The organism is Pseudomonas sp. 8 R 14 (assembly GCF_900005955.1).
Classification (GTDB): Bacteria; Pseudomonadota; Gammaproteobacteria; order Pseudomonadales; family Pseudomonadaceae; genus Aquipseudomonas; species Aquipseudomonas marginalis.
In genome coordinates this window covers 57,672-172,279 of sequence record NZ_CVTH01000021.1, presented here as the reverse complement: position 1 = coordinate 172,279, position 114,608 = coordinate 57,672, and the positions used below count along the sequence as shown (strand labels likewise).

General features: G+C 57.0%; 108 protein-coding genes, 6 tRNA genes and 3 pseudogenes (2 of these 117 cut by a window edge). 52 read left to right on the top strand and 65 right to left on the bottom strand.

Translation table 11 applies throughout. From position 1 onward, the window contains the following. Positions 1–2,087, bottom strand: partial view of a DUF1631 domain-containing protein gene (locus BFQ01_RS02265; protein ID WP_065924087.1) — the 5' portion only. 64 nt of this gene lie to the left of the window's left edge; 2,087 of the gene's 2,151 nt are visible here — the first part of the coding sequence; the start codon lies at positions 2,085–2,087; its stop codon lies beyond the left edge, outside the window. A 244-nt stretch (positions 2,088–2,331) separates the two neighbouring features. Here BFQ01_RS02265 and nadC point away from each other — a divergent pair, with 244 nt between their 5' ends. Next, the gene (nadC, locus tag BFQ01_RS02260) at positions 2,332–3,180 is read left to right on the top strand and encodes a carboxylating nicotinate-nucleotide diphosphorylase (protein WP_027604881.1); all 849 of its coding nucleotides are present in this window, start codon (positions 2,332–2,334) and stop codon (positions 3,178–3,180) included. A gap of 7 nt (positions 3,181–3,187) precedes the next feature. Here the strand turns inward: nadC and BFQ01_RS33255 are convergent. The 5 genes and pseudogenes from BFQ01_RS33255 to BFQ01_RS02240 all read right to left on the bottom strand — a co-directional run. Further along, positions 3,188–3,277 (bottom strand): annotated as a pseudogene (locus tag BFQ01_RS33255) (outer membrane lipoprotein carrier protein LolA); the annotation flags it as partial. A gap of 21 nt (positions 3,278–3,298) precedes the next feature. Further along, a complete protein-coding gene (locus tag BFQ01_RS02255; protein ID WP_027604882.1) occupies positions 3,299–3,604 on the bottom strand; it encodes a DUF6388 family protein in 306 nt (101 codons plus the stop codon). A 150-nt stretch (positions 3,605–3,754) separates the two neighbouring features. After that, positions 3,755–3,827: transfer RNA gene (locus BFQ01_RS02250), tRNA-Thr, on the bottom strand. Positions 3,828–3,875: 48 nt separating this feature from the next. Continuing rightward, positions 3,876–5,276 carry an O-antigen ligase family protein gene (locus BFQ01_RS02245; protein WP_065924086.1) on the bottom strand — a complete coding sequence of 467 codons (1,401 nt, stop codon included), beginning with the start codon at positions 5,274–5,276 and terminating at the stop codon, positions 3,876–3,878. A gap of 35 nt (positions 5,277–5,311) precedes the next feature. Next, entirely contained in the window at positions 5,312–5,722 is a 411-nt protein-coding gene (locus tag BFQ01_RS02240; protein ID WP_065924109.1) for a pilin, read from the bottom strand. 202 nt (positions 5,723–5,924) lie between these two features. On the opposite strand from BFQ01_RS02240, the gene BFQ01_RS02235 reads away from it, so the two are divergent. Genes BFQ01_RS02235 through yacG form a run of 4 tightly spaced genes read left to right on the top strand, consistent with a single transcriptional unit; the run spans position 5,925 to position 8,813 of the window. Then, the gene (locus tag BFQ01_RS02235) at positions 5,925–7,133 is read left to right on the top strand and encodes a type II secretion system F family protein (RefSeq protein WP_065924085.1); all 1,209 of its coding nucleotides are present in this window, start codon (positions 5,925–5,927) and stop codon (positions 7,131–7,133) included. Continuing rightward, positions 7,130–7,996, top strand: coding sequence for a prepilin peptidase (locus tag BFQ01_RS02230; RefSeq protein WP_065924084.1), 867 nt, complete (start codon positions 7,130–7,132; stop codon positions 7,994–7,996). The genes BFQ01_RS02235 and BFQ01_RS02230 overlap by 4 nt, the downstream gene beginning before the upstream one ends. After that, entirely contained in the window at positions 7,993–8,616 is a 624-nt protein-coding gene (gene coaE / locus BFQ01_RS02225) for a dephospho-CoA kinase (protein WP_065924083.1), read from the top strand. The genes BFQ01_RS02230 and coaE overlap by 4 nt, the downstream gene beginning before the upstream one ends. Beyond that, positions 8,613–8,813 (top strand): DNA gyrase inhibitor YacG, encoded by a 201-nt coding sequence (gene yacG / locus BFQ01_RS02220; protein ID WP_065924082.1) that lies wholly within the window; start codon positions 8,613–8,615, stop codon positions 8,811–8,813. The genes coaE and yacG overlap by 4 nt, the downstream gene beginning before the upstream one ends. On the opposite strand, the gene BFQ01_RS02215 is transcribed toward yacG, so the two are convergent. The 3 genes from BFQ01_RS02215 to BFQ01_RS02205 all read right to left on the bottom strand — a co-directional run bounded on the left by BFQ01_RS02215 (position 8,810) and on the right by BFQ01_RS02205 (position 10,254). Continuing rightward, positions 8,810–9,025 (bottom strand): hypothetical protein, encoded by a 216-nt coding sequence (locus BFQ01_RS02215; protein ID WP_003171680.1) that lies wholly within the window; start codon positions 9,023–9,025, stop codon positions 8,810–8,812. The two genes, yacG and BFQ01_RS02215, sit on opposite strands and share 4 nt — an antisense overlap. A 75-nt stretch (positions 9,026–9,100) precedes the next feature. Further along, the gene (locus tag BFQ01_RS02210; RefSeq protein ID WP_065924081.1) at positions 9,101–9,790 is read right to left on the bottom strand and encodes an energy-coupling factor ABC transporter permease; all 690 of its coding nucleotides are present in this window, start codon (positions 9,788–9,790) and stop codon (positions 9,101–9,103) included. Then, positions 9,787–10,254, bottom strand: a complete 468-nt coding sequence (locus BFQ01_RS02205) for an FAD/FMN-containing dehydrogenase (protein ID WP_065924080.1) — start codon at positions 10,252–10,254, stop codon at positions 9,787–9,789. Before BFQ01_RS02205 ends, BFQ01_RS02210 begins: the two co-directional genes overlap by 4 nt. 104 nt (positions 10,255–10,358) lie before the next feature. Here BFQ01_RS02205 and BFQ01_RS02200 point away from each other — a divergent pair, with 104 nt between their 5' ends. The 3 genes from BFQ01_RS02200 to BFQ01_RS02190 are packed head-to-tail and all read left to right on the top strand — an operon-like array spanning position 10,359 to position 12,574. Continuing rightward, complete coding sequence (locus BFQ01_RS02200) at positions 10,359–10,988, top strand: DUF1780 domain-containing protein (protein ID WP_027604891.1); 630 nt, start codon at positions 10,359–10,361, stop codon at positions 10,986–10,988. Between the two features lie 53 nt (positions 10,989–11,041). Then, the gene (locus BFQ01_RS02195) at positions 11,042–11,215 is read left to right on the top strand and encodes a DUF3094 family protein (RefSeq protein WP_016976295.1); all 174 of its coding nucleotides are present in this window, start codon (positions 11,042–11,044) and stop codon (positions 11,213–11,215) included. 60 nt (positions 11,216–11,275) lie between these two features. Next, complete coding sequence (locus BFQ01_RS02190; protein WP_065924079.1) at positions 11,276–12,574, top strand: NAD(P)/FAD-dependent oxidoreductase; 1,299 nt, start codon at positions 11,276–11,278, stop codon at positions 12,572–12,574. A gap of 131 nt (positions 12,575–12,705) precedes the next feature. Here the strand turns inward: BFQ01_RS02190 and BFQ01_RS02185 are convergent. The 7 genes from BFQ01_RS02185 to rluD form a co-directional block, all read right to left on the bottom strand. After that, positions 12,706–12,782, bottom strand: a tRNA-Pro gene (locus BFQ01_RS02185). 94 nt (positions 12,783–12,876) lie between these two features. Continuing rightward, positions 12,877–12,952 (bottom strand) — tRNA-Lys (locus tag BFQ01_RS02180). A 5-nt stretch (positions 12,953–12,957) separates the two neighbouring features. Next, positions 12,958–13,034: transfer RNA gene (locus tag BFQ01_RS02175), tRNA-Pro, on the bottom strand. A gap of 9 nt (positions 13,035–13,043) precedes the next feature. After that, positions 13,044–13,119 (bottom strand) — tRNA-Asn (locus BFQ01_RS02170). Between the two features lie 303 nt (positions 13,120–13,422). Beyond that, entirely contained in the window at positions 13,423–15,987 is a 2,565-nt protein-coding gene (gene clpB, locus BFQ01_RS02165) for an ATP-dependent chaperone ClpB (RefSeq protein WP_027606841.1), read from the bottom strand. 146 nt (positions 15,988–16,133) lie between these two features. Continuing rightward, on the bottom strand, positions 16,134–16,859 hold the full coding sequence (gene pgeF / locus BFQ01_RS02160) for a peptidoglycan editing factor PgeF (RefSeq protein ID WP_065924078.1): 726 nt from the start codon (positions 16,857–16,859) through the stop codon (positions 16,134–16,136). Further along, a complete protein-coding gene (rluD, locus tag BFQ01_RS02155; protein WP_027606843.1) occupies positions 16,856–17,818 on the bottom strand; it encodes a 23S rRNA pseudouridine(1911/1915/1917) synthase RluD in 963 nt (320 codons plus the stop codon). The genes pgeF and rluD overlap by 4 nt, the downstream gene beginning before the upstream one ends. Before the next feature lie 149 nt (positions 17,819–17,967). Here rluD and BFQ01_RS02150 point away from each other — a divergent pair, with 149 nt between their 5' ends. Together BFQ01_RS02150 and BFQ01_RS02145 are read left to right on the top strand one after the other, a co-directional pair. Next, positions 17,968–18,993, top strand: coding sequence for an outer membrane protein assembly factor BamD (locus BFQ01_RS02150; RefSeq protein WP_027606844.1), 1,026 nt, complete (start codon positions 17,968–17,970; stop codon positions 18,991–18,993). A 125-nt stretch (positions 18,994–19,118) separates the two neighbouring features. After that, positions 19,119–19,352 (top strand): PP0621 family protein, encoded by a 234-nt coding sequence (locus BFQ01_RS02145; protein WP_027606845.1) that lies wholly within the window; start codon positions 19,119–19,121, stop codon positions 19,350–19,352. On the opposite strand, the gene thiO is transcribed toward BFQ01_RS02145, so the two are convergent. The 5 genes and pseudogenes from thiO to pilV all read right to left on the bottom strand — a co-directional run bounded on the left by thiO (position 19,339) and on the right by pilV (position 22,646). Continuing rightward, complete coding sequence (gene thiO, locus BFQ01_RS02140) at positions 19,339–20,448, bottom strand: glycine oxidase ThiO (protein ID WP_065924108.1); 1,110 nt, start codon at positions 20,446–20,448, stop codon at positions 19,339–19,341. The genes BFQ01_RS02145 and thiO overlap by 14 nt on opposite strands. Before the next feature lie 150 nt (positions 20,449–20,598). Beyond that, a pseudogene (locus tag BFQ01_RS32805) lies at positions 20,599–20,907 on the bottom strand (type IV pilin protein); the annotation flags it as partial. A 17-nt stretch (positions 20,908–20,924) separates the two neighbouring features. Further along, complete coding sequence (locus BFQ01_RS02135) at positions 20,925–21,455, bottom strand: pilus assembly PilX family protein (RefSeq protein ID WP_065924077.1); 531 nt, start codon at positions 21,453–21,455, stop codon at positions 20,925–20,927. Between the two features lie 7 nt (positions 21,456–21,462). Next, entirely contained in the window at positions 21,463–22,164 is a 702-nt protein-coding gene (locus tag BFQ01_RS02130; protein ID WP_065924076.1) for a prepilin-type N-terminal cleavage/methylation domain-containing protein, read from the bottom strand. Beyond that, complete coding sequence (pilV, locus tag BFQ01_RS02125) at positions 22,161–22,646, bottom strand: type IV pilus modification protein PilV (protein ID WP_065924075.1); 486 nt, start codon at positions 22,644–22,646, stop codon at positions 22,161–22,163. Before pilV ends, BFQ01_RS02130 begins: the two co-directional genes overlap by 4 nt. A 203-nt stretch (positions 22,647–22,849) precedes the next feature. On the opposite strand from pilV, the gene BFQ01_RS02120 reads away from it, so the two are divergent. Further along, positions 22,850–23,431: a GspH/FimT family pseudopilin gene (locus BFQ01_RS02120; protein WP_065924074.1), complete on the top strand. Its 582-nt coding sequence runs from the start codon at positions 22,850–22,852 to the stop codon at positions 23,429–23,431. Here the strand turns inward: BFQ01_RS02120 and ispH are convergent. The 6 genes from ispH to murJ all read right to left on the bottom strand — a co-directional run bounded on the left by ispH (position 23,385) and on the right by murJ (position 30,836). Continuing rightward, on the bottom strand, positions 23,385–24,332 hold the full coding sequence (gene ispH, locus BFQ01_RS02115) for a 4-hydroxy-3-methylbut-2-enyl diphosphate reductase (protein WP_027606852.1): 948 nt from the start codon (positions 24,330–24,332) through the stop codon (positions 23,385–23,387). The genes BFQ01_RS02120 and ispH overlap by 47 nt on opposite strands. Before the next feature lie 111 nt (positions 24,333–24,443). Beyond that, positions 24,444–24,881, bottom strand: a complete 438-nt coding sequence (gene fkpB, locus BFQ01_RS02110) for an FKBP-type peptidyl-prolyl cis-trans isomerase (RefSeq protein WP_174562729.1) — start codon at positions 24,879–24,881, stop codon at positions 24,444–24,446. 7 nt (positions 24,882–24,888) lie between these two features. Further along, positions 24,889–25,401: a signal peptidase II gene (gene lspA, locus BFQ01_RS02105; RefSeq protein ID WP_027606854.1), complete on the bottom strand. Its 513-nt coding sequence runs from the start codon at positions 25,399–25,401 to the stop codon at positions 24,889–24,891. Continuing rightward, positions 25,394–28,225, bottom strand: a complete 2,832-nt coding sequence (gene ileS / locus BFQ01_RS02100; protein ID WP_065924073.1) for an isoleucine--tRNA ligase — start codon at positions 28,223–28,225, stop codon at positions 25,394–25,396. Before ileS ends, lspA begins: the two co-directional genes overlap by 8 nt. A gap of 14 nt (positions 28,226–28,239) precedes the next feature. After that, positions 28,240–29,178 carry a bifunctional riboflavin kinase/FAD synthetase gene (gene ribF, locus BFQ01_RS02095; RefSeq protein WP_065924072.1) on the bottom strand — a complete coding sequence of 313 codons (939 nt, stop codon included), beginning with the start codon at positions 29,176–29,178 and terminating at the stop codon, positions 28,240–28,242. A gap of 119 nt (positions 29,179–29,297) precedes the next feature. Beyond that, entirely contained in the window at positions 29,298–30,836 is a 1,539-nt protein-coding gene (murJ, locus tag BFQ01_RS02090) for a murein biosynthesis integral membrane protein MurJ (protein WP_065924071.1), read from the bottom strand. 253 nt (positions 30,837–31,089) lie between these two features. On the opposite strand from murJ, the gene rpsT reads away from it, so the two are divergent. After that, positions 31,090–31,368 (top strand): 30S ribosomal protein S20, encoded by a 279-nt coding sequence (rpsT, locus tag BFQ01_RS02085; RefSeq protein ID WP_003188401.1) that lies wholly within the window; start codon positions 31,090–31,092, stop codon positions 31,366–31,368. A gap of 204 nt (positions 31,369–31,572) precedes the next feature. Here rpsT and BFQ01_RS02080 read toward each other — a convergent pair whose 3' ends face one another. After that, a complete protein-coding gene (locus tag BFQ01_RS02080; RefSeq protein ID WP_027606858.1) occupies positions 31,573–32,058 on the bottom strand; it encodes an FKBP-type peptidyl-prolyl cis-trans isomerase in 486 nt (161 codons plus the stop codon). On the opposite strand from BFQ01_RS02080, the gene BFQ01_RS02075 reads away from it, so the two are divergent. The 3 genes from BFQ01_RS02075 (at position 32,057) to BFQ01_RS02065 (ending at position 35,426) form a co-directional block, all read left to right on the top strand. Continuing rightward, complete coding sequence (locus BFQ01_RS02075) at positions 32,057–32,347, top strand: DUF3565 domain-containing protein (RefSeq protein ID WP_065924070.1); 291 nt, start codon at positions 32,057–32,059, stop codon at positions 32,345–32,347. The genes BFQ01_RS02080 and BFQ01_RS02075 overlap by 2 nt on opposite strands. A 79-nt stretch (positions 32,348–32,426) precedes the next feature. Beyond that, complete coding sequence (gene pta, locus BFQ01_RS02070; protein ID WP_065924069.1) at positions 32,427–34,526, top strand: phosphate acetyltransferase; 2,100 nt, start codon at positions 32,427–32,429, stop codon at positions 34,524–34,526. Further along, positions 34,527–35,426 (top strand): acyltransferase, encoded by a 900-nt coding sequence (locus BFQ01_RS02065; RefSeq protein WP_065924068.1) that lies wholly within the window; start codon positions 34,527–34,529, stop codon positions 35,424–35,426. A gap of 184 nt (positions 35,427–35,610) precedes the next feature. Here BFQ01_RS02065 and cysN read toward each other — a convergent pair whose 3' ends face one another. From cysN to BFQ01_RS02050, 3 genes are all read right to left on the bottom strand, one after another. Next, the gene (gene cysN, locus BFQ01_RS02060; RefSeq protein ID WP_065924067.1) at positions 35,611–37,509 is read right to left on the bottom strand and encodes a sulfate adenylyltransferase subunit CysN; all 1,899 of its coding nucleotides are present in this window, start codon (positions 37,507–37,509) and stop codon (positions 35,611–35,613) included. A gap of 9 nt (positions 37,510–37,518) precedes the next feature. After that, positions 37,519–38,436, bottom strand: coding sequence for a sulfate adenylyltransferase subunit CysD (cysD, locus tag BFQ01_RS02055; protein WP_017137614.1), 918 nt, complete (start codon positions 38,434–38,436; stop codon positions 37,519–37,521). A 136-nt stretch (positions 38,437–38,572) separates the two neighbouring features. Then, a complete protein-coding gene (locus BFQ01_RS02050) occupies positions 38,573–39,331 on the bottom strand; it encodes a Nif3-like dinuclear metal center hexameric protein (protein ID WP_065924066.1) in 759 nt (252 codons plus the stop codon). A 102-nt stretch (positions 39,332–39,433) separates the two neighbouring features. Here BFQ01_RS02050 and algW point away from each other — a divergent pair, with 102 nt between their 5' ends. Together algW and BFQ01_RS02040 are read left to right on the top strand one after the other, a co-directional pair. Beyond that, a complete protein-coding gene (gene algW / locus BFQ01_RS02045) occupies positions 39,434–40,588 on the top strand; it encodes a Do family serine endopeptidase AlgW (RefSeq protein ID WP_065924065.1) in 1,155 nt (384 codons plus the stop codon). A 112-nt stretch (positions 40,589–40,700) separates the two neighbouring features. After that, entirely contained in the window at positions 40,701–42,797 is a 2,097-nt protein-coding gene (locus BFQ01_RS02040; RefSeq protein ID WP_065924064.1) for a TonB-dependent siderophore receptor, read from the top strand. Positions 42,798–42,915: 118 nt separating this feature from the next. Here the strand turns inward: BFQ01_RS02040 and hemH are convergent, their stop codons facing one another. Both hemH and BFQ01_RS02030 read right to left on the bottom strand, forming a co-directional pair. Next, complete coding sequence (hemH, locus tag BFQ01_RS02035) at positions 42,916–43,941, bottom strand: ferrochelatase (protein WP_065924063.1); 1,026 nt, start codon at positions 43,939–43,941, stop codon at positions 42,916–42,918. 15 nt (positions 43,942–43,956) lie between these two features. Continuing rightward, positions 43,957–44,856 (bottom strand): TIGR01777 family oxidoreductase, encoded by a 900-nt coding sequence (locus tag BFQ01_RS02030; protein ID WP_065924062.1) that lies wholly within the window; start codon positions 44,854–44,856, stop codon positions 43,957–43,959. A 212-nt stretch (positions 44,857–45,068) separates the two neighbouring features. Here BFQ01_RS02030 and BFQ01_RS02025 point away from each other — a divergent pair, with 212 nt between their 5' ends. From BFQ01_RS02025 to BFQ01_RS01970, 12 genes are all read left to right on the top strand, one after another. Then, entirely contained in the window at positions 45,069–46,055 is a 987-nt protein-coding gene (locus tag BFQ01_RS02025; protein ID WP_065924061.1) for an NAD(P)/FAD-dependent oxidoreductase, read from the top strand. Next, positions 46,052–46,267 carry a TIGR02450 family Trp-rich protein gene (locus tag BFQ01_RS02020; protein ID WP_065924060.1) on the top strand — a complete coding sequence of 72 codons (216 nt, stop codon included), beginning with the start codon at positions 46,052–46,054 and terminating at the stop codon, positions 46,265–46,267. The genes BFQ01_RS02025 and BFQ01_RS02020 overlap by 4 nt, the downstream gene beginning before the upstream one ends. A 112-nt stretch (positions 46,268–46,379) precedes the next feature. After that, complete coding sequence (locus BFQ01_RS02015; RefSeq protein ID WP_065924059.1) at positions 46,380–47,345, top strand: YbgA family protein; 966 nt, start codon at positions 46,380–46,382, stop codon at positions 47,343–47,345. Positions 47,346–47,360: 15 nt separating this feature from the next. After that, positions 47,361–48,290 carry a MerR family transcriptional regulator gene (locus BFQ01_RS02010; protein ID WP_065924058.1) on the top strand — a complete coding sequence of 310 codons (930 nt, stop codon included), beginning with the start codon at positions 47,361–47,363 and terminating at the stop codon, positions 48,288–48,290. Beyond that, positions 48,291–49,733: a deoxyribodipyrimidine photo-lyase gene (phrB, locus tag BFQ01_RS02005; protein WP_065924057.1), complete on the top strand. Its 1,443-nt coding sequence runs from the start codon at positions 48,291–48,293 to the stop codon at positions 49,731–49,733. After that, positions 49,726–50,148, top strand: a complete 423-nt coding sequence (locus BFQ01_RS02000; RefSeq protein ID WP_065924056.1) for a nuclear transport factor 2 family protein — start codon at positions 49,726–49,728, stop codon at positions 50,146–50,148. The genes phrB and BFQ01_RS02000 overlap by 8 nt, the downstream gene beginning before the upstream one ends. Continuing rightward, the gene (locus tag BFQ01_RS01995) at positions 50,145–50,927 is read left to right on the top strand and encodes an SDR family NAD(P)-dependent oxidoreductase (RefSeq protein WP_065924055.1); all 783 of its coding nucleotides are present in this window, start codon (positions 50,145–50,147) and stop codon (positions 50,925–50,927) included. The genes BFQ01_RS02000 and BFQ01_RS01995 overlap by 4 nt, the downstream gene beginning before the upstream one ends. Next, positions 50,924–52,171: an NAD(P)/FAD-dependent oxidoreductase gene (locus BFQ01_RS01990; protein WP_065924054.1), complete on the top strand. Its 1,248-nt coding sequence runs from the start codon at positions 50,924–50,926 to the stop codon at positions 52,169–52,171. The genes BFQ01_RS01995 and BFQ01_RS01990 overlap by 4 nt, the downstream gene beginning before the upstream one ends. Continuing rightward, positions 52,168–52,977, top strand: coding sequence for a DUF1365 domain-containing protein (locus BFQ01_RS01985; protein ID WP_065924053.1), 810 nt, complete (start codon positions 52,168–52,170; stop codon positions 52,975–52,977). The genes BFQ01_RS01990 and BFQ01_RS01985 overlap by 4 nt, the downstream gene beginning before the upstream one ends. Next, positions 52,964–54,235: an SAM-dependent methyltransferase gene (locus BFQ01_RS01980; RefSeq protein ID WP_065924052.1), complete on the top strand. Its 1,272-nt coding sequence runs from the start codon at positions 52,964–52,966 to the stop codon at positions 54,233–54,235. Before BFQ01_RS01985 ends, BFQ01_RS01980 begins: the two co-directional genes overlap by 14 nt. After that, entirely contained in the window at positions 54,228–54,716 is a 489-nt protein-coding gene (locus tag BFQ01_RS01975; RefSeq protein WP_065924051.1) for a DUF2878 domain-containing protein, read from the top strand. Before BFQ01_RS01980 ends, BFQ01_RS01975 begins: the two co-directional genes overlap by 8 nt. Before the next feature lie 54 nt (positions 54,717–54,770). Beyond that, entirely contained in the window at positions 54,771–55,076 is a 306-nt protein-coding gene (locus BFQ01_RS01970) for a YkgJ family cysteine cluster protein (protein ID WP_027606879.1), read from the top strand. Positions 55,077–55,151: 75 nt separating this feature from the next. On the opposite strand, the gene BFQ01_RS01965 is transcribed toward BFQ01_RS01970, so the two are convergent. The 6 genes from BFQ01_RS01965 to hemA all read right to left on the bottom strand — a co-directional run bounded on the left by BFQ01_RS01965 (position 55,152) and on the right by hemA (position 60,505). After that, complete coding sequence (locus BFQ01_RS01965) at positions 55,152–55,670, bottom strand: acyloxyacyl hydrolase (protein WP_027606880.1); 519 nt, start codon at positions 55,668–55,670, stop codon at positions 55,152–55,154. A 102-nt stretch (positions 55,671–55,772) separates the two neighbouring features. Next, a complete protein-coding gene (murI, locus tag BFQ01_RS01960) occupies positions 55,773–56,567 on the bottom strand; it encodes a glutamate racemase (protein ID WP_065924050.1) in 795 nt (264 codons plus the stop codon). Continuing rightward, the gene (locus BFQ01_RS01955; RefSeq protein WP_065924049.1) at positions 56,560–57,315 is read right to left on the bottom strand and encodes a molybdopterin-synthase adenylyltransferase MoeB; all 756 of its coding nucleotides are present in this window, start codon (positions 57,313–57,315) and stop codon (positions 56,560–56,562) included. The genes murI and BFQ01_RS01955 overlap by 8 nt, the downstream gene beginning before the upstream one ends. Further along, the gene (prmC, locus tag BFQ01_RS01950) at positions 57,309–58,139 is read right to left on the bottom strand and encodes a peptide chain release factor N(5)-glutamine methyltransferase (RefSeq protein ID WP_065924048.1); all 831 of its coding nucleotides are present in this window, start codon (positions 58,137–58,139) and stop codon (positions 57,309–57,311) included. Before prmC ends, BFQ01_RS01955 begins: the two co-directional genes overlap by 7 nt. Continuing rightward, positions 58,140–59,222: a peptide chain release factor 1 gene (prfA, locus tag BFQ01_RS01945; RefSeq protein ID WP_027606884.1), complete on the bottom strand. Its 1,083-nt coding sequence runs from the start codon at positions 59,220–59,222 to the stop codon at positions 58,140–58,142. Continuing rightward, positions 59,219–60,505 carry a glutamyl-tRNA reductase gene (gene hemA / locus BFQ01_RS01940; RefSeq protein ID WP_027606885.1) on the bottom strand — a complete coding sequence of 429 codons (1,287 nt, stop codon included), beginning with the start codon at positions 60,503–60,505 and terminating at the stop codon, positions 59,219–59,221. The genes prfA and hemA overlap by 4 nt, the downstream gene beginning before the upstream one ends. A gap of 274 nt (positions 60,506–60,779) precedes the next feature. Between hemA and BFQ01_RS01935 the strand changes: the two genes are divergently transcribed. The 12 genes from BFQ01_RS01935 to BFQ01_RS01885 all read left to right on the top strand — a co-directional run bounded on the left by BFQ01_RS01935 (position 60,780) and on the right by BFQ01_RS01885 (position 71,946). Further along, entirely contained in the window at positions 60,780–62,504 is a 1,725-nt protein-coding gene (locus BFQ01_RS01935; protein WP_065924047.1) for a tetratricopeptide repeat protein, read from the top strand. A 4-nt stretch (positions 62,505–62,508) separates the two neighbouring features. Further along, positions 62,509–63,126: a lipoprotein insertase outer membrane protein LolB gene (gene lolB / locus BFQ01_RS01930; protein WP_027606887.1), complete on the top strand. Its 618-nt coding sequence runs from the start codon at positions 62,509–62,511 to the stop codon at positions 63,124–63,126. Positions 63,127–63,175: 49 nt separating this feature from the next. After that, positions 63,176–63,979 (top strand): 4-(cytidine 5'-diphospho)-2-C-methyl-D-erythritol kinase, encoded by an 804-nt coding sequence (gene ispE / locus BFQ01_RS01925; protein WP_205885421.1) that lies wholly within the window; start codon positions 63,176–63,178, stop codon positions 63,977–63,979. Positions 63,980–64,016: 37 nt separating this feature from the next. After that, positions 64,017–64,091: transfer RNA gene (locus BFQ01_RS01920), tRNA-Gln, on the top strand. A 46-nt stretch (positions 64,092–64,137) separates the two neighbouring features. Continuing rightward, the gene (locus BFQ01_RS01915; RefSeq protein ID WP_003171603.1) at positions 64,138–65,079 is read left to right on the top strand and encodes a ribose-phosphate pyrophosphokinase; all 942 of its coding nucleotides are present in this window, start codon (positions 64,138–64,140) and stop codon (positions 65,077–65,079) included. Between the two features lie 138 nt (positions 65,080–65,217). Continuing rightward, positions 65,218–65,817: a 50S ribosomal protein L25/general stress protein Ctc gene (locus BFQ01_RS01910; protein ID WP_027606889.1), complete on the top strand. Its 600-nt coding sequence runs from the start codon at positions 65,218–65,220 to the stop codon at positions 65,815–65,817. Positions 65,818–65,984: 167 nt separating this feature from the next. After that, on the top strand, positions 65,985–66,569 hold the full coding sequence (gene pth / locus BFQ01_RS01905) for an aminoacyl-tRNA hydrolase (RefSeq protein WP_010213318.1): 585 nt from the start codon (positions 65,985–65,987) through the stop codon (positions 66,567–66,569). A 22-nt stretch (positions 66,570–66,591) separates the two neighbouring features. Beyond that, positions 66,592–67,692: a redox-regulated ATPase YchF gene (ychF, locus tag BFQ01_RS01900; protein WP_065924046.1), complete on the top strand. Its 1,101-nt coding sequence runs from the start codon at positions 66,592–66,594 to the stop codon at positions 67,690–67,692. A gap of 214 nt (positions 67,693–67,906) precedes the next feature. Continuing rightward, positions 67,907–69,094, top strand: coding sequence for a tyrosine-type recombinase/integrase (locus BFQ01_RS01895; protein ID WP_065924045.1), 1,188 nt, complete (start codon positions 67,907–67,909; stop codon positions 69,092–69,094). Next, positions 69,081–69,944 (top strand): hypothetical protein, encoded by an 864-nt coding sequence (locus tag BFQ01_RS32100; protein WP_141691237.1) that lies wholly within the window; start codon positions 69,081–69,083, stop codon positions 69,942–69,944. Before BFQ01_RS01895 ends, BFQ01_RS32100 begins: the two co-directional genes overlap by 14 nt. Before the next feature lie 37 nt (positions 69,945–69,981). Continuing rightward, complete coding sequence (locus BFQ01_RS01890; protein WP_141691236.1) at positions 69,982–70,560, top strand: hypothetical protein; 579 nt, start codon at positions 69,982–69,984, stop codon at positions 70,558–70,560. Between the two features lie 414 nt (positions 70,561–70,974). Beyond that, positions 70,975–71,946: a DUF4238 domain-containing protein gene (locus tag BFQ01_RS01885; RefSeq protein ID WP_065924043.1), complete on the top strand. Its 972-nt coding sequence runs from the start codon at positions 70,975–70,977 to the stop codon at positions 71,944–71,946. Positions 71,947–72,217: 271 nt separating this feature from the next. Here the strand turns inward: BFQ01_RS01885 and BFQ01_RS01880 are convergent, their stop codons facing one another. From BFQ01_RS01880 to BFQ01_RS01850, 8 genes are all read right to left on the bottom strand, one after another. Continuing rightward, positions 72,218–75,943, bottom strand: a complete 3,726-nt coding sequence (locus BFQ01_RS01880; protein WP_141691235.1) for a hypothetical protein — start codon at positions 75,941–75,943, stop codon at positions 72,218–72,220. 605 nt (positions 75,944–76,548) lie between these two features. Continuing rightward, the gene (locus tag BFQ01_RS01875) at positions 76,549–76,851 is read right to left on the bottom strand and encodes a Nif11-like leader peptide family natural product precursor (RefSeq protein ID WP_065924041.1); all 303 of its coding nucleotides are present in this window, start codon (positions 76,849–76,851) and stop codon (positions 76,549–76,551) included. A gap of 18 nt (positions 76,852–76,869) precedes the next feature. Further along, entirely contained in the window at positions 76,870–78,255 is a 1,386-nt protein-coding gene (locus BFQ01_RS01870; RefSeq protein ID WP_065924040.1) for a TfuA-like protein, read from the bottom strand. Then, positions 78,252–79,577, bottom strand: a complete 1,326-nt coding sequence (locus tag BFQ01_RS31085) for a YcaO-like family protein (RefSeq protein WP_083244835.1) — start codon at positions 79,575–79,577, stop codon at positions 78,252–78,254. Before BFQ01_RS31085 ends, BFQ01_RS01870 begins: the two co-directional genes overlap by 4 nt. Before the next feature lie 873 nt (positions 79,578–80,450). Continuing rightward, positions 80,451–81,059 (bottom strand): hypothetical protein, encoded by a 609-nt coding sequence (locus BFQ01_RS01860; RefSeq protein WP_065924038.1) that lies wholly within the window; start codon positions 81,057–81,059, stop codon positions 80,451–80,453. Between the two features lies 1 nt (position 81,060). Then, a complete protein-coding gene (locus BFQ01_RS32800) occupies positions 81,061–81,189 on the bottom strand; it encodes a hypothetical protein (RefSeq protein WP_256097659.1) in 129 nt (42 codons plus the stop codon). 55 nt (positions 81,190–81,244) lie between these two features. Then, positions 81,245–81,727, bottom strand: a complete 483-nt coding sequence (locus tag BFQ01_RS01855; RefSeq protein WP_065924037.1) for a Yae1 family protein — start codon at positions 81,725–81,727, stop codon at positions 81,245–81,247. Between the two features lie 13 nt (positions 81,728–81,740). Next, positions 81,741–84,182: a DotA/TraY family protein gene (locus BFQ01_RS01850; RefSeq protein WP_256097658.1), complete on the bottom strand. Its 2,442-nt coding sequence runs from the start codon at positions 84,180–84,182 to the stop codon at positions 81,741–81,743. Positions 84,183–84,511: 329 nt separating this feature from the next. Between BFQ01_RS01850 and BFQ01_RS01845 the strand changes: the two genes are divergently transcribed. Then, positions 84,512–85,102, top strand: coding sequence for a hypothetical protein (locus BFQ01_RS01845; RefSeq protein WP_065924035.1), 591 nt, complete (start codon positions 84,512–84,514; stop codon positions 85,100–85,102). On the opposite strand, the gene BFQ01_RS01840 is transcribed toward BFQ01_RS01845, so the two are convergent. The 9 genes and pseudogenes from BFQ01_RS01840 to BFQ01_RS31070 form a co-directional block, all read right to left on the bottom strand. Further along, positions 85,099–85,458 carry a hypothetical protein gene (locus tag BFQ01_RS01840; protein WP_256097657.1) on the bottom strand — a complete coding sequence of 120 codons (360 nt, stop codon included), beginning with the start codon at positions 85,456–85,458 and terminating at the stop codon, positions 85,099–85,101. The genes BFQ01_RS01845 and BFQ01_RS01840 overlap by 4 nt on opposite strands. 22 nt (positions 85,459–85,480) lie before the next feature. Beyond that, positions 85,481–87,892: a TraI/MobA(P) family conjugative relaxase gene (traI, locus tag BFQ01_RS01835; RefSeq protein WP_065924033.1), complete on the bottom strand. Its 2,412-nt coding sequence runs from the start codon at positions 87,890–87,892 to the stop codon at positions 85,481–85,483. Continuing rightward, the gene (mobA, locus tag BFQ01_RS31080; protein WP_083244834.1) at positions 87,882–88,223 is read right to left on the bottom strand and encodes a plasmid mobilization protein MobA; all 342 of its coding nucleotides are present in this window, start codon (positions 88,221–88,223) and stop codon (positions 87,882–87,884) included. Before mobA ends, traI begins: the two co-directional genes overlap by 11 nt. A gap of 1,024 nt (positions 88,224–89,247) precedes the next feature. Continuing rightward, positions 89,248–91,149, bottom strand: a complete 1,902-nt coding sequence (locus BFQ01_RS01830; protein WP_065924032.1) for a UvrD-helicase domain-containing protein — start codon at positions 91,147–91,149, stop codon at positions 89,248–89,250. Beyond that, positions 91,131–93,368 carry an ATP-dependent nuclease gene (locus BFQ01_RS01825; RefSeq protein ID WP_065924031.1) on the bottom strand — a complete coding sequence of 746 codons (2,238 nt, stop codon included), beginning with the start codon at positions 93,366–93,368 and terminating at the stop codon, positions 91,131–91,133. Before BFQ01_RS01825 ends, BFQ01_RS01830 begins: the two co-directional genes overlap by 19 nt. A gap of 572 nt (positions 93,369–93,940) precedes the next feature. Next, a complete protein-coding gene (locus BFQ01_RS01820) occupies positions 93,941–97,528 on the bottom strand; it encodes a restriction endonuclease (protein WP_083244833.1) in 3,588 nt (1,195 codons plus the stop codon). Positions 97,529–97,670: 142 nt separating this feature from the next. Continuing rightward, positions 97,671–97,890, bottom strand: a pseudogene (locus BFQ01_RS31075) (IS630 family transposase); the annotation flags it as partial. An 864-nt stretch (positions 97,891–98,754) separates the two neighbouring features. Then, the gene (locus BFQ01_RS01815; RefSeq protein ID WP_256097661.1) at positions 98,755–99,531 is read right to left on the bottom strand and encodes a hypothetical protein; all 777 of its coding nucleotides are present in this window, start codon (positions 99,529–99,531) and stop codon (positions 98,755–98,757) included. 374 nt (positions 99,532–99,905) lie between these two features. Further along, positions 99,906–100,124: a helix-turn-helix transcriptional regulator gene (locus tag BFQ01_RS31070; RefSeq protein WP_083244832.1), complete on the bottom strand. Its 219-nt coding sequence runs from the start codon at positions 100,122–100,124 to the stop codon at positions 99,906–99,908. A 574-nt stretch (positions 100,125–100,698) separates the two neighbouring features. Here BFQ01_RS31070 and BFQ01_RS01810 point away from each other — a divergent pair. The 10 genes from BFQ01_RS01810 (at position 100,699) to BFQ01_RS01775 (ending at position 107,905) form a co-directional block, all read left to right on the top strand. After that, the gene (locus BFQ01_RS01810) at positions 100,699–101,622 is read left to right on the top strand and encodes a sigma 54-interacting transcriptional regulator (protein WP_065924028.1); all 924 of its coding nucleotides are present in this window, start codon (positions 100,699–100,701) and stop codon (positions 101,620–101,622) included. Positions 101,623–102,166: 544 nt separating this feature from the next. Then, a complete protein-coding gene (locus BFQ01_RS31065; protein WP_074843642.1) occupies positions 102,167–102,535 on the top strand; it encodes an EscI/YscI/HrpB family type III secretion system inner rod protein in 369 nt (122 codons plus the stop codon). Positions 102,536–102,540: 5 nt separating this feature from the next. Continuing rightward, the gene (sctJ, locus tag BFQ01_RS01805; protein WP_065924027.1) at positions 102,541–103,341 is read left to right on the top strand and encodes a type III secretion system inner membrane ring lipoprotein SctJ; all 801 of its coding nucleotides are present in this window, start codon (positions 102,541–102,543) and stop codon (positions 103,339–103,341) included. Between the two features lie 13 nt (positions 103,342–103,354). Beyond that, positions 103,355–103,903 carry a type III secretion protein gene (locus BFQ01_RS31060; RefSeq protein WP_065948507.1) on the top strand — a complete coding sequence of 183 codons (549 nt, stop codon included), beginning with the start codon at positions 103,355–103,357 and terminating at the stop codon, positions 103,901–103,903. Positions 103,904–103,914: 11 nt separating this feature from the next. Next, positions 103,915–104,508, top strand: coding sequence for a type III secretion system stator protein SctL (gene sctL, locus BFQ01_RS01800; protein WP_065924026.1), 594 nt, complete (start codon positions 103,915–103,917; stop codon positions 104,506–104,508). Between the two features lie 84 nt (positions 104,509–104,592). Beyond that, positions 104,593–104,811, top strand: a complete 219-nt coding sequence (locus BFQ01_RS01795; protein ID WP_065924025.1) for a hypothetical protein — start codon at positions 104,593–104,595, stop codon at positions 104,809–104,811. Then, entirely contained in the window at positions 104,795–105,205 is a 411-nt protein-coding gene (locus tag BFQ01_RS01790; RefSeq protein WP_323145765.1) for a type III secretion protein, read from the top strand. The genes BFQ01_RS01795 and BFQ01_RS01790 overlap by 17 nt, the downstream gene beginning before the upstream one ends. Positions 105,206–105,219: 14 nt before the next feature. Continuing rightward, positions 105,220–107,343, top strand: a complete 2,124-nt coding sequence (gene sctC, locus BFQ01_RS01785) for a type III secretion system outer membrane ring subunit SctC (protein ID WP_065924023.1) — start codon at positions 105,220–105,222, stop codon at positions 107,341–107,343. Beyond that, positions 107,340–107,543 carry an HrpT family type III secretion system protein gene (hrpT, locus tag BFQ01_RS01780; protein ID WP_065924022.1) on the top strand — a complete coding sequence of 68 codons (204 nt, stop codon included), beginning with the start codon at positions 107,340–107,342 and terminating at the stop codon, positions 107,541–107,543. Before sctC ends, hrpT begins: the two co-directional genes overlap by 4 nt. A gap of 11 nt (positions 107,544–107,554) precedes the next feature. Beyond that, on the top strand, positions 107,555–107,905 hold the full coding sequence (locus BFQ01_RS01775) for a transcriptional regulator (protein WP_065924107.1): 351 nt from the start codon (positions 107,555–107,557) through the stop codon (positions 107,903–107,905). On the opposite strand, the gene sctU is transcribed toward BFQ01_RS01775, so the two are convergent. The 9 genes in view from sctU to BFQ01_RS01730 are tightly spaced (at most 10 nt apart) and all read right to left on the bottom strand, a layout consistent with a single transcriptional unit that may run on beyond the window. Continuing rightward, positions 107,906–109,003, bottom strand: coding sequence for a type III secretion system export apparatus subunit SctU (sctU, locus tag BFQ01_RS01770; protein WP_065924021.1), 1,098 nt, complete (start codon positions 109,001–109,003; stop codon positions 107,906–107,908). Next, complete coding sequence (gene sctT / locus BFQ01_RS01765; RefSeq protein WP_065924020.1) at positions 109,000–109,788, bottom strand: type III secretion system export apparatus subunit SctT; 789 nt, start codon at positions 109,786–109,788, stop codon at positions 109,000–109,002. The genes sctU and sctT overlap by 4 nt, the downstream gene beginning before the upstream one ends. A 10-nt stretch (positions 109,789–109,798) precedes the next feature. After that, positions 109,799–110,062 (bottom strand): type III secretion system export apparatus subunit SctS, encoded by a 264-nt coding sequence (sctS, locus tag BFQ01_RS01760; protein WP_027606903.1) that lies wholly within the window; start codon positions 110,060–110,062, stop codon positions 109,799–109,801. Between the two features lie 7 nt (positions 110,063–110,069). Next, positions 110,070–110,723, bottom strand: coding sequence for a type III secretion system export apparatus subunit SctR (sctR, locus tag BFQ01_RS01755; protein ID WP_065924019.1), 654 nt, complete (start codon positions 110,721–110,723; stop codon positions 110,070–110,072). Then, a complete protein-coding gene (locus BFQ01_RS01750; RefSeq protein ID WP_065924018.1) occupies positions 110,720–111,733 on the bottom strand; it encodes a FliM/FliN family flagellar motor switch protein in 1,014 nt (337 codons plus the stop codon). The genes sctR and BFQ01_RS01750 overlap by 4 nt, the downstream gene beginning before the upstream one ends. Beyond that, positions 111,727–112,188 carry a type III secretion system HrpP C-terminal domain-containing protein gene (locus BFQ01_RS01745; protein WP_065924017.1) on the bottom strand — a complete coding sequence of 154 codons (462 nt, stop codon included), beginning with the start codon at positions 112,186–112,188 and terminating at the stop codon, positions 111,727–111,729. The genes BFQ01_RS01750 and BFQ01_RS01745 overlap by 7 nt, the downstream gene beginning before the upstream one ends. Beyond that, positions 112,185–112,613: a type III secretion system stalk subunit SctO gene (locus BFQ01_RS01740; RefSeq protein ID WP_065924016.1), complete on the bottom strand. Its 429-nt coding sequence runs from the start codon at positions 112,611–112,613 to the stop codon at positions 112,185–112,187. Before BFQ01_RS01740 ends, BFQ01_RS01745 begins: the two co-directional genes overlap by 4 nt. Further along, positions 112,600–113,958, bottom strand: a complete 1,359-nt coding sequence (locus BFQ01_RS01735; protein WP_027606908.1) for a FliI/YscN family ATPase — start codon at positions 113,956–113,958, stop codon at positions 112,600–112,602. Before BFQ01_RS01735 ends, BFQ01_RS01740 begins: the two co-directional genes overlap by 14 nt. Next, positions 113,955–114,608 carry the 3' portion of an FHA domain-containing protein gene (locus tag BFQ01_RS01730; protein WP_065924106.1) on the bottom strand. Its footprint extends 255 nt past the window's final position, so the window shows 654 of its 909 coding nt (coding positions 256–909); the start codon falls outside the window, past its right edge; the stop codon is at positions 113,955–113,957. Before BFQ01_RS01730 ends, BFQ01_RS01735 begins: the two co-directional genes overlap by 4 nt.

Sequence of the window (114,608 nt, the reverse complement as noted above, 5' to 3'; positions counted from 1 at the left end):
GGCTCGTCGTCGAGGTGATGCAGCGCGCCACGTTTGAGCGCCATTGCCAGTTGGCCCGCACTTTTCTCCAGAACCTTGAGCCCGGTACGGCCGACGAAAACGTAGGTGTTGGCCGGCGCCATGATCGCCGTCAGCTTGCACCGCAGGGTGCCTGCCGGGCCCTGCTGGAACACGATCCAGTCACCGACTCGCAATTGGTGCACCTTGGCCAGGTCCGGATCATCCTCCGGCAGGCCCTCGACGGGATCGAGCGGCAGTACGCTGAACACGAAGGGTTCACGCACTTCGAGCCATCCATCGCCCCCCTCTGGCGGCCGGACATGCAGGGTCTGCAAGCGCACAAAAAAATCACGGGTGCTGAAGGGGTCGAATGCAGCGCTGGTCAAACCGTCGCGCAGTGCCTTGAGCAACCCAGGCAACTGCTCCAGCAAGTGCACCCCGGCTTCAGTGTCTGCCGGCAGGCTGACACTCCAGATCAGCTCATCCATGGTGCGCAGCCCTGCTTGCCATTGCACCGACTGCTCGCCGTGCTTGAGGCTGGCCAGCAACAGCACCTGGCTCCAGGCCTGTTGCAGGAACTGCACCACCACCTGCGGCAAAACCTTGCCCAGCATCCGTCGATTCAGTACCTCGGCCACCCGTGCCCGCGCCGCTTCTGTGCGCACGCGCCCTTCTTCAGCATGGCGGGTGTGCTGTTCAAGCAATTCGCTGCGACGACGCTCATCGGCGGTGAACGCAGTGAACTCAGTCAGCAATTGGGAAAAAATCGCCGGGTCTTCAACAAACTCATTGAGTAAACGCTGAACCACCTGCTCTATGCGCAGGTACAGGCTGTCGCGCTGGAAGTCATCGACCGGACTCCAGCCCATGGCGGTAGTCGCGATTTCATTCAACAGGCGCCGAGCCGGATGACCGGGGCGACTGAAAAAGCTCTTGTCCAGCACCGCCACTTTCAGCATCGGGATCTGCAGGCGGCCGATCAAGGCCTTGAAGGCGTCCGGCACTGCGCGGTCATTGAGGATGAATTCGAACAGCAGGGCGATCAGGTTGATCACATCTTCATCCGCATCCTCCACCACCCGCGACTTGCCACTCTTGACGCTGACACGGGTAAGCAACTGCTCGAGTTGGTTACACAGGTCGAAATCATCCTCGGCTTCCGGCTCCGGGACGTACTGCTGCAAATGGGATAACAGCCGCAGCAGGTCGCGGGTGGCGATGGGCTGGGGTTCGGCACTGGCTTCAAGGGTAGGCGACACGCTACCACGCACGACGGTCAACAACGCCTGCAAGGCGCTGAAGGCTTGCTGGCCATTTTCGTCGACGTGTTGGTCGGTGCTCGGCAATACCTCTTCACGCTGATGATCACGGGCGGCACGGCCACAGGGGCGGCGGGACGGCGCGGCCTTGAGTTCCGGCAACACGCCGGTCGCGACCAGCAGCTGATTGGCTTCACCGTACAGTTGGTCAGCATCACTGAGTACGTACTTTTCAAACAGCTTGAGCATGATCAGCTTGACGCGGATCTCCACGCCCAGGCTACGCCCGGCACGCAGGAAAAACTCGCACAGCAGCGCCGGACCAAGGGGGTTTTCACAGTCGTCCAGGCGATTGCCGAGCAAGACACTCAGGCGTGCCGTGAGTTGCGACAGCGCCAGGCCGTCGCGGTGGCGCACCCGGCCCAGCATGGCTTCAAGCGCGACGGCTTTTTCCAGGTCATCCTTGGACGTGCCTGAGGCCGCGTCATAGGACACCACCGGCACCAACTGAAGTTCACCACGGCCCGCCAGCCTCAGGTTGCCAAAGGCTTCGAACAGCCGCTCCATGAACACACGCTCGAAATTCTTGCGCTTGAGGCGCAGGTCGCGCATGGCTTCAAAGAAGATATGGTGGTCCACGTTGTTGCGGGCCTTGTCGGCCATTTCGAACAAGGTGTCGTCGGCGTTATCGAACAGTTCCTGTAAACCCTGCTGCAACTGCTGCGCCGCCTTGTCGCGAACCTGCAGCAGCACCACCGGCAGGCGCGCGAGCGGCGATGGCGTGGCTTGTGCCTTGTTGATTGGCACCACCTTTCCGTCATTGTGCATCCTGGCCTCCTGAAACGGCGGTAAAGCGTTGGGGAAAGATCGGGTACAGGCCCAATAAGGCTGTGGATAACCGGTTATCACCAGGACGTCAAAGCTATGACGCCAATTGCAAGGCGCGAGATTATCTTGCAAATGAGTGCCGTTGCGCCAGCAAACTCTGACATTGCGCTGTAAATGAGTGGTGAGCCTGGGTTCAAACGCACGCTGCCCCTATAATCGGGACACTTTGTTTGTGGAGCCTGATATGCCGAACCTCCGTCTAGCCGACCTCACCGCCGAAATCGAAGCCAACGTGCGCCGCGCGCTCCTGGAAGACATCGGCAGCGGCGACATCACCGCACAGTTGATCCCGGCCGAACGGCTGGCCACGGCCACCATCATTACCCGCGACGCCGCCGTCATCGCCGGCACTGCGTGGGTGGATGCCGTATTCCGCCAACTGGACCCACGGGTCGCCGTGCACTGGCAGGTGGCCGACGGCGAACGCGTCAGCCCCAACCAGGCACTGTTCCACCTGGAGGGGCCGGCGCGTTCGCTGCTCAGTGGCGAGCGCTCTGCCTTGAACTTCCTGCAGTTACTCTCCGGGGTCGCCACACGCGCCCGGTTCCTGGCGGATTTTGTCGCCAGCACCCAGGTCAAGCTGCTGGACACTCGAAAAACCCTGCCCGGCCTGCGCCTCGCGCAGAAGTACGCGGTGACCTGCGGTGGCTGCCACAACCACCGTATCGGTTTGTATGACGCCTTCCTGATCAAGGAAAACCACATCGCTGCCAGCGGCGGGATTGCCCAGGCCATCAGCGCCGCCCACAAGATCGCACCCGGCAAGCCGGTGGAAATTGAAGTGGAGAGCCTGGACGAACTGCGCGAAGCGCTGGCGGCGGGCGCCGACATCGTCATGCTCGATGAATTGAGCCTGGAAGACATGCGGGAAGCCGTGCGCCTGAATGGCGGCAAGGCCAAGCTGGAAGCCAGCGGCGGGATCAATGAAAGCACCCTGCTGCCTATCGCAGAGACGGGGGTGGACTACATCTCCATTGGTGCGATGACCAAGGATGTGAAGGCGGTGGATTTGTCGATGCGCCTCAGTATCTGAGCACCTTAACTGTAGGGGCGAGCTTGCTCGCGAAAAACCTGAGAACGCCGCAGGGAACCAGGCAGCCCGCGTCATCGTTAGCGATTTTCGCGAGCAAGCTCGCTCCTACAAGCTGCGTCTAAACGACCAGGTCGTTCATCTCGCAGTATTCTTCCCATTCGACACCCAGCACCTCGGCCGCCTCTTTGTGCAAGGCCAGCCGCGCCGCTTCGAACTCTTCCGGCGTCGAGGTGTACTTGAGGGTCAGTTCCCAAGGCTGGAAGCCCTGGCTCTCGGCCTCGTCCTCAAACGCCCACTGGATCTGGTCGCGCTGATCATCGGCGCTCAGGTCCTTGATCTCTTCTTTAAGCTGCGGCGATTCCTCAAGGTATTTTTCGAGGGCTGCTTGATGCCGAACTTCCTGGGTCATTTCAGTCGTGGTCATGTCGTTCTCTTAGATCGAGGAATGGGGATGCATCTGGGTCATCAAGGTTGCGCAGATACAAAAGAGAGGGCACACGTGCCAACTCGTCTGGCCTTCAGAACCATTCTGGGATCATCTGAAAACATTGCCTTTGAAACAGTATTGCCTTTTTGCCCGAGACAGGAATCGAACCTGCGACCTTCGCGTTACGAGTGCGCTGCTCTACCAACTGAGCTACACGGGCGGTGGACTAAAGCTAGCACCGCATCGGGCGCCCGGCAACTTGCACCCTTCAACGAGCAATCACCCCCTGAGCCCAGAAGCGTGGTTGCAGGTAATTACCTTTGCGGTCCTGGTACTGCTGCTGGGCTTGTTGGAGGTGAGGCACATCGCGCACCGCGATAAATACCAACAGACCAACGGCCAACACACCCAAGGCTTTCCATAGGTTCCGCGCCAACGGCAGCACAGCGCTTGCTGGCACGCGCAACTCATGCAGCGCCATCAGCCAGCCCACCACCAGCGCCAACCAGACCTGGGAGTTGGGCATCACGATCACGCCATCGACCATGGCCTGCACCAGCGTCCCCACCAACGCCGCAAACAGGCACAAGCGCAGCAGGTCAACCCGCGCGGCGGACAGCGCTCGCTCGCGTAGCACAGCCAAGGTGGTCCAGCCGCCTCGCCATGCCAACACCGCCACGCACAGCGCCGAGGGTACACCCCACTCGCTGGCCCATTGCAGGATCGCCTGATGGGGATGAGCGGCAATCCTGTTGGCAATATCGGCAAAATGCATCGGTCCGTAACCAAGCCACGGTCGCTCGACGAGCATATGCCACGCCTGCCACCAGATCGGGCCCCGTCCCGACAGCGAAGTGGTGAGGCGATCCGCGGCATCACTGGTGAGTTCAATCCCCAGGTAATCCGCCAGCCCCGTGAATATCAGCCAATACAGCAACAGCCCAACCAACACCGCGACCAATTGCCAGCCCAGCCAGCGACGCCCCCATGGCCCAAGCAGCGCCAACACCACGCCCGCCACGCCCATGCCAAGCCAGGTACCCCGCGTACCGCCGCTGATTGCTATCAGCCACCAGACACACAGCAACGCAAACACCATCCCCCGCAAGGCGCGGGAGACATTGGGTATCAGCAAAGGCAGCGCCAGCAATGGCAAGGTAAATGTCTGAAACTGTCCGTAGAAACGCTTGTTGGAAAAGCCGGAGAGCAGTCGGTCAGGATCCAGCATGCGCTCGCCGCTGGTGAACGCCAGCGTACCGGCATACAGATACTGGAGCGACTTGATCAGGCACAGCAACACCACAACCAGGATCAGCACGCGATCCAGAGGCTCGCCGCCGTGACGACGAAGCAGGGCAAAGGCGACGGCAATCGCCGCGCAGCTGACAAACAGCGCCACTTCGGTGAGTGCCCACAGCGGCTGATGGGCCAGCGCCGAGGACAGCAGGCCCAGCACCACAACCAGCACCACGCCCCAGGCAGTGGGCCTGTCTACCCAGGGTTCAGTGGAGGTAACCGACAACCCATACAGCACCGCGCAAAACCCGATGGCAATTTGCATGACACGCTGTAGATCATGCCCGCCGAACGGTGCACAGATGCCGACACTCAACAGGCACACCGCTGCTACCAGGAAAACACCGCCTCGCTGCTGTACGGATAACACCATCGGCCACCTCTACTTCCCTGTGGATGGTTTAGCAGTTATGCGCCGTCGGCGCCGCAGCCCTTGCTGGCATATTTCGCTTCAGCGGTCGTCGCGCACTTCCAGCCGGCGGCGCTGCGGACCAGGGTGATGGTCTTGCCCAGCACCGGTGCCGGTGCGTCGAGTATTTCGCAGCTGATGGAGCCCGCCCCCGTGGCCACATCGCCTGCCACGTCGATCTTGCAGTTGGCCGTAGGGCTGGTGCCGCCGATCAAGGCCACGGTAGGTACGGTGCCCTGGTTCATGGTGTCTTCGTAACCAGCCTTCAACGCGGCAATTTCAGCCAGGCCGGCAGTGAACTTGGCCTTGGCCTGGTGGGTGGTGTACATGGGCAGGCCGATGGTGGCCAAAATGCCGATGATTGCCACGACGATCAACAACTCGATCAAGGTAAAGCCTTTCTGACGTATCACATTCACTCTCCAGAATAGAACTCATGACAAGGCGCGTCCTGCACCCCGTTTTTGCAACGGCGCCAGTGTACTCACCCGCAAGCGGCCAATCGCGCTCAAGACGCACATTCTGACATTTTTATCCCGCGCCATCGGCATGCCCGAATCCGTCACCTGACTAAGCTATAAATCTTCGACAGCCTGTATGCGGAACCGCGACATGGACAACGCTTCAACGACTTACGCCTGGGAAGGCATCGACCGCAAAGGGCGCAGGGTGTCCGGGCAAACCAAGGGGCACAACGCAGCCCTGGTCAAGGCACAACTGCGCCAGCAAGGGATCAGCCCCGGTCGTGTGCGCAAGCAATCCCCGCTGCCGCCAAGCCTCACCCCATCAGTCAAAGCGGCTGACATCACGCTGTTCACACGCCAACTGGCTACGTTGCTGAAGGCTGGGGTTCCACTCCTGCAAGCCTTCGACATCATCAGCGAAGGCGTCGACAATCGCGCTGTGCGTGAGCAGGTGCTGGGACTTAAACAGGCGATCGCCGCCGGCAGCAGCCTGGCTGAGGCATTACGCAAACAACCGCGTTATTTCGATGAGTTGTACTGCAACCTGGTGGCCGCCGGCGAACAGGCCGGGGCGCTTGAGACACTGCTGGAAAGGGTGGCGATCCACCGGGAAAAGAGTGAACAGCTCAAGGCCAGGATCAAAAAGGCCATGACCTACCCCATTGCTGTCCTGGTGGTTGCCAGCCTGGTCACCGGCATACTGCTGGTCCACGTGGTACCGCAGTTCCAGGCCCTGTTCGCCGGAGTCGACGGCAAACTGCCGGCATTTACCTTGCACGTGATCGCCCTGTCGGCGTTCATGCAGCACGCATGGTGGATGCTGGTATTGGGCATAGTCGCGGGAGCCGCTGGGCTGCGCCAGGCCTATCGGGCTTCGTCGGGCTTTCGCTACTGGCTGGACACAGGTTTGTTGAAAGCGCCCCTGGCAGGCAAACTGCTGACAAAATCCGCCGTGGCCCGCTACGCCCGCACGCTCTCCACGACCTTCGCCGCCGGTGTTCCACTGGTCCAGGCATTGGATTCAGTCGCTGGCGCCGTGGGAAACGGCCCGTTCAAACAGGCAATCGAACATATGCGTCACGATGTATCCAACGGCATGCAACTGAATCAATCCATGGCCAACAGCGGCCTGTTTCCCGGCATGGCGATCCAACTGACGGCGATCGGCGAAGAGTCGGGCACCCTGGAACACATGCTGGAAAAGGTCGCCAACCACTATGAGGCTGACGTGGACAACCAGGTCGACAACCTCACCAGCCTGATGGAGCCATTGATCATGGTGGTGCTGGGGGGCATCGTCGGCGCGCTGGTCATCGCCATGTACCTGCCGGTCTTCCAGCTGGGGAGTGCATTTTGAGCCTGCTGTTGAACGAGCACCCATTGGCCTTTGTCACCATCGCGCTGGTACTGGGGCTGATCGTCGGCAGTTTCCTCAACGTGCTGGTCTGGCGCCTGCCAAAAATGCTCGAACGGGAATGGCGTGACCAGGCCCATGAAGTGCTCGGCTTGCCTGCCGAACCTGGCGGGCCGACCTACAACCTGATGCACCCCAACTCATGCTGCCCACACTGTGATCATCCAATCCGGCCGTGGGAAAATATCCCACTGCTCAGCTACCTGATGCTCAGGGGGCGCTGCGCCCATTGCCAGGGAGCCATCAGCCCCCGCTACCCTTTCACGGAACTCGCCTGTGGGTTGATCTCGGCCTGGGTTGCCTGGCATTTCGGCTTTGGCTGGCAGGCCGCAGCGGTGCTGGTGTTGAGTTGGGGGTTGCTGGCAATGAGCCTGATCGACGCAGACCACCAGTTGCTGCCTGATGTGCTGGTGCTGCCATTGCTGTGGCTGGGGCTGATCGTCAACAGCTTTGGATTACTGACGACATTACCCGACGCACTATGGGGCACCGTGATCGGCTACATGAGCCTGTGGTGCGTGTTCTGGCTGTTCAAGCTGGTCACCGGCAAAGACGGCATGGGCCACGGTGATTTCAAGTTACTGGCCTTGCTCGGCGCCTGGGGCGGCTGGCAGATATTGCCGATGACACTGTTGATGTCGTCGCTGGTGGGGGTGTTTGTCGGGTTGATCCTGATGCGCCTGCGCAAGACCCTGGCGTCCACGCCGATGCCGTTTGGTCCGTATCTGGCAATTGCCGGCTGGATTGCATTGCTCTGGGGTGGTCAAATAACCGACTTCTATTTGCAGTCTGTCGGTTTCAGATGACCACTCCTGTTGCAACACCTTGGATTCTCGGCCTCACCGGTGGCATCGGCAGCGGTAAAAGTGCGGCAGCCCAGCACTTTATCGACCTGGGCATTGACCTGGTGGACGCCGATCACGCCGCGCGCTGGGTGGTCGAACCCGGCCGGCCGGCGCTGGCCCGCATCGCCGAGCATTTTGGTGCTGGCGTATTGCAGCGCGACGGCCAGTTGGACCGCGCCGCGTTGCGCAAGCTGATCTTTGAGGTGCCCGAAGAGCGCCGCTGGCTGGAAGCCTTGCTGCACCCGTTGATTGGCGAGGAGATTCGCGGTCACCTGGCTCGCGCCCGCTCGCCTTACGCGATCCTGGTGTCCCCGCTGCTGATCGAATCCGGCCAGTACAGCATGACCCAGCGCATCCTGGTGATCGACGTGCCGCAATCGCTGCAAATTCAGCGTACCCTGCAGCGCGACGGCATCAGCGAACAACAGGTTCAGGCAATTCTCAAGGCACAGTCCAGCCGTGAAGACCGCCTGAACCATGCCGATGACGTGCTGGTCAATGACCAGGATCTCGCCTGGCTGCACAGCGAGGTCGAGCGACTGCACCACTTTTACCTTACTTTGCGTGGAGGCCGATCATGAGCCAACCCTTGACCGTCGACTGCCCAACCTGCGGTGCACCCGTGGAATGGAATGCAGCCTACCCCAACCGGCCGTTCTGCTCGGACCGTTGCAAACTCATCGACCTGGGCGCGTGGGCCGCCGAGGAACACAAGATTCCCGTGGCGCCGGATGCCGAAGACGAGCTGTTTTCCGAAGACTTGCCGCCGCGCCACTAAGGCCGCATAAAGGCGTATTCCTGCTGGTCGTCGAGGTTTTCTGCGAGGTATTGCAGCTCGTCGGCCAGGTCTTCGAAACTGCGTACGCCCTTGCTCTGCTGCACCACCGCGCTGAGCATCGCGCGCAGGGTCAAGCCCGGGTCGAAACCGATTTCCTGTGCCGCATCCTGGCTTCTGCGCAACTCCTGCCGTGCCCACTCGTACACACTCATGATTCGTGCTCCCGCCTTGCCTAGGAAAATTTCGCAGAGCATGGGCCTGCTCGGCTGCGCGGGATTTGATCTGGGTCAACGCTGCGATTCGTCATCCTTCCAGGGCGCCGAGAGGTAGCGTGTGCGGTTGAATGTCTCCAGCCATTCCGGACAAAACACCACCAGGGCGCTGATCACCATGCCGTTGATAAAGGCTTCGGGGAAGATGATCAGCCACAGGTAGCCGACGAAATCCTCCAGCCATTCAGGCATGGCAAAACGACCGTCGAACCACAGCAACCCCAGCCCCAGCAGCAGGCAAAACAAGGCCGACAACGCGGCAGCAAAAAAACCGGAGCAGAAGATATACACGAAGGGATTGCGTGGCTGCGCTCGCTCGACCACAAGCGCACAGCCCTCGGTGACCAGCACCGGCAGCACGACCAGCAGCAGGCCATTGATGCCAAGGGCTGCCAGGTCCTGGCGTCCAAGCAGCATTAACCCGAACTGGGCGGCAAAACCACCGACGATGGCCAGGGGCCAATCCAACAGCAGGGTTACGGCGGTCATACCGATAAAGTGGTAGGACACACCGGTGTCGAAATCCCGTCGTACCAGCCACAACATGAACAGTGCGAACACCGTACCGAACAACAAATGCTGGCGCCGCCGGTCGGCAAACAACTCGACCCATGGCGAGCGCAGGATCGCCCATAGCAGCACCGGTGCATACAACAGCCAGCCGATGCCGAGGGTTGTGGGCGCCAGCACTGCGGCACTGATCACGGCTTCACCTGCTCCAGGGCCTGGCGCAGTTCGGCAGCAGTGCCGTATTCATGTTGAGAAACCAACGTACCGTGATCCAACTGCAGCCACAGCACTTTATCCGCCGCCGCGGGATAACGCGGGGCGATACGTGCGTCACGGTCCAGCATGACGCGGTAGTTGTAGGATTGCATGGCCGGCACCGCAAACAATTTGGCGATCAGTCGAGGCATGCGCTGGATGTCAGCGACGAACACCGCATGCCGCGCTTCGAGGTAGCCTGCAGGTTGGCCTTGCAGCGCAGCATCCACCTGCTTGGCCGCGTCCATGCTGCGCGCCACCAACAGAATCCGTGCCTGGTTATCGAGGGTATAGGCTTGGTCGAATTGATCGAGCAAGGTCCAGGGAGCGAGGCGTTCGCCCACTTCAACAGCCTGTGCCCATACCGGCAAAAGACTCAGCAACAGCACCACCAGACACTTCACTGCACGCTCCTCATTCGGGGGAATTACGCTTGAAAGGCCAGTCTACACCCTGGCTTTTGCAGCAGGACTTCCTGCGGTCATCATTTGGACGCTAAGCTGCAGGCATGGATGACTCAGATTATTTGCGCCTGCTCACCGTAGCAGCCGAACAAGCCAATGCGTTCCTGTCCAATGCCCGCAAATGGGAGCGTGAGCGTTGGGTCTGCCAGCGCCTGTTGCAAGGCTTGAATGTGCCCTACCGCGCCGAAGAGTTTCACCCCGCCGGGCAAGAACCGCCCGATGTGTTGTTTCGCGATGCCAGTTTCGAGGTTTTTTTCGTACTCGATGAAGGGCGCCGCCTGAACGACGAATGGCGTGACGAGCTGTTGCGTCGACGCAGTGCATTCTCCCTGAGCCAGCTGGTGCGGCGCGAAGCCAAGCCGCGGCGCATCCCCGCCCATGAATTCCTGCTGCGCCTGGCGCCCACGTTGCGCAAGAAGGCCCATAACTACAAAGAGCGCGGGATGGACCTGGGCGAATTGGATATCGTCGCGTTCACCAGCCTCAAGCGCGAAGTGCTCGACCTCAACAGCCACTTCCCCCCACCCACCGAATACTTGCGCCAGGGCTGGCGCTCGCTGTCGCTGGTGGGGCCGACATTTGCCCGGGTGCTGTTCGCCCACCCGGACGCGCCGGATTTCTTGCGCAACAACCTGGGGCGCAGCATAGTGTTCGATGTGGGCATCAGCCTCTGATCCCCCACTGTAACGTGGCGCCCTTTTGCAACGTCTACCTGACGAGGCCTTATATGACCAGCCGCCTGAACCCCGACGACCAACAGCATGTCGAAGAGTACCTGCAACTCTCCCAGAACCGAGTCGAGCGCAAGCCTTTCCGGCCGTGGCTGCTCCTTGGTGTGGTGCTGGTGGTGGTGATCGGGCTCGGCCTGCTCAGCCGCCTTTTGAGTTACCTGACGCTATGAGCTGCCTGGCGCTCGCGGGGGTAACTGCTCCGATTTCCTTTAGCCTTGCGAGATACCCCCATGACCCATCGTATTATTATCGTCGGCGGCGGCGCCGGCGGCCTGGAGTTGGCTACCCGCCTGGGTAAGACTCTGGGCAAGCGCGGCACCGCCAGCATCACGCTGGTGGACGCCAACCTCACCCATATCTGGAAGCCTTTGCTGCACGAAGTCGCTGCCGGCTCACTGAACTCCTCGGAAGACGAACTCAATTACGTCGCCCAGGCCAAATGGAACCACTTCGAGTTCCAACTGGGGCGCATGAGCGGGCTCGACCGCGAACAGAAGAAAATCCAGCTGGCCGCCACCCTCGACGAAGAAGGCCGCGAATTGGTGCCTGCACGCGTGCTGGGCTATGACAGCCTGGTGATTGCGGTAGGCAGCACCACCAACGATTTCGGCACCGAGGGCGCGGCGCAGCACTGCCTGTTCCTCGATACCCGCAAGCAGGCCGAGCGTTTCCACCAACAGCTGCTCAACCACTACCTGCGCGCCCATGCCGGGCAGACCGATGTGGTGGAAAAGATCAGCGTCGCCATCGTCGGTGCGGGTGCAACGGGCGTCGAACTGGCCGCAGAGTTGCATAACGCGGCCCACGAACTGGCGGCGTACGGCCTGGACCGCATCAAGCCGGAAAACATGCACATCACCCTGATCGAAGCCGGCCCTCGTGTACTGCCTGCCTTGCCGGAGCGGATTGGCGGGCCTGTGCATAAAACCCTGGAAAAGCTCGGGGTGACGGTGCTGACCAACTCAGCGGTCAGCGAAGTGACCGCCGACGCATTGATCACCAGCAGTGGCCAGGTGATTCCTGCCAGTCTCAAGGTGTGGGCCGCCGGGATTCGTGCCCCGGCTTTCCTCAAGGACATCGATGGCCTGGAAACCAATCGCATCAATCAACTGCAAGTGCTGCCGACGCTGCAAACCACCCGTGATGAAAACATCTTCGCCTTTGGCGACTGCGCCGCGTGCCCGCAACCGGGCACAGACCGCAATGTGCCGCCACGGGCCCAGGCCGCGCACCAACAGGCCTCGTTGCTGGCCAAGTCATTGAAACTGCGTATCGAGGGCAAGGACCTGCCGGCGTACAAGTACACCGACTATGGGTCGCTGATCTCGCTGTCGCGTTTCTCGGCGGTGGGTAACCTGATGGGCAACCTGACCGGAAGCGTGATGCTGGAAGGCTGGCTGGCGCGGATGTTCTATGTGTCGCTGTACCGCATGCACCAGATGGCACTGTATGGCTTCTTCCGCACGGCGATGCTGATGCTGGGCAGCAAGATTGGACGCGGGACTGAGCCGCGCCTGAAACTTCACTGACAACAGAGTCCCTGGTGGGACTCGGTCAATGTGGGAGGGGCTTGCTCCCTTCCACATTAGTATTGTGTTGGAGTTGAGATAATTTAAGGCAAAAAAAATCCCCATATCTTTCGATACGAGGATTTTTAATATGGTCGGGGTAAGGGGATTCGAACTCCTGACATCCTGCTCCCAAAGCAGGCGCGCTACCGGACTGCGCTATACCCCGGTAAAAAAAAGGCGACCTTTCAGTCGCCTTCTTCGATCAGCGCTTTTGGCCTCTGATCTTAAGATTCGATTCCAGCGTTAACTGGTCTCAAAAATGGTGGGTCGTGTGGGATTCGAACCTACGACCAATTGGTTAAAAGCCAACTGCTCTACCAACTGAGCTAACGACCCAAATATGGTCGGGGTAGGGGGATTCGAACTCCCGACATCCTGCTCCCAAAGCAGGCGCGCTACCGGACTGCGCTATACCCCGGTTTGAAATTGGCTCCGTGACCAGGACTCGAACCTGGGACCCAATGATTAACAGTCATTTGCTCTACCGACTGAGCTATCACGGAACTACATATTTCAAAGTACAACTTTTACTGCTGTGTAACCTTCTCTTCGACCCTGTCCGTATCGCTACGTTAGCGTCTCTGAGGCGCGCTATTCTACAATCTTAAAAACCCCTGTCAACCCTTTAAATTGCTTTTAAGACAATGATTTGCGCTTCTTTCTGATTTCTTCTTGGGGAGAAGAAACCCGTGGGCTGACGTTGCTGCGGGGCGCACTTTACAAGCCTTTGCCTTACAGTTCAACGCCCTATCGAAAAAAAAGGCCCTGGGATGCAGGGCCTTCTCTTATTGCAGTGCAATCCGGGCTCAGTGGAAGACGATTTCGTCGTTCTCCACAGTCGCCTCGACGCTGGTGCCCGGCATAAAGCTGCCCGACAGGATCAACTGCGCCAGCGGGTTCTCGATCCAGCGCTGGATCGCACGTTTCAGAGGCCGTGCGCCATACACCGGGTCGTAACCAACCGCGATCAGCTTGTCCAACGCCTCGCGGCTCAGCTCCAGCGACAACTCGCGTTCCGCCAGGCGACCGCGCAGACGCCCCAGCTGGATCTCGGTGATGCCCGCGATCTGATCCCGCGCCAATGGCTCGAAGATCACCACTTCGTCGACCCGGTTGATGAATTCCGGACGGAAGTGCGTGGTCAATGCATCCATTACAGCAGCGCGCTGGGCCTCACGATCACCTACCAGTTCCTGGATCTGCGCCGAACCCAGGTTGGAGGTCATGACGATCACCGTGTTGCGGAAGTCCACAGTACGCCCGTGGCTGTCCGTGAGTCGTCCATCTTCCAGCACTTGCAGCAAGATGTTGAACACGTCCGGGTGAGCCTTCTCGACCTCATCCAGCAGGATCACCGAGTAAGGCTTACGCCGCACGGCCTCGGTCAGGTAACCGCCCTCCTCGTAGCCCACATAGCCTGGTGGAGCCCCGATCAGGCGAGCCACCGAATGCTTCTCCATGAATTCGGACATGTCGATCCGTACCATGGCCTCTTCAGTATCAAAGAGGAACTCGGCCAGGGCCTTGCACAGCTCGGTCTTACCCACGCCGGTCGGGCCGAGGAACATGAACGAGCCGCTCGGACGGTTCGGGTCGGACAAGCCGGCGCGGGAACGCCGTACCGCGTTGGACACCGCCACGACCGCCTCTTCCTGGCCGATCACGCGCTGGTGCAACAGGTGCTCCATCTTCAGCAGCTTGTCACGCTCGCCTTCGAGCATTTTCGACACCGGGATGCCGGTCCACTTGGAAACGACTTCGGCGATTTCTTCCTCGGTCACCTTGCTGCGCAACAGCTGATTTTCAGCCTTACCGTGCTGGTCGACCATTTGCAGGCTGCGTTCCAGGTCCGGGATCACCCCGTACTGCAACTCGGCCATGCGGTTCAGGTCACCTTTACGACGTGCGGCTTCCAGCTCCTGGCGCGACTGCTCGATCTTTTGCTGGATCTGCGCAGAGCCCTGTACTTCGGCTTTTTCCGAGGTCCAGATTTCTTCGAGATCCGAATACTCGCGCTCCAGGCGGACGATTTCCTCCTGGAGTTTTTCCAGGCGTTTCTTGGCCGCGTCGTCCTCTTCTTTCTTGAGGGCCTGGGATTCGACTTTCAGCTGAATCAGGCGACGATCCAGGCGGTCGAGCACTTCCGGCTTGGAGTCGATCTCCATGCGAATGCGGCTGGCCGCTTCGTCGATCAAGTCGATGGCCTTGTCCGGCAATTGACGGTCGGTAATGTAGCGATGGCTCAATTTGGCCGCCGCAATGATCGCGCCGTCGGTGATCGCCACTTTATGGTGGACCTCGTAGCGCTCTTTCAGGCCCCGCAGGATCGCGATGGTGTCCTCTTCGCTCGGTTCTTCCACCAGGACTTTCTGGAAACGACGCTCAAGGGCCGCATCTTTCTCAATGTACTGGCGATATTCGTTAAGCGTGGTAGCACCGACACAATGCAGCTCACCTCGCGCCAAGGCGGGCTTAAGCATGTTGCCAGCATCCATTGAGCCCTCGCCTTTGCCGGCGCCGACCATGGTGTGCAGCTCGTCGATAAACAGAATGATCTGCCCTTCCTGCTTCGACAGTTCATTAAGCAGGGATTTCAGGCGCTCTTCGAATTCACCGCGGAACTTTGCACCGGCGATCAACGACCCCATATCCAGGGACAGCAGGCGTTTGCCTTTAAGGCCGTCCGGCACTTCACCATTGATGATGCGCTGGGCCAGGCCTTCGGCAATCGCGGTTTTACCCACGCCAGGTTCACCGATCAACACCGGGTTGTTCTTGGTGCGACGCTGCAGAACCTGGATGGTGCGACGAATTTCATCGTCACGGCCGATCACCGGGTCAAGCTTGCCCTCTTCGGCACGCTTGGTCAGGTCGACGGTGTACTTGTCCAGGGCCTGGCGCGACTCCTCGTGGTTAGGGTCGTTAACCGCATCACCGCCCCGCAGGTTGTTGATGGCGTTTTCCAGGGCCTTCTTGCTCACGCCTTGGCCGAGCAACAACTTACCAAGCTTGCTGTTCTCGTCCATGGCGGCGAGCAGCACCAGTTCGCTGGAGATGAACTGGTCCCCCTTCTGCTGGGCCAGGCGGTCGGCCTGGTTAAGCAGGCGCGCCAGATCCTGCGACATATTCACGTCGCCGGTAGGGTTTTGGATTTTCGGCAGTTGGTCGAGCTCTTTGCTCAACTCCTTGCGCAGGCTGTTGACATCAAAGCCCACCTGCATCAGCAAGGGCTTGATAGAACCACCTTGCTGTTCCAGGAGTGCCTGCATCAAGTGCGCAGGCTCAATGGCCGGGTGGTCAAGCCCCACCGCCAAGGATTGGGAGTCCGATAAGGCCAACTGCAATTTGCTGGTTAAACGATCAATACGCATTAGTCACCTTCCTTTTGAGCAGGCCGGAGCTATAAGACATCCTGAATGAAGAAACCTGCCAGATACCCTTATAGATGGGGTGGATTCTGGAAGATTCAAGCGAGCGGCGGTTGATATGGATCAGCGTTGACCCAGATCAGCAGAGTCTAGCGTTCAAGCCAGATAAGGGAGGCAAAACGTCCGGTGCGGGGGCTGCGCCGGTACGAAAAGAAGCGCGGGTCGGTCACGGTGCAGAAGCCACCACCATAAACAGCGGTGATGCCCCGCGCAGCAAGGCGCAGGCGGGCCAACTGATAGATGTCGGCCATGAATTTGCCGGGATTGAGGCTTGGCACAAAGGCTTCGGCAGTTGTCGGCAGGTGCTGCATGAAGGCTTCACGCACTTCAGGGCCAACCTCAAAAGCTTGTGGGCCAATCGCCGGGCCCAGCCATACCAAGACGTCCGAAGGCTCTGCGTCGAGGCTTTCGAAGGCCGCCTCCAGCACGCCCGCCGCCAGCCCACGCCAACCGGCATGGGCCGCAGCCACACGAGTGCCGGCACGGTTGCAGAACAACGCAGGCAGGCAATCGGCGGTCATCGCGGTGCAGGCGATGCCGGGGGTGCTGCTCCAGCTACCGTCGGCTTCGGCGGTGCGGCCAGGGTCGGCCTCGACCACATCCACGCCATGAACCTGGCGCAGCCAGGCCGGCTGAATATCAAAGGCTTCGGTAAGGCGACGACGATTCTCAAGGACAGCCTCAAGGCTGTCCTCAACGTGATCGCCCAGGTTAAGGCTGTCGAACGGCGCCTGGCTGACGCCGCCCGTACGGGTAGTCACACAGGCTTTCACCCCGACAGGCGCGGGCCAGTCAGGAATCAGCCAGTCATTCATCCGACAAACGCCTCGCGATCCTGCTTGAGCAGCGACAGCAACCAGACAAAATCGTCTGGAAGTGGCGATTCCCAGCTCATGCGCTTACCGCTCGTCGGATGGTCCAGCTCCAGGAAACGTGCATGCAAGGCCTGGCGCGGGAACGTCTTGAGCGATTCGACCATGGTCTGGCTCGCCGCAGGCGGAATGCGGAAGCGGCCGCCATAGGCCGGATCGCCCACCAACGGGAAGTTGATGTGGGCCATATGCACGCGAATCTGGTGGGTACGACCGGTTTCCAGCTTGACCCGCACATGGGTGTGGGAACGGAAACGCTCGAGCACGCGGTAGTGGCTCACCGCCTGCTTGCCGCCTTCCATCACCGCCATACGCTGGCGCTGCTGGCCGTGGCGACCGATTGGGGCATTGATCTTGCCGCCAGCCACGACCACACCGATCACGATGCACTCGTAGATACGGCTGACGCTACGGCTCTGCAATTGCGTAACCAGTTGCGTCTGCGCCTGAATGGTCTTGGCCACCACCATCAAGCCGGTGGTGTCCTTGTCCAGACGGTGCACGATGCCGCAACGCGGCACGTTGACGATGTCGGGGATGTGGTGCAACAGGGCATTGAGCAAGGTGCCATCAGCGTGCCCGGCCGCCGGGTGAACCACCAGGCCTGCGGGTTTGTTGATGACCAGGATGTCGTCGTCTTCATAGACGATGTCCAGCTCGATGTCCTGGGCGACCCATTCTCCCTGGGCTTCCTGCTCGGCAGTCAGCTCAAGAATCGCACCGCCATGGACTATGTCTCGCGGGCGGATAACCGCTCCATCCACAGTCAGGCGGCCGTCTTTGATCCAGGCGGAAAGGCGCGAGCGCGAGTGCTCAGCGAATAATTGTGCGGCGACTTGATCGAGGCGTTGGCCGCCCAATTCGGACGGCACCTCTGCGCGAAGTTCAATTTTATCGGACATGCTCAGACTAGGCGTGGCACAGCCTTTGGTTTCGGCTGCGCGCTTGTGGTTAAATACGGCGTCTTTTGCCCCGAGGCTTTCAACGGGGCGCTCATCATAACAGGACGGCCCCGCCCAAGACAGCGGCCGTCATAGGGACGCAAGCCGCCATGCAAGTGAAACACCTGCTGCTGATCGCCATCCTCGCCATGACTGCTGCTTGCTCGTCAACAAAGGAAGTCGTCGACGAAAACCTGAGCGAAGTCGAGCTGTACCAACTGGCACAGAAAGACTTGGACAATAATAGCTACACCAGCGCCACAGCGAAGCTGAAGGCCCTGGAGTCGCGCTATCCGTTCGGGCGCTACGCCGACCAGGCCCAGCTTGAGCTGATCTACGCCAACTACAAGAACGCCGAGCCGGAGGCTGCCAAGTCCGCCGCCGAGCGCTTCATCCGCCTGCACCCGCAACACCCGAACGTGGACTACGCCTACTACATGAAGGGCCTGACCTCGTTCGACCAGGATGTTGGCCTGCTGGCGCGCTTCCTGCCGCTGGACATGACCAAGCGAGACCCAGGCGCCGCTCGCGACTCCTACAACGAGTTCGCCCAGTTGACCAGCCGCTACCCAAACAGCCGCTACGCGCCGGACGCCAAGCAGCGCATGATCTACCTACGTAACCTGCTGGCTTCCTACGAAATCCACGTGGCCCACTACTACCTGACCCGCCAGGCGTATGTAGCTGCCGCCAACCGTGGTCGTTATGTGGTGGAAAACTTCCAGGAAACCCCTTCCGTGGGTGACGGCCTGGCGGTGATGACCGAGGCTTACCAACGTCTGCACCTGGACGACTTGGCCAGCACCAGCCTGGAAACCCTGAAGCTCAACTACCCTGATCACCCGAGCCTGAAAGACGGCCAGTTCGTGCCTCAGGTTGCCGAAGCAGACAACCGCTCGTGGCTGAGCAAGTACACCCTGGGCTTGATCGAGTCGCGGCCGCCGTTGCCGCCGGGCGAAACTCGCGCCAACCAGGACGTGATCAAGCAGTTCCAGGATGCCAAGGAAGCCATTCCTTCGGACCTCAAGCCGCACGACGAGAACGGCGACGTGATCGAAGAAGAAGAGCCGCAGGCCCTGGGCAACAACCAGGACCGCTCGTGGTTCAGCTACATGACCTTCGGTGTGTTCGACTGAGCCTGTCGACGCAACGCAAAAAGGAGCCTTTCGGGGCTCCTTTTTTATGGGCAAGGATTATTGCGCTGTGCGCCTGCCACGTCCTTGGCTAAACTGGCGCATTCCTTATCGAGAAACCGCCCATCATGCTTCGTCTTCTGTTCTGGATTGCCGTTATTGCTGCCGCGGTATGGTTCTGGCGCAAATTCAAAAGCCCGACCGCCAGGCAGCAACGCACCAGCGAGCCCGGCGCTGCGTTGATGGTGCGCTGCGCACATTGCGGTGTGCACTTGCCGCAGGATCGCGCCCTGAGTTCGCGCCAGGAGTGGTATTGCACCCAGGCGCATCTGGAGCAAGGACCGAAGTCTATCCAGCGTTGATCCGACCTTCAGGGGCATAGGGTGCCGGATCGATGATCGGCGCACGCTCCAGCAGCAAATCGACAAATAACTGGCACGATGCCGGCGCCAGGACCAACCCGTTGCGGTAATGCCCGCAGTTGAGCCACAGCCCGCTGAAGCCGGGTACCCGACCGATATAGGGGATGCCCTCCGGCGAGCCGGGCCGCAAGCCGGCCCAATGCCCCACCACTTCGGCGTCGGCCAGGGCGGGAATCAGTTCCACAGCCGAAGCCTTGAGGCTTTCCAGCGCGGTGTCGGTTGGCGTCTTGTCGAACCCCTCATATTCCAGAGTGCTGCCGATGAGGATGTGCCCATCACGCCGAGGGATCGCATAACGCCCTTTGGCCAGGACCATGCTCGACAGGAAGTCCGACGCGCATTTGTACAAAATCATCTGCCCCTTGACCGGCTCTACCGGCAGCGCCAAGCCCAGTGTGCCGAGCAACTCGCCGCTCCACGCCCCCGCTGCAAGCACCACCTGATCCCCTAGAATCGGCCCCTCTGCCGTATCCACGCCCACTACGTTGCCGCCATCCAGAACAAAACCGGTCACTGTGCACTGTTCGTGAACGGTCACGGCAGGCAGGGCCAATAGCGCGGCCTTCAGGGATTTGACCAGGCGCGGGTTGCGCACGTTGGCCACGTTGGCCATATAGATCGCCTGGGAATACCCGCCACCCAAGACAGGAACCGCGTCATGGGCGGCAGACACATCGACCTTGCTCAAAGGCCGCCCTTCACGAGCAGCCCAGTCCAGCGCCTCGGTTTCATCGTCCAGGTCCAGCCAGTACAACCCCGTGGTATGGACCTCCGGGTCGACACCGGTAGCGGCAAACAGCCGCTCAGCCAGTTGCGGATAAAAATCCTGGGACCAATGGGCCAACGCTGTGACCGCCGGGCTATAGCGCCACGGATACAGTGGCGAAACAATGCCTCCGCCCGCCCATGACGACTCCTGCCCCACACCGGCACGCTCCAGCAAGATCACAGCCTGCCCCTGGGTTGCCAGATTGAACGCCGTCAACAAGCCGATGACTCCGCCACCGACAATCACCACTTGCTGTTGCTTAGCCATCATTTGATCCAGTCGATAAATAGGAATAAACGCCCCCGGCGCCCAATCATCCAGCACCCTCATCATTGCCCCCCAGCATGTCTGGCGCGACATTTCAGGTGCCGCACCTGGATTGCCACGCGCACCGCTGCTGTCCAGGCTGAAGTCACCGCAAGGATCGCCGGCCATCAACGAATCGGCGCCCGGTGTAGCAACCAGGTAGAAATCCTGAGGGTTCAACGCTGCGGTGATTCTATAGCGATCATTGCCCGTACTGACGCCGCTTGCGTCAATAAAAGTGCCGTTCCTCATATGAAACCGCTCCAGGCGCTGAGCCTGCTCGGTCAACAGCGCGACGATTTCCGTGCGATAGACCTTTTTCACATGGCCGGTGTACCCGGGGTAAGCGATTCCGGCCAGAAACGCGATGATCGCCACGGTGATCAATAGCTCGATCAGGGTAAAACCCTGGCTGTCCATGCCCATTCCATTGCTCCTTATTGAAGTTGCCGCCACGAAACCCGCCGAAACCGCGAGCCACTCTCCTCCTCCACCCGCGCATATACGCTCTCCAATACCGTGCGCGATTGACCACTGAGCCCGACCGCTGTTACCCGGTACAACGTCGCCAGGGCTTGCGGCGGCACATGCGGCAGCCCTGCGCCAGGCCCCAGGGACTGAATACCGTAGAGACCACCCTTGATGGCAACCCAGTTAACCGATGACACAGGATGGGGCCCGGCACCCACCACCGAAAACGCTTCATCCGGTGGCCCGCAGGCAGCGATCGACTGGCACTGCGGCAAGGCCGCGCCCTTTCGCCTCACACCTTGCTCTCCCAGCCTCAAGCCACTTTCTGCGGCTTGCAGCGACTGGTTGCGGTGCCACAGGCTACCGGTGATCTTTTGCTGGGTGACCGCCCCCTGTATCGAAGACAGGCCGATCAACGACAACAGCAGCAAAAACACCAGGCTTATCAGCAGGACCATCCCCCCCTGCCGCGAAGAAACACCCCCAGCAAGCACCATGGTCGCCCTAGCCCAAGCGGTTTCGCAGCGCCGCCACGACGCTGTAGGTTTGATCTTTTACCCGCCCCGTCGGGTCTTGCAACGTCATGCGGATGCGCACACTGCGGATCAAGGACTCATCGGTCGGGATAGCGTCATAACGCACAACCCGAACGGATACCGGGCTGGCAGCCACGCCGAAACTGACATCGAAAGCCCGTACGTTATCCACCAACACAGCCCTGGCCGGCGACGCAAGCGTGCTGACCTTCAACTGGCCCGCCTCGAAGGTGTAGGTCAGTTGCCGAATCGCAAATCGAATCTGCCCGGGAGCAGGTGCAGGTGAGCTGCCTGAATAGGCTTGGGCGCCAGCAGTGCAGTCGGAGAGCACCGTCCAGTCAGGCCTGCCGCCGCCGACATCGGCAGTGACCAGCGTCAGCGACTTTGAACTGCCCCCGGCATTCCAGCTGACCGGCCTTTCAAAGGCTGGCGGGGCATTCTCGATAAAGGCCGGGGCCAAACAGCCAAACATACCCGCCTGGCGAATATCCCGGATCATCTTGCCCAGCACAAACCGCGCATCATCCTGCAGCAACATGGCTGCCTGCTGGCTGGCGTGGGTCGCTCGGGAATTGATCAGCACCTGGCTCCCGCCAAGCACCAGCACCAAACCGACGGCCAGGGCCAGCAACAATTCCACCAGGCTGAAACCTCTAACCCGATGCCTCATTGCATCACCCCCGGCTCATTATCGATGCGACTGGTCAGGGTGAAGGTTTCCCGCGCGCCAGGCGTGTTTGCACCCCGGCTGTCATCCCAACTGATACTGACAGTCACTTCATCTGCACTGACCGCCACAGAGCCTTTGCCGCTCTCCCCGGCAAAACCGCGAATATTGGCTTCAAAATCATGCAGGTCCACGTCACGCACGCTGGTGGTCACGGTACTGGCCGGCGCTCGAGCGCCACGACGCAACGAGTAGTCGGCACCGGAATTGGCACGGATTCGGTCGAGCATATCGTAGGCGATGAAACTGGCCTGGCTGGTCATCCTCGAACTGTCGGTGTACTTGAGGGCGTTGAGCTGGAGCATCACTGCACCTAACAGCCCGACGGCGAGAATCAGCACCGCCACCAGCACTTCAATCAATGTCATGCCGATTTGGTACCGAGGAAAAGTCGGGAAGAAACAGGTTTTCAGGCAGGCAGGCATTACCGTCGTCATCCGTGTCGAGGGCCGAAAAAAGCAGGAAAACCCTGCTGTGAGACCCAAGACTAGCGTCGGTTTTTCGCCGGCGCCGGTTACGGAACAAAGGGAAATACTTTGGACATAAAGGCCATCATTCGACACTCCGAGCCGGACGCTATACCTATGTTTCAACCCTGTATGTACACACGCCCACGGAGGGACGGCCTATGGAGCAACGAGGTTTCACCCTGATCGAACTGCTGCTCGGACTGATCGTGAGCGGCATCCTGGCGCATCTGGCTACGCCCAGTTTCACCGGCCTGCTGGAATCACAGCAGCGACAAAGCGCGGCGCAATCACTGACAAACGGATTTCGCTTCGCACGCACTGAAGCCATCACGCGTAACCGCGCGGTGGTCATCCACGCACTGGATGATGACTGGAGCCGGGGTTGGCGGGTCGTGCTGGATGTAAGCGGGCGTGGCCATCTGGACGACGACAACCCGGTGTTACTGGAGCGCCAGGGCAGCGGACGGGTGCCGATCGTCGGGAATGGACCGGTCAAAAGCCAGGTACGCTTCAGCGGATTGGGCGAGCCGGTATTTGCTGGGGGAGGTTTTCGTGCCGGCACTGTACATATATGCGCCACGGACTCGGTACAGAGCCTGTACCAGGTGGTGCTGGCGCCCAGTGGGCGCATCAGCCTGCGCAGCGATAGAGCCGAACAGGCGTTGTGCCGAAGTTACTCCGGCACCCTGGCATTCAGAGGAGGGAGCGAACCCGCAGCTCCTTGGGCATGGAGAAAGTGATGTTCTCTTCACGACCGGCCAACTCATCGGCGCCCGTAGCCCCCCAGGCATGCAACTGCTGGATGACGCCGCGCACCAGGACTTCCGGGGCCGAAGCGCCAGCCGTGATGCCAATACGCTCGACACCATCGAACCAGCTGCGCTGCATATCTTCAGCACCGTCGATCAGGTACGCCGGTGTCGCCATGCGTTCGGCCAATTCGCGCAGGCGGTTGGAATTGGAGCTGTTAGGGCTGCCGACCACCAGCACTACATCGCATTCATCGGCCAACTGTTTGACTGCATCCTGGCGGTTTTGGGTGGCGTAGCAGATGTCGTCCTTGCGTGGCCCACCAATGGCCGGGAAGCGGCTGCGCAGCGCGTCGATGACGCGGCTGGTGTCGTCCATGGACAAGGTGGTCTGGGTCACGAACGCCAAACGCTCCGGGTTGTGAACCTGCAAGCTGGCGACGTCTTTTTCGTCTTCCACAAGGTAGATGGCGCCACCATTGCTGCCGTCGTATTGGCCCATGGTGCCTTCGACTTCCGGGTGACCGGCATGGCCAATCAGGATGCATTCGCGACCATCACGGCTGTAGCGCGCGACTTCGATATGTACCTTGGTGACCAGCGGACAGGTGGCGTCGAATACTTTCAGGCCACGGCCAGCCGCTTCGGTACGTACGGCCTGGGAAACACCGTGGGCGCTGAAGATAACAATAACGTCGTCCGGCACCTGCTCCAGTTCTTCGACAAAGATGGCGCCACGTGCGCGCAGGTCTTCGACCACGAACTTGTTATGGACGACCTCATGGCGCACATAGATCGGCGGCCCGAAGACTTCCAGGGCGCGGTTGACGATTTCGATCGCCCGGTCCACGCCGGCGCAGAAGCCACGGGGGTTGGCGAGTTTGATTTGCATGCTGTGCCTCGTGTCTGGCGCTTGGGCCAGAGTTGATGCTACTGAACTGACAATGGCGACCAAAGGCGGGAGTGGGCTTGCCCCCTCCCACATTTTAGATCGGGGCGTTGATCAAAGAGCTTTAACGTCGATGATTTCAACGTCGAACGTCAAGGTTTTACCGGCCAACGGGTGGTTGAAGTCGATGGTTACCTGCGCGTCATCGAAGGCTTTGACCACACCGGGCAGTTCGGTATTCGCCGCATCATTGAAGATCACCAGCAGGCCTTCCGACAGGTCCATGTCCTGGAACTGCGAACGCGGGATGATCTGCACGTTTTGCGGGTTGGGCTGGCCAAAGGCGTTTTCCGGCAGGATCTGCAGGGTGCGCTTGTCGCCAGCCTTGAAACCGAACAGTGCCGCTTCAAAACCCGGCAGCAAGTTGCCGTCGCCGACCTTGAAGGTCGCCGGGGCTTTGTCGAACGTGCTGTCGACCGTGTCGCCATTCTCCAGGCGCAGTGCGAAATGCAAGGTGACCTCCGTGTTCTGGCCGATGCGTTGCTCAGCCAATACCTGATCAGTCATTGACGGTCTCTCCGGTTTTCTTACTTTTGAACATGTCCAGCGCCAGCATGATTGCACCGACGGTGATGGCGCTGTCGGCAAAATTGAACGCCGGGAAGTAATGGCGGTTCTGCCAATGCACCAGGATAAAGTCGATCACATGGCCCAGGGCAATACGGTCGTACAGGTTGCCCAGGGCGCCGCCCAGCACCAGGGCCAAGGCGATGGCCAGCCAGGTGTCATCGCGGCCCAGGCGCTTGAGCCAGACCACTAGCACCGCACTGACCACCACGGCGATCAGGGCGAACAGCCAGCGCTGCCAGCCGCCGCCGTCAGCCAGGAAGCTGAAGGCGGCGCCGGTGTTGTAGGCCAGGGTCCAGCTGAAGTAATCCGGGATCACCACGATTTGCTGGAACATTTCCAGGGAGCCCTCGAAATGAGCCTTGCTGACCTGGTCAATGACCAGGACCAGCACGCTCAGTACGAGCCAGCCCAGGCGTCCGAAACGACTGGCTGCATTAGGCATAGTGGCGAACCTCGCCTTCACCCGAGATGTTGTCGACGCAACGACCGCAGATTTCCGGATGCTCAGGGTTCACCCCGACGTCTTCACGGCAGTGCCAGCAACGGGCGCACTTAGGGAAGGCCGACTTGACCACCTTGAGCTTGAGGCCCGGCACTTCGGTGGCTACGGCATCCGCCGGTGCCTGGGCAAACGGTGCCAGGCTCGCAGTGGAAGTGATCAACACGAAGCGCAGCTCATTGCTCAGCTTGGTCAGGTCGGCAGTCAGGCCTTCCTCGGCAAACAGGGTGACTTCGGCCTGGAGGTTGCCACCGACGGCCTTGGCCGCACGCTGAACCTCCAGCTCCTTGTTCACCGCAACCTTGACGGCCATTACGCCTTCCCAGTACTCGCGGCCCAGTTCGAAGTCGGCCGGCAGTTCGGTCAAGCCTTCGTACCAGGTATTGAGCATGACGGACTCGTTACGCTCGCCCGGCAGGTATTCCCACAGCTCATCTGCGGTGAAGGCCAGGATCGGTGCGATCCAGCGCACCAGCGCTTCGGAGATGTGGTACAGCGCGGTCTGCGCCGAACGGCGGGCCTTGCTGTTGGCACCGGTGGTGTACTGGCGGTCCTTGATGATGTCGAGGTAGAAACCACCCAACTCCTGCACACAGAAGTTGTGGATCTTCGAGTACACGTTCCAGAAGCGGTATTCGCCGTAGTGCTCCTGCAACTCGCGCTGCAGCAACAGGGTACGGTCCACGGCCCAACGGTCCAGGGCGAGCATGTCCTCGGCCGGCAGGATGTCGGTGGCCGGGTTGAAACCGGTCAGGTTCGACAGCAGGAAGCGCGCGGTATTACGGATACGGCGGTAGGCATCGGCGCTACGGGCCAGGATCTGGTCCGACACGGCGATCTCGCCGGAGTAATCGGTCGACGCCACCCACAGGCGCATGATGTCGGCGCCCAAGGTGTCGTTGATCTTTTTCGGCTCGATCACGTTCTTCAGCGACTTGGACATCTTGCGGCCCGTCTCGTCGACGGTGAACCCGTGGGTCAGCAGCTCGCGATACGGGGCGTGGTTGTCGATGGCGCAACCGGTCAGCAGCGACGAGTGGAACCAGCCCCGGTGTTGGTCGGAGCCTTCCAGGTACAGGTCGGCACGCGGGCCGGTTTCGTGGCCCATTGGGTGCGAGCCGCGCAGCACGTGCCAGTGGGTGGTACCGGAGTCGAACCATACGTCGAGGGTGTCGCTGATCTTGTCGTACAGCGGCGCTTCGTCACCCAGCAACTCGGCGGCGTCCAGCTTGAACCAGGCTTCAATGCCTTCCTGTTCGACACGCTGGGCCACCACTTCCATCAGTTCGACGGTGCGTGGGTGCAGCTCACCGCTTTCCTTGTTGAGGAAGAACGGGATCGGCACACCCCAGTTGCGTTGACGGGAGATGCACCAGTCCGGACGGTTGGCGATCATCGAATGCAGGCGCGCCTGGCCCCAGGCCGGGACGAACTTGGTGTCTTCGATAGCCTTGAGCGAGCGCACACGCAGGGTGTCGCCGCTGGCCGGTTCTTTGTCCATGCCGATAAACCATTGCGCGGTGGCGCGGTAGATCAGCGGGGTCTTGTGGCGCCAGCAGTGCATGTAGCTGTGCTTGATGGTGTCGGTTTGCATCAGCGCACCGACTTCACGCAGCTTGTCGATGATCGGCTGGTCGGCCTTGAAGATGAACTGGCCGCCGAAGAACTCCAGCGACGGCACATAAACACCGTTGCTTTGCACCGGGTTGATGATCTCATCGTTGACCATGCCGTACTTCTTGCAGATCACGAAGTCGTCCACGCCATAGGCCGGCGAGCAGTGAACCACACCTGTACCCGAACCCAACTCGACGTAGTCAGCCAGGTACACCGGCGACAGACGGTCATAGAATGGATGACGGAAGTTGATCAGCTCCAGCGCGGAACCGGTAGTGGTGGCAATTACCGAACCTTGCAGCTCGTAGCGAGCCAGGCACGCTTCGACCATTTCCTCGGCCAGCACCAGCAGGCGATCACCGACGTCCACCAGGGCGTAGGTGAATTCCGGGTGCACGTTCAGCGCCTGGTTGGCGGGAATGGTCCACGGGGTGGTGGTCCAGATCACGATGGCAGCCGGTTTGCTCAGGCTTGCCAGGCCAAAGGCCTCGGCCAGCTTGGCGTCGTCGGCGATCGGGAAGGCCACGTCGATGGTCGAGGACTTCTTGTCTTCGTATTCGACTTCCGCTTCAGCCAGGGCCGAGCCGCAATCGAAGCACCAGTTCACGGGCTTGAGGCCCTTGAACACGAAACCGCCCTTGACGATTTCGGCCAAGGCACGGATTTCACCGGCCTCGTTCTTGAAGTTCATGGTTTTGTACGGGTTGTCCCACTCGCCCAGCACACCCAGGCGGATGAACTCGGACTTCTGCCCTTCGATCTGCTCGGCAGCGTAGGCACGGCACAGTTCGCGGGTTTTATCCGCGCCCAGGTTCTTGCCGTAGGTCACTTCGACCTTGTGTTCGATCGGCAGGCCGTGGCAGTCCCAACCTGGGACATAAGGCGCGTCGAAACCCGCCAGGGTTTTCGAGCGCAGGATCATGTCCTTGAGAATTTTGTTCAGCGCATGACCGATGTGAATCGTGCCGTTGGCATAAGGAGGGCCGTCGTGCAGGACGAATTTCGGACGATCCTTGCCAATTTCGCGCAACTTTCCGTACAGGCCAATACTGTCCCAGCGCTGCAGGATCTGCGGTTCGCGCTGTGGCAGGCCGGCCTTCATTGGGAAGGCGGTGTCCGGAAGGTTTAGCGTGGCTTTATAGTCGGTCATTTAAGGCTCTTCGGTTAGCGATGGGCGCTAGGTGCGGCTAGTGCACGGGCGGCGGCGACATCCGCATTGATCGCCGTTTTCAACGCCTCAAGCGAGGCGAAACGCTGCTCTTCACGCAGCTTCTGGTGGAAAACCACCGTCAAACGCCGGTCATACAGATCACCGGCAAAATCCAACAGATGAACTTCCAGGTGGGCCTTGCCATCACCTGCAACCGTGGGCCTGACGCCTATGTTGGCGACTCCCGGCCACGATTGGCCGTCGATGTCGACGCTCACCAGGTAAACCCCGGTCAGCGGCACACGGCGGCGCTTGAGTTGCACGTTGGCGGTTGGCGTGCCCAGTTGGCGCGCCAGCTTCTGGCCGTGCAGTACCCGCCCGGCAATGCGGAACGGGCGACCGAGCAAACGCTCGGCCAAGGCGAAGTCGGCAGCGGCCAGGGCGTTACGCACCTGGGTGCTGCTCACGCGCAGGCCGTCCAGTTCGACGGTTTGCGCGGCTTCGACGGTAAAGCCCTGGGTGATACCGGCGTGTTGCAGGAACTCGAAATCCCCGACCCGGTCGCAGCCAAAACGGAAGTCGTCGCCGACCTCCAAATGCTGTACGCCCAGGCCATCTACCAGTATGCGGTCGACGAACTCGGCAGCGCTGAGACTTTGCAAACGCTGGTTGAAAGCCAGGCAGAGGACGCGGTCCACGCCTTCTTCGGCCAGCAGTTGCAGCTTGTCCCGCAGACGGGCCAGACGTGCCGGTGCCGTTTCCGGGGTGAAATATTCCCGCGGCTGCGGCTCGAAAATCACCACGCAGCTGGGTACGCCCAACTCGACCGCACGCTCGCGCAGCCGGGCCAGGATAGCCTGGTGGCCACGGTGAACACCGTCAAAGTTGCCAATAGTGGCGACGCAGCCCCGATGCTCAGGGCGCAGGTTGTGGAGACCTCGAACCAGCTGCATAACGCGCTTCTTGCTCATAAAGTGGTCGATTATAACCACACCCGGCCCCGGACGACAGGCAACAGCGCAGGGCAAATGGAACGAATCGATAAAACAACCGTTTTATCGCGGCAAACTCTCTAGCTCAACGACTTGCGATTGAAATCCCGCAGGCGGAAGCCTTGCAGCAGCAACATCCCGAAGTACACCACCACGCCGGCCACGACCAGCACGCCCAGGCGCATGAAGCGCTCCAGCATATGCCCCTCATCCCAGGCCGGCATGAAGTGCATCAGGCCGAGCAATACCGCCGACATCATCGCAACCGCCACCAGCAACTTGAGGGCGAACATGCCCCAGCCAGGCTGAGGCTGGAACATCTGTTGTTTGCGCAGCTGATAAAACAGCAGGCCGGCATTGATGCACGCACCGGCACTGATGGCCAGGGCCAGGCCGGCGTGGGCCAGCGGACCAATAAACACCAGGTTGAGCAGTTGCGTGACGATCAGGGTGAAGATCGCGATCTTTACCGGCGTGCGGATGTTCTGCTGGGCATAGAAGCCAGGCGCCAGCACCTTGATCACGATGATGCCGAGCAGGCCGACGGAATAAGCCACCAGCGCATGCTGGGTCATCAACGCGTCATGGGCATCGAATTGCCCGTATTGGAACAGCGACACTGTCAGCGGCTCGGCCAGGATCCCCAACGCCAGTGCGCACGGCAGCACCAGCACGAAACACAGGCGCAGCCCCCAATCGAGGATGCGCGAGTATTCCTGGCGATCCTTGCTGGCATAGGTGCGTGCCAGCGTCGGCAGCAAAATGGTGCCGAGGGCTACGCCCAGCACGCCAGACGGCAGTTCCATGAGGCGGTCGGCGTAATACATCCATGACACCGAGCCGGATACCAGCAGCGAGGCGAACGCGGTGTTGATGATCAGGGAAATCTGGCTCACCGACACCCCAAGGATCGCCGGCAACATATTGCGCATCACGCGCCAGACGCCGGTGTCCTTGAGGTTCAGGCGCGGCAATACGAGCATGCCGATCTTTTTCAGGTGCGGCAGTTGGTAGAGCAACTGCGCCAGGCCACCGGCCAGCACGGCCCAGCCAAGGGCCATGACCGGCGGATCGAAGTAAGGTGTCAGGAACAGCGCAAAAATAATCATGCTGACGTTAAGCAGCGTCGGCACGAACGCCGGGACCGAGAAACGGTTCCAGGTGTTGAGGATCGCACCGGCCAGGGATGACAGTGAGATCAGCAATATATAAGGAAAGGTCACCCGCAACAGGCCAGTGGTCAGCGCGAATTTTTCCGGCGTATTGGCAAAACCCGGCGCCGTGGCCCAGATCACCCAGGGCGCGGCGAGCATGCCGACGATGGTCACCAGCATCAACACCAGGGTGAGCAGGCCCGAGACATAGGCAATGAAGGTACGGGTCGCCTCCTCCCCCTGCTGGGCCTTGTACTCGGCCAGAATCGGCACGAACGCCTGGGAAAACGCGCCCTCGGCAAAGATCCGCCGCAGCAGGTTGGGCAGTTTGAACGCAATAAAGAACGCATCCGTGGCCATGCTGGCGCCAAAAATACGCGCCAGCAGGGTGTCACGCACGAACCCCAAAACCCGGGAGATCATCGTGATAGAGCTGACGGCGGCCAACGATTTGAGCAGATTCATTGAAAGAGTTTGCGCCTATAGATAAAGAGCAGGCGAACTAAGCGCCTACTTATGCGATACTGCGCGCCTGCAACAGCACAGCGCCAAAGCTCGCGAGTTTACAGGTCAAGCGCCGGAAATAAATCACCCGCCTCTTCAGATCGACCACTCAGCAGTTCGCATCAGCCGGCCTTGACAACACATCAAGTCATCGGCATGATTCGCGGCCTATTTTGTTTGCTATTTCCTAAAAAGTCTTTCGAGGAGCTCGACGGTGGCCAACACACCTTCCGCCAAAAAACGTGCAAAACAGGCTGAGAAGCGTCGCAGCCACAACGCCAGCCTGCGTTCCATGGTTCGTACCTACATCAAGAATGTAGTTAAAGCCATCGACACCAAAGACGCTGAAAAAGCTCAAGCAGCTTACGTTCTGGCTGTGCCAGTCATCGACCGTATGGCCGATAAAGGCATCATCCACAAGAACAAGGCCGCTCGTCATAAGAGCCGCCTGAATGGCCACATCAAGGCTCTGAGCGTTCCTGCTGCTGCCTAAGTGGTAACAACTGCCACGCAGCCCAGGTTGCGAAACAGTTAAGAAATGCCCCGTACCGAAAGGTCTGGGGCATTTTTGTTTGTGCCTGAAAATACACCACGATCAAAATGTGGCGGGGGGATCCGGTAGAGATTTTCAAGCGCACAAAAAACGCCCCGAACCAGTCGGGGCGTTTTTTTTGCTACCACTTGATCAAAACATCAATCAATGGTGATGACCGCCTTCACCATGGACGTGACCGTGGGCCACTTCTTCCTGGGAAGCGTCGCGGATGGCAACGATCTTCACTTGGAAGTTCAGGCGCTGGCCAGCCAGAGGGTGGTTGCCGTCGACGGTGACGTCGTCGCCGTCCAGATCACGAATGGTGACGATCTGCATTTGACCGTCCGGCGCGGAGGCGTGGAACTGCATGCCCACTTCCAACTCATCAACACCTTCGAACATGCTGCGGCTCAGGGTGCTGACCAGTTCGGCGGAGTATTCGCCGTAGGCATCTTCAGGTTCTACGGCAACGGTCAGCTCATCACCAACGCTCTTGCCTTCCAGAGCCTTTTCCAGGCCTGGGATGATGTTACCTGCGCCTTGCAGGTAGACCAGCGGCGCGCCGCCGGCTGAGCTGTCGATGACCTCACCAGCGTCGTTGGTCAGGGTATAGTCGATGGAGACAGCCTTGTTAGCGGCGATCGTCATGGGGCGAGACCTTTTGCATAAGAATGAAGAACGGACAAGTCTAAACAAGGATTTGCCCGAAAGCGAACAGAACCCGGACGGACGGGGCCGATCAACGGCATCCTTGATCATCGGCTTCCACCAGGACGAGGAGGGTCACTGGGTTGCCGAGCTGTCCTGCGGCCACACCCAGCACCTGCGCCACCAGCCGCCATGGCAGTCTCGCGCCTGGGTACTCGACGCCACACAGCGCCTGGGAAAAATAGGCCAGCCCTTTGCCTGCGGCTGGTGTGCGCAAGCGCCCGAATAACGATAACCTTGGCGCCTGATTCCCGGTAGGCACTCAACCATAGGGCGCCACCGAAGCCATGCACCTCCAGAGAATTCGCATGCAGACTTTTTTTATCGCGCCCACCGATTTTGGTGTGGGTCTGACCTCCATCAGCCTTGGGCTGGTGCGTACCCTTGAGCGAGCCGGCCTGAAAGTCGGTTTTTTCAAGCCGATTGCCCAGCCACATCCCGGCGATACCGGCCCCGAACGCTCCACCGAGCTGGTGGCTCGCACCCATGGCCTCAAGCCGCCACAACCGCTAGGCCTGGCTCACGTGGAACGCATGCTCGGCGACGGCCAGCTCGACGAGCTGCTCGAAGAAATCATCACCCTTTATCAGCAGGCCGCCGTGGGCAAGGACGTGCTGATCGTCGAAGGTATGGTACCGACCCGCAGCGCCAGCTATGCGGCCCGGGTCAACCTGCACCTGGCCAAGAGCCTGGATGCGGAAGTGATCCTGGTCTCGGCCCCGGAAAACGAAGTGCTCACCGAACTCTCCGGCCGCGTGGAACTGCAGGCCCAGTTGTTCGGCGGCCCGAAAGACCCGAAAGTGCTCGGCGTGATCCTGAACAAGGTGCGCACCGACGAAAGCATGGAAGCCTTCTCGGCGCGCCTCAAGGAGCATTCGCCCTTGCTGCGCAGCGGTGATTTCCGCCTGCTCGGCTGCATTCCTTACCAGCCGGAACTCAACGCGCCGCGCACCCGCGACGTGGCCGACCTGATGGGCGCGCAGATCCTCAACGCCGGCGACTACGAAACCCGGCGCATGACCAAGATCATCATCTGCGCCCGCACCATGCGTAACACCGTGGAGCTGCTCAAGCCCGGCGTGCTGGTGGTGACCCCCGGCGACCGTGACGACATCATCCTCGCCGTCAGCCTGGCCGCGATCAACGGTGTGCCCCTGGCCGGCCTGCTGCTGACCAGCGACACCCTGCCCGACCCGCGCATCATGGATCTGTGCCGCGGCGCGTTCCAGGCTGGGCTGCCGGTTTTGTCGGTGAGTACCGGTTCCTACGAGACCGCCAACCTGCTCAACAACCTCAACAAGGAAATCCCCATCGATGACCGCGAGCGCGCGGAGATCATCACCGACTTCGTCGCCAGCCACCTCGATGCGCGCTGGCTGCACCAGCGCTGCGGCACGCCACGGGAGATGCGCCTGTCGCCGGCGGTGTTCCGCTACCAGTTGATCCAGCGCGCCCAGGCGGCCAACAAACGCATTGTGCTGCCCGAGGGCAGCGAGCCGCTGACCGTGCAAGCCGCCGCTATCTGCCAGGCAAGGGGCATCGCGCGCTGCGTGCTGCTGGCCAAGCCGGCTGACGTAGAAGCGGTCGCGCGCGCCCAGGGCATCGAATTGCCCGAAGGCCTGGAGATTCTCGACCCGGACCTGATTCGCCAGCGCTACGTGGAGCCCATGGTTGCCCTGCGCAAGAGCAAGAGCCTGAATGCACCGATGGCCGAGCAGCAACTGGAAGACACCGTGGTGATCGCCACCATGATGCTCGCACTGGATGAAGTGGACGGCTTGGTTTCCGGGGTTATCCACTCCACCGCCAACACCATTCGCCCGGCCCTGCAGTTGATCAAGACCGCACCGGGCTGCACCCTGGTGTCGTCGGTGTTCTTCATGCTGTTCCCCGAGCAGGTGCTGGTCTACGGCGACTGCGTGATGAACCCGCACCCCAGTGCCGCCGAGCTGGCGGAAATCGCCCTGCAAAGCGCCGACTCGGCCGCCGCCTTCGGCATCACCCCGCGTGTGGCGATGATCAGCTACTCCAGCGGCGACTCGGCCAGCGGTGAGGAAGTGGAGAAAGTCCGCGAAGCCACCCTGCTCGCCCATGAACAGCAAAGCTCACTGCTGATCGACGGCCCGCTGCAATACGACGCCGCCGCCAACGAAACCGTCGCCCGCCAACTGGCCCCCGACAGCCTGGTCGCCGGCAAAGCCACCGTGTTCGTGTTCCCGGACCTGAACACCGGCAACACCACGCACAAGGCCGTGCAACGCAGTGCCGATTGCGTCAGCCTCGGGCCGATGCTCCAGGGCCTGCGCAAACCGGTCAACGACCTGCCACGCGGCGCCCAGGTCGACGACATCGTGTACACCATCGCGCTGACTGCGATCCAAGCCGCCAACCGACCTATGGATATCTAAATGCTGGATTTTCTACCTGCCGCCGTACGCGGGGTGATCGCTTCGCTGCTGTTGGCGCTGAATACGATCCTGCTGTGTTCGTTCCTGTTTATCGTGGCGCTGTTCAAGGCGTTGCCCTTCGCCAAGCGCTTCAGCGAATGGCTGATGAACCACACCCATGAAGCCTGGGTCACCAACAACAAGGGCTGGATGAACCTGGTGCGCCATACCCGTTGGCACCTTAAAGGCCTTGAAGGCCTGGACTACCAGCACTCGTACCTGGTGACCAGCAATCACCAGAGCTGGGTCGACATCATGGTCCTGCAATACGTGCTCAATCGTCGGATTCGCCCGCTGAAATTCTTCCTCAAGCAGGAGTTGATCTGGGTGCCGGTGATTGGCCTGGCGTGGTGGGCACTGGGTTTTCCCTTCATGAAGCGCTACACCAAGGCCTACCTGGAAAAACACCCGGAGAAGAAAGGCAAGGACCTGGAAACCACTCGCAAGACCTGTGCGAAGTTTCGCGACAACCCCGTGGGTATTTTCAACTTTGCCGAAGGCACGCGTTTTACACCGGGCAAGCATGCGCAGCAGAAGTCGCCGTTTCGCTACCTGCTCAAGCCCAAGGCGGGTGGTATCGCGTTTGTGCTGGATGCCATGGGGGAACAGCTGAAATCACTGGTCAATGTGACCATTCACTACCCTGGCGGACGTCCTGGGTATTGGGACCTGCTGTGCGGGAAGGTGCAGGACGTGGTGGTGCAGTTTGAAGAGGTGCAGATTCCGGCAGAGTTTATCGGCAGGAATTATGAGCAGGATGGGGAGTATCGACTGGCGTTCCAGGGGTGGATCAACCAGCTGTGGGAAACCAAGGATGCGTTGCTGGATCAGCTTCACACCGAATTCCCAAGCAAGCGATGATCAACCTGTGGGAGGGGGCTTGCCCAAATGCCAGTCAGTTAAGGCTTTTTGTAGGAGGCGATGTAAGCTTAACTGACTGGCATTAGGGCTTGCCCCCTCCCACATTTGACCGCGCCCGGTCTTGAAGATGTGAAAAAGCCCGCCACCGATCACTCGGTGGCGGGCTTTTTTGTGGCCGCGAGGCTTAGATCGCGCCGCGCTGGCGCAACAGCTCCAGCACTTGCTTGACGCTGTCTTCCAGTGACAGGGCCTGGGTGTCGATTACCAGGTCGGCATTCAACGGCACGTCGTACGGGAAGGATTCGCCAGGGATGTTATCCCCACCCGCCGCGTACAAGCCCTGCGGATCACGCTCGGCACACACCTGCGGCGACGCCTGCACGTACACGGTCAGCAGGCGGTCGCTGCCAATCAGCGCCTTGGCCTGTTCACGGCCTTCGGCATCCGGGGCGACGAATGCGGCCAGGGTCAGCAGGCCGGCTTCGTTGAACTGACGCGCCACGTGAGCGGCACGACGCCAGTTTTCGGTACGTCCGGCACGGTCCTGGGGCAAGCCCTTGTTCAGGTCGTGGCGCAGGTTCTGGCCATCCAGCACGAACACCGCACGGCCCATGTCGAACAGCTTGCGCTCGACCGCATAGGCCAAGGTGCTCTTGCCCGCGCCTGACAGGCCGCTGAACAACACGGTAGCTGGTTGCTGGCCGAAACGCTGGGCGCGCTCCTCGGTGGCGACATGGGCCAACTTGCCGTGATGCGCCGCACTGCCGTGGGTGACCGGCGGTGCGATGATCATGCCGGCGCCCACGGTGCCGTTGGTCAGGCGGTCGATGACGATAAACGCACCGGTGGTGCGGTTGCTGTCATAGCCATCCAACGCGATGGCGGCGTCGAGGCTGACCTTGACCCGGCCGATCTCGTTCAACTGCAGCGAACTCGCCGGGCCTTCGGCCAGGGTGTTCACGTCCACACGGTGCACGATGCTGGTGATGGAACCCGGCACGTAGCTGGTGGCGCGCTTGATGTCGTATTTCTTGCCCGGCAGCATCGGCTCTTCGGCCATCCACACCAGCATGGCGTCGAAGGCGTCGGTCACTTGCGGCACGTTGTCGGCATGCACCAGCAGGTCGCCACGGGAGATGTCGATCTCGTCTTCCATGGTCAGGGTCACGGCCTGGCCTGGGCCGGCGTGCTCCAGCTCACCTTCGAAGGTGACGATGGATTTGACGCGGCTGCTCTTGCCTGACGGCAGCACCACGACTTCGTCGCCCTTATGCACGATGCCGCTGGCCAGGGTGCCGGCAAACCCACGGAAGTTCAGGTTCGGACGGTTGACGTACTGCACCGGGAAACGCAGGTCGGTGTAGTTGCGGTCGTTGGCGATCTCGACAGTCTCGAGGATCTCCATCAGCGACTGGCCGGTGTACCAGGGCGAGTGCTCGCTCTTGTTCACCACGTTGTCGCCCTTGAGTGCCGACATCGGCACGAATGCCATGGTGCTCGGCTTGAAGGCGATGCCCTCGGCGAACTTCAGGTAATCGGCCTTGATCGACTCGAACACACTTTGGTCAAAGCCATTGATGTCCATCTTGTTGACGGCGATCACGATGTGCTTGATGCCCAGCAACGAGGCGATATAGCTGTGGCGACGGGTCTGGGTCTGCACGCCGTAGCGCGCGTCGATCAGGATGATCGCCAGGTCACAGGTGGATGCACCGGTGGCCATGTTGCGGGTGTACTGCTCATGGCCGGGGGTGTCGGCGATGATGAATTTGCGCTTGGCGGTGGAAAAGTAGCGGTAGGCGACATCGATGGTGATGCCCTGCTCACGCTCGGCCTGCAGGCCGTCGACCAGCAACGCCAGGTCGATGTCGTCACCGGTGGTGCCGGACTTTTTCGAGTCACGGGTGATGGCTTCCAGGTGATCTTCGTAGATCATCTTGGAGTCGTGCAGCAGGCGCCCGATCAGGGTGCTCTTGCCGTCGTCGACGTTGCCACAGGTCAGGAAGCGCAACATTTCCTTGCGCTCGTGCTGGCCCAGGTAGGCGAGGATGTCCTCGCTGATCAAATCAGATTGATGCGACATGACAGCCCCTTAGAAATAGCCTTGACGTTTTTTATCTTCCATCGAGCCGGCACCATCGTGGTCGATGACACGGCCCTGGCGCTCGGAAGTTCGCGTCAGGAGCATTTCCTGAATGATGTCCGTCAGCGTCTCGGCTTCGGACTCCACCGCGCCCGTCAACGGGTAGCAGCCAAGGGTACGGAAACGTACTTTCTTTTTGACGATTCGGGCTTTGTCTTCGTCGGACAAGTGCTCGAGGATGCGGTCGTCGTCGATCATGATCAACGTGCCGTTCTTCTCGATGACATCGCGTTCGGCGGCGAAGTACAGCGGCACGATCGGGATGCCTTCCAGGTAGATGTACTGCCAGATGTCCAGCTCGGTCCAGTTGGACAGCGGGAACACACGGATCGACTCACCCTTGTTGACGTTGCCGTTGTAGACGTTCCACAGCTCCGGGCGCTGGTTCTTCGGGTCCCAGCGGTGCTTGCTGTCGCGGAACGAGTACACGCGCTCTTTGGCACGGGATTTCTCTTCATCGCGACGGGCACCGCCGAAGGCGGCGTCGAAACCATGCTTGTCCAAGGCCTGCTTGAGACCTTCGGTCTTCATGATGTCGGTGTGCTTGGCGCTGCCGTGGGTGAACGGGTTGATGCCCTGCGCCACGCCATCCGGGTTGACGTGGGTGATCAGGTCCAGGCCCAGCTCCTCGACCATTTTGTCGCGGAACTTGTACATCTCCTGGAATTTCCAGCGGGTGTCGACGTGCATCACCGGGAACGGCAGCTTGCCCGGGAAGAAGGCCTTGCGCGCCAGGTGCAGCATCACGGCGGAGTCTTTACCGATCGAGTAGAGCATCACCGGGTTGTCGAACTCGGCGGCGACCTCGCGGATGATGTGGATGCTTTCCGCCTCCAGCTGTTTCAGATGCGTCAGTTTGTCGACCATGGTTACTCACGGAAAAACGATCTTATGGACGGCCAGCGGGCCGTGTTCGAGCGGGGCATGCTAGCACAGCACCTTCTTCTATTCAGGGCACCAGCTAGATCGAAACGGTATATCAATATGCCCCAAGGTTTGGCAGTCAAATCGGGTTGGGGCAATCGATGAACAGATGCTCCAAGGCAAAGCGCCGCGCCAGGTAATCGCCCAGCGCCTGTACACCGTAACGCTCAGTGGCGTGGTGTCCGGCGGCGATAAAGCTGATGTCGTTTTCGCGCGCGCTGTGAAAGGTTTGCTCGGAAGCTTCGCCGCTCAGGAACAGGTCGACGCCCGCGGCGATGGCGTTGTCGATGTAACCCTGGCCACCGCCGGTGCACCAGCCGATGCGGCGGATCATCTGGCTGCCTTCGATCAGCAGCGGCTCGCGGCCCATCACATCCTGCACACGCCGGGCGAAGTCGCGGGGCGACAGCGGTTCGGCGAGCGAGCCGACCAGGCCGACGATCCTGGGGTTGCTCGGGTCCAGTGGGACTTCGACGGTGATGTCCAACTGGCGGGCGAGTTGCACGTTATTGCCAACGTCGGGGTGCAGGTCCAGCGGCAGGTGGTAGGCCAGCAGGCTGATGTCGTGTTTGAGCAGGGTTTTCAGGCGGCGTTGCTTCATGCCGGTGATACAGGGGTTTTCGCCTTTCCAGAAATAACCGTGGTGCACCAGGATCAAATCGGCCTGGGCTTCGACGGCCGCGTCCAGCAAAGCCTGGCTCGCCGTGACGCCGCTGACGATGCGCATCACTTGCGGCCGCCCCTCGACCTGCAGGCCATTGGGGCAGTAATCGGCAATTTTTGCGCTGCCAAGGTAGCGGTCCGCTTCCTCGACGAGGGTGGTAAGGGGGACGGCCATAAAAGACTCCTAAATATCCCGTTCCGAGGCGCTCGCAGCCTCGTATAATGCGCGACATTATGGGCGCTCTCCCGCCCCCTGCAACCTGTCAGGACTTACTTGATGCTCAAGGCACTGCGTTTTTTTGGATGGCCATTGCTGGCTGGCGTGCTGATCGCGATGCTGATTATTCAGCGTTATCCCCAGTGGGTGGGCTTGCCCAGCCTTGATGTGAACCTGCAACAGGCACCGCAAACCAGTGCGGTAGTGCAAGGCCCGGTGACTTATGCAGATGCGGTAGTCATTGCGGCCCCTGCCGTGGTCAACCTGTACACCACCAAGGTCATCAACAAGCCGGCCCATCCGCTGTTTGAAGACCCGCAGTTCCGCCGCTACTTCGGTGACAACGGGCCCAAACAGCGCCGCATGGAGTCCAGCCTGGGTTCGGGGGTGATCATGAGCCCCGAAGGCTACATCCTCACCAATAACCATGTGACCACCGGCGCCGACCAGATTGTGGTGGCCCTGCGTGACGGCCGCGAAACCCTGGCCCGTGTGGTGGGCAGCGACCCGGAAACCGACCTCGCGGTCCTGAAGATCGATTTGAAAAACCTGCCGGCCATCACCCTAGGCCGCTCCGATGGGCTGCGGGTGGGTGATGTGGCACTGGCCATCGGCAACCCGTTCGGGGTGGGCCAGACGGTGACCATGGGCATCATCAGCGCCACCGGGCGTAACCAACTGGGGCTTAACAGCTACGAAGATTTCATCCAGACCGACGCGGCGATCAACCCGGGCAACTCCGGCGGCGCACTGGTGGATGCCAATGGCAACCTGACCGGCATCAACACGGCGATTTTCTCCAAGTCCGGCGGTTCCCAGGGCATCGGCTTTGCGATCCCGGTAAAGCTGGCGATGGAAGTGATGAAGTCGATCATCGAGCACGGCCAGGTAATTCGCGGCTGGCTGGGGATTGAAGTACAGCCGTTGACCAAGGAACTGGCCGAGTCGTTTGGCCTGACCGGGCGCCCTGGCATCGTGGTCGCCGGGATTTTCCGCGATGGCCCGGCGCAGAAAGCCGGCCTGCAGCTGGGGGATGTGATCCTCAGCATCAACGGCGAACCGGCCGGTGATGGGCGCAAGTCGATGAACCAGGTGGCTCGGATCAAGCCGACCGACAAGGTGGCGATCCAGGTGATGCGCAACGGTAAAGAGATCAAGCTGCTGGCGGAGATCGGCTTGCGTCCACCCCCTGCCCCGGTCAAGGAAGAGGAATAAATCACCTCGCCAGGTACCCGTTCGCGGGTACCTGTAAGCTCATATTTCAAAACGAATCCATTCTCATCAGTCATGTTATATTGTTTCAATATCGCTATTGGAACGCTCTATCATGCCGTCTCGAACGTTTGCCCCCCTGGCTGGCCTGGCCTTGGGTTTGCTGCTGGATCCCGCCTTTGCCGAAGACAACAGCGTTGAGCTGGAGACCATCAGCGTCACCACCGACGCCTATGAATCCGCCACCGGCCCGGTCAAAGGCTACCGTGCCACCCGCTCTGCCAGCGCGACTAAAACCGACACTGCCCTGCGCGACATCCCCCAGTCCATCAGCGTGATTCCTGCCTCGGTACTTACGGACCTGGGCAGCACCAACGTGGAACGCGCCCTGGAGTTTGCCGGCGGGGTGTCCAAGCAGAACAACTTTGGCGGCCTCACGCTCTACGAATACAGCGTGCGCGGCTTCACCACGTCGGAGTTCTACCAGGATGGTTTCAGCGCCAACCGCGGCTACCCGAGCACGCCGGACGCGGCCAATATCGAGCGCATCGAAGTGCTCAAGGGCCCGGCCGCCAGCCTGTATGGCCGTGGTGATCCCGGCGGCACGGTGAATATCGTCACCAAAAAACCTCAGCCTGAAGCCTTCACCACCCTGCAAACCAGCGCCGGCAGTTGGGACCGCTATCGCACCGCCGTCGACGTCAATACGCCGCTGGACAGCGAGGGCAACCTGCTGTCGCGGGTCAACCTGGCGGTGGAAGACAACAACAGCTTCCGCGATCACGTCGAGAGCAAGCGTGTATTTGTCGCGCCCTCATTCAGCTGGCAGCTGGCCCCGGACACGTCCCTGCTGGTGGAGAGCGAATTCGTACGCCACAGCTCCACCTTCGACCGTGGCATCGTCGATGCCCCAGGCGTATCGCGCTCCACCTTCCTCGGCGAACCCAACGACGGCGATATCGACAACCACAACAACCGCATCCAGGCGACCCTCGAGCATCATCTCAACGACGCCTGGAAACTGCGCCTGGCCAGCCATTACAAACAAGGCAGCCTGTGGGGCGACGCCTCGGAAAACCGCGCACTGAACACCGACGGCCATACCCTTAACCGCCGTTACCGCGAACGCTCCACGGGCTGGCACGACAGCATCACCCAGCTGGAACTGCGCGGCCTGTTCGACCTTGGCAGTTGGCAGCACGAATTGCTGGTCGGCACCGAATACGAGGACTACCGCAAGAAGGAGCGCGTCACCGCCATAGCCGGCAGCCCCTACGCCATCGACCTCTACAACCCGGTCTACGGCCAGCCCAAACCCAATGGCGCGCGCTCCGGCACCGACTTCTTCGAACAGACCAAAAGCCAGGCGCTGAACCTGCAAGACCAGATCATCTTCACCGACCGCCTGCGCGGTATGGTCGGCGCGCGCTTCGAGCATTTCGAACAAAGCACCGACGACTTTACCCGCAACCACGCCAAGAGTCGGCAAACCCACGACGCACTTACCCAGCGCGCCGGCCTGCTGTATCAACTGACGCCAGAGGTCGGCGTATTCGCCAACGCTTCCACCTCGTTCAAGCCCAACAGCGGCCTGGACGCCAGCGGTAAGACCTTCAAGCCCGAAGAAGGCGTGGGCTATGAGGTGGGGATCAAGAGCGAGCTGTTCGACGACCGCCTCAGCGCCACCCTCGCCGCCTTCCATATCGAAAAGGAAAACGTGCTGGCCCTGGACCCGGCCACCAATACCAACCGCGCCATGGGCAAGGCACGCAGCCAGGGCTTCGACCTGCAACTGACAGGACAACTGACCGATGCGGTACGCGTGATCGGCGCCTTTGCCTACATAGATGCCGAAGTGACCAAGGGTGATAAAGCCATTCCTGCGGGCAGCCGCATCCTCGGCGTAGCCAAGCGCAGCGGCAGCCTGTTGGGGGTGTATGAATTCCAGGACGGCGCGCTGCGCGGTTCAGACCTGGGCGCGGCGTTCACCTATGTAGGGGATCGCTCGGGTGAAGCCGGCAGCCGCTTTGAACTGCCCGCCTACCACACCGTCGATTTGCTGGCCCATTACAAGGCCACGCAGAACGTCACCGTGGGCCTGAACCTCAACAACTTGTTCGATGAAAAGTACTACGAGCGGTCCTACAGCAATTACTGGGTCAATCCCGGCGAGCCGCGCAATCTCACCGTCAGCCTGACCCTCAACCTCTAACCCCCCCCTTGTAGGAGCGAGCTTGCTCGCGAAGCACCTGAGAGCGCCGCGTTACCCCAGAGGCGCTGCGTTATCGTTAACGACCTTCGCGAGCAAGAACTAGGCGTCCCCCTCGCTCCTACAGTGACAGCGGTGCTCTTTCGCAGAGCGTATTGAGCGCCGCCGCCCACTGCGGATCGTCATTCAAACACGGCACCAGCACCAACTCCTCACCGCCCGCCTCGCGGAATTGCTCCCGACCACGATCACCGATCTCTTCCAGGGTCTCGATGCAGTCGGCAACAAACGCGGGGCACATCACCAGCAGCTTTTTCACCCCTTGACGGGCCAGCGCTTCCAGGCGTGCCTCGGTGTAGGGTTCGATCCACTTCGCACGGCCCAGGCGCGACTGGAACGCCACTGACCATTTGTCGTCAGGCAAGCCCAGGCGCGCGGCGAAGTCGCGGGCAACGCTGAAGCATTGTGCGCGGTAGCAGGTCGCGAGCACCTCAGGCGAGGCGTTCTTGCAGCAGTCCGCATCCTTGAAACAATGCTGGCCGGTCGGGTCGAGCTTTTTCAGATGGCGCTCGGGCAAGCCGTGGAAGCTCAGCAGCAAGTGGTCGTAATGCGCGTCTATATAAGGTCGGGCGCTGGCGGCCAACGCGTCGAGGTATTCCGCCTGATCGTAGAATGGCTGCAGGATCGAGAACTGTACGTTGAGCTTTTTCTCGCGCACTACCCGCTTGGCTTCTTCAATCACCGTGGTCACGGTGCTGTCGGCAAACTGCGGGTACAGAGGCGCCAGAGTCACTTTCTGAATACCTTGGGCGGCCAACCGCGTGAGCGTCGTTTCCAGGGAAGGCTCGCCATAACGCATCGCCAACTCCACGGGCCCCTGGGTCCACTGCGCGGTCATCTGCTGCTGCAGGCGACGGCTGAGCACCACCAGCGGCGAACCCTCGTCCCACCAGATCGAGGCGTAGGCATGGGCCGATTGCTCGGGGCGCTTGATCAGGATCAGCGATACCAGCAAGCGCCGCACCGGCCAAGGCAGGTCGATGACATAAGGGTCCATCAGGAACTGATTGAGGTAGCTGCGCACATCGGCCACCGAAGTGGAGGCCGGTGAACCCAAGTTGACCAGTAACAACGCGTGATCCGTCATGCAACATCCTATCTCTTAGAGGCGGCTGGACAAGTCATCCAAAGCCGCATGCAACTCAGTGAACTGGAAAATGAAACCGGCGGCCATCAAGCGTTCGGGGATCGCCTTCTGCCCGCCCAGCAACAGCCCCGATAACTCGCCCAAACCCACCTTCAATGCAAAGGCCGGCATCGGCATGAACGCCGGGCGGTGCAGCGCCTGGCCTAATGTCTTGGCGAACTCGCGGTTACGCACTGGGTGCGGCGCGCAGGCATTATAAGGACCGCTGGCGTCATCCTTGTGCAGAAGAAAATCAATCAGGGCGATTTGATCCTTGATATGAACCCACGGCATCCACTGCCGCCCGTTGCCGATAGGCCCGCCCAGCCCGAGTTTGAACGGCAGCAACAGGCGCGACAAAAAGCCGCCCTCGGCCGCCAGTACCAGGCCGGTGCGCACCAGCACCACGCGGATGCCCATCGCTTCGGCACGTTGGGCGGTTTCTTCCCAGGCGATGCAGAGTTGGCTGGGGAAATCGTCCTGTACCGGGCCGCTGGCCTCGGTCAGTTCGCGCTCGCCACCGTCGCCGTACCAGCCCACCGCCGAACCGGAAACCAGCACCGCCGGTTTCTGCGCCTGGCTTTCGAGCCAGGCCAGCAGGGTTTCGGTCAAGCCGATGCGGCTGCTCCAGAGCAGCGCCTTGCGTTTGTGGGTCCAGGGACGGTCAGCAATCGGCGCACCCGCCAGGTTGACCACCGCGTCCACCGCGCCAATCACCTCCTCCAGACGAGCCACCCCGAGCACCGTTGCACCGCATAACCGGGCGACGTCTTCAGGATGGCGGCTCCACACCGTCAGGCGATGACCTTGGGCAATCCAGTGTTGGCAGAGTTGGCGACCGATCAGGCCGGTACCGCCGGTCAGCAAAATATGCATGGGACGCTCCTCATGTAACGTTCGCCGCCGATCACTAGTCTATTTTATAAGCAGGGATCAATTTGTAATCGAGCGTGACTTTTGTTTAAGCCTCATGGTTAACCATAGGTCACGCCAAGCGATCAGGTACGCCAAAACTTATACCAAAAAATAATATTGTACAGCTATTGGTGTCGGCGTAGCCTGTACCCAACGGTAAAACGAGGCCTCCCATGACTGTCCCCATCGCGATCATCGGCACCGGCATCGCCGGTCTCTGCGCCGCCCGAGCGTTACAAGACGCCGGGCACGTTGTACAACTCTTCGATAAAAGCCGCGGCAGCGGCGGCCGCATGTCCAGCAAGCGCAGCGACGCCGGCGCACTGGACATGGGTGCCCAATACTTCACCGCCCGCGACCGACGCTTCGTCAACGAAGTGCAGCGCTGGCAAAGCAACGGCTGGGCCGAGCAATGGAAGCCCCAGCTGTACAATTTCAAGTCCGGCCAACTCACCCCCTCCCCCGATGAACAGATCCGCTGGGTCGGCACGCCGCGCATGAGCGCCATCACCCGCGCCCTGCTTGACGACCTGCCGGTGGAGTTCGGCTGCCGGATCACCGAGGTGTTCCAAGGCAAGCAACACTGGAACCTGCTGGATGCCGACGGCGAAAACCACGGCCCGTTCAGCCATGTGATCATCGCCACGCCCGCCCCCCAGGCCACGGCCCTGTTGGCGGCAGCGCCCAAATTGGCGAGTGCCGCCGCCGGCGTGAAGATGGACCCGTCCTGGGCCATTGCCCTGGCCTTCGACAAGCCCCTGGATACCCCCATGGAAGGCTGCTTCGTGCAAGACAGCCCGCTGGACTGGCTGGCGCGCAACCGCAGCAAGCCCGGGCGCGATACGACCCTCGACACCTGGGTGCTGCACGCCACCAGCACCTGGAGCAAGGCCCACCTGGACCTGTCCAAGGAAGCGGTGATCGAACACCTGCACGGTGCCTTCGCCGAATTGCTGCACAGCGCCATGCCCCCACCGTCCTTCAGCCTGGCCCACCGCTGGCTCTACGCACGACCGTCAGGCGCCCATGAGTTCGGGGTGCTGGCCGACGCCGACCTGGGCCTGTACGTGTGTGGCGACTGGTGCCTCTCGGGGCGCGTGGAAGGGGCATGGCTCAGTGGCCAGGAAGCCGCGCGACGATTGATCGAGCACCTGCAATGAACCGCATCAACCCGGCCAAATTGCTGCTGTCGAAGTGGACGGCAGCCCGGCCCCGCAACAAGGAAAAACACTTCCTGGTCACCGAACTGTTTCGTGACGAGGACGGCACAGTGCTGGAAATCGAGTTGCAAGCCGTGATGACCCTGCGCGCTGAGCGCCTGGCCTGGCAAACCCTGCAAAATGCCGAGGCTTGGCAAATCGGCTGGAAATAGCCTCCGCGCAAATACTTGTACAAAATATTTGACTTGTACATCATCAAACCTATGATGAGATTTAGTTGTACAGATTTCAGATCTTGTACAGGAATCTTGCAGAGGTTTGGCCATGCCCAGCACACCGTCCATCAAGCCGAAGATTGGCATCAGCGCCTGCCTGCTGGGCGAAAACGTGCGTTTCAATGGCGGTCACAAGCAATCCCAGCTATGCAGCGAGGTCCTCGCCGAGTACTTCGACTTTGTGCCGCTGTGCCCGGAAGTGGCGATCGGCCTGGGTATCCCCCGTGAAACCATTCGCCTGGTGGGCGATGCCGAACAGCCCCAGGCCGTCGGCACCGTACACCACGAGCTGAATGTCACCGCGCCGCTGGACGCATACGGCCGCAAAATGGCCGCCGAACACACTGACCTGTGCGGCTACATCTTCATGCAGAAGTCGCCGTCCTGCGGCCTGGAACGCGTCAAGGTCTACCGTGAAAACGGAGCGCCGGTGGAGGGCGGCGGGCGTGGCATCTACGCCCAGGCGTTCTGCGCGCGCCACCCGAACCTGCCTGTGGAAGAAGACGGCCGCCTGAATGACCCGGTACTGCGGGAAAACTTCCTGACCCGCGTCTTCGTCTACGCCAGTTGGCAGCAACTGCTGGCCGAGGGCCTGACCCGCCACCGCCTGCTGGCGTTTCACGCGCGCTACAAGTATTTGCTGATGGCCCACAGCCTGATGCACTACAAGAGCCTGGGCCACCGCCTCGGCAGCATGGCCAGGGACGTCAACCTCGACGAGGTGGCCGCCTGCTATTTCAGCGACTTGATGACCGGCCTGAAAAAGTGCGCCACCCGCGGCACCCACACCAACGTGCTGCAACACATCAGCGGCTACCTCAAGCAGGCCATCAGCGCCGATGACAAACAGGAAATGCAGACGGTCATCAGCCAGTATCACCAGGGCATCGTGCCGCTCGTGGTGCCGTTGACCCTGCTCAAGCATCACTTTCGCCAACACCCGGACCGCTACATCGCGCAGCAGGCCTACTTGCAGCCGCACCCGGAAAATCTCAGCCTGCGTAATGCGATCTAAACCATGAAAAGCGTCATGACCGCTATCTTGCAAGACGAACCCGGCGCAGACATCGCCCAAGCCCTCGAAGACGGCTGGCTGCCGATTCGTGAAGTGGCGCGCCAGACCGGCGTCAACGCCGTGACCCTGCGCGCCTGGGAACGCCGTTATGGCCTGATCGTGCCCCAGCGCACCCCCAAGGGCCATCGGCTGTTCAATGCCGAGCATGTACAACGCATCCACACCATCCTCACCTGGCTCAATCGCGGCGTGCCGGTCAGCCAGGTAAAAGGCCTGATCGATTCCGCCCAGGCCCTTCCCGATGCCGTAGAGAACGAATGGCAAGCCTTGCGCCAGAACCTGGTGCAGGCCGTCAGCGAACTGGCCGAACGCCGGGTGGACGATGTGTTTAACCAGGCCATGGCGCTGTACCCGCCGCGCACCCTGTGCGAGCAATTGCTGCTGCCGCTGCTGCAGGAGCTGGAACAGCGCTGGCAAGGCCAGTTTGGCGCTCAGATGGAGCGGGTGTTTTTCCTGTCCTGGCTGCGCAGCAAGTTTGGTGCACGCATCTACCACAACAACCGGCAGTTGCACGGCGCGCCGTTGCTGCTGGTCAACCACTCCGACCTGCCCCTGGAGCCGCACCTGTGGCTCAGCGCCTGGCTGGCCAGCAGCGCCGATTGCCCGGTGGAAGTCTTCGACTGGCCGTTGCCCACCGGCGAGTTGGCCCTTGCGGCGGAACACCTGCAACCGCGCGCCGTGCTCCTGTACTCGAGCAAGGCCCTGCAATTGCCGGCATTGACCAAGCTGCTGGCTGGCGTCAATTGCGCAAAACTGCTCGTCGGACCCACGGTCTGCATCCACCAGGCCGAGCTGGCCGTATTAACCCAAGACATTGCGCAATTGTTCGTGGCCGAAGACCCGTTGTCGGCCCATCAGCTCCTGATCCAGCGTGGACTTATCTAAATGCACTTGATCTGGCTGCGCACCGACTTGCGCCTTCACGACAACACCGCCCTGGCCGCGGCCTGCCAGCGAGGCCCGGTGGCGGCCGTGTACCTGGTCACGCCCGAGCAATGGCTGGCCCATGACGATGCCCCCTGCAAAGTGGATTTCTGGCTGCGCAACCTGCAGCACTTGAGCCAGGCCCTGGGCACCCTGAACATTCCCTTGCTGATCCGCCACGCTGCTACCTGGGATCAGGTTCCCGCCGTGTTAAGTGAACTGTGCCGGGAACTGGCCGTAGAGTCGGTGCACGTCAACGAGGAATACGGCATCCATGAAAGCCGTCGCGATGCAGCTGTCGCTGAGGCGCTGGAAGCCGGCGGCGTGACGTTCCACAGCTACCTGGACCAACTGCTTTTCCAACCGGGCAGCGTGCTGACCAAGACCGGTACCTACTTCCAGGTGTTCAGCCAGTTCCGCAAGGTCTGCTACGCGCGCCTGCACAGCGCCCTGCCGCGTCGGGTCGCAACGCCCAAGGCCCAAGCCGTGCTCACGCTCAAGAGCGATCCGATTCCCGAACAGGTCGACGGCTTCGAACCGCCCAGCGACACCTTGCGCGCCCTCTGGCCCGCCGGCGAAGACGAAGCCCGTCGCCGCCTCGACGCCTTTGCCGACCAGCAGATCAGCTACTACAAAGACGAACGGGATTTTCCGGCCAAGCCCGGCACCAGCCAGCTCTCCGCCTACCTGGCCGCCGGCGTGGTTTCGCCGCGCCAATGCCTGCACGCCGCCCTGCAAACCAACCAGGGCGAGTTCGAAAGCGGCGACATCGGCGCCATCACCTGGATCAACGAGCTGCTATGGCGTGAGTTCTACAAGCACATTCTGGTCGGCTACCCACGGGTCTCCCGTCATCGCGCTTTCCGTCCCGAGACCGAAGCCCTGGCCTGGCGCGATGCGCCCGAGGACCTCGCCGCCTGGCAACAGGCGCGCACCGGCCTGCCGATCATCGATGCCGCCATGCGCCAGTTGCTGGAAACCGGCTGGATGCATAACCGCCTGCGCATGGTGGTGGCGATGTTCCTGACCAAGAACCTGTTGATCGACTGGCGCGAAGGCGAGCGCTTCTTCATGCGCCACCTGATCGACGGCGACCTGGCCGCCAACAACGGCGGCTGGCAATGGAGTTCATCCACCGGCACCGATTCGGCGCCGTATTTCCGGATTTTCAGCCCGCTGAGCCAGTCGGAAAAATTCGACAGCGAAGGCGTGTTTATCAAGCACTGGCTGCCGGAGCTGGCCACGCTGAACAAGAAGGAAGTGCACAACCCGCAGGCGCTCGGCGGCCTGTTTGGCGTGGCGGATTACCCGCGCTCGATTGTCGACCTGAAAAAATCCCGCGAACGCGCCCTCGCAGCCTTTCGCAACCTGCCTTCACGCCAGGAGGTCGCCGAACATGAGTGACTTCCTGCGCCGCTTCGCCCAGGCCTTTGCCTCGCTGGACAAGCACAACCTGCAACTGCTCGACAGCCTCTACAGCCAGGACATCGCGTTCACCGACCCGCTGCATGAAGTCCATGGACTGACTGCGCTGCACACGTATTTCGCCGAGCTGTACAGCAACGTCAGCCAGCTGCGCTTCGACTTCCATGGTTTCGACCAGGTGGCCGAAGGCGAAGGTTACCTGCGCTGGAACATGAGTTTCTGCCACCCGCGCCTGGGCAAAGGCAAGATCATCCGCGTGGAGGGCTGCTCGCATTTGATGTGGCGTGACAAGGTGTACCGCCACCGCGATTACTTCGACGCCGGCGCCCTGTTGTACGAACACCTTCCCGTGTTGGGTGGGGTCGTCAGTTGGTTGAAAAGGAGAGTGGGATGAACGCACTGCCGCCCCGTCGTTATTGGCTGACCGGTGCCAGCAGTGGCATCGGCGCCGCGCTGGCCGTGGAGCTGCTCAACAGCGGCGCCCACGTGGCCCTCAGTTCACGCACCAAAGGCCCGCTGGAAGCGCTCGCCCAACGGTACCCCGGCCAGGTGCTCGTGGTGGCCGGCGACCTGACCAACAGCCAGACCGTGCGCGAGATCGGTGAACACATCGGCGCGGCCTGGGGTTCGGTCGACAGCGTGATCCTCAACGCCGGCACCTGTGAATATGTCGACGCCAGGCAATTCGATGCCTCGATTATCGAACACGTGGTGCGCACCAATCTGCTGGCGAGCAGTTACTGCATTGAAGCGGCGCTGCCGTTGTTGCGCGCCGGGCGCACACCACACCTGGTGGGCGTCGCCAGCGCCGTGACCTACCTGCCGATGCCACGGGCCGAAGCGTATGGCGCGTCCAAGGCCGGGCTGCGCTACCTGTTCGAATCCCTGCGCATCAGCCTGTCGCCCGAAAACATTGATGTCACGGTGATCAGCCCGGGCTTCGTCGACACCCCACTCACCGAGCGCAATGACTTCCCGATGCCCCTGAGCTGGCCAGCCGACAAGGCCGCGCGGCATATCTTCGCCAAGCTGGAAAAACGCCCGCTGGAGATCGCCTTCCCCGCACTGTTTATCGCCACGCTGTGGCCGCTGTCGAAACTGCCGAACCGCGCGCAATTGATCATCGGCAAACGCATGTTGCGCAGCCCGCCACCGAAAAAGGACGACCTGTGAAGATCGCCATTATCGGCAGCGGCATCGCCGGGCTGACCAGCGCCTACCTGCTCAGCCGCCGTCACGACATCACGCTGTTCGAGGCGGGCGACCGTATCGGCGGGCATACCCACACGGTCAACGTCACCGTCGAGGGCAAACCCTATGCCGTGGACACCGGCTTTATCGTGTTCAACGACTGGACCTACCCCAACTTCATCCGCTTGCTGGGGCAGATCGGCGTGACCTTCAAACCCACCGAGATGAGCTTTTCGGTGTGCGACCAGGGCAGCGGCTTCGAGTACAACGGCAACAACCTCAACAGCCTGTTTGCCCAGCGCCGCAATATCCTCTCGCCAGGCTTCTGGGGCATGCTGCGTGACATCCTGCGCTTCAATCGCCAGGCCCCGCTGGACCTGCAAGAACAGCGCATCAGCGCCGAGATGACCTTGGGTGACTACCTCGAGGCTGGGGGTTACGGGCCGCGATTTATACGGCATTACATCGTACCGATGGGCGCGGCGATCTGGTCGATGTCCCTGGCGGACATGCTGAACTTTCCGCTGCAGTTCTTTGTGCGCTTCTTCAAGAACCACGGCTTGCTCTCGGTGAACAACCGTCCACAGTGGTGCGTGATCGAGGGCGGTTCCAGTCGTTATATCGAACCGCTGACCCGCAGCTTTCGTGAACACGTGCGCCTCAACTGCCCCGTGCACTTGGTCGAGCGTGACGCTGAGGGGGTGATTATCCACAGCGCCGCCGGCACCGAAGCTTTCGACAAGGTGGTGTTCGCCTGCCACAGCGACCAGGCACTCGCTTTGCTCGGCGACCCGAGCCAGGCCGAGCAGGAGATCCTCGGCGCCCTGCCCTACGCCGACAATGACGTGGTGCTGCACACCGACACGCGCCTGCTGCCCGACCGCGAACTCGCCTGGGCCAGCTGGAACTACCGGCTGAGCGGCGACGTGCAGACCCAGGCCGCTGTCACCTATGACATGAACATCCTGCAAGGCATCGACAGCGCCACCACCTTTTGCGTCAGCCTCAACCAGACGTCGATGATCAACCCGCTGAAGATCCTCGCGCGCTATACCTACGCCCACCCGCAATACAGCCTGGCCGCCGTAGCCGCACAAGCGCGTTGGGAGGAGCTGAACGGCACCCGCCATACCTGGTACTGCGGCGCCTATTGGGCCAACGGCTTCCATGAAGACGGCGTCGTCAGCGCCCTGCGCGTAGCCGAAGCCTTCGGGGAAAGCCTGTGAACAGCGCCCTGTACAGCGGCTGGATCGCCCATCGGCGGTTTGCACCCAAGGCCCATGCCTTTCGCTACCGCATCGGCCTGCTGTACCTGGACTTAAGCGAACAAGACCAAGTGCTCGGGCTGTCGCCCCTGGCCGGCGCAAGCCGCCTGGCGCCCTTCGGTTTTCGCCAGCAGGACTACCTGCGTGAATTCACGCGCCACGGCATGAGCTTGACCGATGCTGTGCGCCAGGAAGTCGGCAAGGCCCTGGGGCATACACCCCTGGGCGTTATCTGCCTGCTGACCCAGGCCCGCAGTTGGGGCCTGGCTTTTAACCCGGTGAGTTTCTTCTACTGCTTCGAGGCCGATGGGCAACTGGCCGCGATCCTGTGCGAAGTGACCAACACCCCATGGCGCGAACGCTATCACTACGTGCTGCCGGCCCAGGCCCTCAGCGCGGATCAGCACCAACACTTCGCCGTGGCCAAGGCGTTTCACGTGTCGCCGTTTTTGCCGCGCGACCTGGAATACCGCATGAGCTTCAGCCCGCCCGCCGCCAGGCTCGGCGTGCACATGGCCGATTGGCAGGGCGAGGTGAAAGTCTTCGACGCCACCTTGAGCCTGCACAGGGAAACGCTGAACCGCGCCAGCCTGCACCGTTACCTGTGGCGCTATCCGTGGATGACCGCCAAGACCTGCCTGGCCATCTATTGGCAGGCCCTGCGCCTGTTGCTCAAGCGCACACCGATTTTTTCCCATCAGGCCGCCGACGGCGCCTCTCGCACAGCTGTCGGGTACACCAAGGATCGCCGCCATGAAATCCCCTAGCTTATCGGTCAAGACCCACCGCCTGAACGTCAACGGCATGACCAGTGCGCTGCTGCGCAAGGGCGTGCTGCGCCAACTCAGCCAACTGCGCTATGGCCAGTTGGTGGTGATCGAGGACGGCGAGCGCCAGGTATTCGGCGCACGGGAAGCGCACCTGCTGGGGGAAATCCAGATTGTCGATTCGGCGGTCTGGGGCCTGGTGGCGGCCAACGGTTCCGTCGGTGCGGGCGAGGCCTTTATCCACGGCTATTGGACCAGCCCGGACCTGACGGCGGTGGTGCGGGTTATGGTGAGTAACCTGGATGTGCTCGACGCGATGGAGGGTGGCCTGGCGAGATTGGCACGGCCGTTCACCCAAGGCCTGCACTGGCTCAACCGCAACACGCGCAAGGGCTCGCAAAAAAACATCGCCGCCCACTACGACCTCGGCAATGAGCTGTTCGCGGAATTCCTCGACCCGACCATGATGTATTCGGCCGCGCAGTTCCTGACGCCCGACGACAGCCTGGAACAGGCGCAACTGAACAAACTGCAACGCATCTGCCAGAAGCTCGCACTCAAACCCACCGATCATCTGCTGGAAATCGGCACCGGCTGGGGCAGCATGGCGCTGTATGCGGCGCAGCAGTACGGCTGCAAGGTCACCACCACGACCTTGTCCAAAGAGCAGTTCGCCTACACCGAAAAACGCATCGCAGCCCTGGGCTTGCAAGACCAGGTCACGTTATTGCTGCAGGACTACCGCGACCTGACCGGCGAGTACGACAAATTGGTGTCCATCGAGATGATCGAAGCGGTGGGCCATCGCTTCCTGCCGACCTACTTCAAGCAGTGCGCGCACCTGCTCAAGCGTGATGGCCTGATGTTGCTGCAAGCCATCACCATCCGTGAGCAACGCTTCGAGCAGGCGAAAAACAGCGTCGACTTTATCCAGCGCTATATCTTCCCCGGCGGTGCCCTGCCCAGCGTGCAGAACATGCTGCACATCGTCAGCCGCGACACCGATATGAACCTGCTGCACATGGAGGACTTCGGCCTGCACTACGCGCGAACCCTGCGCCTGTGGCACGAGAACTTTCGCCACGCCCACGGCCGCCTGACGGAGCTGGGCTACGACGAATATTTCCTGCGGTTGTGGGAGTTCTACCTGTGCTACTGCGAGGGCGGCTTTATGGAGCGCACCATTGGCACCGCGCAATTGCTATTGGCCAAACCGTCGGCCATCAACCCTCCGTTGCTCGGGCGCTTCAGTGCTTAAACCACTGGCCAATGCCGTGCTGTTCCAGTGCGGGTGGTTTGCCTGCGTACTCGGTGGCGATAGCCCTTGGTTGCTGGTGGGGCTGGCGGTGCTGGTTATCCATCTGTTGTGGATAAGTAAAGGGGCTGGGGACGCGACGCTGATCATAAGCGTGACGCTGGCCGGCACGCTATTGGACACGGTGTTGCGCGCTTTGGGCGTGTTCAAGTTCAACGAGCCGGGACCGTTGATTCCGTTCTGGCTGATGTTGTTGTGGGCCCTGCTGGCAACCACCCTGCGCCATTGCCTGGCCTGGAGTGCACGGCCCTGGTGGCGTGCGGCGTTAATGGGTGCGCTGGGCGGACCAATGTCGTATTACGCCGGCAGCCACTTGGCGGGGGTGCAGTTCGGATTCGGCGCGGCGCCGACCCTGGTTGGGCTTGCTGTGCTCTGGGCCATGGTTTTCACCCTGTTGACAGTTGCCGCAATGCGCAAAAGTTGAAGCCGGTCGGCTTCTACTTGCAGCTTGGCGCTTAAAGCTTGAAGCTGCTGCTCTATGACCAACATCCCCCACATTCAAATCACCGAACCCGCCGTCACCTGCTCGACCTGCGCGGCCTGCTGCTGCCAGCTGGAAGTGATGCTGATCACCGACACCGGCGTGCCGGAGCGCTATATCGACACTGACGATTGGGGCGGTGAGGTGATGCTGCGCCTGGATGACGGCTGGTGCGCGGCGCTGGATCGGGACACGATGATGTGCACGATTTACGAACGTCGGCCGCTGATCTGCCGGGAGTTCGAGATGGGCGCACCGGAGTGCCTGACCGAACGCGAAGGCATCGCCACGGCCTACCGCTGATCTGAAGACTGATGACGATCAAAAAGTGTGGGAGGGCTTGCCCCCGCCCACACTGTCTTGCAGCGTTCCTGGGAATTACAGCGGCATGGTGTAGTGCAGCGAGTAGCTTTCTACACCATCGTTATTGCTGCTGATCCCGGCATTGGAGTAGTGCGTGGCGCGAATGCCGACTTCATGCCCACCGGTGAAGCGCAGGCCAAAGCCCAGGCGGTCTTCGAACTGGAAAGCCTGGCCGATGTTGTTGTCTTCCAGCTTGGTACGGGAAAACACTGCCACGCCAATCCCGGCTTCTATGTAAGGCTTGACCGACTGGCCGGCGAATTCATACACAAATACCGGCGAGAACGACAGGCTGCTGGCACCTGCACGGTCATCCCCCTCCCAATAGGTATAGGCGCCGCTCCAATAGCCGGTCAGACGACCGACGTCGCTCTGCATCCAGCTTTTGTCCCAATCCGAGGTCAGGCCCAGTCGATAGGTCAACGTCGAATCGCTGGTGCTGCCCACCCCAAACTCCAGGCCTGCGGCCTGGGCCGAAACAGAGTGTCCCACCACTACGGCCGCAATCGCGGCCAAACAGAACAAGCGCTTCATAAGAAACAGTCCTTTGAAAACAAAGTTGTATGATTTTTTACAGGCCATCTCGCTATAGAAGCCGACGCACACTCAGAAGTTCAGCGACATTTCACGAAATTTTCACGACCCGAAGCTTCGCACAACTGCAGAATGTTTCCATAGTGTCGGTAGGATATTTCTTAGGTGATACACATCGCCACTGGTCCAGAACTGTGCAGGCTCAGGATCGCCGAGGGCCAGCAGGTCGCGTTCGCCCAGCAAACGCTTGAGCTGACGTGCGACGGCAGCGCCGGTGTCGATGAGGATGATGCTGGCAGGCAGCATCTGCGCCAGAAGCGGCTTGAGGAAGGGATAGTGGGTACAGCCGAGGATGATGGTGTCGCAGCCGGCGCTGAGCAGCGGGTCGATATAGCCCTGCAACAACTGACGCAGGGCCGGGCTGTCCAGATCACCGGTTTCAATCAGCTCCACCAGGCCCGGACACGGCTGGGTGATCACCCGCACATCGGTGGCAAACCGATCGAGCAACGCGGCGAATTTGGCGCTTTGCAGGGTGCCGGTAGTGGCGAGCACCCCGACCACGCCACTGCGCGTGGCCGCCGCGGCGGGTTTGACCGCGGGCTCCATGCCCACCAGGGGCCAATCGGGGTAGTCCTGGCGCAAATCCGCGACGGCCGCCACGGTTGCGGTGTTGCAGGCAATCACAAAAGCCTTGGCGCCCTGCTCGCGGAAAAACCCGGCGACAGACCGGGAGCGCTCAAGAATGAACGCGGGGGTTTTCTCGCCGTAGGGGATATGTCCGCAATCGGCCACGTACAACAGGGACTCATGGGGCAGCAATTGCTGAATCTCGTCCAGCACCGACAAGCCGCCGACACCGGAATCGAACACACCGATTGGCGCGTCCTTACCCATGTTGCGTCCCGCAGACACTGCAAGCGGGATCACGCTTGACCCGCAATTCGCGAAAACGTGTGGTCAACGCATCGATCAGCAGCAAGCGTCCCACCAACGGCTCGCCGAAACCCGCCAGCAGTTTCAGGGCCTCCAGGGCTTGCAGGCTACCGACCAGGCCCACCAGTGGGCCGACCACACCCGCTTCGCTGCAGGTCAGTTCAGTGTCGCTGCCGTGCCCGTATAAACAGTGATAGCACGGGCTTTCGGCACGACGTGGATCGAACACCGACAGTTGCCCTTCAAGCCGAATCGCCGCGCCGCTGATCAATGGCCTGGACGCCGCCACGCAGGCGGCATTGACGGCCTCGCGGGTGGAGAAGTTGTCGCTGCAATCGAGCACTACGTCCACACCCGCCACCGCCGCCGCCAAGGTATCGGCATCCAGCGCGATGGGGTGGGCGACCAATGTGATTTCGGGGTTGAGGGCGCTCAGGCGGCGCATGGCCGAATTGACCTTGGCCTGCCCGACGCTGTCGGTGTCATGGATGATCTGGCGTTGCAGGTTGGTGAGGTCGACGGTGTCGAAATCCGCCAGGTGCAATTCACCGACACCCGCGGCAGCCAGGTACATCGCCACCGGGGCACCCAGGCCACCGAGGCCGACGATCAACGCACGGCCGTTTTTCAGGCGCAATTGGCCGTCGATGTCGACATGCTGCAACAGAATCTGTCGGCTGTAGCGCAACAGCTCCTGATCGGTCAGCACGGCCAGCGTCCCAGGGAGATGCGTTCGTGACCGCCAAGGTCGATGCGGCTGTGCACCTGCTCGAAGCCTTGGCTCAGCAACAGGTCGCGCACCGCGCCAGCCTGGTCGTAACCGTGCTCCAGCAGCAGCCAACCCGCGACGTTCAGGTGGGCCGGGGCCTGGGCGATGATCAACCGCAGGTCGTCCAGGCCATCATGGCCCGCCACCAGGGCGCTGGCCGGCTCGAAACGCACATCGCCCGCCACCAGGTGCGGATCGTTGGCGGCGATGTAGGGCGGGTTGCTGATGATCAGGTCGTAGGCGTGGCCTGCCAGGGCGCTGAACCAATGGCTGTTGAGCACCGTGGCGTTATGGAGGTGCAGGCGCTGGCGATTGCGTTCAGCCAGCGCCACGGCTTCCAGCACGCGGTCGACGGCCGTGACGTGCCAGGCCGGACGCTCGCTGGCCAGGGCCAGGGCGATGGCGCCGCTGCCAGTACCGAGATCGAGGACCTTGACCGGTGTGGCCGGTAACAATTCCAGGGCCGCTTCCACCAGCAGCTCGGTGTCCGGACGCGGGATCAGCGTGTGGGGTGCAACCTCCAGGTCCAGCTTCCAGAAACCTTGCTGGCCGAGGATATAGGCCACCGGCTCACCGGCGCGGCGGCGTTGCAGGTAGCCAGCAAAAGCCAGGGCGTGTTCGCTGCTGACGATTTTTTCCGGCCAGGTGTGCAGGTAGCTGCGGGACTTGCCCAAGGCCGCCGCCAGCAATAACTCGGCATCCAGGCGCGCCGTGGGCGAGTCGGGCAGGTCGGCGGCGCGCAACAGGCTGGCGATAATGGTCATTTATTCACCTATCGCCGCCAGCTGATCGGCCTGGTATTCGGCGAGCAATGGCTCGATCACCGCATCCACGCCACCCGCGAGAATCTCGTCCAGGGAGTAAAGGGTGAGGTTGACCCGGTGGTCGGTGACCCGGCCCTGGGCAAAGTTGTAGGTACGGATGCGCTCGGAGCGGTCGCCCGAGCCCACCAGCAATTTGCGCTCGCTGGCAATCGCGTTGGCGGCGGCGCTGGTCTGCTGGTCATTGAGCTTGGCCGAGAGCCAGGACATGGCCCGTGCACGGTTCTTGTGCTGGGAACGTTCTTCCTGGCACTCCACCACGATGCCCGACGGCAAGTGAGTGATACGAATCGCCGAGTCCGTCTTGTTGACGTGCTGGCCACCGGCGCCCGACGAGCGGTAGGTGTCGACCCGCAGGTCGGCCGGGTTGATCTCGATGGCTTCCTGCTCGTCCGGCTCGGGCAACACGGCCACCGTGCAGGCCGAGGTGTGGATGCGACCTTGGGATTCCGTCGCGGGAACCCGCTGCACACGGTGGGCACCGGACTCGAACTTCAGCTTGCCATAGACGTTGTCGCCTTCGACCCGCGCGATGACTTCTTTATAGCCGCCATGCTCACCTTCGTTCTCGGACAGGATCTCGACCCGCCAACCGCGACGCTCGGCATAACGTGAATACATGCGGAACAGGTCGCCGGAGAAAATCGCCGCTTCATCACCGCCGGTGCCGGCACGGATTTCAAGGAACACATTGCGCCCGTCGTTGGGGTCCTTGGGCAGCAGCATGCGCTGCAGGTCACCTTCCAGCTCGGCCAACTTTTCCTTGGCCTCGCGGACTTCTTCCACGGCCATTTCACGCATGTCCGGGTCGCTGTCCTTGAGCAGCGCCTGGGCGCCTTCGAGGTCGGCCTGCACTTTGGTGAGATTTTTGTACGTGGCCACAATGGGCTCAACTTCGGCGTATTCCTTGGAATAGGCGCGGAACTTGGTTTGATCGGAAATGACTTCGCCGTCGCCGAGCAAGGCGGTCAGTTCTTCGAAACGGTCCTGGAGCACGTCCAGTTTATTGAGCAGTGACGCTTTCATTGCGATTTTTTATCCGAAGAGCTGGGCGCGCCCTCACCGAGGGCAAAGAGTTCCTGGGCCATGGCCAGCGCATCGAGGCGGCCTTCGGCAGTCAGTTTTTTCAATTGTACGCTGGGCGCATGCAGCAACTTGTTGGTCAGGCCGCGGGCCAGTTGCATCAGCACCTCCTCGGCGCTGCTGCCGTTGGCGAGCAGGCGCTGGGCCTTGATCAACTCTTCATCACGCAGGCGTTCGCCCTGCTGACGATACGCCTTGAGCACATCCACCGCCGCCAGCTCACGCAGGCGCACCATGAACTCTTCGGCGCCGACGCTGACCATCTCTTCAGCCGCCTGGGCAGCGCCCTGGCGACTCTTGAGGTTTTCGGCGACCACTTCATGGAGATCGTCGACGCTGTAGAGGTAAACGTCGTCCAACTCGCCGACTTCGGGCTCGATATCCCGGGGAACGGCAATGTCGACCATGAAGATCGGCTTGTGCTTGCGCAGTTTCAGCGCGCTTTCCACCGCGCCCTTGCCGAGGATCGGCAGTTGGCTGGCGGTGGAGCTAATGACGATATCGCTGCGCACCAGTTCGGCGGGGATGTCCGACAGCAGCACCGCATGGGCGCCGAACTGTTCGGCGAGGATGCTGGCGCGCTCCAGGGTACGGTTGGCGACCACGATGCGCTTTACGCCCAGGTCATGCAGGTGGCGGGCAACCAGGGTGATGGTCTCGCCGGCGCCGATCAACAGCGCCTGGCTACGCTGAAGGTCGCTGAAAATCTGCTTGGCCAGGCTGACGGCGGCAAACGCCACGGACACCGGGTTTTCACCGATGGCGGTGTCGGTGCGCACCTGCTTGGCGGAATTGAAGGTGGCCTGGAACAGACGGCCCAGCAGCGGACCGACGGTGCCGGCCTCGCGCGCCACGGCATAGGCGGATTTCATCTGGCCCAGGATCTGCGGCTCGCCCAACACCAGCGAATCGAGACCGGATGCCACGCGCATCATGTGACGAACTGCCGCATCGTCTTCGTGCACATAGGCGCTCGCGCGCAGGTCGTCGAGGCTCAAATGGTGATAATCGGCCAGCCAGCGCAGTACCACATCCGCCGAGAGATGTTCCTGCTCTATATAAAGCTCACTGCGATTGCAGGTCGAAAGGATCGCAGCTTCGCGGCTGTCGGTGAGACGGCAGAGCTGCTGCAAGGCCTCAACCAACTGCTCTGGCGTAAACGCCACGCGCTCGCGCACGTCTACGGAAGCAGTCTTGTGGTTAATACCGAGTGCGAGGAAGGCCATTCAATATCGCTGATGATGTCGGGAAGCCGACAATTGTCCTACTTCGAAAGATTCAGAACAACCACCGTCGTCTATTGTCCTAGTAGCTTATGCCTATAAAAAGGCCATCTGCAGGTGCAAGCCTGCTCGCGATGGTCGTGAACCATGACGCGGCCTCCTGAGAAAACGCGTTGTCCTCAGGCTTTTCGCGAGCAAGCTCGCTCCTACACGGTTATGTTTGGCCGAAGGCTTGTGTCATGATGATCCGACCGCAGGTTAGTCGTCCTCTTCCTATATGAATAGATCTTCCGCGTTGCTCCTTGCTTTTGTCTTCCTCAGCGGCTGCCAGGCCATGGCCCCCGTGTCGCCGGACGGTACACCGCCGGTGGAAGACAGCACACCCGCCCCTGAAAAGCCCAAGGTTTATTCCTCGTTCAGTGAAGAAACGGTGTTCAGCCTGCTCAGTGCGGAACTGGCCGGCCAGCGCAATCGCTTCGATATTGCGCTGGATAACTACGTGACCCAGGCCATCAACACCCAGGATCCGGGAATTTCCGAGCGGGCGTTCCGCATTGCCGAGTACCTCGGGGCCGATCAGGCCGCGCTGGATACTTCGCTGATCTGGGCAAAGAACGCGCCGGACGATCTGGAAGCCCAGCGGGCAGCCGCCATTCAATTGGCGCGGGCCGGGCGCTATGACGACTCCATGGTCTATATGGAGAAAGTCCTGCAAGGCAAGGGCGACACCCATTTCGACTTCCTTGCGCTGTCGGCTGCCGACACCGACCAGGACACCCGCAATGGCCTGATGAAGAGTTTCGACCGCCTGCTGCAAAAACACCCGAAGAACAGCCAACTGATATTCGGCAAGGCCCTGCTGCTGCAACAGGATGATGAAGCCGAAGCCGCACTGAAGCTGCTGGAACAGAACCCGCCGGAAGACGGCGAGATCGCGCCGATTCTGCTGCGCGCGCGCCTGCTGCAGAACCTCAACCGCGGCAAGGAAGCAATTCCGCTGCTGGAAAAAAGCATCAAGAAATACCCGGACGACAAGCGCCTGCGCCTGACTTACGCACGCACCCTGGTAGAGCAGGACCGTATGGAGGACGCCAAAGTGCAGTTCGCCAACCTGCTCCAGCAATACCCGGATGACGATGAACTGCGTTACTCCCTGGCGCTGGTGTGCCTGGAAGCCAAGGCCTGGGACGAGGCCAAGGGTTACCTGGAAGAGCTGATCGAGCGCGAAAGTCATGTTGACTCGGCGCACCTGAACCTGGGCCGCATCGCTGAAGAGCGCAGCGACCCGCAGGCCGCCCTGCTCGAATACGCACAGGTCGGCCCAGGCAACGACTACCTGCCGGCCCAACTGCGCCAGGCCGACATCCTGATGAGCAACGGGCGTACCGATGAGGCAGAAAAACGCCTGGCCGCTGCACGGGATGCCGAACCGGACTACGGGATCCAGCTTTACCTGATCCAGGCCGAGACCTTGTCAGCCAATAATCAGGGCGATCGCGCCTGGAAGGTGCTGCAACAGGCCTTGCTGCAATTCCCCGACGATTTGAACCTGCTGTATACCCGCGCCATGCAGGCGGAAAAACGCAATGACCTGGCGCAGATGGAAAAAGACCTGCGCCTGATCATCAAGCGCGACCCGGACAACGCCATGGCCCTGAATGCCCTGGGCTACACCTTGTCCGACCGCACCACGCGCTACGACGAAGCCAAGGCGTTGATCGAACAGGCGCACAAGCTCAACCCGGAAGACCCGGCCGTACTCGACAGCCTGGGCTGGGTGAACTATCGCCTGGGTAACCTCGACGAAGCCGAACGCTTGCTGCGCCAGGCCCTGGAGCGCTTCCCCGACCAGGAAGTCGCTGCACACCTGGGCGAGGTGCTGTGGGCCAATGGCAAGCAGCGCGAAGCCCGCCAGATCTGGGAAAAATTCCTCAAGGAACAACCAGAAAGCCCCATCCTGCGCGGCACCATCAAGCGCCTGACCGGATCCGAGACCCTTTAAGCTTATGTTCTTGCGCCACGTTATCGTTTTCAGCTTCATCGCCCTGCTCGCCGGTTGCGCGGGCTTCGGTGCCCGCGAATCCGTTGAGGGCCAGGGCAACCCGGCGCAATGGAAGCAGCACAAGGATCAGCTCGGCAGCATCGACGGCTGGCAGATCGAAGGCAAAGTCGGGGTTCGCGCACCGAAAGATTCCGGCAGCGGCACCTTGTTCTGGCTGCAACGCCAGGATTACTACGACATTCGCTTGTCCGGTCCCCTGGGGCGCGGCGCCGCGCGCCTGACCGGCCGCCCGGGACAAGTCAGCCTCGAAGTCGCCAACCAGGGTCGCTACGAGGCCACCTCGCCCGAAGCGCTGCTGGAAGAGCAGATTGGCTGGAAACTGCCTGTCTCGCACCTGGTGTGGTGGGTCCGCGGCTTGCCCGCGCCGGACAGCAAGAGCCGCCTGAGCCTCAACGGTGACAGCCGCCTGGCCACCCTGGAACAGGATGGCTGGCAGGTCGAGTACCTCAGCTACGTGGAACAGGGCGGTTATTGGCTGCCAGAGCGCATCAAGCTGCATGGCACCGACCTTGACGTCACGCTGGTGATCAAGGACTGGCAACCGCGCAAGCTGGGGCAATAACGTGGCCGTACAAAAACTGACCCTGCCCTCTCCTGCCAAACTCAATCTGATGCTGCACATTCTCGGTCGCCGTGAAGACGGCTACCACGAGCTGCAGACACTGTTTCAATTTCTCGACTACGGCGATGAGCTCACCTTCGCCCTGCGCGACGATGGCGTGATCCAGCTGCACACTGAATTCGAAGGCGTGCCCCACGACAGCAACCTGATCGTGAGGGCCGCGAAAAAACTCCAGGAGCAGTCCGGCTGTTCCCAGGGCATCGATATATGGATCGATAAAATTCTGCCCATGGGTGGCGGAATCGGTGGTGGCAGCTCGAATGCAGCGACCACACTGCTGGGTCTGAACCATTTGTGGCAACTGGGCTGGGACCATGATCGCCTGGCTGCGCTGGGCCTCACGCTGGGCGCCGACGTCCCGGTTTTCGTGCGTGGACACGCCGCTTTTGCTGAGGGCGTGGGGGAAAAACTCACCCCGGAATACCCCGAAGAGCCGTGGTATGTCGTGCTTGTCCCGCAAGTATCTGTAAGTACAGCAGAAATTTTTTCAGATCCGCTGTTGACACGTAACTCTCCTCCCATTAAAGTGCGCCCCGTTCCCAAGGGAAACAGTCGAAATGACTGCTTACCGGTTGTAGCAAGGCGTTATCCAGAGGTACGTAACGCTTTGAATTTGTTAGGTAAATTTACCGAAGCAAAATTAACCGGAACTGGAAGTTGTGTGTTTGGGGGCTTCCCAAGCAAAGCTGAAGCTGATAAAGTCTCGGCCCTTCTTACAGAGACCCTTACAGGGTTTGTAGCAAAAGGAAGCAACGTTTCGATGTTGCATCGCAAGCTGCAAAGTCTGCTCTAAAAGGAATCGAGTACTGGGTACTCGTTGCAACAGATACAGGGGCGTCGCCAAGCGGTAAGGCAGCAGGTTTTGATCCTGCCATGCGTTGGTTCGAATCCAGCCGCCCCTGCCATTTTCTAATACTCATCCAGGTTACCCTCAGCCTCTAGGTACTGCGCGTGTCCAAGATGATGGTCTTTACGGGGAACGCCAACCCCGATCTGGCTCGACGTGTCGTACGTCAGCTGCATATCCCTCTCGGTGACATCTCTGTCGGTAAATTCTCCGACGGCGAAATTACAGCCGAGATCAATGAAAACGTCCGCGGTAAAGACGTCTTCATTATCCAGCCGACCTGCGCTCCGACCAACGATAACCTGATGGAACTCGTCGTGATGGCTGATGCCTTCCGCCGCTCCTCAGCGACTCGAATCACAGCTGTAATCCCTTACTTTGGTTATGCCCGCCAGGATCGCCGTCCGCGTTCCGCACGTGTGGCTATCAGCGCGAAAGTCGTTGCTGACATGCTGACCGTGGTAGGTATCGACCGTGTGCTCACGGTTGACCTGCACGCTGACCAAATCCAGGGGTTCTTCGATATTCCGGTAGATAACATCTACGGCTCCCCCGTCTTGGTGGATGACATCGAAGACCAGCGCTTTGAAAACCTGATGATCGTGTCCCCGGACATTGGTGGCGTCGTGCGTGCACGAGCTGTTGCCAAATCCCTGGGCGTGGACCTCGGGATCATCGACAAACGCCGCGAGAAAGCCAATCACTCTGAAGTGATGCACATCATCGGTGATGTCGAAGGGCGTACCTGTATTCTGGTTGATGACATGGTCGACACCGCCGGCACCCTGTGCCACGCGGCCAAAGCCTTGAAAGAGCACGGTGCAGCTAAAGTCTTCGCCTACTGCACACACCCTGTGCTGTCGGGCCGAGCGATCGAGAACATCGAGAACTCTGTGCTGGACGAACTGGTGGTGACTAACACCATCCCGTTGTCCGCCGCTGCTCAAGCCTGTGCGCGTATCCGTCAACTGGATATCGCACCGGTCGTTGCCGAAGCGGTTCGCCGCATCAGCAATGAAGAATCGATCAGCGCGATGTTCCGCTAAGGGTCAAACCTTCGGAACACCTCACTGACGAAAAGCGCCCCGCCCCAGCATACTGTTGGGGCGGGGCTTTTTTGCCCATATCGCCTTTAGCGCTGGTCGCAAACGCTGGGGCGAATGTGGTTATTTTGGAGATACAACATGAACGATTTTACTCTGAATGCTGAAGTGCGTTCCGACCTGGGGAAAGGTGCGAGCCGCCGCCTGCGTCGTCTCGCAAGCCTGGTTCCAGCTGTAGTTTACGGTGGCGACAAAGCCCCTGAATCCATCAGCATGCTGGCTAAAGAAGTTGCCAAACTGCTCGAAAACGATGCGGCCTACAGCCACGTTATCGAACTGAACGTTGGCGGCAAAAAGCAAAACGTCATCATCAAAGCCCTGCAACGTCACCCATCCAAGGGTCACGTTCTGCACGCTGACTTCGTACGCGTCGTAGCCGGCCAGAAACTGACCGCTATCGTGCCTGTGCACTTTGTTGGTGAAGAAGCTCCGGTCAAGAAAGGCGGCGAGATCTCTCACGTCCTGAACGAAATCGAAGTGACTTGCCTGCCGAAAGATCTGCCTGAGTTCATCGAAGTCGACCTGTCGGCTCTGGAAATCGGCGCAATCATCCACCTGTCCGACCTCAAGGCTCCTAAAGGCGTTGAGTTTGTCGCACTGGCTCACGGTGATGACAAAGCTGTTGCAAACGTACACGCTCCACGCGTTGCTCCAGAAGCTGAAGAAGGCGCTGCAGAGTAATTCACTCTGTATTGCCGGAGCTTGAGGAAACATCGCGGACCGAAACGTAGCGAGAAAGCGGGCGATAACGCGGCGTTTACTCTTGAGTAAATGATCTCTTGTCGTCCACTTTCGCCGCACGCGGGTGTAGCGATGTTATCCACAACTCCAAAGGAAGGGCCCCTGTCGTGACTGCCATTAAACTGATCGTTGGCCTGGGAAATCCAGGCGCCGAATACGAACAGACCCGGCATAACGCGGGGGCCCTTTTTGTTGAGCGCATCGCCCACGCCCAAGGTGTAAACCTGGTGGCCGATCGCAAATATTTTGGCCTGACCGGACGCTTCTCACATCAGGGTCAGGATGTTCGTCTGTTGATTCCCACCACCTACATGAACCGCAGCGGCCAGGCTGTAGCGGCGCTTGCGGGCTTCTTCAGGATCAAACCCGAAGAAATCCTGGTGGCCCATGACGAACTGGACCTGCCACCCGGCGTTGCCAAGCTCAAGCTCGGCGGCGGGCACGGCGGGCACAATGGCCTGCGCGACATCATCGCGCAGTTGGGCAATCAGAATAATTTTTACCGCCTGCGGCTCGGCATTGGCCACCCAGGCGTCGCCAGTATGGTTTCAAATTTCGTCCTGGGTCGTGCGCCACGCGCCGAACAGGAAAAACTCGATGCCAGCATCGACTTTGCCCTCGGCGTGCTGCCGGATATCTTCGCCGGTGAATGGAACCGCGCGATGAAAAACCTGCACAGCCAGAAGGCCTGACTTTTTTCCGAGGGGAAACACCATGGGATTCAATTGCGGCATCGTCGGCCTGCCCAACGTCGGCAAATCCACCTTGTTCAACGCTTTGACCAAGTCCGGTATTGCGGCGGAGAACTTCCCCTTCTGCACCATCGAACCCAACAGCGGCATCGTGCCGATGCCCGATCCGCGCCTGGAAGCACTGGCGGCCATCGTCAATCCCAAGCGCATCCTGCCGACCACCATGGAGTTCGTCGACATCGCAGGCCTGGTAGCCGGCGCGTCGAAAGGTGAAGGCCTGGGCAACAAGTTCCTGGCCAACATCCGTGAAACCGATGCCATCGCCCACGTGGTCCGCTGCTTTGAAGACGAGAACGTGATTCACGTCTCCAACAGCGTCGACCCGAAACGCGACATCGAGATCATCGACCTGGAACTGATCTTCGCCGACCTCGACAGCTGCGAGAAGCAACTGCAGAAAGTCGCGCGCAACGCCAAAGGCGGCGACAAGGACGCAGTGGTCCAGAAAGGCCTGCTGGAACAGTTGATCGCGCACTTCACCCTGGGCAAGCCGGCACGCAGCCTGATGAAGACCATGGGCGCTGACGAGAAGGCCGTGGTCAAGGGTTTCCACCTACTGACCACCAAGCCTGTGATGTACATCGCCAACGTCGCTGAAGACGGCTTCGAGAACAACCCTCTGCTCGACGTGGTCAAGGCCATCGCCGACGAAGAAGGCGCCATCGTGGTGCCGGTGTGCAACAAGATTGAAGCGGAAATCGCCGAGCTGGATGACGGCGAAGAAAAAGACATGTTCCTTGAGGCCCTGGGCCTGGAAGAGCCTGGCCTGAACCGTGTGATCCGCGCCGGCTACGAAATGCTCAACCTGCAGACCTACTTCACCGCCGGTGTCGAAGAAGTCCGCGCCTGGACCGTAAAAGTCGGCGCCACTGCGCCACAGGCTGCCGGTGTGATCCACACCGACTTTGAAAAAGGCTTTATCCGCGCGGAAGTGATCGCCTACAACGACTTTATCCAGTTCAAGGGTGAGGCCGGTGCCAAGGAAGCGGGTAAATGGCGTTTGGAAGGTAAGGAATACATTGTTAAAGATGGCGATGTGATGCACTTCCGCTTTAACGTGTAAATTGTAGATAACATTGCAGGTAATTGCATAAGCTTGCTTAGCGGCGTGCAAATCGCCAAGAAAGCCCCATTTTATGGGGCTTTCGCGTTTCTATGAGTTGCACGTGATTGCACCGGCATGCAGAAAAAAAGCGACTACACCGGTGTATATGATTCTTGGACAGGCCGTTTTTAGGTGTATACGATAAATGCATCCTGTAAAACTGAGTCATACCATGCTCACCGACGCTCACTGCCGGGCTGCAAAACCCAAAGACAAGCTGTACCGCATCAACGACGCTAGAGGCCTGTACCTAGAGGTAAAGCCTAATGGGGTTCGGGCTTGGCGATACCGCTTTAAGCTCTGCGGCAAAGCCTCTTGGTTCGCCCTTGGCGATTATCCCGACCTCTCGCTAGCCAATGCTCGAGAGAAGTGCGACGAAGCGCGCAAGCTAGTCAGACAGGGCATCAACCCAGTACAGAACAGGCAGCTCACGAAAATCAAACGTGAGATTGATGCTTCCAATACCTTTGAGATGATCGCCCAAGAGTGGCTCGCCCTGAAGGGTTGGGAACCAGTGACGAAGTCTCGGAGATTAGCGATGCTGAAGAGAGTTGTTTTCCCTTCGATTGGAAAGCTTCCGGTTCGTACCATTACATCGGCACATGTACTCGAGATTCTGAACAAAACACTGAAGCGCGGTGCCCCATCTGTGGCTGCAGAAGCAAAACGCACAATGTCAGGGGTCTTCGAGCTAGCAGTAGCTACTCTCAGAGCCGATAGCGATCCCGTATGGCCTGTTAGAAAGGCATTGCCACCAAACAAAACCCAACACAAAGCGGCACTTTCGTCGGCCCAGGTAGGCAATCTGCTTAACGCTTTTGAGTCCCACGGCGGGCAATTCCAGACGCAGATGGCATTCAGATTAATGTGGTTGACGCTGACTAGAGCCAATGAAAGCGTTCAGGCGAAGTGGGATGAGTTCGACCTAGCCAATGGGCTGTGGAAAATTCCTAAAGAGCGCATGAAGGCACGTCGCGAGCATTTGCTCCCCCTGCCCCGCCAGGCAATCTCAGTGCTAACAACTATGCAGCCCATCACCGGTCAAGGCACCTATGTTTTCCCTAACCGAGATGATCGCCATCAGCCGATGTCTGATGCGGCATTCCGCCAAGCTCTGAAAAAACTTGGTTGGGCAACGATATATAGCCCCCATGGGACTCGTACTACAGGAAGCACACGGCTTAACGAAATGGGTTACAGACCAGACGCGATTGAGGCGCAGCTCGCTCATGCAGAGCCCAACTCAGTTCGTCGGGCTTATAATCACGCCACCTACATGGATGAACGGGCAGAAATGATGCAGCAGTGGGCAGACAAACTGGACCTATGGAAAACGGAGGCCTCGAATGCTTCGATGTGACGATAAAGGCAGGGAAACTTTTCGCAGCTTACTAGTTGAAAGCATCTTGAACCATACGTCTTTGGATCACCTATCCACAGCGGAAAAAACAACATTGATCGCTTTTTTCTCGCAGAAGCGCTCCCCCCTCCCCATCCAGCGCCCCTGCGACGTTCAAGCCCGCCTAAGAGCACTCAAAAAAGCGGCATCGGATGCTAGACGCCTCACAAATTCACTCAGACTCCTAAACACACAGGATCTGGTTTTACACAGCCATGAGGCAACTGATAGTGCAAATATCAGTGAAACAATAAGCAGCCTTACTAAAACCGCACTTGAGCTAGATACACGAATCAAGCAATTACCCGAGGACTCTCTATCCCCGACTAGATCAAATCAAATTTTACGTGCGCTGTATGCATTTCCTTTGCTAGCTGCTTTAGATTCCTACGGAATACCGGTGAATACGCGTAATGATTTCGTATCTATATCCGCCCTGGTTGAGTGCAAAACAGAAGACACATTCTTGCCAGATGTCGATGGAAACGCCACAGCTGCTATGAGATGCGTGATGCTCGCGCTTCATTCGTCAGGCACCCAAAACATTGACTGGAGCCTTGCAGCCTCCTTGATCAAAGTCGCTAAACCAATGAGAGATGAATCGATAGTAAACAATGCAAAATGCGCTGAGATAAAAAATTCGATGACACCATATGTAAACCAGCTTAACTACGCAATATCTCTCACCGTAGACTCGTTTGAGACTCACGCAGAACATGAGCTATCTGCGGTTCAAGAAGGCTGGTTCGAGAATGTAGGCCAGCTGCCCGACTTTACCCCAACAATTCTTCACAAAGCATCGCTGCATTGATGAAGTAAGTCCCTCCGCATCGGAACTGAGCTACGCAATGAAATTGTGCTGTGCATGTAGAGAAGAAATAAATAATAAAGCCACCAGATGCAAACATTGCTCTGCCGCTCAAGGATGGCGGCGCTTCATCGGCAGCCCACTAATGCTAGCTGGCTTTGCACTAACACTCGTTTCTATTTGGGCAGCAGAGCCAGTTAAACGGTTGTTAGACCCTCAAAAGGCAGTAATACAAATATCGATTACGGGGGGTGACCACCTGCACGCCAATTTCATGATTAGCAACAACGGCTCTAGGCCAGCAACTTTAGAAAAAATACAAATAAGAAGCAAGACCAAATTCGGCTATTCGACATGGTACTTACACAGCGACATGGATGAAAAACTGCTCGAGACTGGAAAAACATACATTATCAATGCTTCTAACGGAAGCTTGATTCCAGGGATAATTGAACACGAAAGAAAGCAAATACTCAGGTCAAATTTTGGCTTTGAGGATAACTGTGAGTTGCTGGTTAACTATATTGAAACAAACGGAACCAAAGTTATCCTCTCGTACCCATTCATGTGTGACCCAGTGAATCTGGACACTAACGATTTTCATCCAGGGAAAAAATAACGGCGCCCCTTTAGGGCCTCTTCATTGAACGCTCGGTGGCATTGATACTCGAGGAGCTTCAAAAAAACATCGAACGGCTGCGAAATTGCACTCCACTTGACCATCTGATTGCATCGGTACTGACCACTCGTTTGCATTGCACTTGACCAGGCGTTTGCATTCGATTAGACCACCGATTGCATCGGATTTGACCAGCACGCTTAGTAAACATGATCGGTAGAGAGCTGCCCATTGCTGCCGCTGGCGACAGGTAGTCATCGGCCATAAGCAGACGGTGGACACAGTGACGGCAAATGGGTAGCGTCATTGATACTGCTTTCGAATCTAGAAGGCCACAGGGCGTCTGGGCCACGTCTCATTCTCTGCGCCACCTCTAAGCACACCACGAGAGCACACCACGAGAGCACAGCTGAGATGACGATCGCAAAAGTTCAGCACTACGTGCCGCAATTTCTCATGCGGAACTTCGGTAACGGAAAGAAAGATCAGGTCTGGGTCTATGACAAGTCCTCGAATCGAAGCTTTCCTTCAAACACAAAGAATCTTGCCAGTGAAAATCGGTTCTACGACTTTGAGTATCAAGGCCAGCCGCTATCTATCGAGCCGTGGCTCTCTGAATTAGAAGGGCATGCCAAATTAGTGATCAGCACGATCCTCGATGCTGACTCGCTCTCGAGCCTTGCGGATGAGCAAAAGCACATCTTGGCCTCGTTCCTTGCGGTACAACTCACCAGAACCAAGACCTTTCGCGAGGAGTGGAACGCGTTCCCCAGAATGGTGAGGGAACACTTCGAGCAGAATGGCGATCAAATTGCGCCTGGGTCACAGGCCGAAGAGCTTCTTCGCGATATTCCGGAGAGCGATTCGAAGGAACAGACCGCAAGGATTGTCTTCAGCGCCCCCTCAATTTACGCAGATCACTTTCTAGGCAAGGACTGGGTTCTCGCTGCGACATCAAGACAACATCCATTCCTTCTAAGCGACAATCCGTTAACGCGTCAGAACATGATTGATCGGGCTCTTCGAGGGAACCTTGGACTGACGACTCCAGGTATTGAAATCTACCTTCCACTTTCGCCTACTCGTGCTCTGGCAATGTGGTGCCCTACTCTGACCGATCTTGTTCACCGTGGCGCACGGTCATTGGTTGCCACGCGAAGAGCGGAAGATGGAGCTGATCCCGGGGGAATCGTTGCCATGAGCGATTCCCTTTTGAGTGGCAAGCCAGTGCAGTACTCAGTTGCTAATGTTGAGAATTTCAACTCCCTGCAGATTGCATGGAGCGAGCGCTATATCTTTTCCATATCCAACGACTTCAACCTAGCGCAAACAATGCTCGCGGAATATCCGAATCTTAGACAAGGCCCACGTTCAACAGTGGCTTAACATGCTGATGCCTAACCTTTTTATCCAAAAGGCGCCCAATGCGCTAGGCATGATGGACGCCTGTTTTGTCAGACGTTATGAATGTCCGCTACGGGTTGGTTTCAGCCGATGGCGACAGGCAGAAATCGGCCAGGAGCAGTCCTCCAGTGCACTTTAGACGTTAAGGCGGAAGTTCAGCGATGGTCGCTTTGCAGCAGATCAGTCCTGGGCAGGAATCCAAAGGGCTCCGCCGCGCCACCACCCACCTTGAGCATGTAGGTGTAGATCATTCTCATTGCCGAGTTTGTGCACTGCGCTCACCTGTGCGCTGACAGTCGAACAAAGTAAGCTCTAGGACGAATGACTCAATGACATCGATGGTCTGGGTCCGCTCGCCGTGCAGCAGCCTTGCGGCGGCATTTGCAATCGGGAACTCGCCTTGAAGAGCGACATCCAGGAGCTGCAGGCCAGCCCCCTTGATGTCATCCGTGAGCGCCAAGTTGCTCCACGCCTCCCTCGCTTCGTCGAGAGTCTCGGAGACCGCCCGATAGATGCGTTCCTCCTCGGGCGTTCTGGTTCCCTTGCTGCACCAGTACGCATCAATGCCCTGGAGCTCTGCCAACGGGTTGGTGAGACGAGTAAATACGTTTAGCGAATCCAGCGGAGCTGCCTCGAGTCCTGCGGCGGCGCACCAGGGTTGCGCCAGTTCATTTGCTAGAACCGGGAGCAGCCTGTCGAAGCCAGATATAGCGAGGTTCGTCAATCCGAGCCTGTTCATGACGGGCAGGACGCAAATCTTGCGCCCGTCCTCAACGAGAGCACGCCAGGCTGGCCAGCCACTCGCCAAGTCTACGCCTGTTCCATCGGTGTTCACAGGCAAGGTGACCAACACGTCCGCAGGCGGCCACACCTCGGGAATGGTGGCCTCAGCCAGCAGATGAACGCCGATGCCAGGGCTAATTGCGGTCAGCTCGGTCCTTAGCCTACCTTCCAAGTTGTTGAACTCGGCTTCGCGATATCGGCGCGCGGCGAGTGCCGCCTTGCCAAGCGCACTCCCCTTTGGTGCCGTCCGATAACGGTGGGTGAGGAACGGCTGCCGCCCTCTTTTCTCAGACTCACCGGCCATCGTCTGCAGCATTTCCACAAGGCGCCGTAGCTCATCCAACTCTTTCGGAGCCTCGATTGACAACACATCCCATGACTCCTCGGACGCCACAGTCGCGATGCTCTTCTGTATGTCGGCAAGCCAGCCCATGTAGGCCGGAGCACCCTGCGGCAGCGCAAGAAACCTCCGGACGAGATCCGTGGAGCAACTGGACAGGATCGATGGCAGCCTCGACCACCTCTGGACCCCAGCAGCTGGCTGCTCCTCCTGTGGCGCCACCAAGCTGATAGCTGCGTCGTATACGCGTCCCAAGACTTTGAGCGCCGTGGCATCTGTCTTCCCTCTGAACTGCCCGTCAAGAAGCGCTCTGAGGTTCGGGACGAGCAGATTGAGCAGATCCAAGCATTGCGCTAGATAGGCGGTGTAACTCTCAGTAGCCAAGTACGCGTTGAGTATGGCCAGCCAAGCACGATTGCGGGCGACCTGCTCGGGCGCGGGAACGTTCTCCCGGGGCATGCGTTTGCGCGCAAGCGGGTAGTCTTCGACTGTGGACGGGACGATGGCTCCATCAGATCCCAGCGCGTTGCTGGACACAATATCTGCTGCAGGTGTCAGCGCCAGCAAGGTCTCACAAGTCTGATACACGTCGTGGTTAAGGTCGGTCTGCACGGAGGTTGCTACAAACCAGATGTCTGAGCGAACCTCCTGACCTTCCTCACATGGGCTCAGACTCGGTGCCTCAGCCCAGGCCACATTGTCGGAGAAGCGCTGGAACAACGCGTCTTGCCCTACTGCTTTGACCCAGCTGATCGCCAGCGCCCTGTCGACCCTTGCTGTGACTTGGAGTAGCGAAACTACGGCTTGAAAGTCCGCGTCGACGAGCGGGGGGGGAAAAGTGGCCAGCTCACCCAAGTGCGAAGTCGGGATGACTTGACCGAGTAGCGAAGCCATGAGCCGGGTCAAGTCTCCCACGCTGCTCGCCGCCTGGAGCACGCGGCGCAGATCGCTTGGAGCTAACCGAGCCAAAAAGCGAGCGGTCAAACCTGAAGCGATAACGTCAGTCCTGATTTCAGTGAAGCGTCGGGATGCAGGTACCATCGGACCGATATCCGGTGGTTCGATGTCGCCAATTGCTAGTCCAGCAGGCGTTCCCTGCAACGACTTCGCCATCGCTTGTGCTTCGGCGGTCTGGAGCCATAGTCTGATCACCCGATGCGCGTTCGTACGGTCCAGCCCCGTCAGAATCGCGCTGAGGAGCGCCGGTGTCGGTGCTGCCTTCAATCTAAGCGCCAGACCTTCAATTACTTCATCATCGCATCCCTCGTGCCTAGAGAGAGTGCGCTCGAGGAACCGAGACATCTCGGATGCCGGCACCAGCCAAACCGCAGTTGCGGCCGTAGTCGACAACAAGGGCGGTGGGAACTCGTGAGACAGGCGAAGGAGCTCTGCAGATCTCAACTCATGCAGCCCCACCATCCTGCCGTCATGTGCGTCTTGAACCAGGTGCTCATCCTTGAGTCTGGTCAGCGCGAGCGAGACCGTGGTCGCGGGCTTGGACAAAACGCGAGGCAGCTCTGACACCTCGGCACTGCAACCCGCTGCGTTCACACAAGCCACCGTTCTCAAGACATCCAGCTCGTCGTGTCGAGTGACGTCGTTAATACGCGCCGCAACCTGCGCGTGCAGCGTCTCGCTCAATCGATGTCCCTGGGTAAGCACGTGGGTGTACTCAAGCAGGTGGCCAGCCGCTAGCCTCCAAGGTTCTCGCCATCCTTGCCAAGCGGTTTGCCCTCTATCCCTCAGCTCTCGCCACACTCGTTCAGCCAGAGTGTCGTCGCCCTGAACCTTGATCTGGGCAGCACGACGGCTATCTACCAGCGGGTAGCGATCCTCCTCTCGTACAGATGCCAAGAGCAGCAGCCCGGGAGTGCGATTTACCTCCGCAGTCAACGCGGTCCAACCCTCCGAGAACCCTCGGCCCACGTCATCGATGATGAAGCCGACGGGTGCATCTGCAGTCGCTCGTCTGGAGCGCGCGAGCTGGACAAGTGACGCAATGGCTGCCGGCGGCAGGCGCTGAACTTGAAACCAACGCACTGCGTGACGACTGGCGTACGCGGCTTCCCAAAGGACTGCTGACTTTCCGGAGCCGGAAGCGCCGTGAATGAGCGCGTTTCTGCGGCTCTCCAGTCCTTCTAGAACGGCTGCACGGAGCTCAGGGCGTTCCACAACGAGTCCTGCGGCTACGTGCGATGCCTGCGCATCGACACCCAGGTAGAACAGCGGATCCTCATCGGGCGTCAGGAAATCCACAGCTGAACAAAACCCCTCGGTTAGCGCTGCCTCGACTACCGCTGATGTCATAAGCGGCTGTAGCGCGTCGAACCGCCGCTGAATATCAGACACGGCAAGCCCGAGATAGGCGTTCGCAGCGCGTGTTCCGTTCTCGTCAGAAAGATGCCCCACCACGCCTAAGAGGTCCGCGAAGTACATCTCGGCTTCGAAGAACGTGCAGGCCTGCTTGGCCGAAATCTGGGCTACTGCGCTTCCGCGAGGGTCGGGTAGCACAAGCACCTTGGTTCGCGCAATGAGGCCAGCCAACCCCTTGCGTCCCTTCAGCTCAACTACTACGGTCGGATAGGCGGTAAGGTCCTGCAACTGGCGGATGGCAGCGCGGCGTTCACCAACATTGCTTTCGAGCACCAGCAAAAATTGGTCGTCAGGTTGAAGCCCTTTTCCATCCCACATTTTCATGACGAAGCCCGCCACTGAGCGAGCTGAAAACGGGCCCATGTGGTCGCGTCGTGACTTGACCTGCGCGAGCGTCCTAGCGCTGGCCGTCCGGAGCTCAAGATCGTCGCCCCCTTCAGGAACGATGCTGCCGTACCCAAACTGGCCGACAAAGCCTTCCACGGCAAGGCTTGCCGCAACCGCATCTTGATATCGGAACCCACGTCCCGCATGAGAGCCAGCTCTTGTCGCCAAACCAAACCTCCCTTTTCGATGGCCAAACAAATTCGTCGCGCGTGCGTTTCAAGCGGCGGCTAGAGGACGATATCTCGTGAAAACGTTACCCCTGGAAGTGCAAATTCTGGAGCAGGGAACGCGAGGTACATGATGTCTTATAGCCCTTCATTGGGCGGCAATCCACGCTGCGATCCGGCTCCGTCTAGTCAAGCCAAGCCAAGCCAAGCGTTGAACGGGAGTTTACAGGCGTCTAGCTTGAATAGGTGAGAGGCCGCTCCTGCTGCAAAGCAGATGTCAGCGACCTGAGGATGAACATCCGCTATGGGTCGAAAAAGGCCTCTCGTGACTGGCAGCTGTTGGCCGGAATCTGCCGTTATTGTCTGCAGTCAGCAACCGACATTCAAGATCCAAAGCTGTCGGTGGAGAAACTTCAGTCTTCTGGGGCGAGACTGAAGGAAGTGCGAGATGCGGAGAGAAATACTACCTATAATTATAGGGGCAATGCCGGAAAAATAATTATAACGCCGCTTCTCGCAATAGTTAATTTCCCGTTATACCTCAGCCTTCGTTACTCCGTAAACATGCATGAATGCTATGACTTCAAGTTTGTCATCTACAAGGTTTGCTGCGCCCCCCGTTATTTCTTTTATTTCATCAATCGAAAGGTTCGTGCCGCGCTCGTACATGGCCTCGTGCATATCCTTGATGTCGAACCCCAATGTAACGAACTCGTCCGTAGTCGGAACAACAGCCGATTGTGGGGACGCTACTTTGCGAGCATTAATTATCGCCTTTCTAAAGTCTTCATCTTTTTCCAGGCGTTCGAGAAAAGCCAGTGCATTTTCCTTGGACATAATCACCTCCAAAATTAATTATATTCTGATTAGGGATGCAAATTCTAACGCTAGCGCGTCTAATGCTTTGTCAGCGCCAACAGATTTTCTTAACTCATGGTAAAGATCAGAGCGTCCTTGGAAGCAAGCTTCCATCATCCATTTTTCAAGTGTTGTCGTCATAGGCATCCCTCTTCGTTGAACATGGTATAAAAACATTTCGGAAAGCTCTTTATTCGAATCCGAAAAGCTTTTGCTTGGAAAGTCTTTGGATAAATCCTTATTGATGTTTTTGCAGTTGTTCTTGCGAACACTCCATGCGCTATATTCACCCATAAGCCTACACTGATCGAGGAGTAATTTTGTTGTTTCCTTGGCTGCCTGTCTCGAGATTTGCCAAGTCTGTAGCTTTCGAATTACAGCATTTTGTTTCATCAATTTTTCAAATTCTTCCTCATTTATGTCATTTTCGATAAGCCAGTGCAGGTAAGAAGCAGTTGCTATTATTCCGTGCTTTTTCTTGAAACGACCCACCTCTTCCTCTATTTCATTGTTATTAACACCAATCATTAGTGTTGTCGCTAGCAGAAGAGTGGCTTCTCGATTTAAAGCAGCCATAGATAGAGTTTCGAGATCTTTATGGTGCAATGAAATGTATTTGGCTAGCTCGCGAAACCGTACGCCGTCGTGATTCATGCAATCTTGGTATTCCAAGACATCGAAAGTATAACTCCGCTCGAATTTAAATGATGTAATTTTATTGGGGGTGTCATTGTTTGCATGCCTATCGTTTACGTAATTTAATGCAGCGATGGCATCAATCTGTTTTTGGTCAATATACAACTCGGTAAAAATTTTCTCTGATAGCGCTGTAGGTAATCCCTCATTATTTAAAATCTCAACGATTACTTTTAGGTCTCGATCAGCAAAAAAAACTGAGTGAAGTATTTTTTTTAGCTCAGTGCTCACCCTTGATGAGATGAGCCCTAACGACTGAGCGCGATCTAAAGTTGATCGGATATTGACCATGGGGATAGTTACACAGGAGAAAGCAAGTTCGCTGGGCAGATAAGTTAATGCCACCTCGTCATCTGCTAGAATTGCGCCAGACCTATAATCTTCAAATATTTTACCTATACCGTGCATTCCAAACTTTTCAAGTTCGGCTGCACGCAATGCCCCCATGCTACTTGCGCCATAAACTTTGACGCCTTGGTCGAGAGCATAGAGAATCTCCTTGTGCCATACGCTTAAGGATTGACCGAATTCCCCATCAATCAGCACAATGCTGTGAGGTTTATTATTTCGAACCAAACTCAGGATGTCTGCCTGTTTTGCGGGGGGTAAGTACACGGCATCTAGTATTGATGAAGCTTTCTGCTTATTTAGTGATGGACCTAAAAAAACATAGCAGTTATCATTCATAATGGCATTCCTCCCGCAGGCAAATGCATTGTTGGAAAAGAACAGCTTGTAACTTGCTCTCCAGCAGAGAGGCTAGATAAAAGCACGCCCGCTCTTTTGCCAGGAACATATCCGTGAGATGGATACCCTTCGAGCCCCGGCACGATTATTTTTGCGAAACTTTGATCGCAATCAAAAATATCCAACTCAACAACTACAACCTGATTTATTCCCGAATGCCTTAGTCTTTTTATAATAAAGTCCAAGTCAAAGCTGAGGTCGACTGATTCTTGAAAATTATTGGGAAGTACGAATTTAGTGGGCACTTCCGACATAACGGTCTTGAAATCAATGGAGAAATTCATCCCCCTCAATTTGTCTAATGAGAAATTAAATATGTCATCTCTAGCCCCGGAAATAACGACAGCTCTTCCTTGACAAGCTTCTGTTATAGCCCTGATCAAAGCCGTCTCATGACTTAAGTTACTTCCAAATCCTTCAACTACAGAGGTACATCCACCCAGATTATCCAGCAATACAGCCTTGTATGTTGGAATACCTAAATCACTTGTGCAGTCATAAATTAAAAGCTCGCAGTTGGCCGACCGAATTCGAGAGTAGGTTTCATGTATGCGCGGGTAGGGAATGGTGTTTATATCAATGCTATTTACGAGCCGCCCCTTTTTTTCTGAAGCGCATTTGTGCAACGCTATCGCGTCTCGCTCAATTACCTCATATAAGCCTGACATTATTGCTTCAGTAATATTGTTTCCTGATGCCAGTCCATTTGAGTCCGTTACAAATGAGGCTATTGTAGGTAGGTTTCCTGCATAAATTTGAGGCGCCATTGAAGCCAACTGAATAGGTATGGCTACCTCTTCTCCATTTAATATATCCCAACCCAAGGTCCAGGTTTCAGGCCATCTTGCATTAAAGAGAGAGCCTTTTCTTCTAGGGAGAAGCTCACGAGGAATAGAAGCATAGTTATTTGAGATTTCCTCATACGTCATGATGAACGTAGGCAAAGTTGCGTACTCAGCGTGGTATAGCTCTAGAGCTTCCATTGCCCCAGAAATTAGTGCCGAATCAAGGTCTAGCCCTTTGCCTGATGATACGGAGAGAGTCCTACTATTGGGACGAATTGCTAACGTTACAGGCAAACCAATTCGATCGAGCCCGGTTATATCTGCAAGCCTAGTTATCCCAGTTCGCTCAAAAAGCGGTCTAACCTCAGCAAGCGTTTGAGCAGCTGACTTTGATCTATTTCCACTACCTGAATTGTATTTTTTTTCTGATGCTAATATTTGGCCTTTGAACGTGTAAGCTGATCTTGTACCCGTCATAGTTCATCCCCCCTCAAAGGCCGCCTGGTTACGGTACGCGCTAACAGACTGCTCCGTTCTGGACCGACGCTTTGAGAGTAGGAGCTTTTTCAGAATCCGCACGGCCACACGCATTCTGAGGAGACCGCCGCGAAGAAATGCATCGGAAAACGGAATCAAGCTTCAAGCGGGCCAGCGCCGCACTTGTCAAATTTGGTCGTATGAGAGCGCCGTAGCAGCAACCATTGACGGGCTGTTGCTCTATCGGAGTGGCTGCTAATGGCCGTTCTCTGCCGATCTTCACAACGGCGTGTGCTGGTCAAGTCGAATGCAAACGGTTAGTCAGCACGGATGCAAATGAGTGGTCAAGTCCATGCAATTACGCAGAATGGCATCATGATCGCTAGCGATCACAGATGAGCTACCCCTAGCTCAAGAACGATTTATTTGTGTTTCAGCGTGAATATATCTACGGACCCACTTAAATGCTCATCTGAATGACAAGGGGGTCATTCAGCTCAACGATGCTACGGGTGTTTAGCGAAGTGGAAACTGTGTCAAGGGCCGCCGCACCGGCTCATCGGGCTTGCCCGATGAACGGAGCGCCGGGGCGAAGCCTTCACCCTTGACACAGGTGGAACGAGACCAACCTCCGCAAAGGGAGCTGATGGGTGCTTTTCCCATCAGCTTCCCGCCGCGTCGCAAGGTAGATCTGGGGTTTCCAGAGGGGCAAAGCCCTTATGGCCCTAGCGGAGCGGCTGGAACCAACCTGATGGGCCATTTTCTTCCGGGCGGATTCCTCACGAGCCAAGAACTGATCCGCAGCATATTCCAGCGCAGCCCAGTAGTTGGCATCCTCGATCACCAGCTCGCCCTCGACAAATCTGTGCGCAATCATATTTCCACCCCCGGAATCCAAAGGCCACGCTTCACGAACTGCTTGAATGCGCCCTCAACGTACAGCGTACCCGTACGCACCTGCCATGCTCGATAGCTCCATTTGATAGCGAGGATCGAAAAGGGCAGTGTCATCGACAAAATGCTGATGCCAGTTGAGGCCGCACTACCTGTTGCAAGGCCGTACAAAGCAATAAGCGGACAAAGCACGGCAAACACCCAGAACATGCGCGATTGTCGCGTGTGTGACTTGATTAGGCCCGTCTGCTCTTCTTCACTCATGCCATTGAGTTGGGCACGCCCCTTTTTAGTGATGAGCGGAAGCAGCACCTTATTGATTGAATCTTGACCGCGCAGCGTAAAGACCCCGAAGCCACAACCGCCCGAGCAAGTCCAGGGATAGAGCGCGTTTTCGTCTGGTTCTGCATCCTTGTGAACAAACATCACACCCTTGTCGCACATCGGGCAATGCGGGTTTCTTATCGTGCTCACCAAGTCTTTCAAATGTTGATGGTTCGACGAGATATTGCGCCATCCAAATATCGAAAGAGGTATAGAAACGAACGTGAATTTTGCGGCATTCTTTGCAGTTTTCAAAATTGTCATTTCAAAGCACCTGACGCGCGCGACGGCAACGTTTCACGGAGATATTAGCCAGAACTTTTTCAGCTACAGCGATAAGCACCGCCATGATGTTCTGAGAGGGGGTTTCTTCTACCTTGCATCCTTGTTTCATGGTTTCGACCTCCGGGGTCAGTGGTACAAATTACCGTCCCTTGTGGGCCGGATAATTACGGCGACGGATCGCTGTCGTTATCGCTTTTTCTGGGCGCTGCTTTGGTGGCCTCTACAGTCTGATTCCACCATTTTTTCATGAGCGCTACAGTATGTGGCGTTAGTTCTTGCAGCACGGGCTCATCAGCAGGCAGCACACGAATATATTTATTCTCTAACCAATTTTTAGAAAGATCGGAGTAATGTAAAACAAGCTTGGTGATCGTAGCTTGGGCAGCACTCTTTAATACGTGCATCGTGCTCATGGAGATAATTGAAAGGCTCGAAATCGCATAATTTGCTTCTTGAATTGTCGTCAATAGGTGAGCGTTCTCTCTTTGCAACGCAGCATAGCCGGCCTTCCATTTGTTGTTTACCTCAATCCACTGGCTATTCGCATCCTCAAACCCTGCGTCATAACCTTCATTTCGGCCCTTTTGATAACCCTGTCTGCGGCCAATAATTACCCCAGTGGTCTCTGCGTTAAAGTCATAAGACATAGTTTTAGTCCCTTCAAGTAATTATCGGCTTGTTATTGTTAGCGTTGCTATCTCGGCCACTAGGCCTCGGCGGAGTTTCAGAGTAAAACGACCCGCCACCGAATCCGCTAGGCCCGTCATCGGCAGCCCCCGACGGAACGACTCCCTGCGGGCCCGAGCTAAGCAACTTAGGTGTACCGTTCTGGCCACCACGACCACCGCCGCCATCACCACCTTCGTGTTGAAGGCCAGATGATCCACCACCGGGAATTGGTTTTTTCCCGCCGCCGCCCCCGCCCAAGTTGCTCGGGCCAAATTTCTCGGTGTTAGAGCGCATCTCGTTAGTGGCCTGCGTCGACCCCATAGAGTCGATGCCGATGCCAATCCATTTCAAGACCACATCCGGTAACGTCTGCGAAAGCCCAAAGATCATGTAGATTACAGGCAGCAATAACAGGCCGTACATGATGAGCCAGTTGCGCCATTGGAAGAACTCGACAAACCAACCCAAAGATTCCGCACTTGTCACGTTGGCCGCGCGCATCGCCCAAAATGCTTTACTGATATAAAGCAGAATTGGATTTGCTATTGCCATCGCTGCAAACAAACCGAAAACAATCAGCACAGGTCGAGCAAACAGCGACAACAACATTAAATAACCTTGGGTCTGCGAACCTACAAACGAACGTTCAGGCGTCATATGCATCAGGGCCCAAAGTGGCGCCGCCACAACTGATTGCAGAACACCAAGAACCCATCCGACCACGGCAATAATAAAAATGGTATAGGGCAGGGATGGTAGAAAAACACCGAAGTAAAACGCTAATACTCCAACCCAATTAGCGACTTCAACGAGTGGCATTAAAAAATTATAGATTACCCATTCAAGCAATGTATCAGCAAGCGGGGTTGCATCAATACTAGTTCCGAAAAACGATACTGAGCCAACCCCAGCAGCTACCGCTTTGGCGCCTGATAGCGCGGTATGCACGATGCGATTTGTTGCTATAGCGGACGCCTGCATGATTGCCAGAATATCGCCAGTGGTCTTGATCCGGGCGATTGCATCGACGTCGCCATCCGTACCAATCAACGAGGCCGTAACTCGCTCCATACCCCAGCCAATAAAGTTGCTCATAATGCTATCGCCACGACTACCCAAGGTGTCGATGTTCAAATCATCCAGCGATGCCGGAGCTAAAGCCGCTTTGATGTCCGCTGCATTGGGCGTTACGGGCTGCTTGTAGCTTGAACCATCGAGCGACTTGCTAATGATCGCCTGATAGATAGTCTGATAACTGCTTAACGCCAACTGGCCCGCCGCGCCGCTCGGCAGCATGTTGAGATTCGGCTGCGTTGCAACCGCAACAGGCTCCGCAAAAATAGCCCCCATTTCTTGCCGAATGCCAGAGAGGCGCTGATAAACCCCCCCAGCCATCGCCCAGCCGTCTTTAGTCACATCCTCGACGTACTTCGCCATTATTTTCTGTAGCGTCGTATCGTTCGTCATTTGCGACGTTAGATTTTGAGTAAGCGTATTTTGAGCTTGATTGATAATGGTGTTAAAGCGGTCACTGATAACGGCATCCCAGCCGGTCTTGGTTATATCCGTGGGCCAGGTATTCACCCATGCATCAATATCGGCCATCACCTTGTTCACGGCGACTATCTTGGCGTTAAGCGCGGCATGCCGTACCGCCTGCATCGCGGCTTTATTGCTCGTGATCGTAGCGGGATCGAAAATAGAACCCGTAGAGGTCGAGGTCGTCACCAGCTCCGCAGGAGCGCTAAAGCTATAGACCTTGATCGCCCCACAAATTGGGGTGCCACCGCCAAGGTTGGTGGCCGCATTGCGATCCTTGACAAGATAGGTCGCCGCCTGTCGGCCTTCGCCGTCATCCACCTTGGAGTCAGGCGTGGAAAGCGCCTGTATGGCAGTAGGCTGGTCAAGCGAGCCATAGATCGCATTCAGTGACCGGGCGCACCAGCTGGACGCCAGATAGGCTTGGCCGAACTGGCGAATGTCGTACAAAGGATAGTTGGGGTTAGGCTTCGCACCGCTGCCAAACCCAAGCTGGCTGCTAACACTGCTGAGTGAGCCATTAACGATCCCGTTTTCAACACCAGCTCTAAACACACCGTTGGCAAAGCCAATGCCCCAAAGTCCAATCGTCAGCACGATGATCTGGATAAATGAATACCCGCTTGATGCGGGCAGTAAGACCCCGCCGCCGAAAACGATACGCAAGGGAGTCCAAAGCGTGCTCCATGCCTTGCCCATCGCTTCGCCTTCATTGGCCGTGTTAGCGACGCCGACAATGGCGATATACGAAACGAATAAGGAGGCCAGCACCATCAGGCCCGAGTTGTATTGCACGAACATCGAGGCCAGCACGTTAGAGCTAGCAGTAACGGTTTCCGGGTCACTGCCTTGTGCCAAAGACTCAATGACCGGCCCAAAGACAGCTTGAAGCACTCCAACACTTGCGTCTGAGCAACCGCTCGCGCCGTCCGTAGTGCCGCACGGTGAAAAGGGCATGCCTGCCATTTGTAGAGCCTCGTGGGATATTTACAATTAAGTCTATAGGTCAAAAACCTCCTTTAAAATACGGGCCAAATTCGCACATGGACTATAGTCCATAACTTTCGGAAAGCACTTAGTTAACTTTATGATTTTATTAGCTTAAATATATTTTCAATAACGCGAATAGACGCTAAAGAAAGCGATCACAATAATGTTTATTAAAAATCGGGCATAACTTAGACTCAGGGCACTCCATAACCTGCTAGCAGAGATGGCAAAAATTGAGATTTAAGCTCAAGTACCAGAACAGCAAAACACTAGGCATCCAGTACATCGGCAACCCTGTGACTTGTTTTCGCCTCTTGAATGAAACGACAAAAGGCGGCAATCAAAAGCAAAGCTACGTCTGCACGATTAGTCGATGGGATACAGAGCTACCGGAGCATGCTGTCCGATCACTGACAGAGGTTGAAATAGGGGAGTGGAAGGCGTGGAAGAAGTCTCACGATGCTGGATTCAGACGCAAGCAGCTTGAGGCTTCGCTGAATGCCTTGCCGCTCACACTGCGCTATGCGGCGGCGGCGCTGGCTGAGAATGCACCCACCGCCAATGAGGCGCAAACGGCCGCCATCTGGTCGGCCCTAGACGCATTTACACGAGCCTTGGAAAAGGCCGGTGTGGAGCGACCACCGCGAGGGCGCGGTCGCCCACCTGCAATGGACCTACCTGCGCCAGAAGAGGGGTTGCCCATAATGTCTAACCTCGATCAGCTCGGCTCCCCACTTGAGTGTGCCTACCGCTCCCTCGTAGAACGCTACAAAGCCTTGCAAGCGCGCAGTAAGCTCTCCAACGAAAATGACGACATTGCTTAGCTGCCACGACGGGTGTTCAGTTGCTCGCGCATCCACTGACCATCCCGCCTCATCTCTGCCCGCAATTCCTCGACCTGTTCAGGCAGCAGCGAAAACAACGACCGCAAGGGCGGCTCTTTGGTCATGCGCTGACCATCTACCCTTTCCGGGTCGAACTGCTCTCTATCGAATGTCATACCGTATACCTCTACATATTCAAAATGTGCCGGGCACTCACGACCCCAAGGATCGCGCACCCATAAATCACCCAAACCGTCCCGGATGACGTAATACGCGTCGGGATCGTTCCGCACCATGAGCGGTAGAACAGCGTGGAACTCCTGGGCGTCGGGGTCGAACCGCCATGCATACTTCATTCTTTCTAACATGATCCAGCCCTCAAATATCCAAGTCCGGCGTGTCTCGGTCGAGTGAGTTCTGACGTTCGCGAACTTGTTCTTCTTGACGCGGTCGCAACCGCTGAGGCTGTGCCTGTCGCGCGGCTCGCTGATCGTGCTGGCTCGGCGCAGGCTCGCTATCTAGGTGAAAAACCATCAGTGTCTGCCTCGCATAATCGCGCTTCTCTGTCCAATCAATGACCGATAAATCGTGTTCTATGATTGCCTGGTTCCAAGCATCATCTCTAAGCTTAACGGCATCGGGATGATCGCTATTTAAGTGCTCACGCCGCGCCGCCAATGGACGGGTCACATTCTTGTCAAAATTTTCGTCCCACTGCATGGCCTTGCCTTTCGCCATATGTCGACTAATAAAGCTGCCCGCCTTCTCCGGGTCTGGACGTTCGCCCAACGACTCCCGGAATGTACAATCCAGCTTAGACCGATACCGAATTATCTCGGCATCGATTGCTTCCATCTCTACATAGTCACGGACCGGCCGGACCGGCTCCCTTGCTGATAAAACTTGTTTTGCCGCGTCTCGCACCATTCCAGGCTGCTGGGTTCCTATCTTGGACTCCGCCTGCGTCCGCAAAATATCGACCTGCTTTTGATCTTCCACAACACCCTGACGCTTTTGGTCTATATCGGCCTTGATAGCGTCCTTACGTCGTTGCTCAAGCTCAGGATCGGCAAACCGTACGTCTAGCCGCCGCTCAGCCGCCACCGCAAGTACACGATCCCGGAATTCTTGATCGCCATGCACGACTACAGCGCCAAATTTTTCTTTCGCAAGAAGCAGCCCCATCTCGATGCTGTCCGCATCGTTGTGGCTGTCATTGTTGAGCGTGATACGCCGCCCTTCATCTCGGAACGCCAAGCGGTTATTAATCAAATAGTTCACCGAACCTGTAGAACGATCGACAGCCCATGTAACGCGCTCCGAAAGCCTCGTAGGCCACACCGGGTCAAGATCACTATCCGAAAAAGCTGAAAAATATGCCCGCTGTGCGTTCGCAATGTCCGGCTCTTGCGGATGCTTACCCTTCCGCTTGTCTGCGTGGGCAAAGCCCCGAAGCTGCGATATGGCTGCCAGATCACCAGCCTCTGCACGATCTCCCACCCAGTCCCGATAAGATGGATATTTCTCTTTTCGTAGACTCGCATTTTCAGCCTTAAATATGACTTTTAATTCGTCTCGTTTGGCCGCAGCAGTAAACGCTGCGACCGATAGAAGTGCTCTGCGATGATTGCCGTCTAGCCCACTTCGACGGATGGCTTCACGTTCTGCCTTAAGTCGATCAGTGAGAGCTTTACGCCGCAATTTCTGGGTGTTGGCTAGCTCAGCCTTAGCCGGGGCCTTCATGGCCCTCCACTCAACGACAAAACCTTCATATTTTCCGCGCAGCTCTGCGCGTTCTTTGGCACGCTTCTCGCGGTTTTCGGCACGCTTAGTTGGATCACGCAATGGGCGATGCTTGCTATAGGTCCGATTCTCTACCGCTTCCCGGTCAAAATACCTGGTTTCAAGTGGCTCGTATGGGCCAAGCTGCTTTATAAGTTTCCCCCCTCCCAGCCCCATGTCAGATGCCTTGATCGGAGCTTGAGCGGGATCACGTACCGACGCCACATAGAAAGCGTTGTTTCGTTCATTTGCTGGTCTTAACTGAAGTCCATGAGTGGCTAGTACGGTATGCAACGCCTGCCAGGACGCCTTGGCGGATTTCATTAGCGCCCCGGCATCATCTTTGGGCTGGCCTTTGGCATAGCCTGCTAACGACTCATTGCCGCTGTGAACCTCAAACTGCCGGGCCTTCTCTGGCAGATCTGCGCGCGTCCCTTCCCTTACTTTGAGCCGGTTTGCTGCACTCGTATGGGTCCAATCTATAGACTTCTTACCGTCAACCTCTCTGACAGAAAAGGGCCCATTATCGTGTTTCCACCCTTGGTCAATTTCGATCTGTCGCATTGCCTTATCTAAGGTGAATTTCGAAAACGACATTTTCGGTACTCGGTGTGTATCCGGGTGAACCTTATTCACCATGATATGCAAGTGCGCATTGTCGGTATCACGGTGTACGGCCGACAGATACTCGTGACCGTCAAGCCCAATAGCGGCGAGCGCAAGTTTACCCGCGTCAAAAGCTTGATCGTCGGTCGGGGACTCTTCTACTGACCAGCTCAGAACAAGGTGCATTACCGGATCTTTCGTGCGCGTACTACGAACAGAAGTACCCCACATCTCAATCCACGCAGTGTCTTCAGAAAGGCAGTTTGTTTGCACTGCCACTGCTGCAACTGTGACTTCCCCAGTCGCAAGATCAACACCATGTCGAAGACTGTTAATGTACTTAGACAAACTACGAAAGCTTGTTTTTCCATCGCTTCGACGGCCGCCGATTTTAGCGATCATCGCTGTCCGCTTCCTCAACGTCTGGGGCTATGCGTTTAAGTGCCAATGCCGCCTCGTCAACGGCATGTTTAAACGCATTCAATATCTCCGACGTCTGCTGTGAATAGGCACCACCACTGCTATTAAATAGCTTTTTTTGCAAGCCACCTAAACTACGCAATTGGGCGGCAAACGTCTTTATATCTGCACAGACAATACGGTCTGTTTGATTCCGTATACGGCGATTTAATCCGGCGCAACGAATAAACATCGACAACGATATGCCTGCATTCTCGGCTTTAACTTTTAGCGCGTCTGCCTCTTCGGGCAGACAGCGAGTATGAACGACCACAGTCCGCTTCCTTGTATTCGAACCAGAACGACCATTTGAGGCCATAACAAACTCCGCTTCTAGTGGCCGCACAGCGGCAGGGGTCTCGGGGCGTAGCCCTGAGCAGGGCAGGTTAGGGGCGATGACGAGCGAAGCGAGGAAGAACCCCGGTGAGATACCAGCACGAAGTGCGCGGTAGCTCAAACCACACCCTGTCCTCGTATTCGAAACTAAATTGGCGCACGACGCGTGTCAACACGCTTATGAATATTCAATGCACAGCAACTAACCCCACACTTTTTCCACACTCCCCCCACAATGCTTCCACTCTTTCCAAAATCAAATAAATAACCGCCACAATCTAACCACCAACAAACCGTACTCTTACCAGAGTCCTGCCATAGTATCCCCCCGATTAAACCACAGTAGAACCGTGTTTATGCCACGAGTTGAATAGCTAGAAAAAATTCGAAGCTATAGACACGACTCATTTCCCAGCACATTTAGTGTCAACAGCTTTTGGTAGCGATCTGAACCAGCACGTGGATGGGCATCATTCAACTGGAGCCTAACCTGAGCCCTATAGGAAAAATCAGTGTGCGAAGGTCAGGCAAGACAAAAGACAGGCGAGGAGCGGTCGGAGTCGCGCTCGACTTTACGGGTTGTAAATGAGCTTCCGGCGTACGAGCCTGTTTTTAAAGCAGCATCACCGAGTGCAGCTAATTTTCGTACAGAGCCTAAGGGATGCTAGCACCGCGCCATATCGGCTCAACCTGTACTGCTACATTAGTTGCGTTATTTTATGCTGCATTTCTTCGCACGTCTCAAAAAATACCAGTGGTGCGCCCCATGTGTACGACAATATTTTCTATACAAGTCATAATCACAAACAACTTATTAAACTCTGGGCCCCACTCATGAACACTAGACAGCATTAACTGCTGAGTGATGGAACAGTCGAGCAACTATGCAGCGAATGTTAAAACATAGCTAACTTTTTGATATGTGCCACACATGATCGCGTGGCACACATCTACTTCAGAACTCAATCGATACATTGTACAGACTTGTCTCCAAACCATTTCCTTGCGGTTGCAAGTGCTTTAGCACTAGGCTTGCTACAATAAACTACCAAACTACGTTTAGAACGAGTACAGCAGACATAAAATAACTTTCGTGTTCTCTCAACAACTGACTCGGTTCCAGCCTCCTCAAATATGTAACTGAAGTTATACTTATTCCAGCCTCCATTATCCAAAACTACTAGAACATTATCGAACTGAGCGCCCTTTATCTTATGCTGAGTGGAAAAAGGAGTATATCCCTCAAGATACTTAAAAAGATTCTGGAATTCGTCAAATTTCACTTTAGCTACCCGATCATAAAGGTATCTGCTTTTAGAGAAAAAAATCGAAAGATTATCATCTTTCTTACAGACTCCAAGTTCATCTGCTCGATCTATAACCACGCCAATAGGTTGGTCTGACATCTCACTCAGCTCATCGATGATCTGTTTGAGTCGTCTTTTATCTTCGACTGACCTTATCTTAAATTCGGTTCGCTTTAGAAATTCATTATATCGTCGGGTTTTGTATAGATTGATAATATTTTGAATCTTAAAAAGGTGCTTTATCAGTGCATCTCGTTTGCTTCCTGCTTTGGTGGTAGCACTGGGATCATCTTTTTTGTCGTCGATAAGGGCTTCCTTAGCAACGTACATACGCCTAAACGTAACATATGGCATGGCCAGGGCTTGTTGATAAAGCTCTTGGTGGCCGTCAATAAAAGGCTTCATCCCTTTTGTCGGAGTAACATCCTTTATCTTGCTTGGAAACTCATCTACTAAATGGCCAATCACCTCACCAAAGGAAAACTCTGAGAAGTCTACTTCTATTTTTGTCTCTTTTATAAAATCTTTTATACGATTACGATATGCTATGATTTTATCACCATCGTAGATCAGCATGAGCTCTGCAAATCCGGCTTTTGGCGCAATTAGGTTATGAGTTAAATGGAGTTCCTTATTTTCTTTGGTATCGGTAAAGTCCCACCCAAGGGAGTCTTTTACCGTATCTAGTTTGTCTATGTCAGTGGCGGTATAGAGAAACCTCATGTCGCCATCTACAACCTTTCCGCTCGACATGTTCGGAGCATTTTCGTCGTTTGATGCATCTTGAGTTATACCGTCGGTTCGTAGCCTATTCGCAAGTTCGTAAATCAATTTGGGGTTTCGTCGATTCTGTATTTTTTTCACCTCCTCGACTAAACCTTCTTTTCGATATTTATTCAGGTCACCTACGCCGTCGTCATAGATAGACTGCATCGCGTCACCAAAAAAGCCGATGATGTTTGTTTTTTTACTTTTCTGAAAGTGCACCAACAGAATATCAGTCACTAATTCAGAAGTATCCTGATATTCATCCACAAGTATAAACTTGTAACGATCCTTGGCGATATCGCTCAACTTAGGGTAAGTACTGAACATGTCATGAGCAAGTATTAAGATTTCGTCATGAGAAACGACAGCCTCTTTGACCAAGGTATATTCTTTATATTGAACATCCCTCCCCCTTAATTCTTCTGGGTTAAATCTGTCATCTGGATTTTTAATACTAGTTAAATTTTCACTTTTAAGCGAAGCAATCAACGTATCAATCAACTCTGCTTTGTATGGACGAATTAGGTCCCATAAGAACTCATGGATTGTACCGATATGAAGGTTAGGATCGCTGATACGCCCTCGAATTTCTGCTACGGCCGCATTAGTGTATGTCATGCAGGCGATCGTGTTTTTTGGGTTCTCAGCAAGTGCTTGCCGTATAAATTGAACAAGTGAGTAAGTTTTGCCACTACCAGCCCCACCGCTCAATAAAAAATTTTTACTCTGATCCACTAGATCAAATATGCTTTGGACCTCGGGTTCAAGTGTTAGTCTTGTTTGAGCCATTGCAATGCCTCCTTGATGTACAATGGAGTATTCCAGTTAGAAAACTCTATAGAGAAATCTTCAAGTTTAGCGGTGTTAATATTTGATACAACTATATTTTTGATCGTACTATTAAGCAGAATTTCCATAGCAAACGATGGCTTACTTGTTATTGCATCCTCTGCACAATCGAATGCGTCTGTGACTCCATTCGCGAAGCTTTTTAAGTGTGTTTGCACTAGCGATGGAAATTTCGTATCTCCGATAAAACTCGCATCTTCGTCGAAAGCCAAACTCTTAATAAAATTTTTATTCAAATGAAAGAATGCGTCTTCAAAGCTTCTTGCATGATAGACCTCCCCTTCCACATTTGTTTCAGGTATTTGGTAGGCGCAGAGTAGCTTTCCAAATATAGACGGACACCACTGGGCGTCTTCCATTTTCTCTAAGGTTTTCTGACCCGGCTTCAAATCTCGATAAAAGGCCAAATCATCTTTTTTATAAAAAAATCGTAGAGAGGCATTGGTAGTGTGCGTGCCGTGTTGAACTCTACATTTCTGGAGTCCTAGACGCACTTGTTTATTTTTGTCGAGCTTTGGTTGCCCGCTTTTTTTATCTATCAAAGGCATCATTGCCGAGGAGTCTATGTCGGTAATGATCAGTGACCTGACCCCTATGAAATGCACAAACTTCTCGAAGATATGTGAATACGCCCCGACCTCGACCATGGAAATATTCTGCGAGAGAAGTGGAATGTTGTTTACAATTCCTGTTTTTATTTCCTCTACAAAATCTTCTTGGTCGACTTTTAACATCATTGCAGGAAGTAAAACACGCTCCGTGTCACCTTCTATAAAAACTGCTTTATCTGCAAAAAATAACTCCGACCGGTGGATGGTCAGATATTGCTTTAAGAACGTGTAATGTTGCGAGTCTTCGTAGTAGTCCTTCAAATCTTTCAGATTTTTTGATATTACACCTTTGTGCGTTTTTTTGAAGTATTTGATGTCTTCAAAATCGCTTTCAGATACTATATATGACGAGTGTGTGCTAAGAACCGTTTGAAGATCACGCTTTATGCCATCGGCCCTTTTTATGCCGGACCTTAACAAAGACTTAATGTTTTTTATAAAAATTCTTTGAAGCTGCGGATGTGTATGAGCTTCCGGCTCTTCGATGAATAAAAGATTTATATCCGATGGCGATTCGTTTAGATCCTTATGGAAATCATGAAGCTTAAGCTTTATTTCAAATATCATGCTGATTAGGTTGAGATAACCTAACCCGTTATAATTTTCCGGTAGATCGTGCTCACTATTCCCAAGGCCGTACATGACAGTAGTGTTTTCTTCTAACAGATCACGATGCTGTAGTGATGACACAATTTTGATAACTGAATCATTTTGACTCATTCCCCCAAATTTTTTTACATCACTTATTACGCCCTCAAATATTTTCTCATATACAATATTTAATTTTGCATCAGTATTAGTTAACGTATCTTTGAACTCCTCTACCACTGACTCGTTGGGATTACTGGCTTCGAGCTTTTTATAAATCTTCGCTGAAAGTTGTGATAGGGAATTATCCGTATCCTTGTTGGATACATTTCGACGCGCGCTGATCCATTTGAAGTTTATTATTTTAGAAAGATTTATATTTTCCAAATCCAAATCTACAAAGTTTTTCTCATCCTCTATTTTTGTTTTTACATCAAAGTGCAAGCTACGACGCGATATGAAAAAATATTTACTATGCTGATCCCTTAAGTATTCAAAAAGAGATAGTTGTGCTTTTTTCTCTGCGATTTTCTTTGCTGTTATTTTATTAAAATCCTCCACGAGCTTATGAATGTCATCCGTAGTTACCTTGTATTCGAATGCTAGAACGACCATCTTGTTATCGGGATCTAAATCCATGATGACCTTATCACCTATATTCTGTAGGTCGTCGTCGTCATCATATTCGATAAAGATTTTAAGAGCGATACCAATACTATTTTCATTGGGCTCAGTACCTGAGACTACTTTTAATAGGTGATCTTTTATTTCGCTATTGAGATCTTCGAAAGTAAATGTGTTCCGAGTCGCGGCGCTGCCTATGAATTTCTCCAAGCACAGAAGAAATGACGTTTTCCCCGTATTATTCTTCCCAATAATTACTGATAGATTTCTCTCTAGGTCAACAGAAATATCTTTCAGCAACCTAAAGTTCTGTATCTTGATTTTAGTTACTCGCATTGCAGCATCCTTTCATTAGCATTGGCGATCTGTAAACTTCTTGGTTATACGTGTTATTTCATAATAATAGGTTACTCATGGCAAATATGCTAGGATCTACAGATATTTCTCCCCTATCGGTTTTCTCTCCTGCCTATGCTTTCTTACTAGCGCCTCAATTTTCTTATGGTTAATTGCTCCATATCGCTGATCTTGCTTGTTGTGCCCTAAGTGTCGCTGATGAGAAGGGATAGCCAACTCCAGAGCGATGCGTGGAGCGGTAACTATGCTTCCAACGTAACGTCCCGTATGCCCGAAAGACATGCGTGCGAGTAGACGATAAGAGCGGCTGTGAAGGGTACTACCTGATATTTGAAGGGGCTTGCCATTTTTCGTATATAGATCCATGAGGCGTCTCCTTCTGTCCTTAATTACTCACCGCAGTCGATTTTATATTTTTTAAAGGGTAAACCCCATTTTGAGCCATCCATATCATCTCTAGAAAACTGACAGGCGTCGCATATAAAACTATGCCAGTCAAAGGTTGCAGACTTCAAAACATCTACAACCCAAAAAAGGAGCTAAATTGCTGTCTACTTCATATCAAGACTTTTGCTCTCAAGAAAAATTCTATAAGTTCTCTCCACGAAAACGTTCACTGGGCCTTTGCGCGAAGCTTCAAACTCTTCCAGTTGTGAACTAGTGAACAACTTAAGGAATAGACTTGTATTTTGCTCAAACATTTGAGCAAGAAAGGGATGCCAATTGAATTCGCAAAATGATGTTAGAAATATTTTAGCTAAGCTGTCATCCCAATGTCTGGTGCAGACAGAAATTATTGCTGGATAATAGAATTGGTGTGAGAAAAAGACCGGGAAGTATTCTTCTGCTAACAATAGCGTTGTATTCGACAGATCGTAGTTCAGCATGTAGCTAGCAATACATGCTCTAACACCTTTGTCCCGCACCTTACTGAGGTAGGTGTCAAGGTCTTCTTTATTTAGCCCGTTTAAAACCTTGAGCTTAGCTAGTTTAAACGAGGGGTCAGAATGATCAGTGTTTATAAGAAGAAGTTTATAGGAGTCCTCTTTCGTTAGGCAAACTTCACCGTCATTGCATAGCGATAAGAAATCAAAAATTAGATCATATTTACAGATATTACCGAAGTTATAATTTTCAATTGATAGGCTATCAGGCGATAACTCTTTGAGATGATCAGTTAGTTTATTCCTCATTAGATCTAGAGCGAATTCCTTGTTCTTGTTGTAGTAATAATTTACATATAGACAAAATATTCCTTCGTGCTGCCCATTTAACGCATTGAAATATTCGTCAATTTGAGTGGTTAGGTCAGCATCAATATCTGCGTCGGCTGCCTTGGAAAGATACCCAATAGCATAATTTATCTCGTCTGGATCTTTTCTAGAATATGCCAGCCTTACTAGTGGGAGAAGACAGCCGGCGCCTCCACTTAGTCCAAGGCTCCATATTAAGCCGTAAAAATACAAGTCTTTTCTAAAGTTCAATCGTTGATAAGTCGAAATAAGCGTTTCAATTTTCTCGCTGTCAAGCTTTGAAGTCTTGATTAGTTCAACTATTTTGAGGATTGTGTGAAATACGCCTTCTTGTATTAAGTGGTCTTCGTCCTCATAACTCAATTCGATTAAGTAATCAAACTCTTGGGTAATGTCGAACTCTATACCTAATGAAGATAGGACCTGTTTGGCCCAGAATGCGGCTACGGAGTTAATATTGCTGATTCTAACAAGTACCTCGTGAGCCAGTGACCGATCTATTTCTAGAAGCGCCCGGGTTGCATCATAGAATTCCCCCATGTAATTAGTTTTCTCTAAAACAGATACCAGTGCTTCGCAGTCCGAGCTATCGCCAAACAATGCCAGTGTTCGTAAGCTTAAGCATAATTCTGTCTTGCCATCGACTTTCCACTCATTTATCCGTCTTCTCGCGATGTTAGTAATTACGGTAGGAGGTGAGAGAAACCACAGGTCATAGCTACCCCCGGAAATTTTAGCCGGGGATTGCGCGCGAGGCTCGTTTTCAACCAAGATATCTATAAGGGTCTCTAAGTCGCCGCCCAGTGCCAAGGCTTTTTGCCTCTGATGAAAATGGTGAAAGTCCACTTCTCCAGAACGAGACTTTAATCTTTCATAGCTACTTTTCGTAGCTAATATACCTAGCGCGGAAATCGCAAGACTTCGGGTCAGGATCTTCTCACTTGATTCAAGTTCGAGTAGTTTCTTCTCAACTTTAGTTAAGTGGCCGCCTTGGAATCGACGAGCAATTTTTGCGGCAAGCAATATATCAAATCCTAACACCGTGTCTATAAAATCGTCCTTTTCATTCTCCAGTATGGAGTTACTGCAATATAGCCAGATATCATAGTGTGAATGATTGAATACGGATGATTGATGCATGCGCCAATTCTTGGAAAGAGCCTTTGATGCCAAGTAATCAGAAATGATTTGGTGTGGTGTCGAAAAGTGATCGTCTTTACCCTTGTATAAGATTTCGTATCCCGTTATCAGGTTAATAAAATCCTCAAAGCTAAGGATTCTGGCAAGATAAGATTGTGAGCTGATTAGCTCGTCGTAACACTCTATCATTAAATTATTGTAGCTATCTTCCGGTATTGACGACACACCTAGACCAAAGGTTGCTTTGTAGAGCACTGTTGCGAATGCATGAATCACTTGAGCTTCAGGTAATTTATTGGATTTGATATCGCTGCTTACAACTCTAGCCTTGTCTTTTTTTAGCTTGCTGGATATCCAGTCTTCAAGGATGTCTTCCGTGCTGTCGGGGAGTTTTTTATTGTTTTTGTAATACCCGATAGATCGTGATAGAACAAATGGGGATGAGAAGAAGTCAAAGTCAACGGAGCTGAGCCTGCTTCTGTACTGATCATAGAACTCCGCAAGCTCTTCGTTCTTAAATAACGAACTAGCTATGTTGAACGCGCTTCTGTATGAGAGGGGTTGTATGGATAGGCAACAAGCTAATTTATTAGACTGGGTATCTATGCTTAAGCCCTGATCTCTCAATGTGACGATATAGCTATGATCATCGATCGTCCCGGAAAGGTCATCAAAGAAAGCTTGAGTATCACACTGAAGCATCTCATCTAGCCCGTCGAGCAAGAAGAGAAATTTAAATGGTAGGCTCTTCCATGAGCCAAATAATATTCCTAGCTCCTGCTCAATCATATGATTAAGCATATTTCTTGAGTAGCTTCTTAACTTTAGATTCACGGGCAGATAGTGAATATCTGATTCCAATGCAAGTTTTTTTGTGATGATTGATAAGGTACAGGACTTCCCACTCCCGCCGGGCGAGGATATAGCTATATTGTTTCCCGCTTTCAAGATCTCTAGTATGTTGTCAGTAGTGATGATTTGTTGTTTAAGATCTGCTGGCTTATATTCACTATTAAGATTTGGTGGAAATGGAGCGGGAGAGTAAGCTAATGCTGTTAGATTATCCCCGGCCAAAGAAATTCTGTTGAGATAAGCTTTGAGGTTGAAATCTGGTGTGGGGTTATCCTTTAAAATTTTCTCAATCAAAAAGTTTTGTTCTAAAATATCGGATAATTCACTCCATATGGTTATCAGTTCGTTCTGAAAATCGCGACCGGACCAAATCGTGAGGTTTTCCAATGTATCCAAATACTCATTGGCGATTTGGATTGGGTCTACGCCTAGGATCTTTGCTTCTTTAAGCAAAGCTGGCTGAAATTTTCCTTTGTTTATTATTTTTTCACATTCACTCTTTAAGCTCGTGTAATTTGCTTGGCGATATGCTTTGCGCAAGGGGCCATTGACTTCGCCAGAAGTTATTATGTACTGATGTTTTGTGTCTGAATTATTTAGAGCTTTATCTAGGGATACCTTGATTATCTCTTCGGCGACATCACTTATACTTAGTGCGGCGTCGTACCTTTTGCATTGAATGCAAATTAGATGGTTTGTTAAGGTCGACTTAGCAGTACAATCATACCCCTGGTCACCCGATGGTTGGGGGCCGCTCGTCATTTGAAAATCTAGTTTCTTTCCTAAAAGAGATAACGCCTGATAAGTAAAGTCCTCAAATGCGTTTGGTGACAGGTCATGAATTGGAAGTGGAAAGCCTCGATAAAGCGGTGGTTTCGCTGCCTGCGCTTGCATAGTCTCTTCTCAATAGGTGTTTACTTGGACCCGAGCATCCCTGACTTTTGACAGTGAATCAACAGGCTGTAACTCAACTGTACACATCAGAATGTCAATCAGGGCTCAAGTGTGGTGTTTCAGTAGTAGAACGGAAAATTTCTTACCCCAATGCTTTTGCTGCACGAGCAACGGAGCCAAGGATCTCATCCGCTTTTTTGTGCCAGCGAAATGACTTCGGATTCTGGTTGCAGGTTTCAAGGTAGTACTCGATTGAGGACTCCAGATCCTTCACGCTGACATGCGCCTGGCGCTTGATTCATTTCTCGCTCAGCGCTGAGAAAAAATCGCTCCACAAGATTCGTCAATGACGCAAACGGGGGGGCAAATAGATGGGCATAGACCCGATTTTCATTGGTACTTGTGAAACATGACACTAGGCAATAGAAAGTTGCGCGCAAGCGTCTTATCCACGCTGAAACACAAACAATCGGCAGTACCTGTTCTTGCGACCGAGCTGACGCCTCGCTCCGCTCGTTGTCGGCCGGACATCCAATCGGGACAGCTTCGCCATCCCGGCTTCGCTATCCGGCGCCATTAATATCTGATGCAGATCAGGCACGTGACAACTCCCACGAAAAACTGTATCTCCTGAAAACGCTCGACGATTGAAGCGTTCCATATCTCTTGATCAAGCCGGTGCGCAAGCGCGCACGGTTGAGCACTAGGTCGGCTTGCCGACCTGGGGCGATTTATCCGTGTCTTAGCGCCCCAAAGGGGTGGCCGCAGGCCAGGGCAGGTGAGCTTCATCCACCTGCGCCGCTTAGACGGGCTGTCACGCCATCGTGAGGGCTCCACTCCGCGCCGTGCCATGGGCACGAAGTGCGGCGCATTAATGAACTTCGAGGTTTGAACACCTCGGAAAGCTCTTTTTTTTACCGAAGGGGTTACTGACGAGGATATAAAATTCCATTTATTAAAATCGTCCGAAGTCGCGTATGGCATGCCCGCAGATGTGCATGTCGGGACGACTGGAATGAGTGATTTTCGACTATCGATGACCTGACAGCAGCCGCGAAGTGTGTACTTTTTTCAGCACCTTTATCGCGTATGAATTTCAGTCGTTACAAAGCCTCCGCTTGAGCGGATGAAGAAAAGTAAGGCAACGTAGAGAGTTCGCACGCCTGTTCACTACAGGTTAGGACAAGGGATATCGTTAGGTGAATTGATAACCACCTGCGAGCAGGCTATCTAGCCCGCAATCCTCTTATGGCATTTAGTGCCGCGTTGCCCGTTACACGCGCTGGGACAACTTCATGATCTGGCTTCAGGTTGCAAGACGGTGCTCCAGCCGCCTGGGTACCAGGAAACTCACCGGTTCCGCCGGCTTCACGGGCTTGCTTAGCTTGCCAGCGCTTCCGAGAAACCTCTCGACGGTGCTGAGCCAGGGATTGGCGCTCGAGCTCCGTCAGTCGACGCTGGCCAATCTCACGTAGTTGGGCATCTCGACGCTTTTTGGCTGCATTTTGCACGCGTTCAAAAACATAACGCAGACCCAAATCATTCCAGAACTGCTTGGTAAAGCGGATCAGAACACGGGTACGAACCAAGTTCAGACCGCTGTCGTCTTTTTCATCAAGGCGGATTCGCTCAATTCGACGGTAGACATAGCCAGCCTCGTCGAGCGTCTTGAACAGCCGACAAAGCACCGGTGACGAGACTCCTTCGGAGTCCTCGGCAATTTTGCGTTGGGTGTTGAGCACGTAGCGCCCGGACTCAGGATCGATGAACCCGAGTATCCCGGTGGCCAAGTCCAACCGCACCAGCAATTGCTCTGCAACTCGCTCGATCACTTGAAATTTTTCAACACGGGTACGTCGATCACCGTGCACCGTATCAAGCCGACGCAGATAATGACCTCGGTAGCTGACCATGTTGCTAAGACGCTCGTACGCTGAACGGATGAGCGGATTCTTTAGCTGTTGATTGGAGAGGTGTCTAGGGGCTGCGTATTGGGCAGGCATAGTCCGCGCGGGGCGGCGCAACGCAGAATGGGGATCTGAAGGTGAAAGCCTCGCGGCTTTGTGGAAGGTCATCCCTCACCTCCAAAGCACCCTGGCTTGTACTTAACAATCTGTCTAATCCGATTGAGTGCATATGACTCGCCCCCACCGTCATGAAGATGAAACATCGGACTGAGCTTTTTTGAATTTACCATCGGGCACAATCGCCTCTGTGCGTCAAAGCACACCTACTTGCGGACAGCAGGGATGGGAGCTAGGATGCTAACTAGTCGATAGCTGCATCGTAATGTCGTCCCTCAACCGCCAAGCTGAGGGACGCGACACACCCCTGCTGTAGTCACCAGAAGCCCGCTCGCCAAAGCGGGCTTCTGCATTCAGGGGTTCTGCCGAGCGGCGGATTCGGTTGTCGAGTGTCGTTTAGCTGTTTTGGACTCGAGCCAATGATCAAGATCATGCTCGAACCAGCCCACTATCCCGCCGCTCAGTTGCACCGAAGCGGGGAAGGATGGGTCGTTACGCTCAAGACGCCAAAGTGTTGAAGGGTTGATGCCCCCTAGTTTTTTGCAAACGGCTTTCCGGCGAATGATCTGCATGGCTACCTCTGCGCTCTATCAGTTGCATGCAGTGTCAGCAGCGGGCATTCCTAGGTCACGGATTCCGGCTTGATTATTTTCGCGCTCAAAAATCCGTGACTCACAGCCTCGGTCAAAGGTGCTTTAAGGACGCGGGGCAGCTAGGGCTGCGAAGCGGTAGCAAGCACCAAAGTGTATATGAAGGTGACTATATTTTTTGCGGCGGAACGTGGAACCTAAAGAGTACGGGCCCTACAGGCCAGATTTACGGTTTAACGTGTAAACGCTACCTGCGAAGTCTACGACAAATAAAAAAGCCGATGCACTGCATCGGCTTTTTTGTAGGTGAAACTTCCTAACATAGGACAAGCATCGTTCACACTTCACTACCAGACTTCCCCTACTTACCCCCCTCCGCCTTTAATGCAGCCAGGCAGTTGCACAATTTAACCTCAATAATGCCGGGGTTTTCCTACATTATTCCGGCCCACACTTACGTCAATATCCCAGTATAAGTTCTATACCCTCATTCCTGATTGACGAGCATAGACTGTCCTCTCAACACTGAAGTCGAGCGATAATGGAGAACTCTTCGATGTCGGTCTCCACCCTTGGAGAAAATGAAAAAGATACTTCACTCTTCGAAGACACGGATATTGAAAACACACTGAGCAGCACGGCCCCCCTCAATATAGACATACTGTTGCTGGGAGAAACCGGCACTGGCAAAGATACCCTGGCGCAGCGGGTTCACCGCCTATCGACCCGGCGGGGCAATTTTGTCGCGGTCAATTGTGCGGCTATTCCTGATAGCCTCGCCGAAAGCCAATTGTTCGGCGTCAACAGCGGTGCCTATACCGGCGCCATCCAGTCCCGTGCCGGTTTTATCGAGGCAGCCCATCTCGGCACCCTGTACCTCGATGAGATCGATAGCATGCCGTTGAACCTGCAAGCCAAACTGCTGCGCGCGCTGGAGTCGCGGGGGGTGGAGCGCCTGGGCTCAACCCGCTTCATCCCGGTGGACATGCGTGTGATCGCGTCTGCCCAACAATCGCTCCACCAGATGGTCGAACTCGGAACCTTCAGGCGCGACCTGTACTTCCGTCTGAATGTCGTCAACATCCAGCTTCCAGCCTTGCGTGATCGGCGAGAGCACATCATCCCGTTGTTCCTGGAGATGATTCAGCAGGAAGCCCACCGGTTCAAACGCACTGCCCCGCCGCCCTCCGACGGGCTGCTGCAACAACTGCTGTGCCATACCTGGCAGGGTAATGTTCGGGAGTTACGCTCCACGGCCAAAAGGTTCGTGCTGGGCCTGCCACCGTTTTCAACCTCAGTGAGCGAGCTGCAGGATGCCCAGGTGAACCTTAAGACACGCCTGCAGCACATTGAAAAAGCCTTGATTGAAGAGTCGCTGCACCGCCACCTGTATTGCGTGGATACCGTGGCGATTGAATTGGGTATGGCAAAACGCACGCTGTACTACAGGATGAAGAAATTGGACATCCCACTGTCCTGAGGACAAAGGGAACTATTAAATACTCAGTAAAACTCCATCCTTCCAACTCAAAAACCACATATATAGAAACAAATAGCCACAAACCTGTTTGGAACGGTTTAGCCCCATGAACCACCTACTCACAGCCTGGTTCAAGTTACAAAAAGTTCCAGACATCCACGAAGCTTGACTCACGACAAGTGAATCAACGTTCAAAACATCAAACTCGGAGTCTTATTATGGCTGGTATATCCGGTAGTAATTCGTACGGTTCAAACGCATACAACAACGCCTCGATGTTCGGTGGTGCCGATGGGGTAGCTGGTGGTGGAGGTGGTGCAGGTTCCGCGTCTGATCGCGCAGCCGCCGTCGCAGAGGCGACTTTCCAAGAGAGCTTGAAGGCAAAGATGATCACTGGCTTGTACGCCGCAGCTAAAGAAATCCGCTCGTAACAGGACCACCTCCCTGGCTCATTAGCCGGGGAGGTGTCATATGAGCTTAAATCGCAAATGCGGCATCCGCCATTATCACCAACCTGCTTCAGCCCCCATACCGCAGGCCCTATATGCAGATAGAAGCATTTGATTTTTCAACGCTGAATACGCGTCGCGGAGGCACTGATGTTACACAGAAAAACTCAATATCCAGCACGGATGTAAGTTTCTTCGCGTCAATGCTCGAAGGCTCGAAAGCCAGCACGCCTGCCGTCGCCCCCCCTGCTGTATTAGCCATGCTGGCGGAGCATTCAAGTTATATCGAAAATAAAAAAAACCGCCTCGCGCGGGCGCTGAAATCATCAAGTAAAGGCATGGACTCTGAAAAATTCAGAGAGTACCCGCGCGAACTCTCTAATGTGGCGCTCACTACCCAACTGTTAGTAAAGAGCCTTGGCAAGACAAGCCAATGCATCGACAAAATCTGTAACATGCAATAGTGAACATGATTAAATCCCTGCCCGCCGCCCTGCTTTTTATTCTTGTATGCACGTTAAACGGTTGCAGCGACCGCGTTGAACTTCATCGGCAACTTTCTGAGCAAGAAGCCAATGAGGTGGTCGCGGAATTGGCAGATAAACATATTCGCGCCCAAAAAATCCCGGCCAAAGACGGTGTCGTCGTGGCGGTCAACGCCACCGATATTGGACGCGCCGTACGTACATTGGAAGCCGCAGGGCTACCTAGAATGGCGCGGACGACGCTGGGCGATACCTTTCGCAAGGAAGGGGTTATTTCTACCCCACTGGAAGAACGGGCACGCTACATTTATGCCTTGTCCCAAGAGCTAGAAGCCACCTTGTCCAACATTGACGGGGTGATTATTGCCCGGGTACACGTGGTATTGCCGGAACGCATCGCGCCAGGGGAACCGGTCCAGCCCGCATCCGCATCAGTCTTCATTAAGCATGACCCACGCCTGGACCCCGATAATATCCGCGCACGCGTTCGCAGGATGGTAGCGAGCAGCATTCCAGGCATGACCACAGCCGTGGATAACCTGCAGAAACTCAGCGTGATCTTTGTGCCTGCTGCCACTTATCAGGAGCAGCAACGGCTGGTGTATTTCGGCCCGTTCCTGGTGCCCAGCGATGATCTCGGTTTTTGGCGAGGCAGCGTTATCGCGGCACTTCTCGGCGTGTTGTCATCCGTGGCCGGTACACTGTTCCTGCTCAATCGACGTCAGCCTCTTCTGCGAGGGCCGCAAGTAGCGCAGGAACCAATTGGCCCAGCTCATGACGCCTAGATTCGATCATTCAATGAGTGAACGCCTGGCCTGGGCTGAATGGTGGGCGTTTCCCTGGGAGCACGCTCACGAGGACTGGAGAGGTGACAAGTACACTTCAATTAGCGTGCTTTATCACAGCAGACGTTCCGCCCCGGATGGTCTCACAAGCATTGCCGCGTGCTTGCCTCCGGCCCCCCACCCCACCGTACTTCGCCTGGCCCTCGCATCAACGGAGCAACTCAACCTGGCGCTGACACTGGTTCACGGCACGTTCAATCCCGAGGCCGCACCGCCGTTGAGCGAAAGTCAGCATCTGTGGTGCATGCGTTTGTCCAAGGCGTTGCCCCCTACCATGCTGTCGCCGGATGCTGATCCGCTGCAATTGCTTTCCAGCTGGATAGAACCCGATACGTGGCAGCGCCTTCGATTGCGGTTCCCCCGTAACCGCGTATGTGCGGTTGAGAAAAGTAATATCTCACTCGAAAACTCAAGCAGCCGACTGAACACGCTCTGGCAAGCCGTAGTCTGGCGCGTGACGACATCGGCGAACGCCCCTCTGTCCCTTGACTCGAACGCGTAAGGAAAACAGAGATGTTATGTCGATACACCGTTGAATTGCCCAAGGATGCTGCGGGATTGTCACGTTGCCTGATTCCCCGGGAGGAACTTGCAAACTGGGAGCACGCCAACCAGCTCATCAGCCACGCCAAGGCACAGGCCGATGAACTGATAAACCAGACAGAGAGACAGTGCGAACTTCTGCTGGAAAAGGCGTCCCTGGATGTCTGGCAACGCGCAGACGCCCAATTCAAACGCTGGGAACGTGACCGTCAAGCGATGTGTGACAACCTGGAGGAGTACGCAACATCGATCACCAACCAAGCAATTAGACGCCTGCTTGGCGAAACGGTAGCCCCTCAGCGGCTGTCAGCCCTGCTGAAGCAATTGCTGGCGGACCAGATTCAGGAGATCGACGCGGCGCTTCTCTGTCACCCCCAGGACTTTGAGGAGGTAAAACAGTATCTCGCCCATCACAAAGCCACGCTCTGGAAGCTTCACCACGACGAAACAATCCCTGCTCAGACACTTGTATTGAAAACCGACGAGGGTGATTTCCGTATCAGCTGGAATTCAATGCTCGATGCCTTTTTCAATCATGGGAGAGACTACCGGATAGACATTTAATTGCATCCGCTATGCATCGCCGACAACGAGCCTTGACAAAACCTTATTAATCCATGCACCTCCACATAATAAAGAGGGTAACTAATGAGTATTTTCAACAACCTTCCAGAGGAGCTTTCTAAAAACGCCAAAAATGCCCATAGACTTTATAAAAAGCTCCATACCCTCACATCTCAAGAGCAGGCTGATGCAAAGTTATTTTATGAGCTTGCAGTAAAGAGCACCCTGTCCCAGATGGCATATCTGGAACATACGCGTGTTTCGCATATGTTGCTCAAAAGCACTTTTGAAAGTTTCCAATAATATGCAAGCGTTAGTCCGTGATTGGTTAATCAGCGGCAAAGAACAACTCCGTTTGTTTGAGGGCGATGACGAAATCATGCTGAATCGTCAGGGAGACGCTTTGGTGCTGAGTGTTCAACTGACCTTGACTCGCCCAGACACCGCCACCTTGCAGCGCTGGATGCGCCTGGGCGCTGCCAGCCTGAATCACTTCCATGGCGCACTGGCTCAAAAAGCGGACAGCGGTGAGCTGTGGCTGATCCAGAAACTGCCAGGTGGGCAGGGAGAGGCATACGTACTCGGCTACCTTGAAGCCCTGCTGAACCAACGCGACACCTGGCGCGCCACAGTCGCGCGCCTTGCTCGCCACCCCCAAAACCTCAAACCCACCTCACTACGCTCACTGTCGTACTAACCAGAGAACCGGCAATGCATAACAAGAACCACGAGCACAGTCGCTTACGCCGTGCTTCGCCCAAGGGATTTCCCTGGCGTAACGCTATCCTGCTTTCCTGGCTGCTGATCCCAGCAGGGAACACACTGGCGGCCATCCCCCCCGAGTGGAAAAACACCGCCTACGCTTATGAAGCTGAACATAAGCCCCTCCGGGAAGTGCTGGAGGATTTCGCCCAGACCTTTGGGACACAACTACATGTCGAGGGCCTGCTGGAAGGCAACGTAAATGGCAAGATTCGCGCTAATACCCCGCAGTCGATGCTCGACCGTCTGGGGGTAGAACACCGTTTCCAGTGGTACCTGTACAACAACACCCTCTATATCAGCACGCTGGACCAGCAAGACTCGGCGCGCCTGGAGGTTTCTTCCGAGACCATTGCCGACCTTAAGCAAGCGCTCACCGATATTGGCCTGCTCGATAGCCGTTTCGGTTGGGGCGAGTTGCCCGAAGACGGCGTGGTACTGGTTTCGGGCCCTCGACGCTATATCGAGCAGATCAAACAGTTCAGTACCCAGCGCCGCTCTCCGGATGAAAAGCAGAGCGTGCTGAGTTTCCCGCTTAAATTCGCCAATGCGACGGATCGTCAAGTGGATTACCGCGGCGAGAAGCTCACTATTCCGGGGGTGGCCAGCATTCTGCGTGGATTGCTGGAGCCGCGTTCCAATTCGACCCTCAACAGTCTGAACCAACCCTCCCCGTCACAGCCTGCGCCGCTCGTACCGAACATTCCCCGATTGAGCAACCCCTTACTGGGGCAGATGCTGGGTACAAACGTCAACACCGGGCCGTTGGATCCGCTCCCGACACTCACCTCGCGAGCCCCGGTCTCACCCAGCAGGGTTCGCGTCGAAGCCGATGTACGCAATAACGCTGTGCTGATCTATGACCTGCCTGAGCGGCAGGGCATGTATCGAGAGTTGATCACTCAACTCGATGTCGCGCGCAAACTGGTGGAAATCGACGCGATCATTCTCGATATCGAGCGCACGCAATTGCGAGAGTTCGGGGTGAACTGGGGGTTTCAGAACAGCCGATTCCGTGGCGGCGTCAATATGGCACCGGGCACCTCTTCGCAGGTGTCGATTGAGAACCGTGAGCGCTTCTACGCAGATATACGCGCGCTGGAAGCCAAGGGGCTGGCAAGCATGGTCTCCAACCCCTCGGTGCTCACCTTGGAAAACCAACCGGCGGTCATCGACTTCAACCGCACCCAGTACCTGACCCCCGGCCGGGAGAATGCAACCATTTTACCGGTCACCGTGGGCACCAGCTTCCAGGTGGTCCCCCGTGTCATCACCAGCCGTGGCAGCCACCAGATCCATTTGGCGGTGGATATCGAAGATGGCAATTTCAACGAAACCAACCCCACTCCCGGCAACCTCGATGTACGCCGAGGCAAGGTCAGCACCCAGGCCGTCATGGCGGAAAAACGCTCACTGGTGGTCGGTGGTTTCCACGTCACCGAAAGCAGCGACAAGCGCAACAAAGTCCCCCTATTGGGTGATATCCCGCTACTGGGCAAGGCGCTGTTTTCCTCGACAGAACGGCAGAACAATCGACGTGAACGCCTGTTCATCCTCACCCCGCGCGTCATCGGTGACCAGGCCGATCCGTCGCGCTACCTGCCCCAGGCCGACCAGGTCGAATTGCAGGCAGCCCTCGCACCGTTGGCGCGGCGCTACAGCCCTCACCAGCCGGTAATCAAGCGCAGCGACATCATCAGTACCCTGGCGCACATGGTCAGCGGGAAAGTGCCCAAGGCCTTCAAGGCGGCACCAATGCCCCTGGGGCTGGACAGTTTGTGCAGCACCCGCGACTTGCTCGCGCTGAACACCGAACGCAGCCAATGGTATGCGGGACCGGACTACAACGTGGCGGTAGTGGTCCTGCGCAACCAGGTCAAACGCCACGTGCGTATCGACGAAAAGGAATGCAGCAACTCGCAGACCCTGGCCGTCAGCGTGTGGCCGCGCGCCTGGCTCAAGCCGGGTGAAGAAGCCGAGGTGTTTATCGCCATGCGCCCGGTGGTGAAGGACGAACACCTCAGCGTGCCCCGCCCCTCCTTGATTACTCCTGCTCAGAAGGCCACGCCATGAAACACCGCTTATTGTGCGTCACCCTGATCGCAACGGCACTGCTTGTCGCCGGCTGCACGCCCACCTGCAAGGGCGACTCCTGCTCACGCCCACAATCGAGCAAGGACAAGATGGTGATCTGGTGGCCACCGCAGATGCGTGCCGAGCCTGGTCCCGCCGGGGAACGTGCGGATTACCAGACTATCTCGCTGGAACGATGAGCCGCCAGGAAATGCCCGACAATCAACGCCAGGTATTTCTGGACAATCTGGTGAGTGGCGCTGCCGCTCACCTGATGCTCGCTCCCGGTATCAAAGCATGTGCACTGCACGCCGGCAAACGCCCGGGCATGGCCTTGCATGTCGCTCGTTCAGCATTACAGGCAGGGCAGTTGCGGCAGGTATTGGAGCGGCGCTTTGAGCTTGCCGTGGTGTTCGATGGTTGTTTTATCTACCTGGACGCGCAGGATGCCTTGGTAATCTGGCACGCGCTGCCGGCTGCAAACGATGCGCTCGACGGACTCCTCAGCCGGATGCTTTCCCTGGCCAATCTCCAAGCCCTGGACACACGCTCCACCTGCTGATCAGCGACGTTCCAACTCAGGCAATTCCAGCGTTTCGCGCTTGGCTTCATCATCAAGCTCACGCAAGGTGCGATAGATCAGTGCCACAGCCTGCAAGGATTCGCGGGGAATGCTTGCTCCCAACGCTTTGGTATAGAGCAAGCGCGCCAGCCATACGCATTGGATGACCGGCACCTCGGCGGCCTTCGCCTGCGCAATCAACTGGCGGGCGACGGCATCCGTACCTTTGCTGACCAGCAGCGGAAGCGGCGTCTTGCCCGGGCGGTAATACAGGGCGACAGCAAAGTGGGTCGGGTTGACCACCAGCATGTCGGCTTCCTCCAGCTTTGGCAGCTTGACCTTCGGTTCCTCCTGGGCCAATTGCTGCGCCAGCGCACGGCGCTGGCCCTTCACATGCGGGTCGCCTTCCATATCCTTGTACTCTTTGACGACCTCGACCTGGGTCATGCGCATGCGCTTGGCGAAGAAGTGCTTCTGCAAGGTGAAATCGATAACCGCCAGTACCAGTAACAATGCAAGACAGGCATGCAGCAGATAGCGGAACAGGGCGATCAATGCCAGGAGGTAACTTTGCAGATCGCTGTTGGCCAGGTTGATCAACGTCCCAAGAGAGGGCCAGACCACCAGGAATACGATCAGCCCCAAAAGAAACGCCTTGGCGATGCTCATCAACAGATTCATCAGCGACTGGGCAGAAAAGAATTGTTTAAATTGGCTGATCGGGTTGAGGCGATTGAAATCGAGCTTCAGAGCCTCGGGTGCAAACAGCAATCCGAACTGCATCCAACTGGCGATCAGCTTCATAGCAATCGCCACACCGGCCATCAGCAGGCCGAATGAGAAGAACACCACCAGGCCTTCAATCAGCACTTCTTCCAACGCCCGTACAAAGGGCTGGTCCAGGCGTGAGATCGGCAACACCATCAATTGCTGGAAACGTTGCAAGCTGGTATCGGCGGTGAACAAGGCGATCTCGCTGATGGCCGCCAGCACCATCAACTTGGCCACATCCTGACTTTGAGCGACCTGGCCTTTCTGGCGCTGGTCACGCAGCTTCTTGGCTGACGCCGGGTGCTTTTTTTCCCCCGAGTCACTCATGGCATCGGAGCCTTGAATAAAAGGCCCAGCGAGTGCTTCAGGTCACTCAGCTGGCTCATACTCCCCACGATCAAGTCCTGCAGCAGCGCAAAATACAACAGCAGAATACCGATCCCCGCCAGGCACTTGACCGGTGGCGCCAGCGTACTCACCTGTAGCTGCTGACTGTAGACCCCCAGCAGTGCGATGCCGAACTCCAGCAACAGCAGCACCGCGATAAAGGGAGCAGCGTAGAGCATCATATGGGTGAACGTGTCGCCCAGCAGGCCGACAAATACGCTCATGCCATCAGGCGCCGGGAGTGGGAACCATACGGTGGGTGGCCAAATCAGGTAACTGTCCCAGATCACCTGAGTCAACGCGCCTAACCCCAGGGTGGACATCAATAGAAAAATCGCCAATTGCTTGAACAAATGCCCTATCGGCGTCGCATCCGGCCCCAGTGAAGGATTGAGCTGACCACCGGCCAGGGCTCCGCGCTGGTTATCGAGCAAAGCCCCCACCGACTCGAACAGCCAGAACGGCATCGCAAGCAACATCCCCAGCAGCACCCCCAGCGCCAACTCCTTGAGCGCCAATGCAGCGAGCACAAACGCTGAGTAATCATGCTCCGTCAACGCAGCATGAATACCCGGCGCGGGCATCAGCGCCATGACCATCACAAGGATGTGCCGGAGCATGCCGCGTATATGCTGGAAACAGAACGCCGCCACGAGTATTCCGCACGGGTAGATTCGCGCCATGCCGATAATCAGACTGGGAAGGAAATCAAGATAAGCCAACACGGGTGAGGCCTCAGTTCCGGGCCGAGCGGCCAATCATTTCGAAGGTCAAGTTGATCAGTTGGATCAACTCCACGCCAATCCAGCGCCCCGTCAGGATCAACGTAACCCCTACCGCCACCAGCTTGATGCCAAAAGGCAGCGTCTGGTCCTGTATCTGCATCAATGCTTGCACCAGAGACACCAGCACCCCCACCACCACCGCTACAATCAATGGCGGTGCCGACAGCACCACCACCAGCAACATGCCCTGCTTGAACAGCACAATCGGGTCCATACGCCACTCAGAGATAGGAAAGGAACAAGCTGTCGAGCAACCGTGACCAACCCGACACCAACACGAACAACAGCAATTTGAGCGGCAGGGAAATGGTCATCGGCGAGACCATCTGCATGCCCAGCGCCAGCAGCAGGTTGGAAACAATCAGGTCGATCACGATGAAGGGGATATAGATCAAGAAGCCGATCTCGAACCCTGCCTGCAGCTGGGACAACACGAAAGCCGGAATCACCAGGATCAGATCTTCGCGTTGCACCTCCTGCGCCATTTGTGGAGGCCAGAGGCGCGTGGTGTTTTCCAGCAGGTGCGTCAATATATCCGGGTCCACATTGCGCAGCATGAATGCGCGTAACGGTGTGATGGCCTCATTGCCCGTCTGCAGAAACGTTTGCACGTTACTCATGTCCAGGGGCGATGCCTTGACGCTCTCGGCGATCTCATAACCCACTGGTGCCATGATGAACAGCGTGGCCGCCAACGCGATGCCATTGATGGCCATGCTGGGCGGTACCTGCTGCACACCGATGGCGTTGCGGGTGATCATCAGCACGATGACGATCTTCAAGAACGATGTGCAGACGATCAGCAGCATGGGCATCAGCGATAATGCCCCCAGGAATACCGCCAGAATGAGGGGGTCTATCCCCTGCAAACTCATCGGCCGAACATCACGCGAGACAACTGCAACCCCAGGCGCCCATCGACTTCCACCAACTGCCCCTGGCCAATCGGCCGATCGCCGTAATACAGGCCGGCCATGCCGGGAGCGTAACCGCTAATGCCCAACACCGAACCGGGCGCGAGGTTACGCAGTTCGCCCAAGGTAAGGTTCAGCGTTCCACAACGCACATTCAGCGCCATGCTCAACTCATCGAATGGTTCGTGGCCAAATACATCCACGACCGGTTCATCATCCTCATGCTCCGAGTAATGGGGCGCTGCAAAATTTTCGTCCACAGACGAGTCCTCGATAGAAGTAAGCGTCAGGCACAACGGCCCGGTGTCATCGTCAATGCGGCCATGCAAACGTTGCCTCCCAACCTGCACGTAGCCGCTGCCTTGGGCGGAAAAAAAATACGGGCCGAGCACCAGCACATCACCGGTACGCAGGCTGCGCACCTGCGCAATCGGTAACTGCACGCGGCCCAGGGTCACGGCGATTGCCAGTTGAAACGGCGCCGGCAAAGCTGCCGCAGTGGCGCGCCAAGGCCCTGCCTCACACAAGGCCAGGAAACTTTGGGGGGTCAACCATAGGTAGCCTTCAACCCGGGACGCCCCCTGGGTCACACTGAGCCGGCAGCCAAACCCCTTGGGTCGATCCGTTTCCAGCAAGCGCACATAACCCAGCAGCGCCCGCACCTGGGGACTCATGTGGTACTGGTACAAGGCCCAGAACCAGGAGTCCGGATCGTTGCCAACCTGGGACAGGGTCACCGGGCACTCACCCAGCAGACTGAGCAACGGCCCTGCTTCTACAAGCGCCAGCACGCCACACACCGTCTCAAAGCACAAAGCCTTGCCGCCAGCTGGGGCACGCCCGGGCTCAATCAGCAACTCGCCGGCCTGCCCGGCCACCGTGAACGGCAGGCGCAGGCCGCGCCCCAATCGACGGCGCGCGGCAACCGTATCGCTATTAATCAAGGGAAAGGTCAGCGCCGGCATCAGCATGCGCAACCGACGCTGGGCATAAGCAAGTTCACCGGCAGCCCCAGCGCTCCCGCGAATCGACCCTCGCACTGTTGGCGTACACCGCAAAGCCAGCGCGCCGTAGCGTCCTGCTCTGCCTCCAGCTCAATCGTCCAGGCGCCCTGCTCGCGGCGCACGCTGGCGTTGATCCGCCCCAGGCGAGGCAAGTACAGCACCGCCTGCAACGGCCACTGCGACGCAGCCTGCACACGAGGCGCCAGTTGCTCGGCAAGCGCCTCGATCAGGGCTATACCGGCGGACGCCTGTTTGCCCGATAAGGCAGTCCCCGCACCAGCGCCGCCATCGTCTCCAGTAAAAAATTGAGTGAATAATCGCCCGAGTTCCATGGACACGGCTGTCGTGGCCCCCGGCTCACGCTCCTCCCGCGGCTCGCGCTGGCGCGGACGCTCAGTGGGTTTATTTGAAACCTGGGTCATGTCGGCTCCCGAGCCAGTAAGAGGGATAACTCCTGAAGTTTTTCCACCTGCCGCAGGCACTCCGTGACGTGTTTCTGGGCGCTGCCAACCCGACTTTCGCTTTCCCCCTGCTGGCCCCGCAATGCCTCCAACTGGCCTATCTCCCGCTGAGTACTGGCAGATAGGGAGCGCTCCTGCGCGCCCCAGGATTTCAAGGCCTTGAGGCTCAACACCTGACCCTGATGCTGACTGAGCAATTCAGCACTTTGCCGGGCCTCCTCCTGCCGAGTCTGCTCAAGCGCATCCTTAGCCTGCTGGATATGTGCGAGCAGGGCCTGCTGGGCGCGCCTGGCCTCACGCAGGGCGCGCTCAGCGCGGTCAGCCCTGTGCCTGCGCAGGCGCCGCAACGTCTCCACTTCACCGAGAAGCACATCAGAATGGGACATGGGCGGTCAGATCCTTAAGTTGCTCCAGCGTCGCCACCATCGGCGTAGGCACACGCAAGTCCTGGCGCAGGAACCCGTCGACCGCCTGACGGCTGTCCACCGCCAGATCGGTCAGGGCATCGCTGCCGGGTTGATACTCTCCCAGCTTGAGCATCAGCTCGATCTGTTGGTACGCCGACAACAACCGTCGCAATGCCGTACCCGCCTGGATGTCCTCCGGCTCCGCGACGTTGCTCAAGATCCGTGAAAGGCTTGCCAACACATCCACCGCCGGGTAGTGCCCACGCTCGGCAAGCTTGCGGGACAGCACGATATGCCCATCAAGCAGCGAGCGAACTTCGTCGGCCACCGGATCGTTCATGGAGTCCTGCTCAATCAGCACCGTATAGATCGCGGTGATCACACCGTCACGCGTCAACCCGGCACGCTCCACCAGCCGTGGCAGCAGGCTGTATACCGAAGGAGGCAAACCTCCGCGCCCCAAGGGTTCGCCGGCAGCCAGGCCGATCTCACGCTGGGCCCGGGCGAAACGGGTCAAGGAGTCAATCAGCAGCAATACCCGCTGCCCCTTGCGCCGAAAACCTTCGGCCAATGCCGTGGCCGTGAACGCGGCGCGGGCGCGCTCCATGCTGGAGCGATCGGAGGTGGCGCACACCAGTACCGCCTTGGCGCGCAGCTGGTCATCGAGCTCATGGTCGAGAAATTCACGCAGCTCCCGCCCCCGCTCGCCGATCAGGCCGAACACGATGACATCGCACTCGACGTTACGCGCGATCTCGGCCAGCAGGGTGGTCTTGCCACAACCGGCCCCGGCGAACAGGCCTACACGCTGCCCCTCGCCAATCGTCATCAGGCCATCGATCGAACGCACGCCGGTGGCCAGCGCACGGTTAATCCTCGGCCGTTCGGTGGGCAACGGCGCTTCACACAACACCGCACTGGTATCCGGTAAGTCGGCCTCGACAAACGCACTCACGCCCTGCCCCGTAATCGGCCGGCCGAAACCATCCAGCACCTGGCCCAACAGGGCCTCGCTGACCTGGACTCGATGCGATACCCCAAGGCGCTCCACTCCAGCGCCTACCCGCACGCCTTCCAAATTACCCAAGGCGCTGAGCACCGCGTCCTGCTGATCGAAGCCGATGATCTCGGCGAGCATGTAGTCGCCCGGACTTTTTTCCACCTGGCACAAGTCGCCGATACGCGCCTGGGGTAGCCGGCACTGCAGCAGCATGCCGTTGACGCGCTGGATTCGGCCACGCATCGTCACCGGTGCAAAGGTGCTCAGTGACTGGGCCTGACGCTGTTGCCAGGCGTCCAGACGAGCTTGCAGTTCCGCACTCACCAGCGCACCTCGTAACGCTGCGCACCATCAAAAACCACTTTGCCGTTGTCGATCAGCACCAGCCGCAGCCCTTCCACTTCGTCGCCCACAAACAGTCGGCTGCCTTCTTCCAGGACCACGTGACCATTCGGCCCGCCGACGATTTGCACAATCCTGAATGGCAGTGTGCCGTCGCGCACACGCACACGGCTGATCACCGGCACCGAGCTGTCGAATTGCTCGCCAAAACGGCTGAGCATGCGCGCTACCAGCTCCACCTCGTCCTGTGAGACTTCTCCGTTGAGCGCCACCTGGTCATTGATCACTTGCAAGGTGACCCGCTGACTCAACTCACGCTCGCTGAGCATCTTCAACAACTGCTGACGGACTTCAAAAGACGAAGCCAATTCCTGTTTCTGCACCGCGGGCGGCATCAGCGAAGCCTGCGCCTCACGCTCCCCAGTGGAAACCATGCCCACTGCCACAATGATTACCGTCACCACCAGCACCAGGCTGATCAGGCGCCTTTGCTGGGAGGGCGAAATTGACGATAACGTCATCGCCTGCGCAGGCACATTGGCCGCTAGCGGCACTACCGGCACTACCGGCGCAGGGGCTGCGGGTTGAGGCCAGGGTTGCTCGGCCAAGGTCACGCACAGCCGCACCCCCCC

Excerpts from the sequence above, each read along its gene's own strand:
- BFQ01_RS02025 (WP_065924061.1), top strand. The coding sequence starts at position 45,069 with ATGACTGTCCCCATCGCGATCATCGGCACCGGCATCGCCGGTCTCTGC.
- pilV (WP_065924075.1), bottom strand. The coding sequence starts at position 22,646 with ATGCCTGCCTGCCTGAAAACCTGTTTCTTCCCGACTTTTCCTCGGTAC.
- BFQ01_RS02135 (WP_065924077.1), bottom strand. The coding sequence starts at position 21,455 with ATGGTGCTTGCTGGGGGTGTTTCTTCGCGGCAGGGGGGGATGGTCCTG.
- BFQ01_RS02130 (WP_065924076.1), bottom strand. The coding sequence starts at position 22,164 with ATGAGGCATCGGGTTAGAGGTTTCAGCCTGGTGGAATTGTTGCTGGCC.
- traI (WP_065924033.1), bottom strand. The coding sequence starts at position 87,892 with ATGATCGCTAAAATCGGCGGCCGTCGAAGCGATGGAAAAACAAGCTTT.
- BFQ01_RS31085 (WP_083244835.1), bottom strand. The coding sequence starts at position 79,577 with ATGACGGGTACAAGATCAGCTTACACGTTCAAAGGCCAAATATTAGCA.
- BFQ01_RS01870 (WP_065924040.1), bottom strand. The coding sequence starts at position 78,255 with ATGAATGATAACTGCTATGTTTTTTTAGGTCCATCACTAAATAAGCAG.
- BFQ01_RS01825 (WP_065924031.1), bottom strand. The coding sequence starts at position 93,368 with ATGCGAGTAACTAAAATCAAGATACAGAACTTTAGGTTGCTGAAAGAT.
- ispE (WP_205885421.1), top strand. The coding sequence starts at position 63,176 with ATGCTGCACATTCTCGGTCGCCGTGAAGACGGCTACCACGAGCTGCAG.
- algW (WP_065924065.1), top strand. The coding sequence starts at position 39,434 with ATGCTCAAGGCACTGCGTTTTTTTGGATGGCCATTGCTGGCTGGCGTG.
- BFQ01_RS02065 (WP_065924068.1), top strand. The coding sequence starts at position 34,527 with ATGCTGGATTTTCTACCTGCCGCCGTACGCGGGGTGATCGCTTCGCTG.
- BFQ01_RS02190 (WP_065924079.1), top strand. The coding sequence starts at position 11,276 with ATGACCCATCGTATTATTATCGTCGGCGGCGGCGCCGGCGGCCTGGAG.
- BFQ01_RS01775 (WP_065924107.1), top strand. The coding sequence starts at position 107,555 with ATGCCCGACAATCAACGCCAGGTATTTCTGGACAATCTGGTGAGTGGC.
- lolB (WP_027606887.1), top strand. The coding sequence starts at position 62,509 with ATGTTCTTGCGCCACGTTATCGTTTTCAGCTTCATCGCCCTGCTCGCC.
- clpB (WP_027606841.1), bottom strand. The coding sequence starts at position 15,987 with ATGCGTATTGATCGTTTAACCAGCAAATTGCAGTTGGCCTTATCGGAC.
- BFQ01_RS02020 (WP_065924060.1), top strand. The coding sequence starts at position 46,052 with ATGAACCGCATCAACCCGGCCAAATTGCTGCTGTCGAAGTGGACGGCA.
- sctL (WP_065924026.1), top strand. The coding sequence starts at position 103,915 with ATGTTATGTCGATACACCGTTGAATTGCCCAAGGATGCTGCGGGATTG.
- ileS (WP_065924073.1), bottom strand. The coding sequence starts at position 28,225 with ATGACCGACTATAAAGCCACGCTAAACCTTCCGGACACCGCCTTCCCA.
- sctC (WP_065924023.1), top strand. The coding sequence starts at position 105,220 with ATGCATAACAAGAACCACGAGCACAGTCGCTTACGCCGTGCTTCGCCC.
- BFQ01_RS01830 (WP_065924032.1), bottom strand. The coding sequence starts at position 91,149 with ATGGCTCAAACAAGACTAACACTTGAACCCGAGGTCCAAAGCATATTT.
- hrpT (WP_065924022.1), top strand. The coding sequence starts at position 107,340 with ATGAAACACCGCTTATTGTGCGTCACCCTGATCGCAACGGCACTGCTT.
- BFQ01_RS31065 (WP_074843642.1), top strand. The coding sequence starts at position 102,167 with ATGCAGATAGAAGCATTTGATTTTTCAACGCTGAATACGCGTCGCGGA.
- BFQ01_RS01815 (WP_256097661.1), bottom strand. The coding sequence starts at position 99,531 with ATGCCTGCCCAATACGCAGCCCCTAGACACCTCTCCAATCAACAGCTA.
- BFQ01_RS02195 (WP_016976295.1), top strand. The coding sequence starts at position 11,042 with ATGACCAGCCGCCTGAACCCCGACGACCAACAGCATGTCGAAGAGTAC.
- BFQ01_RS02040 (WP_065924064.1), top strand. The coding sequence starts at position 40,701 with ATGCCGTCTCGAACGTTTGCCCCCCTGGCTGGCCTGGCCTTGGGTTTG.
- BFQ01_RS02010 (WP_065924058.1), top strand. The coding sequence starts at position 47,361 with ATGACCGCTATCTTGCAAGACGAACCCGGCGCAGACATCGCCCAAGCC.
- BFQ01_RS02255 (WP_027604882.1), bottom strand. The coding sequence starts at position 3,604 with ATGACCACGACTGAAATGACCCAGGAAGTTCGGCATCAAGCAGCCCTC.
- BFQ01_RS01795 (WP_065924025.1), top strand. The coding sequence starts at position 104,593 with ATGAGTATTTTCAACAACCTTCCAGAGGAGCTTTCTAAAAACGCCAAA.
- BFQ01_RS02145 (WP_027606845.1), top strand. The coding sequence starts at position 19,119 with ATGCTTCGTCTTCTGTTCTGGATTGCCGTTATTGCTGCCGCGGTATGG.
- BFQ01_RS01855 (WP_065924037.1), bottom strand. The coding sequence starts at position 81,727 with ATGTCTTATGACTTTAACGCAGAGACCACTGGGGTAATTATTGGCCGC.
- prfA (WP_027606884.1), bottom strand. The coding sequence starts at position 59,222 with ATGAAAGCGTCACTGCTCAATAAACTGGACGTGCTCCAGGACCGTTTC.
- murJ (WP_065924071.1), bottom strand. The coding sequence starts at position 30,836 with ATGAATCTGCTCAAATCGTTGGCCGCCGTCAGCTCTATCACGATGATC.
- coaE (WP_065924083.1), top strand. The coding sequence starts at position 7,993 with ATGACCACTCCTGTTGCAACACCTTGGATTCTCGGCCTCACCGGTGGC.
- hemA (WP_027606885.1), bottom strand. The coding sequence starts at position 60,505 with ATGGCCTTCCTCGCACTCGGTATTAACCACAAGACTGCTTCCGTAGAC.
- phrB (WP_065924057.1), top strand. The coding sequence starts at position 48,291 with ATGCACTTGATCTGGCTGCGCACCGACTTGCGCCTTCACGACAACACC.
- BFQ01_RS32800 (WP_256097659.1), bottom strand. The coding sequence starts at position 81,189 with ATGAAACAAGGATGCAAGGTAGAAGAAACCCCCTCTCAGAACATCATG.
- cysN (WP_065924067.1), bottom strand. The coding sequence starts at position 37,509 with ATGTCGCATCAATCTGATTTGATCAGCGAGGACATCCTCGCCTACCTG.
- BFQ01_RS02245 (WP_065924086.1), bottom strand. The coding sequence starts at position 5,276 with ATGGTGTTATCCGTACAGCAGCGAGGCGGTGTTTTCCTGGTAGCAGCG.
- BFQ01_RS01840 (WP_256097657.1), bottom strand. The coding sequence starts at position 85,458 with ATGAAGTATGCATGGCGGTTCGACCCCGACGCCCAGGAGTTCCACGCT.
- sctJ (WP_065924027.1), top strand. The coding sequence starts at position 102,541 with ATGATTAAATCCCTGCCCGCCGCCCTGCTTTTTATTCTTGTATGCACG.
- murI (WP_065924050.1), bottom strand. The coding sequence starts at position 56,567 with ATGGGTAAGGACGCGCCAATCGGTGTGTTCGATTCCGGTGTCGGCGGC.
- BFQ01_RS01820 (WP_083244833.1), bottom strand. The coding sequence starts at position 97,528 with ATGCAAGCGCAGGCAGCGAAACCACCGCTTTATCGAGGCTTTCCACTT.
- BFQ01_RS01935 (WP_065924047.1), top strand. The coding sequence starts at position 60,780 with ATGAATAGATCTTCCGCGTTGCTCCTTGCTTTTGTCTTCCTCAGCGGC.
- BFQ01_RS01750 (WP_065924018.1), bottom strand. The coding sequence starts at position 111,733 with ATGCTGATGCCGGCGCTGACCTTTCCCTTGATTAATAGCGATACGGTT.
- ychF (WP_065924046.1), top strand. The coding sequence starts at position 66,592 with ATGGGATTCAATTGCGGCATCGTCGGCCTGCCCAACGTCGGCAAATCC.
- BFQ01_RS02200 (WP_027604891.1), top strand. The coding sequence starts at position 10,359 with ATGGATGACTCAGATTATTTGCGCCTGCTCACCGTAGCAGCCGAACAA.
- thiO (WP_065924108.1), bottom strand. The coding sequence starts at position 20,448 with ATGGCTAAGCAACAGCAAGTGGTGATTGTCGGTGGCGGAGTCATCGGC.
- sctU (WP_065924021.1), bottom strand. The coding sequence starts at position 109,003 with ATGAGTGACTCGGGGGAAAAAAAGCACCCGGCGTCAGCCAAGAAGCTG.
- BFQ01_RS01995 (WP_065924055.1), top strand. The coding sequence starts at position 50,145 with ATGAACGCACTGCCGCCCCGTCGTTATTGGCTGACCGGTGCCAGCAGT.
- nadC (WP_027604881.1), top strand. The coding sequence starts at position 2,332 with ATGCCGAACCTCCGTCTAGCCGACCTCACCGCCGAAATCGAAGCCAAC.
- BFQ01_RS02050 (WP_065924066.1), bottom strand. The coding sequence starts at position 39,331 with ATGGCCGTCCCCCTTACCACCCTCGTCGAGGAAGCGGACCGCTACCTT.
- lspA (WP_027606854.1), bottom strand. The coding sequence starts at position 25,401 with ATGCCTAATGCAGCCAGTCGTTTCGGACGCCTGGGCTGGCTCGTACTG.
- pta (WP_065924069.1), top strand. The coding sequence starts at position 32,427 with ATGCAGACTTTTTTTATCGCGCCCACCGATTTTGGTGTGGGTCTGACC.
- BFQ01_RS01745 (WP_065924017.1), bottom strand. The coding sequence starts at position 112,188 with ATGACCCAGGTTTCAAATAAACCCACTGAGCGTCCGCGCCAGCGCGAG.
- BFQ01_RS02120 (WP_065924074.1), top strand. The coding sequence starts at position 22,850 with ATGGAGCAACGAGGTTTCACCCTGATCGAACTGCTGCTCGGACTGATC.
- BFQ01_RS01860 (WP_065924038.1), bottom strand. The coding sequence starts at position 81,059 with ATGACAATTTTGAAAACTGCAAAGAATGCCGCAAAATTCACGTTCGTT.
- BFQ01_RS02015 (WP_065924059.1), top strand. The coding sequence starts at position 46,380 with ATGCCCAGCACACCGTCCATCAAGCCGAAGATTGGCATCAGCGCCTGC.
- BFQ01_RS02080 (WP_027606858.1), bottom strand. The coding sequence starts at position 32,058 with ATGACGATCGCCGCTAACAAGGCTGTCTCCATCGACTATACCCTGACC.
- ribF (WP_065924072.1), bottom strand. The coding sequence starts at position 29,178 with ATGCAGCTGGTTCGAGGTCTCCACAACCTGCGCCCTGAGCATCGGGGC.
- rluD (WP_027606843.1), bottom strand. The coding sequence starts at position 17,818 with ATGTCCGATAAAATTGAACTTCGCGCAGAGGTGCCGTCCGAATTGGGC.
- BFQ01_RS31060 (WP_065948507.1), top strand. The coding sequence starts at position 103,355 with ATGAGTGAACGCCTGGCCTGGGCTGAATGGTGGGCGTTTCCCTGGGAG.
- prmC (WP_065924048.1), bottom strand. The coding sequence starts at position 58,139 with ATGACCATTATCGCCAGCCTGTTGCGCGCCGCCGACCTGCCCGACTCG.
- ispH (WP_027606852.1), bottom strand. The coding sequence starts at position 24,332 with ATGCAAATCAAACTCGCCAACCCCCGTGGCTTCTGCGCCGGCGTGGAC.
- cysD (WP_017137614.1), bottom strand. The coding sequence starts at position 38,436 with ATGGTCGACAAACTGACGCATCTGAAACAGCTGGAGGCGGAAAGCATC.
- BFQ01_RS01965 (WP_027606880.1), bottom strand. The coding sequence starts at position 55,670 with ATGAAGCGCTTGTTCTGTTTGGCCGCGATTGCGGCCGTAGTGGTGGGA.
- BFQ01_RS02235 (WP_065924085.1), top strand. The coding sequence starts at position 5,925 with ATGGACAACGCTTCAACGACTTACGCCTGGGAAGGCATCGACCGCAAA.
- BFQ01_RS32100 (WP_141691237.1), top strand. The coding sequence starts at position 69,081 with ATGCTTCGATGTGACGATAAAGGCAGGGAAACTTTTCGCAGCTTACTA.
- BFQ01_RS02215 (WP_003171680.1), bottom strand. The coding sequence starts at position 9,025 with ATGAGTGTGTACGAGTGGGCACGGCAGGAGTTGCGCAGAAGCCAGGAT.
- sctR (WP_065924019.1), bottom strand. The coding sequence starts at position 110,723 with ATGAGTTTGCAGGGGATAGACCCCCTCATTCTGGCGGTATTCCTGGGG.
- BFQ01_RS01890 (WP_141691236.1), top strand. The coding sequence starts at position 69,982 with ATGAAATTGTGCTGTGCATGTAGAGAAGAAATAAATAATAAAGCCACC.
- BFQ01_RS01885 (WP_065924043.1), top strand. The coding sequence starts at position 70,975 with ATGACGATCGCAAAAGTTCAGCACTACGTGCCGCAATTTCTCATGCGG.
- sctS (WP_027606903.1), bottom strand. The coding sequence starts at position 110,062 with ATGGACCCGATTGTGCTGTTCAAGCAGGGCATGTTGCTGGTGGTGGTG.
- BFQ01_RS31070 (WP_083244832.1), bottom strand. The coding sequence starts at position 100,124 with ATGCAGATCATTCGCCGGAAAGCCGTTTGCAAAAAACTAGGGGGCATC.
- BFQ01_RS02150 (WP_027606844.1), top strand. The coding sequence starts at position 17,968 with ATGCAAGTGAAACACCTGCTGCTGATCGCCATCCTCGCCATGACTGCT.
- yacG (WP_065924082.1), top strand. The coding sequence starts at position 8,613 with ATGAGCCAACCCTTGACCGTCGACTGCCCAACCTGCGGTGCACCCGTG.
- BFQ01_RS01740 (WP_065924016.1), bottom strand. The coding sequence starts at position 112,613 with ATGTCCCATTCTGATGTGCTTCTCGGTGAAGTGGAGACGTTGCGGCGC.
- BFQ01_RS01910 (WP_027606889.1), top strand. The coding sequence starts at position 65,218 with ATGAACGATTTTACTCTGAATGCTGAAGTGCGTTCCGACCTGGGGAAA.
- BFQ01_RS01970 (WP_027606879.1), top strand. The coding sequence starts at position 54,771 with ATGACCAACATCCCCCACATTCAAATCACCGAACCCGCCGTCACCTGC.
- BFQ01_RS02030 (WP_065924062.1), bottom strand. The coding sequence starts at position 44,856 with ATGCATATTTTGCTGACCGGCGGTACCGGCCTGATCGGTCGCCAACTC.
- hemH (WP_065924063.1), bottom strand. The coding sequence starts at position 43,941 with ATGACGGATCACGCGTTGTTACTGGTCAACTTGGGTTCACCGGCCTCC.
- BFQ01_RS01895 (WP_065924045.1), top strand. The coding sequence starts at position 67,907 with ATGCTCACCGACGCTCACTGCCGGGCTGCAAAACCCAAAGACAAGCTG.
- pgeF (WP_065924078.1), bottom strand. The coding sequence starts at position 16,859 with ATGAATGACTGGCTGATTCCTGACTGGCCCGCGCCTGTCGGGGTGAAA.
- BFQ01_RS02075 (WP_065924070.1), top strand. The coding sequence starts at position 32,057 with ATGGGGCGAGACCTTTTGCATAAGAATGAAGAACGGACAAGTCTAAAC.
- BFQ01_RS01875 (WP_065924041.1), bottom strand. The coding sequence starts at position 76,851 with ATGTCCAAGGAAAATGCACTGGCTTTTCTCGAACGCCTGGAAAAAGAT.
- BFQ01_RS02000 (WP_065924056.1), top strand. The coding sequence starts at position 49,726 with ATGAGTGACTTCCTGCGCCGCTTCGCCCAGGCCTTTGCCTCGCTGGAC.
- BFQ01_RS01980 (WP_065924052.1), top strand. The coding sequence starts at position 52,964 with ATGAAATCCCCTAGCTTATCGGTCAAGACCCACCGCCTGAACGTCAAC.
- BFQ01_RS01810 (WP_065924028.1), top strand. The coding sequence starts at position 100,699 with ATGTCGGTCTCCACCCTTGGAGAAAATGAAAAAGATACTTCACTCTTC.